Source organism: Micromonospora sp. WMMA1976, from assembly GCF_027497335.1.
In the GTDB taxonomy this organism is placed as follows: domain Bacteria; phylum Actinomycetota; class Actinomycetes; order Mycobacteriales; family Micromonosporaceae; genus Micromonospora; species Micromonospora aurantiaca.
On the sequence record NZ_CP114912.1, the window covers coordinates 280,998 to 393,023 of the forward strand.

Annotated in this window: 115 protein-coding genes, 2 tRNA genes and 3 pseudogenes (2 of these 120 running past the window's edge); 74 read left to right on the top strand and 46 right to left on the bottom strand. The window is 71.1% G+C overall.

The window, feature by feature from the left end; genetic code table 11:
- Window positions 1-661 carry the end of a hypothetical protein gene (locus tag O7546_RS01390; protein ID WP_269696057.1) on the top strand. The gene continues 926 nt to the left of window position 1, outside the view, so the window shows 661 of its 1,587 coding nt (coding positions 927-1,587); its start codon lies off the left edge, out of view; it ends in the stop codon at window positions 659-661.
- 83 nt (window positions 662-744) lie between these two features.
- On the opposite strand, the gene O7546_RS01395 is transcribed toward O7546_RS01390, so the two are convergent.
- Entirely contained in the window at window positions 745-1,959 is a 1,215-nt protein-coding gene (locus O7546_RS01395) for an MFS transporter (protein ID WP_269696058.1), read from the bottom strand.
- A 110-nt stretch (window positions 1,960-2,069) separates the two neighbouring features.
- On the opposite strand from O7546_RS01395, the gene guaB reads away from it, so the two are divergent.
- A complete protein-coding gene (gene guaB / locus O7546_RS01400; RefSeq protein ID WP_194798788.1) occupies window positions 2,070-3,551 on the top strand; it encodes an IMP dehydrogenase in 1,482 nt (493 codons plus the stop codon).
- Window positions 3,552-3,596: 45 nt separating this feature from the next.
- Here the strand turns inward: guaB and O7546_RS01405 are convergent, their stop codons facing one another.
- From O7546_RS01405 to O7546_RS01415, 3 genes are read right to left on the bottom strand one after another with little or no spacing between them, the layout of a single operon-like run.
- A complete protein-coding gene (locus tag O7546_RS01405) occupies window positions 3,597-4,349 on the bottom strand; it encodes an alpha/beta fold hydrolase (RefSeq protein ID WP_194798787.1) in 753 nt (250 codons plus the stop codon).
- Window positions 4,346-5,824 carry an amino acid adenylation domain-containing protein gene (locus tag O7546_RS01410; RefSeq protein WP_269696059.1) on the bottom strand — a complete coding sequence of 493 codons (1,479 nt, stop codon included), beginning with the start codon at window positions 5,822-5,824 and terminating at the stop codon, window positions 4,346-4,348. The genes O7546_RS01405 and O7546_RS01410 overlap by 4 nt, the downstream gene beginning before the upstream one ends.
- Window positions 5,821-7,302 (bottom strand): cytochrome P450, encoded by a 1,482-nt coding sequence (locus O7546_RS01415; RefSeq protein ID WP_194798785.1) that lies wholly within the window; start codon window positions 7,300-7,302, stop codon window positions 5,821-5,823. Before O7546_RS01415 ends, O7546_RS01410 begins: the two co-directional genes overlap by 4 nt.
- A gap of 716 nt (window positions 7,303-8,018) precedes the next feature.
- On the opposite strand from O7546_RS01415, the gene O7546_RS01420 reads away from it, so the two are divergent.
- The 7 genes from O7546_RS01420 to O7546_RS01450 all read left to right on the top strand — a co-directional run bounded on the left by O7546_RS01420 (window position 8,019) and on the right by O7546_RS01450 (window position 16,518).
- The gene (locus tag O7546_RS01420; RefSeq protein WP_194798784.1) at window positions 8,019-9,041 is read left to right on the top strand and encodes a GntG family PLP-dependent aldolase; all 1,023 of its coding nucleotides are present in this window, start codon (window positions 8,019-8,021) and stop codon (window positions 9,039-9,041) included.
- 115 nt (window positions 9,042-9,156) lie between these two features.
- Window positions 9,157-9,702 (top strand): adenine phosphoribosyltransferase, encoded by a 546-nt coding sequence (locus tag O7546_RS01425; protein WP_194798783.1) that lies wholly within the window; start codon window positions 9,157-9,159, stop codon window positions 9,700-9,702.
- 144 nt (window positions 9,703-9,846) lie between these two features.
- A complete protein-coding gene (locus O7546_RS01430) occupies window positions 9,847-10,737 on the top strand; it encodes an isocitrate lyase/phosphoenolpyruvate mutase family protein (RefSeq protein WP_194798782.1) in 891 nt (296 codons plus the stop codon).
- 50 nt (window positions 10,738-10,787) lie between these two features.
- A complete protein-coding gene (locus O7546_RS01435; RefSeq protein ID WP_194798781.1) occupies window positions 10,788-11,912 on the top strand; it encodes a hypothetical protein in 1,125 nt (374 codons plus the stop codon).
- A 13-nt stretch (window positions 11,913-11,925) separates the two neighbouring features.
- Complete coding sequence (gene acnA, locus O7546_RS01440; RefSeq protein ID WP_194798780.1) at window positions 11,926-14,577, top strand: aconitate hydratase AcnA; 2,652 nt, start codon at window positions 11,926-11,928, stop codon at window positions 14,575-14,577.
- Window position 14,578: 1 nt separating this feature from the next.
- Window positions 14,579-15,457, top strand: coding sequence for a phytanoyl-CoA dioxygenase family protein (locus tag O7546_RS01445; RefSeq protein ID WP_194798779.1), 879 nt, complete (start codon window positions 14,579-14,581; stop codon window positions 15,455-15,457).
- Window positions 15,454-16,518: a hypothetical protein gene (locus O7546_RS01450; protein WP_194798778.1), complete on the top strand. Its 1,065-nt coding sequence runs from the start codon at window positions 15,454-15,456 to the stop codon at window positions 16,516-16,518. The genes O7546_RS01445 and O7546_RS01450 overlap by 4 nt, the downstream gene beginning before the upstream one ends.
- On the opposite strand, the gene O7546_RS01455 is transcribed toward O7546_RS01450, so the two are convergent.
- Window positions 16,515-17,321 carry an inositol monophosphatase family protein gene (locus O7546_RS01455; RefSeq protein ID WP_281600384.1) on the bottom strand — a complete coding sequence of 269 codons (807 nt, stop codon included), beginning with the start codon at window positions 17,319-17,321 and terminating at the stop codon, window positions 16,515-16,517. The genes O7546_RS01450 and O7546_RS01455 overlap by 4 nt on opposite strands.
- A 14-nt stretch (window positions 17,322-17,335) precedes the next feature.
- Between O7546_RS01455 and O7546_RS01460 the strand changes: the two genes are divergently transcribed.
- Genes O7546_RS01460 through O7546_RS01480 form a run of 5 tightly spaced genes read left to right on the top strand, consistent with a single transcriptional unit; the run spans window position 17,336 to window position 21,941 of the window.
- Complete coding sequence (locus O7546_RS01460) at window positions 17,336-18,406, top strand: Gfo/Idh/MocA family oxidoreductase (RefSeq protein WP_194798776.1); 1,071 nt, start codon at window positions 17,336-17,338, stop codon at window positions 18,404-18,406.
- On the top strand, window positions 18,403-19,335 hold the full coding sequence (gene prs / locus O7546_RS01465; protein ID WP_269696061.1) for a ribose-phosphate diphosphokinase: 933 nt from the start codon (window positions 18,403-18,405) through the stop codon (window positions 19,333-19,335). Before O7546_RS01460 ends, prs begins: the two co-directional genes overlap by 4 nt.
- An 11-nt stretch (window positions 19,336-19,346) precedes the next feature.
- Complete coding sequence (locus tag O7546_RS01470) at window positions 19,347-20,330, top strand: isocitrate/isopropylmalate family dehydrogenase (protein WP_269698035.1); 984 nt, start codon at window positions 19,347-19,349, stop codon at window positions 20,328-20,330.
- Entirely contained in the window at window positions 20,323-20,997 is a 675-nt protein-coding gene (locus tag O7546_RS01475) for a hypothetical protein (protein ID WP_281600385.1), read from the top strand. The genes O7546_RS01470 and O7546_RS01475 overlap by 8 nt, the downstream gene beginning before the upstream one ends.
- Window positions 20,994-21,941 carry a type II glyceraldehyde-3-phosphate dehydrogenase gene (locus O7546_RS01480; RefSeq protein ID WP_281600386.1) on the top strand — a complete coding sequence of 316 codons (948 nt, stop codon included), beginning with the start codon at window positions 20,994-20,996 and terminating at the stop codon, window positions 21,939-21,941. The genes O7546_RS01475 and O7546_RS01480 overlap by 4 nt, the downstream gene beginning before the upstream one ends.
- Window positions 21,942-22,014: 73 nt before the next feature.
- On the opposite strand, the gene O7546_RS01485 is transcribed toward O7546_RS01480, so the two are convergent.
- The gene (locus tag O7546_RS01485; protein WP_281600387.1) at window positions 22,015-23,628 is read right to left on the bottom strand and encodes a glucose-6-phosphate isomerase; all 1,614 of its coding nucleotides are present in this window, start codon (window positions 23,626-23,628) and stop codon (window positions 22,015-22,017) included.
- A 57-nt stretch (window positions 23,629-23,685) separates the two neighbouring features.
- On the opposite strand from O7546_RS01485, the gene O7546_RS01490 reads away from it, so the two are divergent.
- From O7546_RS01490 to O7546_RS01520, 7 genes are all read left to right on the top strand, one after another.
- Window positions 23,686-24,909, top strand: coding sequence for a helix-turn-helix domain-containing protein (locus O7546_RS01490; protein WP_194798771.1), 1,224 nt, complete (start codon window positions 23,686-23,688; stop codon window positions 24,907-24,909).
- Window positions 24,910-25,187: 278 nt separating this feature from the next.
- Window positions 25,188-27,383, top strand: coding sequence for an asparagine synthase (glutamine-hydrolyzing) (gene asnB / locus O7546_RS01495; RefSeq protein WP_194798770.1), 2,196 nt, complete (start codon window positions 25,188-25,190; stop codon window positions 27,381-27,383).
- A complete protein-coding gene (locus O7546_RS01500; RefSeq protein WP_194798769.1) occupies window positions 27,376-28,152 on the top strand; it encodes a hypothetical protein in 777 nt (258 codons plus the stop codon). Before asnB ends, O7546_RS01500 begins: the two co-directional genes overlap by 8 nt.
- 18 nt (window positions 28,153-28,170) lie before the next feature.
- The gene (locus O7546_RS01505) at window positions 28,171-29,424 is read left to right on the top strand and encodes an MFS transporter (protein WP_194798768.1); all 1,254 of its coding nucleotides are present in this window, start codon (window positions 28,171-28,173) and stop codon (window positions 29,422-29,424) included.
- Between the two features lies 1 nt (window position 29,425).
- On the top strand, window positions 29,426-30,430 hold the full coding sequence (locus O7546_RS01510; protein WP_194798767.1) for a diiron oxygenase: 1,005 nt from the start codon (window positions 29,426-29,428) through the stop codon (window positions 30,428-30,430).
- Window positions 30,431-30,455: 25 nt separating this feature from the next.
- Window positions 30,456-31,259 carry a hypothetical protein gene (locus tag O7546_RS01515; RefSeq protein WP_269696065.1) on the top strand — a complete coding sequence of 268 codons (804 nt, stop codon included), beginning with the start codon at window positions 30,456-30,458 and terminating at the stop codon, window positions 31,257-31,259.
- The gene (locus O7546_RS01520) at window positions 31,243-31,548 is read left to right on the top strand and encodes a PqqD family protein (protein WP_194798765.1); all 306 of its coding nucleotides are present in this window, start codon (window positions 31,243-31,245) and stop codon (window positions 31,546-31,548) included. The genes O7546_RS01515 and O7546_RS01520 overlap by 17 nt, the downstream gene beginning before the upstream one ends.
- A gap of 18 nt (window positions 31,549-31,566) precedes the next feature.
- Here O7546_RS01520 and tmk read toward each other — a convergent pair whose 3' ends face one another.
- The gene (gene tmk, locus O7546_RS01525; RefSeq protein ID WP_194798764.1) at window positions 31,567-32,190 is read right to left on the bottom strand and encodes a dTMP kinase; all 624 of its coding nucleotides are present in this window, start codon (window positions 32,188-32,190) and stop codon (window positions 31,567-31,569) included.
- A gap of 370 nt (window positions 32,191-32,560) precedes the next feature.
- Here tmk and O7546_RS01530 point away from each other — a divergent pair, with 370 nt between their 5' ends.
- From O7546_RS01530 to O7546_RS01550, 5 genes are all read left to right on the top strand, one after another.
- Window positions 32,561-33,076 carry a peroxiredoxin gene (locus tag O7546_RS01530; protein WP_194798763.1) on the top strand — a complete coding sequence of 172 codons (516 nt, stop codon included), beginning with the start codon at window positions 32,561-32,563 and terminating at the stop codon, window positions 33,074-33,076.
- A gap of 129 nt (window positions 33,077-33,205) precedes the next feature.
- Window positions 33,206-33,568 (top strand): hypothetical protein, encoded by a 363-nt coding sequence (locus tag O7546_RS01535; protein ID WP_194798762.1) that lies wholly within the window; start codon window positions 33,206-33,208, stop codon window positions 33,566-33,568.
- Between the two features lie 134 nt (window positions 33,569-33,702).
- Window positions 33,703-34,200 carry a SigE family RNA polymerase sigma factor gene (locus tag O7546_RS01540; RefSeq protein WP_348651248.1) on the top strand — a complete coding sequence of 166 codons (498 nt, stop codon included), beginning with the start codon at window positions 33,703-33,705 and terminating at the stop codon, window positions 34,198-34,200.
- Window positions 34,187-35,428: a hypothetical protein gene (locus O7546_RS01545; protein WP_281600388.1), complete on the top strand. Its 1,242-nt coding sequence runs from the start codon at window positions 34,187-34,189 to the stop codon at window positions 35,426-35,428. The genes O7546_RS01540 and O7546_RS01545 overlap by 14 nt, the downstream gene beginning before the upstream one ends.
- Window positions 35,429-35,768: 340 nt before the next feature.
- A complete protein-coding gene (locus O7546_RS01550; RefSeq protein ID WP_194798760.1) occupies window positions 35,769-37,208 on the top strand; it encodes an alpha/beta hydrolase in 1,440 nt (479 codons plus the stop codon).
- A gap of 350 nt (window positions 37,209-37,558) precedes the next feature.
- Here the strand turns inward: O7546_RS01550 and O7546_RS30710 are convergent.
- Window positions 37,559-38,104 (bottom strand): annotated as a pseudogene (locus O7546_RS30710) (hypothetical protein).
- 218 nt (window positions 38,105-38,322) lie between these two features.
- On the opposite strand from O7546_RS30710, the gene O7546_RS01555 reads away from it, so the two are divergent.
- Window positions 38,323-38,395: transfer RNA gene (locus O7546_RS01555), tRNA-Arg, on the top strand.
- Window positions 38,396-38,582: 187 nt separating this feature from the next.
- Here the strand turns inward: O7546_RS01555 and O7546_RS01560 are convergent.
- Window positions 38,583-38,792, bottom strand: a pseudogene (locus O7546_RS01560) (hypothetical protein); the annotation flags it as partial.
- Window positions 38,793-38,983: 191 nt separating this feature from the next.
- Here O7546_RS01560 and O7546_RS01565 point away from each other — a divergent pair.
- On the top strand, window positions 38,984-39,676 hold the full coding sequence (locus O7546_RS01565) for a hypothetical protein (RefSeq protein WP_194798759.1): 693 nt from the start codon (window positions 38,984-38,986) through the stop codon (window positions 39,674-39,676).
- Window positions 39,677-40,012: 336 nt separating this feature from the next.
- Here the strand turns inward: O7546_RS01565 and O7546_RS01570 are convergent, their stop codons facing one another.
- The 4 genes from O7546_RS01570 to O7546_RS01585 all read right to left on the bottom strand — a co-directional run bounded on the left by O7546_RS01570 (window position 40,013) and on the right by O7546_RS01585 (window position 43,311).
- Entirely contained in the window at window positions 40,013-40,402 is a 390-nt protein-coding gene (locus tag O7546_RS01570) for a hypothetical protein (protein ID WP_194798758.1), read from the bottom strand.
- A gap of 639 nt (window positions 40,403-41,041) precedes the next feature.
- Entirely contained in the window at window positions 41,042-41,704 is a 663-nt protein-coding gene (locus O7546_RS01575) for a DUF6882 domain-containing protein (RefSeq protein WP_194798756.1), read from the bottom strand.
- Window positions 41,705-41,778: 74 nt separating this feature from the next.
- On the bottom strand, window positions 41,779-41,952 hold the full coding sequence (locus O7546_RS01580; RefSeq protein ID WP_013283846.1) for a hypothetical protein: 174 nt from the start codon (window positions 41,950-41,952) through the stop codon (window positions 41,779-41,781).
- Between the two features lie 288 nt (window positions 41,953-42,240).
- Window positions 42,241-43,311, bottom strand: a complete 1,071-nt coding sequence (locus tag O7546_RS01585) for a family 43 glycosylhydrolase (RefSeq protein WP_281600389.1) — start codon at window positions 43,309-43,311, stop codon at window positions 42,241-42,243.
- A gap of 231 nt (window positions 43,312-43,542) precedes the next feature.
- Here O7546_RS01585 and O7546_RS01590 point away from each other — a divergent pair, with 231 nt between their 5' ends.
- Entirely contained in the window at window positions 43,543-44,319 is a 777-nt protein-coding gene (locus O7546_RS01590) for an HAD-IIB family hydrolase (protein ID WP_194798754.1), read from the top strand.
- A 120-nt stretch (window positions 44,320-44,439) separates the two neighbouring features.
- On the top strand, window positions 44,440-46,239 hold the full coding sequence (locus O7546_RS01595; RefSeq protein WP_281600390.1) for an adenylyl cyclase: 1,800 nt from the start codon (window positions 44,440-44,442) through the stop codon (window positions 46,237-46,239).
- A gap of 50 nt (window positions 46,240-46,289) precedes the next feature.
- On the opposite strand, the gene O7546_RS01600 is transcribed toward O7546_RS01595, so the two are convergent.
- From O7546_RS01600 to O7546_RS01610, 3 genes are all read right to left on the bottom strand, one after another.
- The gene (locus O7546_RS01600) at window positions 46,290-46,880 is read right to left on the bottom strand and encodes an ATP-dependent Clp protease proteolytic subunit (RefSeq protein WP_194798752.1); all 591 of its coding nucleotides are present in this window, start codon (window positions 46,878-46,880) and stop codon (window positions 46,290-46,292) included.
- Window positions 46,881-47,006: 126 nt separating this feature from the next.
- Window positions 47,007-47,648 (bottom strand): helix-turn-helix transcriptional regulator, encoded by a 642-nt coding sequence (locus O7546_RS01605; protein WP_194798751.1) that lies wholly within the window; start codon window positions 47,646-47,648, stop codon window positions 47,007-47,009.
- Window positions 47,649-47,753: 105 nt separating this feature from the next.
- On the bottom strand, window positions 47,754-48,953 hold the full coding sequence (locus tag O7546_RS01610; protein WP_194798750.1) for a hypothetical protein: 1,200 nt from the start codon (window positions 48,951-48,953) through the stop codon (window positions 47,754-47,756).
- 174 nt (window positions 48,954-49,127) lie between these two features.
- Here O7546_RS01610 and O7546_RS01615 point away from each other — a divergent pair, with 174 nt between their 5' ends.
- Complete coding sequence (locus tag O7546_RS01615) at window positions 49,128-50,141, top strand: potassium channel family protein (RefSeq protein WP_194798749.1); 1,014 nt, start codon at window positions 49,128-49,130, stop codon at window positions 50,139-50,141.
- Between the two features lie 25 nt (window positions 50,142-50,166).
- Here O7546_RS01615 and O7546_RS01620 read toward each other — a convergent pair whose 3' ends face one another.
- Window positions 50,167-50,649, bottom strand: a complete 483-nt coding sequence (locus O7546_RS01620) for a MarR family winged helix-turn-helix transcriptional regulator (RefSeq protein WP_174361689.1) — start codon at window positions 50,647-50,649, stop codon at window positions 50,167-50,169.
- A gap of 86 nt (window positions 50,650-50,735) precedes the next feature.
- On the opposite strand from O7546_RS01620, the gene O7546_RS01625 reads away from it, so the two are divergent.
- Window positions 50,736-51,383 (top strand): NAD(P)H-dependent oxidoreductase, encoded by a 648-nt coding sequence (locus O7546_RS01625; protein ID WP_194798748.1) that lies wholly within the window; start codon window positions 50,736-50,738, stop codon window positions 51,381-51,383.
- An 80-nt stretch (window positions 51,384-51,463) separates the two neighbouring features.
- On the opposite strand, the gene O7546_RS01630 is transcribed toward O7546_RS01625, so the two are convergent.
- The 3 genes from O7546_RS01630 to O7546_RS01640 form a co-directional block, all read right to left on the bottom strand.
- Window positions 51,464-52,498, bottom strand: coding sequence for a 2-oxoacid:ferredoxin oxidoreductase subunit beta (locus tag O7546_RS01630; RefSeq protein ID WP_194798747.1), 1,035 nt, complete (start codon window positions 52,496-52,498; stop codon window positions 51,464-51,466).
- Entirely contained in the window at window positions 52,491-54,338 is a 1,848-nt protein-coding gene (locus tag O7546_RS01635; protein ID WP_194798746.1) for a 2-oxoacid:acceptor oxidoreductase subunit alpha, read from the bottom strand. Before O7546_RS01635 ends, O7546_RS01630 begins: the two co-directional genes overlap by 8 nt.
- 196 nt (window positions 54,339-54,534) lie before the next feature.
- A complete protein-coding gene (locus tag O7546_RS01640; RefSeq protein WP_194798745.1) occupies window positions 54,535-55,947 on the bottom strand; it encodes a hypothetical protein in 1,413 nt (470 codons plus the stop codon).
- A gap of 125 nt (window positions 55,948-56,072) precedes the next feature.
- Here O7546_RS01640 and O7546_RS01645 point away from each other — a divergent pair, with 125 nt between their 5' ends.
- The gene (locus O7546_RS01645; RefSeq protein ID WP_030273665.1) at window positions 56,073-56,450 is read left to right on the top strand and encodes an NADH-quinone oxidoreductase subunit A; all 378 of its coding nucleotides are present in this window, start codon (window positions 56,073-56,075) and stop codon (window positions 56,448-56,450) included.
- A gap of 17 nt (window positions 56,451-56,467) precedes the next feature.
- On the opposite strand, the gene folP is transcribed toward O7546_RS01645, so the two are convergent.
- Window positions 56,468-57,337 (bottom strand): dihydropteroate synthase, encoded by an 870-nt coding sequence (gene folP / locus O7546_RS01650; protein WP_194798744.1) that lies wholly within the window; start codon window positions 57,335-57,337, stop codon window positions 56,468-56,470.
- Window positions 57,338-57,489: 152 nt separating this feature from the next.
- Between folP and O7546_RS01655 the strand changes: the two genes are divergently transcribed.
- The 5 genes from O7546_RS01655 to O7546_RS01675 all read left to right on the top strand — a co-directional run bounded on the left by O7546_RS01655 (window position 57,490) and on the right by O7546_RS01675 (window position 60,743).
- Complete coding sequence (locus tag O7546_RS01655; RefSeq protein ID WP_194798743.1) at window positions 57,490-58,131, top strand: DivIVA domain-containing protein; 642 nt, start codon at window positions 57,490-57,492, stop codon at window positions 58,129-58,131.
- Window positions 58,128-58,628, top strand: a complete 501-nt coding sequence (locus tag O7546_RS01660) for an SRPBCC family protein (protein ID WP_194798742.1) — start codon at window positions 58,128-58,130, stop codon at window positions 58,626-58,628. Before O7546_RS01655 ends, O7546_RS01660 begins: the two co-directional genes overlap by 4 nt.
- Before the next feature lie 51 nt (window positions 58,629-58,679).
- The gene (locus O7546_RS01665; protein WP_194798741.1) at window positions 58,680-59,264 is read left to right on the top strand and encodes a DNA-3-methyladenine glycosylase I; all 585 of its coding nucleotides are present in this window, start codon (window positions 58,680-58,682) and stop codon (window positions 59,262-59,264) included.
- A 36-nt stretch (window positions 59,265-59,300) separates the two neighbouring features.
- Window positions 59,301-59,924: a hypothetical protein gene (locus tag O7546_RS01670; RefSeq protein ID WP_194798740.1), complete on the top strand. Its 624-nt coding sequence runs from the start codon at window positions 59,301-59,303 to the stop codon at window positions 59,922-59,924.
- Between the two features lie 66 nt (window positions 59,925-59,990).
- Window positions 59,991-60,743, top strand: coding sequence for an SDR family oxidoreductase (locus O7546_RS01675; RefSeq protein ID WP_194798739.1), 753 nt, complete (start codon window positions 59,991-59,993; stop codon window positions 60,741-60,743).
- 28 nt (window positions 60,744-60,771) lie between these two features.
- On the opposite strand, the gene O7546_RS01680 is transcribed toward O7546_RS01675, so the two are convergent.
- Both O7546_RS01680 and O7546_RS01685 read right to left on the bottom strand, forming a co-directional pair.
- A complete protein-coding gene (locus O7546_RS01680) occupies window positions 60,772-61,563 on the bottom strand; it encodes an enoyl-CoA hydratase-related protein (protein WP_194798738.1) in 792 nt (263 codons plus the stop codon).
- A 3-nt stretch (window positions 61,564-61,566) separates the two neighbouring features.
- Window positions 61,567-62,385 carry a PaaX family transcriptional regulator C-terminal domain-containing protein gene (locus O7546_RS01685; RefSeq protein ID WP_018788949.1) on the bottom strand — a complete coding sequence of 273 codons (819 nt, stop codon included), beginning with the start codon at window positions 62,383-62,385 and terminating at the stop codon, window positions 61,567-61,569.
- 190 nt (window positions 62,386-62,575) lie between these two features.
- Here O7546_RS01685 and O7546_RS01690 point away from each other — a divergent pair, with 190 nt between their 5' ends.
- Window positions 62,576-62,743: a DUF3117 domain-containing protein gene (locus O7546_RS01690; RefSeq protein ID WP_013283866.1), complete on the top strand. Its 168-nt coding sequence runs from the start codon at window positions 62,576-62,578 to the stop codon at window positions 62,741-62,743.
- A gap of 145 nt (window positions 62,744-62,888) precedes the next feature.
- Window positions 62,889-64,388, top strand: a complete 1,500-nt coding sequence (locus tag O7546_RS01695) for a leucyl aminopeptidase family protein (protein ID WP_194798737.1) — start codon at window positions 62,889-62,891, stop codon at window positions 64,386-64,388.
- A 66-nt stretch (window positions 64,389-64,454) separates the two neighbouring features.
- Here the strand turns inward: O7546_RS01695 and O7546_RS01700 are convergent, their stop codons facing one another.
- Window positions 64,455-65,027 carry an O-methyltransferase gene (locus O7546_RS01700; RefSeq protein WP_013283868.1) on the bottom strand — a complete coding sequence of 191 codons (573 nt, stop codon included), beginning with the start codon at window positions 65,025-65,027 and terminating at the stop codon, window positions 64,455-64,457.
- Window positions 65,028-65,317: 290 nt separating this feature from the next.
- Between O7546_RS01700 and O7546_RS01705 the strand changes: the two genes are divergently transcribed.
- Together O7546_RS01705 and O7546_RS01710 are read left to right on the top strand one after the other, a co-directional pair.
- Entirely contained in the window at window positions 65,318-66,622 is a 1,305-nt protein-coding gene (locus O7546_RS01705; RefSeq protein WP_194798736.1) for a trypsin-like peptidase domain-containing protein, read from the top strand.
- A 72-nt stretch (window positions 66,623-66,694) separates the two neighbouring features.
- Entirely contained in the window at window positions 66,695-67,111 is a 417-nt protein-coding gene (locus O7546_RS01710; protein ID WP_194798735.1) for a preprotein translocase subunit TatB, read from the top strand.
- Window positions 67,112-67,266: 155 nt separating this feature from the next.
- Here O7546_RS01710 and O7546_RS01715 read toward each other — a convergent pair whose 3' ends face one another.
- The 3 genes from O7546_RS01715 to O7546_RS01725 form a co-directional block, all read right to left on the bottom strand.
- Window positions 67,267-68,415 (bottom strand): Mrp/NBP35 family ATP-binding protein, encoded by a 1,149-nt coding sequence (locus O7546_RS01715; protein WP_013473894.1) that lies wholly within the window; start codon window positions 68,413-68,415, stop codon window positions 67,267-67,269.
- A gap of 74 nt (window positions 68,416-68,489) precedes the next feature.
- Window positions 68,490-69,098, bottom strand: coding sequence for a DUF1003 domain-containing protein (locus O7546_RS01720; RefSeq protein ID WP_194798734.1), 609 nt, complete (start codon window positions 69,096-69,098; stop codon window positions 68,490-68,492).
- A complete protein-coding gene (locus tag O7546_RS01725) occupies window positions 69,091-70,377 on the bottom strand; it encodes a CBS domain-containing protein (RefSeq protein ID WP_194798733.1) in 1,287 nt (428 codons plus the stop codon). Before O7546_RS01725 ends, O7546_RS01720 begins: the two co-directional genes overlap by 8 nt.
- Window positions 70,378-70,410: 33 nt before the next feature.
- Between O7546_RS01725 and O7546_RS01730 the strand changes: the two genes are divergently transcribed.
- Together O7546_RS01730 and O7546_RS01735 are read left to right on the top strand one after the other, a co-directional pair.
- Complete coding sequence (locus tag O7546_RS01730; protein WP_194798732.1) at window positions 70,411-71,280, top strand: PhzF family phenazine biosynthesis protein; 870 nt, start codon at window positions 70,411-70,413, stop codon at window positions 71,278-71,280.
- A 10-nt stretch (window positions 71,281-71,290) separates the two neighbouring features.
- A complete protein-coding gene (locus tag O7546_RS01735) occupies window positions 71,291-71,824 on the top strand; it encodes a hypothetical protein (protein ID WP_281600391.1) in 534 nt (177 codons plus the stop codon).
- A gap of 58 nt (window positions 71,825-71,882) precedes the next feature.
- Here the strand turns inward: O7546_RS01735 and O7546_RS01740 are convergent, their stop codons facing one another.
- Window positions 71,883-72,578 carry an HAD family hydrolase gene (locus O7546_RS01740; RefSeq protein WP_194798730.1) on the bottom strand — a complete coding sequence of 232 codons (696 nt, stop codon included), beginning with the start codon at window positions 72,576-72,578 and terminating at the stop codon, window positions 71,883-71,885.
- 108 nt (window positions 72,579-72,686) lie between these two features.
- Here O7546_RS01740 and O7546_RS01745 point away from each other — a divergent pair, with 108 nt between their 5' ends.
- A complete protein-coding gene (locus O7546_RS01745) occupies window positions 72,687-73,643 on the top strand; it encodes a DMT family transporter (RefSeq protein WP_269696073.1) in 957 nt (318 codons plus the stop codon).
- Between the two features lie 113 nt (window positions 73,644-73,756).
- On the top strand, window positions 73,757-75,892 hold the full coding sequence (locus tag O7546_RS01750; RefSeq protein ID WP_281600392.1) for an APC family permease: 2,136 nt from the start codon (window positions 73,757-73,759) through the stop codon (window positions 75,890-75,892).
- A gap of 3 nt (window positions 75,893-75,895) precedes the next feature.
- Here the strand turns inward: O7546_RS01750 and O7546_RS01755 are convergent, their stop codons facing one another.
- The 3 genes from O7546_RS01755 to O7546_RS01765 all read right to left on the bottom strand — a co-directional run bounded on the left by O7546_RS01755 (window position 75,896) and on the right by O7546_RS01765 (window position 77,755).
- A complete protein-coding gene (locus O7546_RS01755) occupies window positions 75,896-76,540 on the bottom strand; it encodes a hypothetical protein (RefSeq protein ID WP_269696075.1) in 645 nt (214 codons plus the stop codon).
- A gap of 84 nt (window positions 76,541-76,624) precedes the next feature.
- Entirely contained in the window at window positions 76,625-76,912 is a 288-nt protein-coding gene (locus tag O7546_RS01760) for a hypothetical protein (protein WP_194798726.1), read from the bottom strand.
- An 18-nt stretch (window positions 76,913-76,930) separates the two neighbouring features.
- Window positions 76,931-77,755, bottom strand: coding sequence for an SDR family NAD(P)-dependent oxidoreductase (locus tag O7546_RS01765; RefSeq protein WP_281600393.1), 825 nt, complete (start codon window positions 77,753-77,755; stop codon window positions 76,931-76,933).
- A gap of 124 nt (window positions 77,756-77,879) precedes the next feature.
- On the opposite strand from O7546_RS01765, the gene O7546_RS01770 reads away from it, so the two are divergent.
- The gene (locus tag O7546_RS01770) at window positions 77,880-78,836 is read left to right on the top strand and encodes a CoA ester lyase (protein WP_135243191.1); all 957 of its coding nucleotides are present in this window, start codon (window positions 77,880-77,882) and stop codon (window positions 78,834-78,836) included.
- Between the two features lie 43 nt (window positions 78,837-78,879).
- Here O7546_RS01770 and O7546_RS01775 read toward each other — a convergent pair whose 3' ends face one another.
- Window positions 78,880-79,419, bottom strand: coding sequence for a DUF4190 domain-containing protein (locus O7546_RS01775; RefSeq protein WP_281600394.1), 540 nt, complete (start codon window positions 79,417-79,419; stop codon window positions 78,880-78,882).
- Between the two features lie 155 nt (window positions 79,420-79,574).
- On the opposite strand from O7546_RS01775, the gene O7546_RS01780 reads away from it, so the two are divergent.
- Complete coding sequence (locus O7546_RS01780) at window positions 79,575-80,426, top strand: SDR family NAD(P)-dependent oxidoreductase (protein WP_030273642.1); 852 nt, start codon at window positions 79,575-79,577, stop codon at window positions 80,424-80,426.
- A gap of 4 nt (window positions 80,427-80,430) precedes the next feature.
- On the opposite strand, the gene O7546_RS01785 is transcribed toward O7546_RS01780, so the two are convergent.
- A complete protein-coding gene (locus tag O7546_RS01785) occupies window positions 80,431-80,832 on the bottom strand; it encodes a DUF4190 domain-containing protein (protein ID WP_281600395.1) in 402 nt (133 codons plus the stop codon).
- A gap of 172 nt (window positions 80,833-81,004) precedes the next feature.
- On the opposite strand from O7546_RS01785, the gene O7546_RS01790 reads away from it, so the two are divergent.
- The gene (locus O7546_RS01790) at window positions 81,005-82,201 is read left to right on the top strand and encodes an acyl-CoA dehydrogenase family protein (protein WP_194798722.1); all 1,197 of its coding nucleotides are present in this window, start codon (window positions 81,005-81,007) and stop codon (window positions 82,199-82,201) included.
- Window positions 82,202-82,211: 10 nt separating this feature from the next.
- Here O7546_RS01790 and O7546_RS01795 read toward each other — a convergent pair whose 3' ends face one another.
- The gene (locus O7546_RS01795) at window positions 82,212-82,865 is read right to left on the bottom strand and encodes a hypothetical protein (RefSeq protein WP_194798721.1); all 654 of its coding nucleotides are present in this window, start codon (window positions 82,863-82,865) and stop codon (window positions 82,212-82,214) included.
- Window positions 82,866-82,953: 88 nt separating this feature from the next.
- Here O7546_RS01795 and O7546_RS01800 point away from each other — a divergent pair, with 88 nt between their 5' ends.
- Complete coding sequence (locus O7546_RS01800; protein WP_194798720.1) at window positions 82,954-83,610, top strand: TetR family transcriptional regulator C-terminal domain-containing protein; 657 nt, start codon at window positions 82,954-82,956, stop codon at window positions 83,608-83,610.
- On the opposite strand, the gene O7546_RS01805 is transcribed toward O7546_RS01800, so the two are convergent.
- Window positions 83,567-83,974: a CoA-binding protein gene (locus O7546_RS01805; RefSeq protein ID WP_194798719.1), complete on the bottom strand. Its 408-nt coding sequence runs from the start codon at window positions 83,972-83,974 to the stop codon at window positions 83,567-83,569. The genes O7546_RS01800 and O7546_RS01805 overlap by 44 nt on opposite strands.
- Window positions 83,975-84,082: 108 nt before the next feature.
- On the opposite strand from O7546_RS01805, the gene O7546_RS01810 reads away from it, so the two are divergent.
- The 3 genes from O7546_RS01810 to O7546_RS01820 all read left to right on the top strand — a co-directional run bounded on the left by O7546_RS01810 (window position 84,083) and on the right by O7546_RS01820 (window position 86,479).
- Window positions 84,083-85,174, top strand: a complete 1,092-nt coding sequence (locus tag O7546_RS01810) for an IS630 family transposase (protein WP_281600396.1) — start codon at window positions 84,083-84,085, stop codon at window positions 85,172-85,174.
- Window positions 85,175-85,495: 321 nt separating this feature from the next.
- Window positions 85,496-85,861 carry a hypothetical protein gene (locus O7546_RS01815; RefSeq protein WP_013283889.1) on the top strand — a complete coding sequence of 122 codons (366 nt, stop codon included), beginning with the start codon at window positions 85,496-85,498 and terminating at the stop codon, window positions 85,859-85,861.
- Between the two features lie 3 nt (window positions 85,862-85,864).
- A complete protein-coding gene (locus O7546_RS01820) occupies window positions 85,865-86,479 on the top strand; it encodes a hypothetical protein (protein WP_269696079.1) in 615 nt (204 codons plus the stop codon).
- Between the two features lie 169 nt (window positions 86,480-86,648).
- On the opposite strand, the gene O7546_RS01825 is transcribed toward O7546_RS01820, so the two are convergent.
- Both O7546_RS01825 and trxA read right to left on the bottom strand, forming a co-directional pair.
- The gene (locus O7546_RS01825; protein WP_281600397.1) at window positions 86,649-88,694 is read right to left on the bottom strand and encodes an intein-containing Rv2578c family radical SAM protein; all 2,046 of its coding nucleotides are present in this window, start codon (window positions 88,692-88,694) and stop codon (window positions 86,649-86,651) included.
- Window positions 88,695-88,801: 107 nt separating this feature from the next.
- Window positions 88,802-89,164, bottom strand: a complete 363-nt coding sequence (trxA, locus tag O7546_RS01830) for a thioredoxin (RefSeq protein WP_135243197.1) — start codon at window positions 89,162-89,164, stop codon at window positions 88,802-88,804.
- Window positions 89,165-89,711: 547 nt separating this feature from the next.
- Here trxA and O7546_RS01835 point away from each other — a divergent pair.
- The 11 genes from O7546_RS01835 (at window position 89,712) to O7546_RS01885 (ending at window position 97,951) form a co-directional block, all read left to right on the top strand.
- Window positions 89,712-90,227 (top strand): MaoC family dehydratase, encoded by a 516-nt coding sequence (locus tag O7546_RS01835; protein ID WP_013283894.1) that lies wholly within the window; start codon window positions 89,712-89,714, stop codon window positions 90,225-90,227.
- Window positions 90,228-90,323: 96 nt separating this feature from the next.
- On the top strand, window positions 90,324-90,815 hold the full coding sequence (locus O7546_RS01840) for a hypothetical protein (RefSeq protein WP_194798716.1): 492 nt from the start codon (window positions 90,324-90,326) through the stop codon (window positions 90,813-90,815).
- Window positions 90,816-90,849: 34 nt separating this feature from the next.
- The gene (locus O7546_RS01845; protein WP_194798715.1) at window positions 90,850-91,473 is read left to right on the top strand and encodes an RNA methyltransferase; all 624 of its coding nucleotides are present in this window, start codon (window positions 90,850-90,852) and stop codon (window positions 91,471-91,473) included.
- Between the two features lie 130 nt (window positions 91,474-91,603).
- Window positions 91,604-92,263, top strand: coding sequence for a DUF6758 family protein (locus O7546_RS01850; RefSeq protein ID WP_348651249.1), 660 nt, complete (start codon window positions 91,604-91,606; stop codon window positions 92,261-92,263).
- A 118-nt stretch (window positions 92,264-92,381) separates the two neighbouring features.
- Window positions 92,382-92,540, top strand: coding sequence for a hypothetical protein (locus O7546_RS01855; RefSeq protein WP_013283898.1), 159 nt, complete (start codon window positions 92,382-92,384; stop codon window positions 92,538-92,540).
- Window positions 92,541-92,546: 6 nt separating this feature from the next.
- A complete protein-coding gene (locus O7546_RS01860; RefSeq protein WP_194798714.1) occupies window positions 92,547-93,398 on the top strand; it encodes a PH domain-containing protein in 852 nt (283 codons plus the stop codon).
- A gap of 105 nt (window positions 93,399-93,503) precedes the next feature.
- Window positions 93,504-94,196, top strand: a complete 693-nt coding sequence (locus O7546_RS01865; protein ID WP_269696081.1) for a SigE family RNA polymerase sigma factor — start codon at window positions 93,504-93,506, stop codon at window positions 94,194-94,196.
- A 56-nt stretch (window positions 94,197-94,252) separates the two neighbouring features.
- Window positions 94,253-95,470: a hypothetical protein gene (locus O7546_RS01870; protein ID WP_269696082.1), complete on the top strand. Its 1,218-nt coding sequence runs from the start codon at window positions 94,253-94,255 to the stop codon at window positions 95,468-95,470.
- A 10-nt stretch (window positions 95,471-95,480) separates the two neighbouring features.
- The gene (locus tag O7546_RS01875) at window positions 95,481-96,347 is read left to right on the top strand and encodes a PHP domain-containing protein (RefSeq protein WP_194798711.1); all 867 of its coding nucleotides are present in this window, start codon (window positions 95,481-95,483) and stop codon (window positions 96,345-96,347) included.
- Window positions 96,348-96,378: 31 nt separating this feature from the next.
- On the top strand, window positions 96,379-96,993 hold the full coding sequence (locus O7546_RS01880; RefSeq protein ID WP_013283903.1) for a MarC family protein: 615 nt from the start codon (window positions 96,379-96,381) through the stop codon (window positions 96,991-96,993).
- Window positions 96,994-97,117: 124 nt separating this feature from the next.
- Window positions 97,118-97,951 carry a PD-(D/E)XK nuclease family protein gene (locus tag O7546_RS01885; RefSeq protein WP_228531357.1) on the top strand — a complete coding sequence of 278 codons (834 nt, stop codon included), beginning with the start codon at window positions 97,118-97,120 and terminating at the stop codon, window positions 97,949-97,951.
- 13 nt (window positions 97,952-97,964) lie between these two features.
- Here O7546_RS01885 and O7546_RS01890 read toward each other — a convergent pair whose 3' ends face one another.
- A complete protein-coding gene (locus O7546_RS01890) occupies window positions 97,965-98,816 on the bottom strand; it encodes an oxygenase MpaB family protein (RefSeq protein ID WP_194798709.1) in 852 nt (283 codons plus the stop codon).
- An 81-nt stretch (window positions 98,817-98,897) separates the two neighbouring features.
- Window positions 98,898-99,326 carry a Fur family transcriptional regulator gene (locus O7546_RS01895; protein ID WP_194798708.1) on the bottom strand — a complete coding sequence of 143 codons (429 nt, stop codon included), beginning with the start codon at window positions 99,324-99,326 and terminating at the stop codon, window positions 98,898-98,900.
- 161 nt (window positions 99,327-99,487) lie between these two features.
- Here O7546_RS01895 and O7546_RS01900 point away from each other — a divergent pair, with 161 nt between their 5' ends.
- Window positions 99,488-99,970: a DUF2231 domain-containing protein gene (locus O7546_RS01900; RefSeq protein ID WP_194798707.1), complete on the top strand. Its 483-nt coding sequence runs from the start codon at window positions 99,488-99,490 to the stop codon at window positions 99,968-99,970.
- 9 nt (window positions 99,971-99,979) lie between these two features.
- Here the strand turns inward: O7546_RS01900 and O7546_RS01905 are convergent, their stop codons facing one another.
- Window positions 99,980-100,756 (bottom strand): hypothetical protein, encoded by a 777-nt coding sequence (locus tag O7546_RS01905; RefSeq protein ID WP_194798706.1) that lies wholly within the window; start codon window positions 100,754-100,756, stop codon window positions 99,980-99,982.
- 186 nt (window positions 100,757-100,942) lie between these two features.
- Here O7546_RS01905 and O7546_RS01910 point away from each other — a divergent pair, with 186 nt between their 5' ends.
- On the top strand, window positions 100,943-101,119 hold the full coding sequence (locus O7546_RS01910) for a hypothetical protein (protein ID WP_194798979.1): 177 nt from the start codon (window positions 100,943-100,945) through the stop codon (window positions 101,117-101,119).
- A 32-nt stretch (window positions 101,120-101,151) separates the two neighbouring features.
- On the opposite strand, the gene O7546_RS01915 is transcribed toward O7546_RS01910, so the two are convergent.
- Entirely contained in the window at window positions 101,152-101,655 is a 504-nt protein-coding gene (locus O7546_RS01915) for a flagellar biosynthesis protein FlgA (protein WP_228531247.1), read from the bottom strand.
- A gap of 278 nt (window positions 101,656-101,933) precedes the next feature.
- Here O7546_RS01915 and O7546_RS01920 point away from each other — a divergent pair, with 278 nt between their 5' ends.
- Complete coding sequence (locus tag O7546_RS01920; RefSeq protein ID WP_228531435.1) at window positions 101,934-102,155, top strand: hypothetical protein; 222 nt, start codon at window positions 101,934-101,936, stop codon at window positions 102,153-102,155.
- Window positions 102,156-102,217: 62 nt separating this feature from the next.
- Here O7546_RS01920 and O7546_RS30715 read toward each other — a convergent pair.
- Window positions 102,218-102,346: pseudogene (locus O7546_RS30715) on the bottom strand (zinc ribbon domain-containing protein); the annotation flags it as partial.
- 27 nt (window positions 102,347-102,373) lie between these two features.
- The gene (locus O7546_RS01925) at window positions 102,374-102,979 is read right to left on the bottom strand and encodes a 5-formyltetrahydrofolate cyclo-ligase (RefSeq protein ID WP_194798705.1); all 606 of its coding nucleotides are present in this window, start codon (window positions 102,977-102,979) and stop codon (window positions 102,374-102,376) included.
- Between the two features lie 124 nt (window positions 102,980-103,103).
- Here O7546_RS01925 and O7546_RS01930 point away from each other — a divergent pair, with 124 nt between their 5' ends.
- The 7 genes from O7546_RS01930 to O7546_RS01960 all read left to right on the top strand — a co-directional run bounded on the left by O7546_RS01930 (window position 103,104) and on the right by O7546_RS01960 (window position 110,206).
- On the top strand, window positions 103,104-105,290 hold the full coding sequence (locus O7546_RS01930; RefSeq protein WP_194798704.1) for a diguanylate cyclase: 2,187 nt from the start codon (window positions 103,104-103,106) through the stop codon (window positions 105,288-105,290).
- A gap of 9 nt (window positions 105,291-105,299) precedes the next feature.
- Window positions 105,300-106,289 carry a UTP--glucose-1-phosphate uridylyltransferase gene (locus tag O7546_RS01935; protein WP_194798703.1) on the top strand — a complete coding sequence of 330 codons (990 nt, stop codon included), beginning with the start codon at window positions 105,300-105,302 and terminating at the stop codon, window positions 106,287-106,289.
- The gene (glp, locus tag O7546_RS01940) at window positions 106,286-107,599 is read left to right on the top strand and encodes a gephyrin-like molybdotransferase Glp (RefSeq protein WP_194798702.1); all 1,314 of its coding nucleotides are present in this window, start codon (window positions 106,286-106,288) and stop codon (window positions 107,597-107,599) included. Before O7546_RS01935 ends, glp begins: the two co-directional genes overlap by 4 nt.
- A 52-nt stretch (window positions 107,600-107,651) precedes the next feature.
- Window positions 107,652-108,293 (top strand): GNAT family protein, encoded by a 642-nt coding sequence (locus O7546_RS01945; protein WP_194798701.1) that lies wholly within the window; start codon window positions 107,652-107,654, stop codon window positions 108,291-108,293.
- A 169-nt stretch (window positions 108,294-108,462) separates the two neighbouring features.
- On the top strand, window positions 108,463-109,245 hold the full coding sequence (locus O7546_RS01950; RefSeq protein WP_194798700.1) for a hypothetical protein: 783 nt from the start codon (window positions 108,463-108,465) through the stop codon (window positions 109,243-109,245).
- A 180-nt stretch (window positions 109,246-109,425) separates the two neighbouring features.
- A tRNA-Ala gene (locus O7546_RS01955) sits at window positions 109,426-109,499 on the top strand.
- A 119-nt stretch (window positions 109,500-109,618) separates the two neighbouring features.
- A complete protein-coding gene (locus O7546_RS01960; protein WP_281600398.1) occupies window positions 109,619-110,206 on the top strand; it encodes a nucleoside monophosphate kinase in 588 nt (195 codons plus the stop codon).
- Window positions 110,207-110,340: 134 nt separating this feature from the next.
- Here O7546_RS01960 and O7546_RS01965 read toward each other — a convergent pair whose 3' ends face one another.
- From O7546_RS01965 to O7546_RS01975, 3 genes are all read right to left on the bottom strand, one after another.
- Complete coding sequence (locus O7546_RS01965) at window positions 110,341-111,036, bottom strand: proteasome protein (RefSeq protein ID WP_194798698.1); 696 nt, start codon at window positions 111,034-111,036, stop codon at window positions 110,341-110,343.
- A gap of 109 nt (window positions 111,037-111,145) precedes the next feature.
- Window positions 111,146-111,793 (bottom strand): DUF6461 domain-containing protein, encoded by a 648-nt coding sequence (locus O7546_RS01970; protein WP_269696086.1) that lies wholly within the window; start codon window positions 111,791-111,793, stop codon window positions 111,146-111,148.
- Between the two features lie 44 nt (window positions 111,794-111,837).
- Window positions 111,838-112,026, bottom strand: the 3' portion of a protein-coding gene (locus O7546_RS01975) for a hypothetical protein (RefSeq protein ID WP_194798978.1). Its footprint extends 48 nt past the window's final position; 189 of the gene's 237 nt are visible here — the last part of the coding sequence; its start codon lies off the right edge, out of view; it ends in the stop codon at window positions 111,838-111,840.

Genomic DNA, 112,026 nt, shown 5'->3' on the forward strand with positions numbered 1-112,026 from the left:
CGGTGTCGTGCCCAGGCGGGTGACGAAGCGGCGCAATGAGGTTGCTCTGGAGCTCGATCAGCTGTTGGATTCCGTCGAGTTCGACGCGGCGAGCGGCCAGCCGGTGCGCATAGCGGTCGAAGTTCTCTCGGCGACCAACCCGTTGCAGAAGCACGGCGTGCTTCGTGTCGCGGGCACCATCACCGAGGTCGCGCTGCCGAAGGTGAAGATCGAATACTTCTCGATGACCGATGTCGTCGAGCCGCTGCTCGACGCGGCGGGCCGGACCTCGCGTGCACTGCACGCCCGGGGGGTGCAGGTCGTGAGCCAGCACTTCGTCTTCCTGGCCGCGATGAGGTTTCCGGCCGACGAGGCGACCGAGGACGACTGGGTCAGACTGCTGGAGAACGGTCGAGTCACCTGGGTCGACTTCAGCCCGTCTGGCGGACGTCATGCGCTGCATCCGATGCCGCCGTCGCCGTTCGGCCTGCATGTGCTGACCGACAAGGAGGACGTACTGGCAGTGATCAAGGAGCAGTCCGGAGTCATCTACCGGTACGCGCAGCGGATGCCCACCCACACGGCGGCGTACGACACGCCCGGGCACGACGGGCACGAGCCGATCTCTTCGACGGTCGATGGCCGGCGCTGGTGGCCGTTCGGCAGAAAGCCGGGTGCATGAGGGCCCCTTCGTCCGCCTGCGCCGCATCCGACCTGCCCGAACGGCACCAACCGCGTCATCAAGACGATCGGCCGCGTCCTCTCTCAACCTCGAAGAGCCGGAATGGTACGAGGGGTTCCCGTTGCGGTGAGGGCCGCTGCAGCCAGCATGCAGCAAGCGCCGATCGAAACCAGCGCGAGCTGGTAGCCACCCGTTGACGAGTTGATGAAGCTCGCGGCCAGCGGGGCGCCCGCCTTCGCCAGCGTCATCGGAATGGCGACCATTCCGGCGAGAGTCCCATAGTCCTGCGAGCCATAGCGCTCGGACAGGAGGATCGGTTTAGCGATGGTACCGACGCCGGCACCGATGCCGAATCCGATCACCGCACCGATTGCTCCGAACGGACTCGTGGCGATGACGGGCAGCAAGAACGCGGCCAAGGCCTGCAGACAGAACACGGCTGCGGTCAACATGGCCGTCGCGCACCAACGTCGTAGCCCGGTCGTCACGAGACGCCCAGCGACCGAGAATACGCCTAACAGCCCCGCAATCCCGGCCGAGAACGCCGGGCTGTGTCCCCACTGGCCCAGCGCCGAGACGATGTGCACATTGAAGGCGTTGACGGCGCCCGTCTCTAGTGTGAGGCCCACCGCGATCAGCCAGAATGCCCTGTCGCGTAACGCCACGGACCGGCCCGGCGCAGGGGCCGCCTGCGGTCCGGCGGTGCCGATTCGGCGGTGCGGTCGGCGTACCAGGGTGTGCAGCGGAATGGTACTGGCATAGAGGAGGCCGAGAACCACCAGGCTCGTACGCCATCCGTGGCGTTCGACAAGCCAGCCGGACAGCGGCAGGAAGATTGTGCTGGCGAAGCCCGCCGCCACGGTGACGGTCAGGAGTGCACGGGGCCGAGTGCGTGTGCCATACCACGACACCACGACTGGGATGGCCGCGTCGTAGAGGGTCGCGGCGCCGACGATGCCGATCCCGCACTGCACGACGTACAACTGCGCGACGGTCTCGACCCGGGACCAGGCGAGCAGGAGCAGGGCGCCGCCCACCGAACCGGTGGTCATCAGGGCCCGCCCGCCATGACGGTCGAGCCACCTCCCGAACGGTACGGCGACCACCGCGCCGGTGAGGACGCTGGCGGTATAGGCGCCCGTCACCACGGCCGGTGAGCTGCTCAGATCGCGGGTCATTGGTTCGAGCAGCACGGCGTACGAGTAGAGGAGGATGCCGTAGCCGATGGTCTGTGTGATCGAGAGTGTGGTCAGGACGGTGCGTCGTCGCCGAGAGTCGAAGCCTTCCTCTCCCGTCATCACCGATTTCCGGATCGCCCCGCGCGACCGATGTCGTGCGATGGCGAGGTGATCAGTCGCATCGGCATCGGCTCCACGATGAGCGAATCCCGGTACCGTAGTATCCGTCCATGCCTGACGAGTTCCCCTCCAAAATGGCCAAGGCCGGTCTCGCCTTCGACGACGTGTTGCTCATTCCGGCTCATTCGCGGGTCACGCCCGCGTCTGCCGACACCCGCACACGCGTGACACCCTCGATCGAGCTGGCTATTCCGCTGGTATCGGCGGCAATGGACACCGTCACCGATGCCCGGATGGCGATCGCGCTCGCCCGGCTGGGCGGCATCGGCGTGCTGCACCGGAACTTGAGCGTCGAGGATCAGGTCGCCGAGGTCGACAAGGTCAAGCGGACCCAGTCCGGAATGATCACAGACCCGGTGACGCTCACCGCCGACCGCGATGTCGCAGAGGCACTCGAGATCATGGCGCACTACAAGGTCTCGGGCGTACCGATCGTGGACGACAGCGGCCGGCTGATCGGCATTCTGACCAACCGGGATCTGCGTTTCGTGGAGCGCACCGACGTGCGGATCGCCGAGGTGATGCGGGGCCTTCCTCTGGTGACCGCGCCGGTGGGGACCGATCTGGAAAGCGCGAAGAAGCTTCTCGGCGAACACCGGGTCGAAAAGCTGCCCATCGTGGACGAGGCTGGGATTCTTCGCGGGCTCATCACGATCAAGGATATTCTGAAGAAGACGGACTTCCCCTCGGCTACGCAGGACGCCGAGGGTCGCCTTCGGGTGATCGCCGCCGTCGGGGTCGGCGACGACTCGGTCGAGCGCGCGAAGGCCCTCGTCGCGGCCGGCGTCGACGCCCTGGTCGTCGACACGGCGCACGGTCACTCGCAGGGTGTGCTCGACACGGTCGCCGCGATCAAGCGTTCCCTCGACATCGAGGTGATCGGCGGGAACATCGCCACCGGCGACGCCGTTGACGCGCTCGTGGAGGCGGGCGCCGACGCGGTGAAGGTCGGCACCGGCCCGGGGTCCATCTGCACAACCCGAGTCATCTCGGGCGTGGGTATGCCGCAGATCACCGCGATCTACGACTGCGCGCAGGCCGCCGCTCGTCATGGCATCCCAGTCATCGCCGACGGCGGCATCAAGCTCTCCGGCGACATCCCCAAGGCCATCGCAGCCGGTGCCGACGCCGTGATGATCGGCGGCCTCTTCGCTGGCGTCGACGAGGCGCCCGGCGATCTGATCCTGCACCAGGGGGAGAGCTACAAGCAGTACCGGGCGATGGGCTCGCTCGCGGCCATGCGTGCCCGCTCCTTCTCCAAGGACCGCTACTTCCAGGCTGATATCAGCCAGGCGGACAAGCTCGTGCCGGAGGGCATCGAGGCCCGGGTCTCCTACAAGGGGCCGCTGTCCGGCGTCGTCTACCAGCTGGTCGGTGGCCTGCGATCCTCGATGGGCTACTGCGGGACCGCCACCGTGCGGGAACTCAAAGAGCGTGGTCAGTTCGTCCGGATCACCGGCGCCGGTCTCCAAGAGAGCCACCCGCATGACGTGGTCATCACCTCCGACGAGCCTAATTACCGTCGACGCTGAGGGGGACGGGGCGACCTCGGGGTGGAGTCGTCATCCGCTCCGGGGTCATCCCGTCCGGTCCCGCATCAGGGTCGCACCGAGGTCGGCGAGGAACTCCGGCAGACGGTCACGAAAGTAGAAGTGCCCGCCAGGGAACCGGCGGAACGTGCATGCTGCCACCGTGTGGTCGATCCAGGCCGCAAGCCGATCCTCGGTTTCCCCGTCGTCCTGACCAGACCACACGGTGACGGGGCAGGTGAGCGGTGCGTCCTCGACATAGCGGTGGGTCGCGGCGATGGTGAGGTCGGCCCGTAGTGGACGTAGATGCCTCTCGAGGGCGTGCGGATCGTGGCGCAGCTCATCCGGAATCGCGCCGAAGAGGCGGGTGACGGCGTCAACGAGGTCCGGGCCGTTCGCTGTCTCGAGAGAGATGGGTGACCGGTGCAGATGCGGCGCGGCGTAGGAGGAGGCGATCAACCGCGTCGGCTCCGGAAGCGACCTGTCGCGGAGGAGCCGGGCGGCGTGGTAGGCGATCCCGGCACCGAGGCTGTGGCCGAAGAACGCGTACGGAGGGGTCAACCGGGTCTCGGACACGAACGCCTCGACGACGGTGTTCAGGTCGGTGATCGGCTGCTCCCCGCCCCGGCTTCCTCGCCCAGGCAGCTGGACCGCCCAGACCTCGATCGTGTCCGGGACGGCGTCGGCCCATCGAACGTACTCGCCCGGTGACCCTCCGCTGTGCGGGAAGCAGTAGAGCCGGAGGGCCGCGGCCGGCCGTCGACGTCGGCACAGCAGCCAGCGTGGTTCACGGGCGGTCATCGGCGGCCTCTCGTCCGCGGCGGGGAAGCCTGCGCGGCCAGCTGGTCGACGCCACGCTGGTCGACCTTGCCGTTGGGCAGCGTCGGCAGCTGGCTGCGGACCTCGATCCGCCCCGGCACGGCGACCCCGGGCAGGTGTCGCAGCGCGTGCGCCCGCACCGTCCCCGGAGTGAGCGACGGATCCGTCGCGGTGACCACGCCCAGCACGGCGAACCTGCCGTTGCGTTCGGCCACGCCGACGGCGGCCTCCGCCACACCCGGGCAGTTCGTCAGCACCGAGATTATCTCGCTGCGTTCAATCCGCATGCCGCCCAGCTTCAACTGGTCGTCGGCGCGGCCGTGGAAGAGCAGCCGGCCCTCGGTGTCGACCGAGACCAGATCTCCGGTGCGGAACTCACCTGCGGTCCGGTACTGCTCGGCCAGACCCGGCCCTCCGACCACCAGCTCTCCCGGTGCATCGCCGGCGCTCTCGACGTACAGGGTCGCGCCCGGGATCGGACGACCGATAGGCACGCTGTCGGCGGACGCATCCTCCTGTCGGCAGCGATGCACGGTGCTCCAGACCGTGCACTCGGTCGGTCCGTACTCGTTGAACAGCTCGCTGTCCGGCGCCGCCGCGAAATGCTGCCGCAGCAGGTCCGGCGGGCATGACTCGCCCGCCACTATGACGGTTCTGGGCGCGACGGCGTTCGTGAACAGCTCTCCGCGCAGCATCATCCGGTAGAGCGACGGTAGCGTGAGCATGTGCGAGGCGCCGGCGGCGGCGCGGGCGATCGCCAGGATGTCGGTCTGGCGGTCGCTGGGGATGACCAGCTCCCCGCCGGAGGCCAGGGTCCAGTAGATGCCCGCCACCGAACTGTCGAACGAGATGGAGGAGCAGAGCACGAACCGAGTGACGGGAGCGTCGTAGTACTGGAGCCGGGCCGCCGTCGAGGCGGCCAAGGCCCGGGTGCTGATGGTGACACCCTTGGGCGTCCCGGTCGATCCGCTGGTGTAGCAGGTGTACGCGAGCGGTCCTCGCACCGTGCCGGACCCGGCCTCACGAACGTCTGCCGGGATCATCACGGGAGTCGGGGGCACGCCGGTCAGGCCCTTCTCCACCACGGCGTACCGGGCACCGCTGGCGCGGGCGATGTGTTGCCGACGCCCGGCGGGGAAGGCGGCATCGACCGGGACGTAGGCGGCGCCGCTGCGCAGCACGCCGAGCATCGCCACCACCGCCCACCGGCTGAGCCGGGCGTGTATGAGGACATGGTCGCCCGGTTGCACGCCGGCCTTGAGCAGAACCCGCGCAATCGTCGCCGACCGCTCGTCAAGCTCCCGATAGGTGAATCCGCCCTCGTGGTCGGTCACGGCGGGAGCATCCGAACCGAGGTACGGCTCCACCAGGTCGAGGACGTGCTCAGGTGCGTGCAGGGCGGCGCCGTGCAACTGATGGCGGCTCGCGGTCCCGGCGGGCGGCGGCGCCGCTGTCACGACCGCCGCCGTGCCGGGTTGCCGGTCACCACGAGTTTCTTGAAGCCGCTGAGGAACGTCGAGTGCACCCGAACGGCCTCCCCGGTCACCGCCAGGTCTTCGAACGTCACGAACAGCTCGCGGAAGAAGCGCCGCAGCGTGTAGCGCGCCAGGTGCGAGCCGACGCAGTAGTGACGGCCGACCCCGAAGGCGAGGTGGCGGTTCTGTTGTCGTCTGATGTCGAACGTTTCCGGATCGGGAAAGACCTCGGGGTCGCGGTTGGCGGAGCCGAGGTAGGCCACGACGGCGACACCCTCCGGCAGCTTGCGGTCGGCGAGGGTGACGGGGCGCCGCGTGTAACGCATGAAGTTGCTCGCCGGGCTCGCCCACCGCAGGGCTTCCTCCACACCGCTCTCGAGGAGTTCGGGTCGCGTGGCCCAGCCGCGGTAGCCGCCCGTACGCGAAAGCTCGGCGATGGCGGCTGTCGGCACGTGCGGCACCGTGCCCGCGGCGCCGAGCAGCATGCTGTAGCAGTTGGAGACTATCGCTCCGATCGGCGGGACCGCACCGTTGACCTCTGCGGTGAGGAGGTAGCTGACCAGGTCGTCGCCGGGTCGACGTCGGCGGAGGCGAACCAGGTCGGTCAGATAGGCGAACAGCTCGCGGTGGCCGTGTCGCAGCGTCGCCTCCGTGGTCCCGCCGATCTGGTACTCCGGATCCTCCTCCGCGTTGCACATCGACACCAGCCGGATCAGATCGGCGGTGTCGGCAGGAGGCAACCCGAGCATCGGGGTCATGGCGACCATCGGCAGACGCGCCGTCGCCGCGGCCAGGTCGAAGGGCTCGCCGTCGACGCCGGAGGCCAGCAGCCGCTTGATGCCCGCCGTTATCTCGTCGCCGTACGCCTCGATCGGGCGTGCGCCCAGGGCCTTCTGCAGCGGCGCCCGTAGCTGGTCGTGCAAGGGCGGATCGGTAGCGGCGAGCTGGGCGCCGGCCGCGGGATCGCCCTTGCCCAGAAGGTTGACAAGTGTGCCGCGCTCGGAGGTGAACGACTCGTGGTCGCGAATCACCTGCTGAACGTCCGCGTACCGGGTGACGGCCCAGAAGCCGGAATCCTCGCCGCGGTCCGGCAAGGGCTGCCACCGCACCGAATCGTGCTCGCGCAACCAGGCCCAGGCCGCAAACTGTCGGCCGTCGGCGTAGAGCGCCGGGTCGGACAGATCCACAGGCGCCGGTGTCTTCCTCGCCTCCTCGATCGCCGCCGCCACCGCCGATATCGTCGGTTGGCGATAGAGCACGGACGACGGGATCTCCACCCCGAAGGCATCGTCCACCTGTAGCTGCAGCTCGGCGGCGAGCAGCGAGTCGCCACCCAGCTCGAAGAAGTCGTCGTCGTGCCCGATGTCGTCCAGATCGAGGAGCTTCGACCAGAGCGTGATCAGCTGCGCTTCGACTGGGCTCGACGAGGAAAGCTCAAATGGTTTGTAGGCAGGGTCCACGGCACAACTCCATGAGGCTCGAAGAATGCGTCAGGAAGTGGCCAGTTGTCCACAGCCGGCCCGATCTTATGCGTCGCAGAATAAGACCGACAACCGGCTCGCCAGCGTGGCCGGTTATGCAGGAACCCGGCCGATGAATTCTGTGAGGAATTCACTGGACCGGTCCGCAAGAAGTAAAAGTGTCGAGCGACTGCCCCCCGCAGTTTAATGATTGCCAGGCTTCCGGTGACGGGAAGATATCCTGATCAAGTTGGACCCTACCCACGCTTATCGGTCTTAGCAAGGCAATGAGACGTGGACCGCTTTTGACCTCTTGATCGGCTGGTCGATACCGCATTTTCCCAGCTCAAGAGCCATCTGACCTGGATTGTTGTCGATGATAGCATGCCTGCTCGTTGCCTGGGGGGGCGCCGATCGATCGCCCGGTTGGCGCCGCCGGCGAACACGCTCCGTATAAGCGAAGGTCGGTCAATCACGCGGGCTCGAAGCGGTTTTTGGCGAAGATTCCCAGGTGGCGGGAGGGTTATTCGGTGGCCTCGGAGGGCCATCGAGGGGTAATGATGTTTCGACCTTGTGCTGCGGTCTTGGACGGATCTACCATCGACAATGACGACCCGATGGGCGACTTATGCGTTGCGTGGCTGCAGGTCTCTGACGTCAAAGTCGAGGGGAAGTCACGGGGGTCATCCTGTCGTCCTCTAGCCATGGGAGAACCGATGGCACGCGAACTCGTGGATCTACGGAGTGAGACGGTGACGAAGCCGTCGCCGGCGATGCGTCGGGCGATGGCATCCGCCGAGGTCGGTGACGACTGTTACGCCGAAGATCCGACCGTGGCGCGTCTCGAGGACATGCTTGCCGACGCCTTCGGTTTCTCCGCCGCGCTCTACCTGCCAACCGGTGTGATGGCGAACCATCTGGCTCTGCGCCTGCTCGCCGCGCCGGGGCAGGAGGTGTTGTGTGACGCAGACGCGCACTTCCTGCTTTACGAGGACGGCGCGCTGGCCTGGCACGCCGGTATCCAGACGCGCAGCACGCTGTCTTCCGACGGCGTGATCAGGCCGGACGACCTGCGAAAAATGATCAGGCGGCCGAAGCCGTTCAGCATCGGCACCGCGGCGGTGGCGGTGGAGAACACGCACAACCGCTCCGGCGGCCGGATCTTTCCACTCCCCGAACTGCAGGAGATCCGCAAACTCGCGGACGAGGGTGGCGTCGCCGTGCACTGCGACGGTGCCCGGATTTGGAACGCGCACGTCAGGACCGGCATCTCCCTCGCGGAATACGGCCGGTGTTTCGACACCCTGTCCGTCTGCTTGTCGAAGGGCCTCGGGGCGCCGGTCGGTTCGGTCCTGCTCCTCGACCGGAGCCGGCTCGCGGAGGCGCGGGTCATGAAGCACCGCATGGGCGGTGGTATGCGGCAGGCCGGCATCATCGCGGCCGCCGGGATCTACGCCTTCGAGAACAACATCGATCGGCTCGCCGAGGACCACGAGAACGCACGCGTCATCGCGGACGTGCTGCGTGACGTCGGCATCGATGTCCAGGAACCCGAGACCAACATGGTTCTCGTGCCGGTCGACGACCCGGACCGGGTCGTGGCGGCCTGTGCGGAGGCGGGGGTGAGGGTGTCGGCGATCAGCGCCACCGAGATCCGCATGGTGACGCATCTCGACGTGTCCGAGTCCGACGCCAGGCATGCCGCACACGTCGTGTCCGAGGTGCTCTCCCGGCTCTAGGCCGTCTTCGGAGAAGGGCCGTGCGGGGAGACGAAGCCCTGCTTCGAGCGGGCCGGTGGGTCCGCATCGAAGCGTGCATTCAAGGCCGTTCAGTGACATCGAATTCGGGGGCAAGATGCTGAGCCAGCAGCCAGAAAATGATCTCGCTCGTTTTCACCAGACCATTCCTGCACTCGCCGGCTTCCGGGAGAACGTCAAGTTCCGCGACATCATGCCGATGCTTGCGAATCCGGAGGCGCTGGCGTTCACGCAGCAGCAGTTGCTCGACTGGGCGCGGCCCTTGGAGCCGGACTACGTGGCTGCGGTGGACGCTCGCGGGTTCATCTTCGGTGGCGCTCTGGCGCTTGGGCTGAACTGCGGATTCCTCGCCATCCGCAAGAAGGGGAAGCTGCCTGGCAAGACCGTGGGCAGGGAGTTCACCGGCGAGTACGCGACCGACTACATCGAGATGCGTACCGACCTCTTCCCGCCGGGCGCCAAGATTCTGTTGCACGACGACATCGTGGCGACCGGCAACTGCACGAGGGCTGCGGCTCAATTGATCGAGAGCCTCGGCGGTGAAGTCGTGGGGATTTGCTCGATCCTGGAAAAGGCGTTTCTGGGTGGCCGGGAGAAGATCTCGACCTACAAGTTCAAGCCGGTCTTCATCTATGAGAAGTGATGTGGAGCGGGCATCGGAGCCCGACGCAGGAGGCAATCGGCCGGCGGTGCATTTAGCCGATTCGCGGCCGGCCCGTGGCTGCGAACCCACATCCGGTCGTTCCGCCCGTCCCGCATCGGCGCGGGACCTCTTCGAGGAGGGGCAATGAAGAAGGGTCTTCGCGCACTGCTGGGTGGTCCCGATCCGGTCAGGGTGATGGGTGCTCACGACGGCATGACCGCGGTCCTGGCGCAGCACTACGGCTTCGAGGCCATCTGGGCCGGTGGCCTGGGAATCTGCACGGCGGCGGGGGTGCCCGACGCCGGCCTGCTCACGATGACCGAACTGTTGGACGTGGCGGTCACCATGCGTCGCCGGGTCGACGTCCCGATCATCGCGGACGTCGACTCGGGCTTCGGCGACGTCAACGTGGTCCGGCGGATGGTGCAGCTCTACGAGGGCGAAGGCATCGCCGCCGTCTGCATCGAGGACAAGCAGTACCCGAAACGCAACAGCTTCCGCGACGGAAACGTCCTGGAGGACGCCGGGGTGTTCGCGCGCAAGATCGCGGTGGCGAAGACCGCGCAGCGGGGCGACGACTTCATGGTCATAGCGCGGCTGGAGTCCCTGATCGTCTCGGCCGGCCTGGACGACGCAATCCGGCGGGCCCAGGTGTACTGCGAGGCGGGAGCCGACGCCCTGCTCATCCACAGTCGAGCCCGGACCGCGGACGAGGTCGCGGAGTTCGCCACGGCGGTCCGTGCGGCCGGTATCACCGTTCCCCTCTTCATGATTCCCACCACCTACCCGGGCGTCAGTGCCCGGCAACTACGCGCTTGCGGCGCGGACGCGGTCGTCTACGCCAACCAGGTCATCCGGGCGGCGCTCAAGGCGATGACCGCTGTGCTGGACCATGTCGCCCACCAGGACTCCACCCGGCTGATCGAGAGTGACATCGCCAGCGTGGCAGACCTGTTCGACCTGGTGAAGACCGACGAGCTCCTCGACGACTCGCCCTGGACCGGCCTGCCCGAAAAGGCCGGTAGCCGGGCATGACGCCGGTGACGCAGCAGACGACACGGACCGACAGCTCAGGAAGGGACGCCATGCGTAACGACATCATCATCGAGGACACCACGCTGCGCGACGGGGAGCAGACGCCGGGCGTCGCGTTCTCGTTCCAGCGCAAGACCGACATCCTCAACGGTCTGTTGGACGCCGGTGTCCGGTGGCTCGAGGTCGGCATTCCCGCGATGGGTGGCGAGGAGCTCAAGTTCGTGCAGTCCACCGTCGAGCGCCAGGACGAGAACACCCATCTGGTCGCCTGGCACCGTGGTGTCCGCGAGGACGTCGAGAAGTCGCTCGACATGGGCTTCAAGACCATCCACATCGGGTTGCCGACGTCGGACAACCACCTCAAGGCCAGCGTCCGAAAGGACCGCTCCTGGCTGTTGGAGACCGCGAAGTCGCTCATCAGCATGGCGAAGGACCGCGGTGCGTTCGTCTCGGTCAGTGCGGAGGACCTGGCCCGTACCGAGGGCGGTTTCCTGCAGGAGTACGCGGGCGCCGTGCACGAGGCGGGCGCCGACCGGCTGCGGCTCTCCGACACGATCGGCGTCATGACGCCGGAACAGTACGGCGAGCGCGTCCGCCTGGTGCGGGAGGCGGCGCCCATCGACCTGCAGTGCCACACCCACAACGACTTCGGGCTGGGGCTGGCCAACACCATCGCCGGGCTGCAGGCCGGCGCCCGCTACTTCCACGTCACCATCAACGGCATCGGCGAGCGGGCCGGCATGACGGACCTCGCCCAGGCGGCGGCCACCCTGCAACTGCGGTACGACGTCGAACTCGGTGTCGATCTCACCAAGCTCACCCGACTGAGCCAGCTCGTCGGCGTCGCCACCAGCCGTCAACTGCCTCCCTGGCAGCCGGTGGTCGGTGACAACGTGTTCGCGCACGAATCCGGCATCCACGCCAACGGGATGCTGCGCGACACGTCGAGCTTCGAGCCCTTCCCGCCGGATCTGGTCGGCGGCGAGCGACGGTACGTGCTGGGCAAGCACTCGGGCCGGGCGCTCGTCGCCTGGGCACTCGAGGAGGCCGGTGTGACGCCCCGCCCCGAGCTGCTCTCGCCGTGCCTGGAGGAGATCCGGTCCCGGTCGATCGAGGTCGGTGGTGAGGTCTCCCCGGCCGAGGCGGTCGAGATCTACCGTCGCCTCGCGGTCTGAGCCTGCGAAGCCGATGCTCTCCCACCTCGCCGGCTCGCCGGGCGACCGCATCGTCGACCTCGGCGAACTGCAGAAGCGGGTACCCGCTCTCGGCACGGCGCCCCGGGTGACCCGGATCTTCGCCGAGAACATCGTACGCGCGGCTCTGCGTGCGCCGGGCTCGTCGCGGCCGTCCTCCGTCGCGGAAGCGACGGAGGCAGTGGCGGCCCTGGTGGCCGCGGGGTCGTCCGGCGAGCCGGTCGAGTTCGACCTGTGGCCCACCCGCCTGGTGCTGCAGGACCATTCGGGCATCCCCGTCCTCGCCGACCTGGCCGCCCTGCGCTCCCAGGTCGCCGCCGCCGGCGGTGACGCCGCGGCGGTACGGCCGGCGCTGCCGGTGGATCTGGTGGTGGACCATTCCATCGAGGCGCACCTGTCCGGGAACGACGCCGCCCTGGATCGGAACATGGAGCGGGAGTTCGCGCTCAACGGCGAGCGGTACCGGTTCCTGCGCTGGGCCGAGGGTGCGGTTCCGGATCTGCGGATCGTGCCACCCGGCGGCGGCATCGTCCATCAGATGCACCTGGAGCACCTTGCCGCCGTCGTGCTGCGCGACCGGAGCGGCATCCTGGCGCCGGACACGGTCCTCGGCACCGACTCTCACACCCCGATGATCAACGCGCTGGGCGTCCTCGGCTGGGGCGTCGGGGGAGTGGAGGCCTCGTCGGCGATGTTCGGTCACCCCGTGTCGGTCCGGAGCCAGCCGGTCATCGCGCTCCGGCTCACCGGCGCGCCGCGCCCAGGCATCATGTCGACCGACATCGCCCTGACCTTGGCGCAGTACCTGCGCGAGCGCGGTGTGGTCGGCACCATTCTCGAATTCGTGGGGCCGGGCATCCGGGCACTGTCGGTCGAGGACCGTTCGACCATCGCCAACATGGCGCCCGAGTACGGCTGCCTGGCGGCGTACTTCCCCGTGGACGACGCCGTTCTCCGCTACCTGACGGCGACCGGCCGGTCCGCGTCGCACGTGCGCACGGTCGCCGACTACACCCGCCAGCAGGGCCTGTTCGACGACGGCGGGACAACGCCGGACCTCTCCGGCTACTCGGATGTCTGGTCCTTCGACCTCGCCACCGTGCGGGGCAGCGCGGCCGGCCCGCGTCGGCCCCAGGACCGGCTGTACTTCGCCGAGGTGCCCCGGAGCTTCCAGCAGTCCCGCCAGGACCGTGGCGAGCGTTCCGTCGGAGCCGACCGTCCGCATTCGAACGAGGGCGCGATCGCCATCGCGGCGATCACCAGCTGCACCAACACCGCGAACCCCAGACTCATGATCGCCGCCGGGGTGGTGGCCCGGAACGCGGTCCATCGCGGCCTGGCGGTGCCGGAGTGGGTCAAGACCAGCCTGGCACCCGGTTCGCGGCGGGTCACCGACTACCTGGCCGCCGCCGGCCTGCTCGAACCGCTCGCTCGCCTGGGCTTCGACGTGGTGGGTTACGGGTGCACCACGTGTATCGGCAACTCCGGCCCGTTGCACGACACCGTCGAAAAGTGGGTGGCGGCCGGAGCGGGAACGGCTGCCGTCCTGTCCGGCAACCGGAACTTCGAGGGCCGGATACACCCAGCGATCAGCGGCGCCTACCTCATGTCGCCGCCCATGGTGGTTGCGTACGCCCTGGCCGGAACCGTGTTGATCGACGTCGAACGGGATCCGCTCGGACACGGCCCCGCCGGTGAGCCGGTCTACCTGGCCGATCTTTGGCCGCCGGAGGAGGAATTGACGGCATCCGTGTCGTCGGCCGTGGCGCGCCTGTCGGGGCATTCGCGCGACGTCTTCCGGGGGGACGCGCGCTGGCACGCGATCACGGCTCCGTCCGGCCCCTGTTACGACTGGCCGTCGAACTCGTCCTACCTGATGCCGTCGCCGCTGGTGTCCCCGGACGGCCACTGCGGCCACGGCGATGTCATCGACGCCCGGGTGCTGGTCTTCGCCCCGGACTCGACCACCACCGATCACATCTCACCGGCGGGGCGGATCGCCCCTGACTCCGAGGCCGGCCGGTACCTGCTCGACCTGGGCGTGCCGGTGGCGGAATTCAACTCGTACGGGTGCCGTCGGGGCAATCATCACGCCCTGGTCCGGGGCACGTTCGCGAATGTGAAGTTCCGCAACCGCCTCACCCCGGACCGGCCGGGCGGATGGACCCGGCTGGCGCCGTCCGGTGAGACGGCGACGGTGTACCGGGCGGCGCAGGAGTACGCCGCCGCCGGTGTTCCGGTGATCGTTCTCGCCGGTCGGGACTACGGCATGGGAAGTTCCCGGGACTGGGCAGCCAAGGGGCCTCGGCTGCTCGGTGTGCGTGCCGTGCTGGCGACGAGCTTCGAGCGGATCCACCGGAGCAACCTCGTCGGCGTCGGCATCGTGCCGCTGCAGTTCCTCGACGGAGACGACCCGGACCGGCTCGGGCTCACCGGAACCGAGTCGTTCACGATCCGCGGCCTCGGCACTGCGGCGCCGCTGTCGACGGTGTCGGTGAGCGCCACCGACCCGGACGGTGGTGTCCGGAGATGGCAGATGCTGGTCCGGATCGATACGGCCGCGGAACTGCGATGTGTGCGGCAGGGCGGCTTCCTCAGTCTTCTCGCACGCGAACTGACGCCTGACCCGACCGAAGCGGAGGACTGACATGACCTCGTTGAAGCCCGCGCCGTCCGGCTTCACCAAGTCCGATTGGGAGGAGTTCGAGGAGAACGGGCTCATCCACCTGGACGACCGCATCACCCCGGAGGCGATCGAGCGCTACCTCGACATCGGCCGGCAATTGGTGGCCGGCATGGTGCCCTCCTCGAAGAACACCAACAAGATCGAAGATCTGGTGCTGAAGCACCAGGGTCTCCAGGAGCTGATCGACCACGAGCGGCACATCGGCTTCGCGTATGACATCTTCGGCGACTGCGTGCGCCTGTCCCAGAACGACATGATCGTGCGCCAGCCGGGTGCCGTCGTCAACCACTGGCACATCGACGGTCCGCGGGCCGTCCCGTTCCGGGTATTCGCGCCGGTGCTGCCGCTCAAGCTCCGCATCGGATACTGGCTGACCGACGTTCCGCACGACGAGATGGGCAATCTGGTCTACCTGCCCGGCAGCCACCGGCCCGGATACGAGGGCGAGCACACCTCGACCGGCGCGTTGCCGGGGGAGCGGGTGCTGCGACCGCGGGCAGGCTCGATCACCGTCTTCCACGCGAGCCTCTGGCACCGTGTGCAGCCGAACAACAGCACGTCGACCCGGGTGAACTTCTTCCTGTCGTACACGCCGAGTTGGATCAGTGGCTACCGCTTCTACGACCCCCGGTGGGCCGCGTCGCTCACTCGGGAACGCCGCATCATCGTGCGGGCGTACGGCGATGACCAGGAGCGCTTCATCCGGCCACCGGCCGACGACCTGCCGCTCTACGACGACCCGGACAGCGCCCGCACGGTCGACGGCGTCGAGAAGCACAAGGTGCGCCGGCTGACCCGCTACGAGAGGGAGTTCGCGTCGCCCCATCGCGGGCAGCCATGAGCCGTACGGTCCGGGCGGCGCTCGGCCCGCTGGTGGCCGCGCTTGTCCGGGACGACGGCGAGGAGGCCCTCGTCGAACTGCTCCGGCGGGCGCTCCCGGCCGGCCCTTCGCCCGGTGCGGCGGGGGAGCACCTGGTCGTGGCGGACACCGGGCCCGACGGGGTCGCGATCATGGCCTCGGCTCTTCCCGTATGGGCCGGGCGAGGCTTCGTCCCTCTCCGCGTCAAACCGCTACGGCACGGCCCGGTGGCCCGGCAGAGACTGCGAGTCGTGCTGGCGACGCTGCGCCGCTGCGACCTCCACACGCTGGTTCCACATTGGATTGCCGGCGACGCGCTGGTGACCCTGCAGCAGCCCGCTGCGGTGGACCTGCGGGATCTCTCCGGTCACGCCCCAGAGGTCGCCGGCCGTGCGCGCCGCAGCGGGCTGGACCTGCTGGACCAGTTCGTCGCCGTGGAACGCGCGGTACGGGAGGCGACGGCCCGACACGACGCGGCACCGAGCCTGCCGTTCCCGGTCGCGGACCGCTACACCGCAGCGTTGGCGCGGATGGAGAGCCTGGTCGGTGGTGACGTGACGGCACGGCTTCCGGCCGTCATCGAGGACGCGCCCGGCCCGCGGGTCCTCTTCTGCGACCCGAAGCCGGCCAACCTCGTCCTCGCCGCATCCGAGGTGGACAGCTGGCGGGAGACCGGTTCGCCGGCACCGGTCGGGGTGGATCTGGATCTGGTCCACCACGACAGCTCGTACGTCCTCCAGGCGGTGCTGGCCACCTTCTCCACGCCGCTGCCCGCCACCGACGTCGCGTTCGCCGCGTGCCGCAGGCAGGCGCACGACGCCTGCGCACGCCAGGGGGTCGACCCGGACGCCGTGGATCTGATCCTGATCTACCATCTCGTGCGCAACCTGACGACCGCGCTCGAGCGAGCGGATCTACCCAAGGCGAGGGCCTTCGCCGAGGCGCTGGCGCTGGCGGACGGTGCGCTACGCCTCGGCCTGGGCGACATGCGCAGGGACCGGCTGCGCGACGCCGCCCGGTCGCCGGTCGGACCGAGACGCTAATGCAAGCCGAGCGCCGAGCGGAAACCGGCATCGCCGATGACGATCTCACCCGGGGCCCACTCCCACGGGGAGCCGTCCAGCGAGGAGACGAGGTAGCCGGCCTCCTCGGTGACGAGCTGGCCGGCGGCGAGACCCCAGGTCGACAGGATGCCGTTGCGTTCGGTCACCGGCTTGACGAGTCCGGCGATCCGGCCCTCGACGACCCAGCAGAGCTTCAGCGAGGTGCACGCCATCCCCTCGACGAGGTAGCCGTGGCGGGACAGCTTCTCGGCAGCGAGCGCCATCGGCCCCGTCCGGTCGCGTTGCCGGATCGCCACCCGCCGCGACCCGGTGCGACGCGGCTCCAGCCGCCGGGAGCCGAGATACGCGCCGAGGCCCCGAGCCGCGGCGTAGGTGACCTGCTCGGCCGGGTGGTGCACGAGGCCGAAGAGGGGCCGGCCGTCGAGCAACGCGGCCAGCGTGATCGCGTACGTGGCGCTGCCGTCGGCGTACGAGCGCGACCCGTCGACCGGATCGAGCACCAGTTGCAGCCGTCCCGGCGTACCCACCGGGCGGCCGGTGCGGTGGAAGGTTTCCTCGGCGAGCACGCTGACGTCACCGAACTGCGCCCGCAGCAGCTCGATGAGGTCGCACTCGAGCTCGTACTCGAAGGCGCCGAGCGCCGCGGCGTCACTCATGAACATCTGCTGACGGACGACCAGCATTCCTCCCCAGTGGGTCAGACGGGCCAGCAGCGCCGGCCAGTCGATCGAGGTGGGCGTCGGCAGATCCACGAGGCAGGGCGGCACGTCATCGGCGGGCATGAATGGAGACTAACGTGACGAATGCCATTCCACTTGTACTCATCGGCGCGGGGCGGGTGGCCCACGCCGCCTACCTGCCGTCGCTCGTCCGGATGACCGACGAGTTCCGGCTGGTCTCGGTCGTCGAGCCGGATCCGGCCCGGGCGGGGGAGGTCACCGCGTTGTTCCCGTCGGTACGGGTCGACCCGGATGTCGCCGCCGCGGTGCGGGCCGGCGCCCGGGCGGCGATCTGCGCGACACCCTGGTACACCCACGTCGCCGTGGTCGGCGAATGCCTCGACGCGGGCATACCGGTCCTCTGCGAGAAGCCGGTCAGCGTGGACCCGGACGAGGTCGAGGCGTTACGCGAGCACAGCGTACGCACCGGCGTCCCCGTCGGCGTCGGCTACATGAAACGCCACTCGCAAGCGGTCGTGCGCTTCCTCCAGCAGGCGGAGCCGCTGGTGGAGGAGGCCCGCGAGGTGATCGTACGGGTGCTCGATCCCAACTCGCCCGCGCAGATCGAGCACCTCGTGCCCGAGATCGTACGGCGCCGGAGCCTGCCGCCCTCCTCGGCGATCGAGGTCGCAGCGCGAGTGGCCGGACCCGAACGGGCCGAGATCGTGATGCACGGGTTGGGTGGTTCGCTGGTCCATCACGTGAACCTGGCCCATGTTCTGCTGCGCAAGGCCGGCCTGGACCTGGTCGGAGGGGTGGCTTACGCGGCCTCCTGGGCGAACGGCTCGGCGGTGACCTGCGGCTGGCGTCCGCGCCCGGACCTCATGGTCCGGATGACCCACACCCGGGTGCCGGAACACGGACGCTACCGGGAAGTCGTGCAGCTCGTCGCCGACCGAGCCGTGGTGGAGCTGACCATGCCGTCGCCGTACGCGCACGACGGTGGCGCATGCTCCGTCACGCACTGGGACGCCGCGGGACGGGAGGAGACCGTCGTGTTCAGGTCCACCCGGCCGGAGTCCACCTTCGCCCGCCAGCTCCTCGCCTGGGCGGCGATGATACGAGGGAACGGCCCCGCCCTGCCGGACCTGGCCGAGGCGTGTGTCGATGCGCTGGCGATCCGGGAAGCCGCGAGGAGCTTGGCGTGAGCGGATCCTCCAGCCGCGCCATCGTGTTCGGGCCGGACGACCACTTCCGCGTCCGCGACCTGCCGGAACGGATCGACGCCGTGTTCGCCGATCGGCGCGTCTTCCCCGACGGCGAGCAGATCGTGTCCGTCCCGGACGGCACGGACCTCTCCGGTCGCGACGTCATGGTCGTGCACTCGACCTCCGGCAGTCAGGACGGTCGCCTGATCAGCCTGCTCCAGCTGCTCGACGCGGTGGCAGGCGTCGGGGGAGCCGCGCCGACGTGCTTCGTGCCGTACCTGGCGTACCAGCGGCAGGATCGGCGAATGCGCCCGGGTGAGCCGCGCAGCGGCCAGCTGGTGCTGGCCTTGCTCAGGGCGGCCGGCGTGACCACGCTGATCACGGTTGACCGGCACAGCGCGCGGCCGGCGGTGCCGGGGCTGACCGTTCGGGACATCGCCGCAGGTGAGGAGTTCGCCCGCCGGCCTCCCGACTGGGTGCGTGAGGTCGATGTGGTCGTCGCGCCGGACGCGGGAGCGGCGCTGCGGGCTTCGGAGGTCGCGCGGCTGCTCGGGCTCCCGGTGGTGGTTCTCGCCAAGTACAAGGACGCCTCGGGCACGTTCTACGCGCGGATCGGGGACGAGGTGCGGGGGAGGCACTGCCTTGTCGTGGAGGACGTCTGTTCCAGTGGGTCCACCTTGGTCCCGCTGCGCGACGCGCTGTTCGCGGCGGGCGCTCGGATGAGCGTGTTCGTCGCGCACCTGCTGGCCGGTCGCGAGGTGATCCGCACCCGACTCGGTCCGACGGTGCAGGTGGCGACCTCGGACAGCGTCGGCGACGCCAAAGCCGAGGTGGCGCTGCTTGCCGCGGCGATCGACCAATGGTGCGGGAGTCCGCCCGGCGAGTGCCGGACGGGTGATGGCAAGGACGAGGAACGGGGGTCGCCGTAGTGCGTACGATCGTGAGAATTGCGGGTGACGGTGTCGGTCCCGAGCTGGTCGCCGCCGGCAGCCGGCTGGTCGAGGCGACCGGGCTGTCCGTCCACTGGCTCGACATGCCGGCCGGTCTGGGCGCGTACCATCAGTTCGGCGCCACTGCCCCGGCCGAGACCATCGAGGCGGTGCGACACCACGGAGCGGCGCTCAAGGGGCCTTTCGCGACACCCAGTGGCGGCTCGGTGCGTAGCGCCAACCACTATCTGCGGCGGGAACTCGACCTCTACGCGTGCATCCGTCCCATTCCCGTCGACCCTTCGCTGCCGATCCTGCTCGTGCGCGAGAACGTCGAGGACATGTACGCGGCCATTGAGTGGTGGGCGGCTCCCGGCGTCGCCCAGGCGGTCAAGATTGCTACTCGGCGCGGCTGCGAACGGATTGCCGAGACCGCCTTCGCGCTCGCCCGCCGGCAGGACCGCCGGAAGGTCACGCTCGTGCACAAGGCCAACAACCTCAAGCTCACCGAAGGGCTGTTCCTCGAGGTGGCCCGGGAGGTGTCCGGCCGCCATCCGGAGGTGGCGTTCGACGACATGCTGGCCGACACCGCGTGCTCCACCCTGGTGCTGGACCCCGGCGCCTTCGACGTCATCCTCACCTCGAACACCTTCGGCGACCTGCTGAGCAATCTCGGCGCGGCGGTCGCCGGCAGTCTGGGGCTGGTCGGAAGCCTCAACAGCGGGACCGGGGTACACATCGCCGAGGCGGCGCACGGCGACGCCGGCCACCTCGCGAACCGTCGGCAGGTGAACCCGATCGCCTTCTTCGAGAGCGTCGCCATGCTCCTCTCCGCACTCGGCGAGGATCGCCGCGGGGAGGCGGTCTCGGCGGCCATCCTCGCGGCGAAGAAGGACGGGCCGACCACGCTAGACCTCGGCGGCCTGGCGACCACCGACGCGGTGACCGACTTCGTCTGTGACTCCGTCACGAAGAGGATGGCAGAGGATGGCTGAACGGCGACATGTCCGTGTCGATCCCTCCTGGCCGCTGGCCCGCGCACTGACGTCGGTAGCCCACGGACGGGGCTGGGACGTCGCACCGGCCGAAGGTGCGGCGAGCGTGCTGTCGATCGGCGGGCGCCCGGTCGACCTACCGGACGGCGCCGATCTCGCGAGGCTGCGCATCGAGGTCATCCTCGGCGCCCTGATCGACGGCCTGGGCATCGAGCCCGTCTTCGGCTCCGCCACGGTGATCGCACCAGCAGCGGGAGTGTGCGGGCCCGCTACGGCGGGACCCGTCGACGCCGTACGGATCGGGGATTCGTGGTCGGGGGACACGGTCGGCGTGCGACCGGTCGCCTGGTCGGCGCGCGTGATCACGGTCCAGCAGTCGCGGTGCTGGCTGGTGGTGGCCGACTTCGTCGGCGGATGGCCGGACGGGACAGCGATCACCGGTGATCTGGCCGTGTTGCCTGCGATGGTGTGTGCGGACACTGCCCGCGCGAGCCAGTTTCAGCTCGACCGGGGTCGAGGCCCCGACTGGCCCGAGGCCCTGCTGCTCGACACCCCCCGGGCCCGCGGGCGTCGGCTTCCGGTTCTGGCCATGTGCAGCGACGGACTGGTGGCGGCCCAGATCCTCGACCGGGCCCTGTCGAAGGCGGAGGCGGTGGGTCGGGCATGAGGATCGCCGTACTGGGGATGGGTGTCATCGGGAAGCGTCTGGTGGACGCCGTGACCGAGCATCCGGATCTCGAGCTGGTCGGTGTCGGCATCCGTCGGCTCACCGGTGGGGTGCTCGCCCGACCGGACGTGCCTTACTTCCTTACCGACGACGGGACACCGGAGCGGTTCAAGGGCACCGGAATCACGGTCGCCGGGTCGTGGAACGACGCGCTCGCGCAGGCCGACCTGGTCGTCGACGCCGGGCCCAGCCGCAGCGGCGCCGGGCGTGCGGCCAGCTATCGAGCGGCGCGGGTCGCGGTGCGGTACTGCGGGGGCGAGCGCGATCGCTCACTCGGGCCGGTCCTGCACCCGGCCCTGAACCGGGAGATCGGATTCGGATTACGAAGTGCCCGGCTGGCCAGCTGCAACACCACGGCGATCGGGCGGACGCTGGCCGCGATCGGCGTCGGCCACATCGCGCGCGCTCACGCCACGATCATTCGGTGTTGCACGGACACCGACAAGGCGGCCAAGGGCGTGACCAACAGCGCGGTCTTCGACGCCCGCCCCTCGCACCACGCCACGGACCTGCGAGAGATCATCCCGGAGATGTCGCTGTCGACCAACGCGGTGACCGTGCCGATGGTGTCCGGACATGTCATCCTGCTGCGTCTGCACCTGACCGACGGCGAACTCGACGCCGCGGTCTCACGGCTCGGCGCAGCCCAGGGTGTGACCCTCCTGACGGAGGGCACGCATGACAGCGCGCTCATCCGGGAGCGGGCGATGCGGAGCGGCATGCCCCGTGGCGACCGGTACGACATCGCCGTGCAGGCGTGCCGGGACGGCGACGCGCTCAGCCTCGCGGTCTCCCTGGACAATGAGGCCATCACCGTTCCGGAGACGATCGACGCGATCCTCGCCTACGCGGCCACGCCGGCGGTTGCGGCGTCGCTGAGCTGACCGCGGGGCGAGCATGGGAACGTGGCGCGACGCATCGGCCGATCGCGGGTACCGCGTCGGTAGAACGGCCGGCTCACGACAGGTGGCGAGCCGCGGCGGTCAGCTCGTCGAGGCCGGCCCGGCGATCCCGCAGATGCATCCGGACAACGGGCCGGCCACGGCGGGCGAGCGCGAGTCGGTCGCCCTCGGCCTGCGCGGCCTGAAGTCGGGCGAGTCCGAACGGTCGGCCGGGCACCCGCACATCGTCCTGCGCCGCAGCAGTGATTTGCAGAAAGGCGCCGGTGGGCGGGCCGCCCTTGTGGAGCTGACCGGTGGAGTGCAGGAACCGCGGGCCCCAGCCGAAGGTCACCGGCAGGCTCGTGCGTTCGCGCAGCCGCTGCGCCACCTCGGCGACGCGCTGGTCGCCGGACCGGTCCAGGAAGGCCATGACGGCCAGGTAGCCGGCGGGTTCCGAGATCGTGAGAAGCCACTCGAACACTTCTTCCAGGCGCTCACACAGAGCAGGGCCGGCGGCCTGGCCCGGGTTGAGGTGCACCTCCACGGCATCGGTCACGATCAGGGGAACATCACCGCCGTCGCGATGGTCGCCGGCCAGCACCGCCTGAGTGTTTGCTTTGGACTCCTCGACGTTCGGCTGATCGAACGGATTCACCCCGAGCCGGTACGACGCCACGGTCGTCGCGTACTCCCAGAGGAGGAACTGCGCGCCCAGCGGGGCGTCGACGACGATGTCGGCGGTGCCGCGCGGGTCGACGCCGAGGACCACCCGGACGGCATCCGCGGGCGCGGCGGTCCGGGCCGAGCCGATCACCGGCAGGATGCCCCGGCCGTCCTTGCCGGTCGACTCCGATACCAGCTGCTCGATCCAGTTCGGCAGTGCGCGTACCGCGGCGCCCTCCGCGCACAGGAGCACCTTGTCCCGCCCACGTTCGGCCGCCGCGGCCAGCGCCGCGCCGAGCAGCAGCCCTGGATTGTCCGCGTCGTTCGCCAGCGAGGGCCGGACGGCTGCGGCCGCCCGGACGACGGCGGCGATGTCCGCGCCGAGCAGACCGGGCGCCACCAGGCCGAACGGTCCCAGGGCGCTGAACCGACCACCCACCATCGGATCGCTCAGCACGCAGGCGTAGCCCTCGCGCATAGCGGTCGCGTGCAGACGGGATCCGGGGTCGGTGATCACCACGATGTGTCGTGCCGTCGCGGCCTTGCCCAGGTGCCGGTGCAGGTGGTCGACGAACACGCGGCCGAGGCTCTCCGACTCGACGGTCTCACCGCTCTTGCTGGCGAGCACCACGAGGAGACGTGCGGGATCCTCGGCCAACGCCGCCCGGACCTGGTGCGGATCGGTGGTGTCCAGCACGCGCAGTGGTTGCTCCGCGGCCACGGCGACCACCTCCGCGGCCAGCGACGAGCCACCCATGCCGAGCAGTACGACGTGGTCGAGCTCCGCGCGTTCGGCGGCGAGCTCGTGCACGACCGAGGCCAGGTCGGCGGAGGACGCGGCGAGGTCGAGCCATGTCGTGCGACGCACGATGTCGGCCGCCACGGCCTGGGGCCACATCGACAGCCTCCGTTCGCTGAGGCTGGTCGGTACCCGCTCGTCGACGAACTGGTCACGCAGGTGTCCAGCGACCTCGGCGAGGGGAACGTGCACACCGACCCGGGCACCACCTGCGACCGCCTCGATCACTCGGCGACCATCCTTCCGCTGAGGCCTCGATCGCGGCCGGTGAGTGATGCTGCGGGCGTGGACGACGGCGACGGGCTCGCCGGAGCGGGCCGGCCGTCATCGCAGCATAGCTTCATCGATGCGTCCTTTCCGGACCAGAGACGAAAACCTAGGCTCGTACGCAGTCGGCGCGGAGACCACGAGGTGATCGATCCCGCCGCCCGCACAGGGCCGTCGATGCAGTCCGACAACACTTCGGGGGTGTCCGTGGGAGCAGCTCAACCATTGCCGTACGACGTGTGGACGGGTACGACGGGCGACCGCCAGGTGCAGGTCCTCATGGACGACGCCACGCTCGGCCGGATCCGGATCGCGTTCAGTCCCCTTTGGGAGCTGGCCGCGAGTCTGGTCAGCCTCCGTCGTGGCCCCCATTACATGCGCTGGCCGTTCAGTGACTGGGCACGCGCCGCCTGGCAGCACTTCCCACCCGAACTGGCTGAGCTCTACGCCGTCACGGCGCCGCAGCTACCCGGCTTCATCGCCCCCATTCCCGATGGATCGGCCAACGCGCCGGTCGACGAGCTGGCCAGGTCCACGGCGACCGCGCCGGACGAGGTACGTGCCGAGATCGTCCGGCTCTTTCCCGACGAGGTCCCGGCCCCGCTGGTCCGCTTCGTCGCTGATCCGGACGGATCGCTGCGGTGGTACACCGACGAGGTGTCACGCTTCTGGGAGCACGCGCTGGCCTCGCGGTGGGGAGCCATCCGCTCCGTCCTCGACGAGGAGCTGCTGCTGCGTTCCCGGATGCTGGCCACTCGGGGTGGAGCCAGCCTGCTCGCTGATCTGCACGGCATCTTCACATGGAACCCGCCCCTGCTGGAGGTGCCCGGGACCCTGGGCGCCGTCCCGAGCCGGGACGCCTGTCCGGTGCTCGTGCCGATGATGTTCGCTCGCGGCCTGAGGATGTCGGCGACCGATTCTCGTGGCCGGATCGCGATTCCGTTCCAGGCCCGGGGCGCTTCGGTGCTTAGCGACAGCCCGGACCTGACCCGACGGCTGCGGGAGGACGCTCTCACCATGCTCATCGGCGGTGGGCGAGCCTCCATCATGCGTGCCGTGGTCGTGCCCTGCACGACGTCGGTGCTGTCCCGCCGGCTCGCGCTCGCGAAGAGCACCGTCTCGGAGCACCTGAAGACGCTGCACGCCTGCGGTCTGGTGCTCCGAAGGAGGGTCGGGGGGCAGGTCCTCTACGAACTCGACCAGGCCGGACGCTCGCTTCTCGACCTGCTGGACCTCTGCTAATCCCGGCCCTGACGCGCGCGGCACCCGGACGACGTGTTCGGCGTGGACCGAATCGCTGGTGGGGATTCGCGCGGCCGACTTAGGGTTTCGTCGTCCCCGAGACATCGAAGGGAGGAATACCATGAAGAAGTACCAGAAGCCGGCCGCCACCAAGGTGACCTACGGCACCGTCCTGCGCGACAACAAGTGATGTATCCGGCGCTGCGGCTACCAAGCCGCAGCGCCGGCACATCGTAGACCACGGAACGATGTGATTCGCGGGAAGAAGGGGTGCGACCATGTGTGGTCTCGGAGGGCTTGCGCGTGTTGACGGGTGCCCGCTGACGGACGCGGCGGATGCCGTTCTCAGCACAATCGCGACCACCATCGGGCACCGTGGTCCGGACGACCGCGAAGTCACTCGCGAAGGCCCTGTGGGCCTCGCGTTCACGAGACTGTCCCTGATCGATCCGGAGGGTGGCGCACAGCCCCTGGTCAGCCCCGACGGGTCGTTGGTCCTGATCGCCAACGGCGAGGTCTACAATCATCGTCAGCTCGCAGCCGGTCAGGAATTGCTGACGGGGTCCGACTGTGAGGTCCTCCTGGGTCAGTACGCCCGTCATGGCATTCGGTTCCTGGAAAATGTGCACGGCATGTTCGCCGTCGTGCTGTGGGACCGGCGGGCCAACAAGCTCATCCTGGCTCGGGACCGTTTCGGGATCAAGCCGCTCTATTACCACCGCACTGCGGAGCGAATCATCTTTTCCTCCGAGATCAAAGCCTTGTTCGCTGATCCAGGCACGCCGCGGAAGGTCGACTGGGGTCGAGCCCTCGTCCATCCGATGATGTCGTCCGCCCCGGTGCTGGTGCCGATGGAACAGACCACCTGGTTCCAGGAAATCCACAGCGTACCCGCCGCCACCGTGATGGAGATCGATCTCGGCACGGGCGCCACCACGGAACGGCGCTACTGGGACTTCCCCACGGCTGGCGAGGGCGAGGGCATGTCGGACCGGGAGCTCACCGAGCGATACGGTGCGCTGTTGGCGGAGTCCGTGGCGGACTGCGCAACGGCAGACGCCGAGCTCGGGCTGTTCCTGTCCGGCGGCATCGACTCGAGCGCCGTCGCGGCCCTGGCCGTGGGGCGGAGCACCTCGCTGCACACGTTCACCGCCCTGAGCGGCAGCACCCACCTCAACGGTGATGCGGCGAACGCCCGTCGTGTCGCCGACCATCTGGGACTACCGAACCACCAGGTGGTCTTCGACGCCGCCCGGGTGCCCTCCGTCGACGAATGGAAGCGACTTCTGTGGCTGCTCGAGACCCCGCTCTGCGGCGTCGAGCAGTTCTACAAGCATGAACTGCACCGGTATGCCAGAACCGAACGCCCCGAGCTGCGCGGGATGCTGTTGGGCGCGGCGTCGGACGAGTTCAACGGCGGCTACTCGGTGGACTACGGCCTGGGGGGCGACTGGCACTCGTTCGAGGGTTCGCTGGCGACGATGATGCGCAACGGTGCCATCTACCAACGGCCCGAACTCGCCCCTTGGTGGAGCCAGCTGGCGGAGCCTATCCTCCGGGACGATGTCGTCTTCAGGCTTGGCGCCACCACCCCTCCCGATCCCTACCAGGCATTCCTCGAACGCGAGTACGCCAAGATCCAGCAGTACAACTGCTGGCACGAGGACCGAACCGCTGCGGGCAGCGGCATCGAGGCGCGCGTCCCGTTCCTCGACCATCGCCTCGTGGAGCTGGTGGTCGGCGTTCCCGCGGCTCAGCGCAGCCGCCTACTGTGGGACAAGCGCATCCTCCGCGACGCCACCCGGCACCTGCTGCCGGCCTCGATCGTAAATCGACCGAAGGTTCCGTTCTATTACGGCGTCGGTGAGCAGCACACGTACCGGATGCTGGCCCGCATGTTGTCGCAGGACGGCGGCGCGCTGGTCGAGGAGGCACTCGCGGGTGGCGATGCTGCCGACCACCTCGACGCCGCCGGCGTGCGGCAGCTCATGCATCGGATCACGGAGCGACCCGAGAGTCAGGATGTCGAGCTCGCCCTGCAGGCGATCAACCTCGGGCTGCTCGCGTCGATGGCGGCGGAGGTGCCGGCGCCGATCGTTACGCGTCCGCTGGACATCAAGCTGAGCGCCATCGATGGGGTCGACCTCTCTCCGGAGAGCGGGCACGTCGCGGAGCACTTGGGGTACCGACCGGTGGTGCACGACAAGGCGGTGCTCGAATTCGGCCCGGAGGCCCTCCTGCTGCGCTCGATGGACGACGAGGACTGGTTCCTCATCCTGAACGGCGAGATCGAGTACGTCATCGACACCGAGAGCCCTGTCTGGCGTCGATTCCTGGCCGGCGTGGACGGCGTCCGGTCGGTCGAGGACCTGCTCGACCTCGCGGGCGGCTCCTGGACGGATGTCGAGTCGTTCGTCTACGAGGCCGTGGAGCACCGGATCCTGCGTGTAGCTGGAGCGACCGTCGATGGCTGAGGACTACTCCGACCATCTCCTGGCGCTGGTGGAGCATGACCTGCTGCCGTCTCGCTACGAGGCGGTCTTCGTCGCCGGGTCCGTGGTGCAGGGCTGGGGAAACACCGGTAGCGACATCGACATCTATGTGATCTGCGACGAGGCGCCGAGCGGGGTGGAGACCGCCCATCGGGTGGGCCTTCAGCCCGACGCGGTGGCCGTGTCCCGGCTCATGACGAACGACCAGAAGCTGGACATCGAATACTGGCAGGACGGTCAGGTCGATCAGCTCCTGGACAAGGTCTCCTGGAAGGAGTTCTACTCCGGCGACGTGTCGGGCGACCGACTCAGTTGGCCCGAGCTTCGCTTCCTCGAGCGGGTCGACCACGCCGTGCCGATCGCGGGCGCGAGCTGGCTGGAGCGTCGGCGCGAGCAGACCCGGTCGACGGCCATCCGGTCGCTCATGGTCTCCCGGGCGTTGAATTACACCACCCTGTTCATCGAGGACGCGATCGGCCAGCTCGAATCCGACGACGTGGAGAGCGCCGTGCTGTCTGCCCGCCTGGCGTTCGGATACGTCATCGACGCGCTCCTGGCCGGTGAGGGAAAGTACGGCCAGAGCGGTAAATGGCGCGCTCGCCGCTTCCGCGCGGTGGAACAGGACGTCATCTCGTTCGAGGACTACTGGGCCGTCGAGACGATGCAGGACTTTCAGCCGGACGAACCCACGATCTGGGTTCGGCGGGTCGTGGCGACCTGCCGTCAGATCGCCCGGCAGGTCGTGGTCTGAGTGACGACCGATTCCACGATGGACAGCAGCTGGGCGCGCAGGACGTTCGCCCCCCTGCGGGACCGGCGTTTCCGGCTTTACTGGACCGGGCTCTCGGTGTCCCAGCTGGGCAATGCGGTGAGCGCGATCGCTCTAACCCTCGGGATCATCAGCGCGACCGGTTCCGCAGCCGATCTCGGTATCGTGCTCGGCGCCGCGGCGCTGGCCGAACTCTCGATGACCCTGATCGGTGGCGTGTGGGCCGACCGGCTGCCCCGCCAGAAGATCATGATGGTGGCTGACGCGCTGCGGGCCGTGGCGCAGGTGATCGTGGCGGTCGAGCTGTTCTCCGGCCGTCCGAACATCGCGCACATCGCGGTGGCCTCGGCGCTCGCCGGTGGCGCGCTGGGCGTGTATCTGCCTGCGGCCAGCGGCATTGTGCCGGCGACGGTGGATCGCGAATACCTGCAGCAGGCGAACGCTCTGGCGAGTCTGGCGAGACGTTCGGCCTTCATGCTGGGCCCCGTCATCGGGACGACCCTGGTCGTGACCGTCGGGGCCGGATGGGCCCTCCTGTTCGACGCGTTGACGTTCGCGGTCAACCTCAGCCTGCTGTCGCTGCTGCGCATCCCGCACGTTCCCCGGGAACCGTCGACGTTCGTCAGCGATCTGGTCCAGGGCTGGCGGGCCGTGAGTAGCCGCACCTGGCTGTGGGCCAACCTGATCGTGTACTGCATCTGGAACCTGATGCGATGCTTCTACTTCGTCGTGGGACCGATGGTCATCATCAGCGGTCACGGCGGTGAAGTGGGTTGGGCGACCATCGTCCAGGGCGGGGCGATCGGTGCTCTGGCGGGCGCGCTCATCGGCTTGAACATTCGACCGCGGCGACCGCTCGTGGTCAGCAATCTGGCGAACTCGCTCGGGGCGCTACCGCTGATCATGATCGCCGTCGGCGCACCCGTGCTGGTCGTCGCGGTGGCGGCGGGCCTCATGTCGCTCGTGCTGGGCCTTGGTTCCATCTGGAGCACGACGTTGCAGCAACACATCCCGTCGAGCGAGATTTCACGTGTCTTCTCCTACGACTGGATGGTCTCGGTAGCGCTCATCCCGGTGGGTATGGCCGTGGCGGGTCCGGTGGCGGAGGTCGTCGGCGAGCGGCCGAGCCTCCTGGGCGCCGGCGTGGCCATCCTCGTGGCCAGCTTCGGCGTCCTGGCGATTCGGCAGGTACGGGACTTGGGCCCACGTCCGGAGACCAAGGTCGGCCAGGACGTCGTGGTTGGTGGGCACTGACATGGCCGAGGCGGTGTCGTATGGCGGGGTTGCCAGCATGGAGGCGAGGATCGCCGAGATCGCGGCCGCGGTGCGGGACGAACCGGTGTATCGGAGCCCGTTCAACAGTTGGGATGCCAAGGCCAGCGTTCGCAACGGTCCCCGCCGGCTGCTCGGCGAGGACGTCGACGGCTCCCTGTTCTTCCCGCCGGAGCTCGTGCCGAGCGCGAGTCACCCTCTTGTCACCGCCCGGGGCCCGGAGGTGGCCTCCGCGCTGCTCGTACAGCGTCTTTATCAGTACCTGCACTTCACCACCGAATTGGAGTCGGTCGCGGTCATCCCGGTGACCTCCATGATCGCGCGCAACCGGAGCGGCCTCGTGCTGCCGGATCGCATGAAGGCCGACGCGTTCGCGATCACCACCGACGAGGCCTGGCACGCCCAGTTCTCGGACGATCTGACACATCAGATCGAGAGGGCGCTCGAGCTGCCCAGCATCGTCCCGGCGGATCCCTATTTCGTCACCAGGCTCGACGAAATCCGCCACGAGCTCGGCGCGCAGGCCGCGGGATACGTCGACCTGGCGTTCTCAATCGTCAGTGAGACCCTGATCTCCACCATCCTGGCGGACCTGCCCAGAGATACCAGGCTGCCGAGGGCGGTACGCGATCTCGTCCAGGACCACGCTCTCGACGAGGGACGGCACCATGCCTATTTCCGGAAGTTGTTGACCTACTTCTGGGGCGCCCTGGACCGCAGGGACCGACAGCTGATCGGGCCGTGGTTTCCAGAGCTGATCAGGACCTTTCTGGCCCCGGACAACGGCGCGGGACTGCGCATGCTGGTCGGCGTCGGCCTGACGACCGCGGAGGCGACAACGGTGATCATGGAAACCCATGATGCTGCAGAGACCAACCGGCGTATCGCGGCGGCTGCCATGTCGACGGTGCGCTACCTGACTGAGGTCGGTGCGTTGGACGATCAGCGGACGCGTGAGTCCTTTATGGAAGCAGGTATGCTGCCGTGACGCCACAGACATTCATTGGGGAGCGATGACCGTGCAGGTGGATCTGTCAAAGGGCCTTGCTGTCCTGCACGAGCGCGGATTGTTGCCGGATTCGCATCTCTGCGCTTTCGCCGCAGGCTCTTTGGCGCGTGGATGGGGTAACGCCACGAGTGACGTCGACCTTTACGTGATCATGCCCGATCAACCCTCGGCACTGGGTGCCAGTAGCGAGGCCGTCGACTTGGATGTCGCCGAGATGGGGGTTGACGCCCTTGTCGTGGACGGCGTGCAATGGGACTTGAAGTACTGGCGGACGAGCCAGATCCGCCAGATCATCGACCGGTTCTCCTGGAGTCGTTACGAGGCCGGGGACACCGGCGGCGCCAACGTGGACATGCGGCAGCGTGACCTGATCGAAAGGCTGTTGCACGCACTGCCCATATCCGGTCAGGAGTGGTACGACCGGAACGTCTTGGAGCCACTGCGGGAGTCGGCGATGATTCCTATTCTCGTCACTCACGCGCTGCAGACGTCGGATACGTTCATCGAGGACGCGGTGGGGCAGATGGCCGCGGATGACGTACACAACGCTATTCTTGCGGTGCGGACGGCATTTGAGATGTCGATCGAAGCCCTGCTGACGGCACACGGCGAACCGGGGCGTAGGCCGAAGTGGCGTCCGAACCGCTTTCGCAACGCTGACCAGAGTGTGCTGACTTTCGACGAGTACTGGGCGATCGAGACGATGCGTGACCTCGACGAGCGTTCACCAAAGCCCTGGATCATCAGCGTGATACGCCTGTGTCAGCGGATCGCCATGGAGGTAAATATCAATGACGCGCCGCGTTGACGTGACGTCCGCAGTTCCCTCCGTGCGGCTTGACGCGCGTCTCCGCCGTGTCGGCGGTGAGCTGATCGTTGCCGGCCCGGACCATGAGAAGGCCCACGGCCGCGAGCCGCTGACCCTTTCGTACACTGCCGAGGTCATTTTCCGTGGCATCGACGGATCGCGCAGTCTGGACCGAATAAGTGATCTCGTGGCCGCGGATTTCGAGATCCCTGCCGAGGAGATCGTGGACGATGTCGTCGAGCTGATCGACGAGCTCGTGCATGCGGGGGTCGTGGAGTACTTGAGTTGATGAGGACGCCTTCGACTCCTATCTGGGGTCGAAGGCATCGACCAGTTTATTGATTCGGGCACGAACCTCTTCCTGTGGGGCCGTACCGTCCAATACGTGATAATTGACATCGCCCCACGGATGAGTGAGAAAGTTGTCGCGAACGGCACGCATCCGATCGAGATCGAGTTCCTCCCGCTTCTTGGAAGAGCCGTCGCGCATGATGATTCGCTCGATCGCCAGTTCCGGGGGCACGTCGAGGAAGATGGTGAGGTCTGGCGCGGGAAGATATTGATAGATCGTGGTCAACCATTCGACGGTCATCCCGCGAGCCATCATGTAGGCGAACCCGGTGTAGACGTACCGATCCGTGACCACCGCCTTTCCGGCGCGCAACGCGGGCTTCACCACCTCGCGCACGTGTCGATAGCGGTCGAAGGCTGCCAGCAGGCCGATCTCGGGCAGCACGGACTCATCATCCTGCTCCATGTCGAGGACCGTGCGCACCACGGGGTCCTGACGATATAGATCTGTCGGTTGCCGGGTCCGTACGACTTCTCCCCGTTCCGCGAGCTTGCTCTCCAGGAACCCCACCTGAGTTGTCTTGCCGCTGCCGTCGATGCCGCAGACGGCCACGAAGAATCCGAGATTCGACCAGGTCATGTTAGGCTCCTCGCCTATTCCGTACCGATGATCGCACTGCTTCAAAAGGGCTTTTCAGGTATCAAGAGAGCATTCTCTGAAGTGTAAGGATGCGAACAAAGGATGTCAATATAGGTCGAAGTGTCGACCTGTGGTGAGAATCACGCCATATCGACTACGATGGTTCCGGCAAGGCTGGGAAGGGCGGCGGTGCGGTCGACTCGATCGTCGGCGCTTCCGTAGGATCGGCCGCACCTCCATCGTGTCCGGCCTGCGGATGAGGAACGTGTACACGGCGAACCTGAAGGTGCCGCTGCGCGGTCTCCAAGCGCACCGGCGCGTCGACGAGCGGTAGCGACAGCCCGGAGGCCGAGCATTGGAGCAGGAAGACGTGACCGAGAGCGTCCCGAGGGTCGGTACCGTGCTACCCGGCCTATCCTTGCGGGCAACCAGCGGCGGCCGGCTGGCCATCGACCGGGCGCCGAACGGCAGTCGCTACCTCGTGCTGTATGGCTATCCCAGGATCAGTTCGCCGGACGTCCAGATGCCCGAGTCCTGGGCCACGATCCCCGGTGCCGTCGGCTGCACCGCCGAGTCCTGTCGATTTCGCGACCTCGACCGCGACTTCGCCGCGTTGGACGCGGAGATCATCGGCGTCTCGACCCAGTCCCGGGAGGAGCAGCAGGCGGCCGTGGCGCGGCTTGGTCTGCCGTTTCCGTTGGTGAGTGACGAGGATCTGGAATTCACCCGGGCCCTGCGTCTACCCACCTTCACCGTGGCCGGAAGTACCATGCTCCGCCGGCAGACCCTGGTCGTTGAGGAGGGCAGGATCGCGCAGGTGTTCCACCCTATCGAGGACCCGGGCAGTCACCCGCATGACGTACTGCAGTGGATCCGGGGTCGATGACGCCAACGACGACTCATCTCTTCGTGCCCCGCCGTCAGCCGGGCCGGCATTGCTGCCGTCTTCCGGCTTCCCGGCCCGAGTCCGCCGGCGCGGCGCTGCCCGGCTGACGGCCGGCTCCACCGCGCCGTGGTGGCGCTCATCCTGGGGCTGACGGCGCTGGCCGGGCCACTCTTCGACCTCAGCACCGACGCCGCCGACATCTCCTGCGCCGTGCCCCGCGTGTCGAGGCCGCGTTTCCGGGTGTACGCAGTGAGCAGCCACCTGAACGCGCCGCTGACCCGCCGCGTCCGGTGGCGTTTCGGCAGGTGGATCCAGCCGGTCCCGCGGGCCCGGATCCCGGCGCGCTTCCTGCGTAGCCTGGTGGTCGCGCCCGCGCAGGTCACCTGCCTGGCGGTCCGGTTGGGGCACGTCCCGCGCGGGCCGGTCATTGCGGTGCGGCTACGGGTCAACACCGATCCCAACCCCACCCTCACGCCGAGGCGCTGTCCCTAACCCGCTCGATCATCCTGTCGATCCGCCCGCTTCTTCGAGCGGTGCAACTTTCCGGGTGGGCGGTTCCGTTCTACCTCCGTCACGAGGAGGCAGTGGACTTGATAGCCGAAGACGAGCAAGCATTCCGCGAGTTCGTGACGTCAGAAATGGCGTCACTGCGCAAGCTGGCGTACGTGACCTGCGGTGACTGGCACGCGGCGGAGGACGCCGTGGCCAATGCTCTGGTCAAGCTCTATCCCCGCTGGCGGAAGCTGGACCGGCCCGATCTCTACGTCAAGACCATGGTCTACCGGGCTGCGGTCGACGAGACCCGTCGGCCGTGGCGGCGCGAGCGGTCGGCCGGTGACGCCATGCCGGACATCGCGCTGCGCGACCCCGCCGGTGCGACCGACGAGCGGATGCGCCTGCGGGCGGCGCTCGACTCGGTGCCACCCCGGCAGCGAGCCGCAGTCGTGCTCCGGCACTACCTGGATCTGAGCCTCGAGGACACCGCCAGCGTCCTGAACTGCACGGTGGGCACGGCCAAGAGTCAGGTGTCCCGTGGCCTGGCGAAGCTTCGCGAGTCACTCGGCGACGACCGCGCCAATCTCAACAGACCATCGACAAAGGAGTGGACCCATGCGGTTGCATGATCTCGTGGACGCGGTAACTGGCGATGAGCCGCCGATGTCCCGCACCGTCGACGACATCATCACGGCAGGGCGGCGGGCGCAGCGCCGCCGTCGGGCCGGATTCGCGTCAGCCGGCGCGGCGGGCCTCGTCGTGGCCGTGGTTGCCGGTGCGTTCGTGGTACCGACCCTGGGTGCGCAGCAGAGCCCCCCGGCCGCGCCGTTCGTGGCCGGCGCGGCGGCGTCCAAGCCGGCCGGGGCCGAGTGGCCCGACCCCGCGTCGTTCACCTTCACCTTCACCGGGTACGACGCCGGCACGCTGCACGTGCAGGACCCGATTGTCGCGTCCACCGCGTACCAGATCGCTCCCGTCTACTCCGACGGCCACACCTCGAACGACAAGCCCATGACCGCCCAGGAGGTGGAGGGACAGGGCGACGCATTCGAGCGGAACAGGAAAAAGGCTGCCGCCGGGAAGCCGTCCCTCTGGGCCTACCTGACCGTCTACCGGCCCGGTGCCTTCGACCCGGCCAGGATCAAGGACGGCGCGAACGTCACCGTGGCCGGTCGCAGGGCTGTGCAGGCGACGCTGCCGGTCGGCCTTGACCCGCAGCGCCCGGTGGATGGCGGCAACAAGCTCTTCGCCTGGGAGTACGCCGACAACGCCTGGGCTGCTGTCACGTCGTACTCCGGCGACAAGGCCACGCCGAGCTTCGAGGAGCTGGGCGGCCTGGTCGAAGGCCTGAAGCCCAGCAGGCCGACGCCGGCCCTGTTGCCCTTCACGGTGGGCTACCTGCCGGACGGTTACGTGCCGTTGCAGATCGGCACCCACGCCACGGCGGGCCTCGGTGGCATTGCCGCGGCCCGCGCCGGCGACTACGGCGGCGCGACGTACACCAGGTCCGCCGCGCCCACCACTGGACTGACCGCACCGTACGAGGCGACCGAGGGTGGCCTCAGAGACGGATTCCACATCTCCGTAATCCCGAGTAGCAGCGCGAACCAGACGCCGGAGCCCGGTGAGACCAAGTGCTACGACGTACCCGACCGGCCTGGGTGGGACGGCCCGCAGGTCGACATCTGGTGCCAGTTCCGGAGCGCCGACGGCGCAGTTGTAGTCGAGGTCAGCCCCGATAGGGCCGGTAACACGCCGCCGCGGGTCGAACTGGAGAAGATCGCCGAGGGAATCACGGTCGCCGACGTCACCGACGAGTCGACCTGGACTCCGGCCGCGACCGCCCTGCGGCCGTGACGGCCAGCGCCGGCACCACGACGGTGCTGTTCGGCAGGGCCGCTTCAGCGGCTCCTGCCGCAAAGAATGAGGGCTTGGAATGAAACGGAGAGCAAAGGCCGGTCTGATTGCCACGGCGACAGCGGCTCTGTGCGTGGCGGTGGTGCCTCTCGCCGAGGCGAACACCACGCCGAAGTCCGACGCGGTGCCGGTCGGACTGGCGGAGTTCTACGGGCAGCGTCCTGAGTGGGGACCCTGCCCCCGTCCGCCGGTGCCACCGAGGCGGTCACCGGCTGCTTCGCCGTCCGCGCTTCCCCGTGCCGAGAGCGCGTCCCCGGTGGTGGAATGCACGACTGTGCGGGTGCCGTTGGACTACCGGCGGCCGGACGGTCCCCGGGAGACCGTCGAGCTCTCCCGGCGCCTGGCGAGCGATCAGCCGAACCGGCTCGGCGTACTGGTCGAGGTCCCCGGCGGGCCGGGCGGGCAGGGAATCTACGCGTCGGAGGATCCGGCGTACGAGGCGCTGTCGGCGCGATACGACATCATCGGTTACAACCCGCGCGGCGTCGGGCAGTCGCAGCCTCTGCTGTGCGAGGGCACGAGCGTGCAGTTGTCCGGCAGGACTCGCTTCACCGACGCGCAGATGCGGGCGTACACCGAGGAGTTCCGCAGGCGTGATCAGCAATGCGAACGCGCGGACGGTGCCCGGCGTCCCTACTTCACCACCGCCAACAACGCCAGAGATCTCGACATCGTCCGCGCGGCCCTGGGTGAGCGTCAGCTGAACCTGATGGGGAAGTCCTACGGCACGTACGTGACGGCCGTCTACGGCACGCTTTTTCCGAAGCGACTGAACCGCAACGTCCTGGACTCCGCGATCCACCCGCAATGGATATGGCGGGAGGCGTGGAAGCAACAGGCAATCGCCCAACGCAGGACCGCCGACGCCTGGATGACGTGGGTGGCCGAGCGCAACGGAATCTACGGGCTGGGCACCACCCGGTCGCAGGTGCGCACCACGATCGAACGGACCCGGGCGAAGCTGGAGCAACACCCGATCGACCAGGGTGATTTCGTGTACGACGGCACCGAGTTCGACGGCCTCATCGGGGCCACCAACGAGGTGGCGTACTGGGACTTCTTCGCAGCGACGGCGAGCCGGCTGCGTCAGCAGGTCGAGACGTCCTCGGACGTGCCGGGTGACCTGGGCCGGGCGTTGGCTCTTCAGCAGGAGATCCAGGCCGACCCGCCGCCGACCAGCAACGGCGTCTGGGAGGCAGTCAACTGTGAGGCCGAATGGCCCGCCGACCTCGAGGTGTACTACGCGGACATGCGCTACTTCTCCGAGCACTTTCCCTACGGCTGGGGTGCGTCGGCGGTTTCTCCGCGTGAGTGCACCTTCGGCTCGGTGGAGCGTGTCGAGCCGCTGGTGAAGCTGCGCCGCAGCGGCTACCCGACAGGGCTGGTCGTGCAGGAGGAGTTCGACCCGCAAACACCGTACGAGGGCGGCCGGGCGATGGCGGACCTGCTCGGGCACCGGCTCCTCAGCGTTCCGCGCGACGGCTACCACGTCGTCCACGGCACCAACGCCTGCGTCGACGCCGCCATCGACGACTACCTACTGAACGGAAGGCTGCCGAAACGGGGAGCGGAGTGCGAGGGAACGCCGATCCCCGAGGTTCCGACGGATGGTTCGGCGCGGGTGGGCGAGGACGACCGCCCGTCCCTCGACGAGCAGACGAATCTCCTGTCCGGCCGGATCTCTCGTCCGCTTCAGGCTGGTGGTCGTGAGCCCTCCTGATGTCGACGCATGAGGGCTTGACATCCGCGCCGATTGGCCGAACGCCTCCGCAGTCTGCAGATTCCTTGGTACGTCGTGGCTGGCTAGGCGGTGGATCCCTGCCACGACGCGCAGACCTGCGGGCACGGCGACCTCCAGGTCGCCGTGCCCGCAGCGAACTTTGTGCCCGCGCCGCGGTAGATGTAGCCGGAGTACCTGTGCTGGATGATCACCTTGAGGCGGGTGTGGACCCGCTGTCCCCGCTGGCCTTGGCTTTCGATCTGCGGCACGGGATGGGTTCGATACGCGGTCATTTGATGTTCGATCTGCCGGCCGCGCGGGCGAGCCGGTTCGTGGAAGGGGTTCCATCGCTACGCCGCGTCGCTGCGGGTCGTGGCGAGTTCGGGAAAGGCGTCCTCCCAGCGCTGGCGGAGCTAAGGCGGCAGCCAGAGGCTGGGCCAGAGTCGCCGGAGGAGGTCAGCATCGAGCCACGTGTTCAGGTCCTCGACCGTGCTGGCTTCGGTGAGGACCACCTTGTACATGCTGGACAGGCGCGCGGTCCCTGGACCAGTCGAGGTGATGCGGGAGCGTCACCGTGCCGTCGGTCGGGCCGTGCAGCGCGGCGAGGGTTTCGGCAACCACATAGGGCTTCCGATCCCCGTAGGGCCGGTAGTCCGCCGGCGGTGCCGGGGTGATGTCCTGCGCCGGCTGATGTTGGCCGCCTGCCGGACCCCCGGTCGGAGTGCCTGCCGGATCGTCTCCCGGCTGTACCCGGTGACCCGCTGCAGATCCGCCGGCCGCCACCCGGCCGCGTGAAGCGCCCGCAACTGCTCGTCCCGCTCGGTCGACGCAGCCGCCCGCGTCGCCTCGTACCTGGTGACGACCGCCTGCAGCCCATCCTCTGAGAACCGGTCCACGCCGATGATGTGCGCGGTGTGTGCTCTCCAGCCGATGCCAACCCGGGTGAACCGGTGCCAACGCGGGTCACTCTGGGCGACCGCCGGTCGCAAACCGGGTCCGTGCGCTCGGGGTGTGCTCCTGGGCTGGGCGAACAGGGGTACGGGTGACGTGGGTGAACGCCTGCCACTCCCTGCCACCCCAGGTGAACCCTCAGGTCGCTAGACTGGTCCCTCGCGCCCTCGTAGCTCAGGGGATAGAGCATCGGTTTCCTAAACCGTGTGTCGCAGGTTCGAATCCTGCCGGGGGCACCTCGATACGCAGCAGGAACGTCGCCTGAGCTGGCAATCCGCACGCCGTTCAATTAGAACAGGTGTGCAAGCGTAGGTCGCCGGAAGCCGCCGTTTGTCGTAGGTCGCGGAACAGGTGCGGAATGACCTTGAAGTCATCTGCCCAGGTCAGCCGACGTGATCGGGGAAAGATCCGGAACGACGGCGCTCATACGGGCCACGTCACGCCGGTCAGAGCCTCAGCGATCCGGTCGTTGACGGTGACCTCCGCGCCGTCGATGCACGTGGCGTAGACCTTCAGCAGCACGTCAACGGAGTGTCCGGCCCGCTCCGCTACCTCGGTCGCCGGCACGCCAGCGTTGAGCCACAGCGACACGGCAGCGTGTCGCAGGTCATACGGGCGACCAGCGAGCGGAGAGTCAACCTGACGCGGGTCAACGCCAATCGACGCGCCTTCACCCAGACGCGGGAGTACGTCGAGGCCGCAACCACGTTGCCCCGCTCGCTCTGGAACAGCCGGCCGTCCTTGGCGACCATGCTCACTGGCAATCGTTGACGCGTGTGTCCTAAGCTCGCGGGAACGGAGCACTAGGCTGCTGGGAAGTTCATGTGCACGTGCTCGACGACCCCGAAGGTCTGTCACCGAGAGCTCAGGCGTTCCTGTGCCGTGCCGGGACCCGGCAGCCGGAGCAGCCTCGACTGCTGACCGACTTTGTGCAAGTGCCGGCCCGGTCGGGATGGCTGATTGCGGCGCCCCTTGAGTTGACCGTCAGGCGGGAAGGCTTCGCCGCCCGCTTCGGCGGGTTGCGCTACGACGTTCGCCGCAGCGTCCGCATCGGCGACGAGCGCCGCGACACCCTCCGCTGCTGGCAATTCGACCTGCTCGACATGGTTCGGGCAGAGAGCATGGGGTGGTCATTTGCGTGGTACGGCGAGCGCGTGTCGTCACCCGTGCTCTACCTGGCGCACACTGACGGCCGATTCGGGGTGAGCGTGGGCGGTCCCTTCCTGGAGGTCTGTCCCTCGATCAATCACCTGATCGAGGGACACGCGCTCATGGACGAGCTGCACGACTGGGAGCCTGTGCCACCCAGCTCGCTGGAGGCGTGGGTCCCCAACGACATCACCAATGCACACCTTGGCGAGATCCTCGCCGCACTGCCACCCGTCCCTGAGGCATCGGGACCACATGATCAATGGTGGTGCTCCGACCATCTCGCAATCCGCCTGTTCCACGGATGGACCGATCGTCAACCGCGACCCACCGGCGTCATGATCTGGAGCCGGAACGGCCAGATCTGATGAGTCGGCGACAGCACTCGCTTGGTTCAACGGCATACTGCCGCCAACCTCGTCTGCCTCACCGCCGTTGACCGCACGCCTCTGGTGGGCCGTCGAGTCCGCCCAGCGACCGGCTGACTAGTAACTCTGTGTAACAGCGGCAGTCCGCCGCGCGGGAACCTGTAAGTAGTCGAGTGGAGCCGATGTGTCACGCATCAAGTGGAGCCCGACATCGGACTGCCGGTGTGCCGAGTCCCACCTCATGCTTGACGGATCCGTCCCAGCACATGCGCGACAGTCGGCCTTGGTTGCTCAGTTGCCCTGGTTGCTGTCAGTGCCCACCGCGCGGTCGCGCACCTACGCTTCTGGCCAGTCGGACACGATGACCAACGGGACTGAGTCCGGCGACCGGAAGTCGTCGCCAGGAAGGTACTCGATGTGCTGATGCCGGTGGACTGTCCGGTCATCGGCGGTCTCGGCTTGCTCAGCCACACCATCGAGCGCGTCCCAGATGATGTCGAGATACTCACGCCCGCCGGAGAAATGCACCGTTGTCCCGCCTTGCAGACTGACAAGCAGCGGACCCGCGGTCGCCTCTTGACTGACGGCCCCGTCGGTGACCGCCACCTCAAAGGGCTCAGCATGATGGCGTAGCAGGCGGCTGAGGGCGCGGAGCGCAGCCGGCGGACCGGCAAGCTCCAGCTCGTCATCGCTGACGGAGAGACGGCAGCGTTGGTGATCATCCATCGGCGCATTGTGTCTCACCGCGCGGCCCTTCCGTCGCCCACCGTGAAGGTCTCCGTGAGCGCCTGAGGATCATGTCGGACATCAGGTGGGACGCGAGCGTCAAGCATCTCCCGTGGCGGGACACATCGGACTGCCGGCGATGTCGGGTCTCGGGGGATCTCGTAAAGCGTCGGTCATACCGCCTGTAGATCGAGCCCGCTCCCAGGCTGTAGGACGGTCGCCGTGAACCTCATCGATCGTTCGGCTAGGGCCGTTTCCAGGGCGATTGTCTCCGTGTCGGCGAGGTGCAACTCGACCGGCGCGCTGCTCTGCCAGTCCAGATGAGCCCGTACCACGTGCTGGCCTGGCGTTACGTCGACGCTCTGGACGGCTCCACGGTTCAAGCGTGCCACTACCTTCCCATCGATCTCGATCGCAATACGGCGCAGAGGCCACCGGTGTCCAGGGCGCGACGAACAATGATCCGCGGCATGGGGTTCCGCTCCCTTCCCTGTGGCGCGGCAGCACATTGGAATGCCTCAGCGCTGTGCGCGTCAAACCAACGGGAGGCAAGTGCGGCCGTCCGTACAGCCGAGCCGGGACTGGGAGCCCGCATGACGGCACAGGTGAAGCGAGGTCATTGCCCGGCACCGGATTGGCCTACGGGCTGACCGTTCCCGACATGTTGCTGACCCGGCCCATCGCATCGAAGTCGACACGCAGAACCGACCCACCCCGCTCCTGCGCCGTCACCGACATCGGCGCCCGATCCAGCCGCCACCCCTGCTGGTGCAGGAACGACTCGACGGCGACGCGGTGCTCCACCGGGAAGGACTGTAGGACCTGGGTCAGGACGGTCAGCACCCGCTCCGGCCGGACCGGCGCGGTGATCTGCGGCGGCGCGTCGTCGAGGTGGAAGAAGACGGCGCCGCCGTCGTACGGCCCGCGGTAGTAGCAGTGGCCGGTGAGGCCGGACGCCAGCATGGCGAGGCGGTGTCCGTCGGCGCGCTGGAGCGGGAACGTGGGTTCGGTGAGTTCGGCGACCCCTTGGCGGTGCCCGTACTCGCGAAGCCAGCCGGCCAGATGCAGTACCGACGGCGGGAGGTTGCTGGCCTCGTTGGCCCAGGCCCACAGCCAGGTGCCGTCGTTGTGGCTCTCGGTGCCGAGGAGCTGGACGCGGTACCGCAGGTCGGTTCCGAACGTCGCGACGCCGTCGGGCACGTCGAGCTGCCAGTCGCGCTCGCCGAGCAGGTCGGCCAGCGCCATCTGGCGGGCCAGGCCGGTGCCGACATGTTCGGCGAAGAGTCGATCAAACGTCGGCATCGCCGCAGTGTGCCAGACCTTTCAGCGCGGGACGGCCCCGCGTCCGGCCGGAGCCGGAGCGCGGGGCCGGCGGGTCAGCGGACCAGCGCTGCCACCAGTGTCCCGATGCAGGCGACGACGGCGGCGATGATCGGACTGAGCGTCTTGATGTACGCCAGGATGAGCCGGTGCCGGTCGGTCGGCTCGGCAACGGTTTCGTCCTCGTCCTCTGGTGTCTCGAAGTCTGACCCGTGAGGGATTACAGTCAACGTGACTCCTTCCGTTGCAGCGGTGGAGTCGAATGCGGCGTCCGGTGGCAGCCGGGCGCCGCCCTCTGTGTGAGGCGACGCAGTGCCGTTCGACGGTTCGAGCATCCTCCCGGCGGCCAGCTAGCACAAGAGTGGGCAATTCACTGTCGGGTACCTGACAAGCAGATGCATCGCATCGAGAAAATTTCGGTGCCATCTCTTGCCAAATGCAATTTTCCGTGAAGCAGTTCAACCCAGCGTGACCACGTCGAAGCGCATGGTGAGCAGTCGTGTCACCAGGCGCGCCGACTACGACACGACGAAGCCGGTCGACGGGCGGGTCAGGACGCCGGTCATCGGGAAGCGGGTGGAGCCGTTCCACCAGTGCCACACCACGCGCTCGCTGCCGTCGGCGGCGGCGAAGACGTCCATCCCGCCGGGGCCCTGGTGGTTGCAGGGCAGGCCGCTGATCGGGTTGAGTCCGGCGCTGCCGGTGTAGCCGAAGAAAGGCCGCGACACGCCTTCGCGGATGGGAGTGCATCGGGAGCCGGGCAGGGGACTGGCGCCACAGCGGGCGATGCCCGTGGCGTAGCGGGCGCTGTCCCAGTTGTTGCCCGAGTACATGAGGTACCAGTCGCCGTCGGCGGCCTTCCACATCGACGGGTTCTCCACCACGTGCGTACCGCCGCTGGTCTTGGCGGTGTCCCAGGTGATGTCGGTGCTCTTGAGCATGTCCCGGCGGGTGTCCCAGATCGCGCGGCCCTCGCCGTCGGTGCGGACGGTGGAGATGCCGGTCTCGGCTCCGGAGGCGATGGCGTCGTCCCGGTAGGTGACGTACAGGTTCCCGCCGGCCACGAAGGGGTTGGCGTCGAGTGCCCACCGGCCGGCGTCCGGGCAGGCCCACTCGCCCTGGTTCTGGAACGGGCCGCGGGCGCTGTCGGAGATCGCTCGTCCGATGCACTTCTGGCCCGTGCCCTTGCGGGAGGCGGTGTAGAACATGAAGAACCGGCTGCCGAAGCGGGCGACGCCCGGTGCCCAGATCGCGCCGCCGGGCTCGGCCCAGGCGCCCGGGCCGGACGGCAGGGCGTCGTGCGACGCGCAGTCGGCCATGCCGACGCTGTTGCCGGAGCCGTGGACGAGGACCGGTACGTACAGCCTGCCGGTCGCGCCGCAGCGCGCGCCGGTCCCGGCGCCGACCGTGGTGCCGTAGGTGACGTACGAGCCGTCCTTCGCCAGGAGGGTGTCCGGGTCGGCCAGCGGGAAGGTGGACGAGCTCGCCAGCGTGGACATGTCGTCGGCGGGCGCGGCGGCGGCCGGCACGATCGCCGCCGTGGTGGCTGCCAGGGCGGTCGCGGCGAGGGTGACGAGCCCTCCGCGCATTCGAAGGAATCTCACCGGTGCCCCCCATCGATGATGGTAATTTTCATCGAACGCTATCGACGGCCGACGATCCCGTCAACGTGGGCCGAGAGCGGGAAGCGGGGCCGCCCGGAGACCCGCCGGGTTACGCTCCGTCGAGGGGACGTGTCACCCGCCGGGCCCTCAGGCCGGTGCCAGGACCCGTCGGTACCCTGGCAGGTCCTGGCCTGTCCGCGACGACATGAGGTATTCGTGAACGATCTTCGAGTGGTGGCGTTCGATCTCGACGACACCCTGGCGATTTCCAAGTCCCAGATCGATCGTCGGATGGCGGAGTTGCTCGGCCACCTGCTCACCGAGGTGGACGTGCTGGTCATCTCCGGTGGCCGGTTCGAGCAGTTCCAGTCGCAGGTGCTCGCCCACCTCGACCTCACCGAGGAGCAGCGCGACCGGCTGCACCTGATGCCGACCTGCGGCACCCGCTACTACCGCTGGTCCGACGGGGACTGGCGGCAGGTCTACGCGGAGGACCTGACCGAGGCCGACAAGGCCCGTGTGGTCACTGCGCTCACCGAGTCGGCGCAGGCGCTCGGCCTGTGGGAGGCGAAGACCTGGGGCGACATCATCGAGGACCGGGGCAGTCAGATCACCTTCTCCGCACTGGGGCAGTCCGCGCCGCCGGCTGAGAAGTACGGCTGGGACCCGGACGGCGACAAGAAGCGGCGTCTGCGGGACGCGGTCGCGGCGAAGCTGCCCGACCTGGAGGTGCGCGGCGGCGGCTCGACGTCGATCGACGTCACCCGCAAGGGCGTCGACAAGGCGTACGGCATGCGGAAGCTGCTGGAGCACCTGGACCTGAAGATCGACAACGTGCTCTTCGTGGGTGACCGCCTGGACGTGGGTGGCAACGACTACCCGGTCAAGGCGATGGGCATCCGCTGCGTCGCGGTCACCCGTTGGGAGGAGACCGCCGACTACGTCGAGAAGCTGGTCGACGACCTGGTGAAGCGGCGCGCCGAGCGCGCCTGAACACAGCCCGCAGCAGAGCCCGCCGGTTCCGGAACCGGCGGGCTCTGGCGGTATCGACGGTGATGAGGTAGGAACAGCCGAGAGAGCGCTCTCCCGTCCCATCACCGAACAGGCAGGCAGATGCGATCACCCGACCCCTCCCGCCGCCGTTTCCTCACACTCACCGCGTCCGCGGCCTCGCTCACCGCCCTCGGCCTCCCGGCCGGCGCAGCGGCCGCGTCTCCGGCCGCGTCGCCGCCCGCGCGCCCCGCCCGCGAGCCCGACTTCGGCCCGAACGTCTTCGTGTGCGACCCGAGCACGCCGGTGGAGGAGATCCAGTCCACGCTGGACCGGCTGTTCACCGCCCAGGAACGCAACGAGATGGGCTTCGACAGGTACGCCGTGCTGTTCATGCCCGGCCGCTACGAGGTGGACGCCCGGCTCGGCTACTACACGACAGTCGCCGGTCTCGGCACCCACCCGGACGACGTGGAGATCCACGGCGCGGTCCGGGTGGTCGGGCAGCCCGACCCGAACTCGCCCGCCGGCATCTCCGCGCTCACCAACTTCTGGCGCTCGGCGGAGAACCTCGCTGTCACCCCGACCGACTGGTCGAACCAGTGGGCCGTCTCCCAGGCGTCACCGATGCGGCGGGTGCACGTCAAGGGCGTGCTGTGGCTGGAGCCCGGCAACGGCGGCTACTCCAGCGGCGGCTACATCGCCGACTCCAAGGTGGACGGCATCACCATCAACGGTTCCCAGCAGCAGTGGCTCACCCGGGACAGCGAACTCGGCGGCGAGTGGACGAACGGCGTGTGGAACCAGGTCTTCTCCGGCGTGATCGGCGCGCCCGCGCAGGGCTTCCCCGACCCGCCGTACACCACGCTGCCGACCAGCCCGGTCACCCGGGAGAAGCCGTACCTGTTCGTCGACGTCCGTGGGGCCTGGCGGGTCGCCGTACCGCGCCTGCGCCGCGACACCGCCGGCACCACCTGGGCCACCGGTGGCGCGCCGGTGCCGTCGCTGCCGCTGTCCGCGTTCTTCCTGGCCCGGCCCACCGACTCGGCCAAGCGCATCAACGCCGAACTGGCCCGAGGCAAGCACCTGCTGCTCACCCCCGGCGTCTACCACCTGGATCGGGCCCTGCGGGTACGCCGCCCGGACACCGTGGTGCTCGGCCTCGGCATGCCGAGCCTGGTGCCGGACCGCGGGGACGCGGCGCTGCGGATCGATGACGTGGACGGGGTCCGCATCGCCGGGGTGCTCGTGGACGCCGGGCCGGTCGAGTCGCCGGTGCTGGTCGAGGTCGGTACGCGGCACTGCCACCGGTCGCACGCCACGAACCCGATCTCGCTCCAGGACGTCTTCTTCCGCATCGGCGGTCCGTACGCCGGGCGGGCGGTGACCAGCCTGGTGGTGCACAGCCGGCACACGCTGATCGACAACATCTGGGCCTGGCGCGGCGACCACGGCCGGGCCGGCACGATCGGCTGGACCGTCAACACCGCCGCCACCGGCGTGATCGTCAACGGCGACGACGTGACCGCGTACGGGCTCTTCGTCGAGCACTACCAGCGTTGGCAGACGATCTGGAACGGCGAGCGCGGCCGGACCGTGTTCTACCAGAGCGAGCTGCCCTACGACCCGCCGAGCCAGGCGGCCTGGCGCAGCCCGACCGGCAACGGCTGGGCCTCGTACAAGGTGGCCGACCACGTCCGCACGCACGAGGCGTGGGGACTGGGCGTGTACTCGTACTTCAACCAGGGCGTGGACATCCGCTGCGACAGGGGGATCGAGGCGCCGCGCCGGGCCGGGGTGCGGTTCCACGACGCGATCACCGTGTTCCTGGACGGCAGCGGCGGCATCGAGCGCACGATCAACGACGTCGGCACCCCGGTCGTCGGCTCGTACGGCACCAGCACGGTGATCAGCTACCCCTGACCGGGCGAGGGGCGGCCCGGCCGGTGCGGGACCGGCCGGGCCGCGCCCGCTCACGCCGCGAGCTGGTCGACGCGGGTGAGCACCTGGTCGACGAGGCCGTACTCGCGGGCCTGCTCGGCGGTGAACCAGCGGTCGCGGTCCCAGTCGCGCTGGATCTCCTCCAGCGTGCGCCCGCTGTGCCGGGCGATCAGCTCCTGCATGGTGCGCTTCACGTGCAGCATGTTCTCGGCCTGGATGGTGATGTCCGCGGCGGTGCCGCCCATCCCGCCGGAGGGCTGGTGCATCATGATCCGCGAGTGCGGCAGCGCGAACCGCTTGCCCGCCGCACCGGCGCAGAGCAGGAACTGCCCCATCGACCCGGCCATCCCGAGCGCCAGCGTTGCCACGTCGTTCTTGACGTACCGCATGGTGTCGTAGACGGCCATGCCGGCGCTGACCGAGCCGCCCGGCGAGTTGATGTAGAGGAAGATGTCGCGCTCCGCGTCCTCGGCCGCGAGGAGCAGGATCTGCGCGCAGATCTGGTTGGCCGACGCGTCGGTGACCTCGGTGCCGAGGAAGATGATCCGCTCCTTCAGCAGCCGTTCGAAGACCCGGTCGCCGAACGCCGGCTGCCCCTCGTCGAGCATCCAGATGCCACTCATCGCCGCCCACCTCCGTGCCGCCGGTGGGCGGGGGACCGCCCGGGAACCCGGCGGTCTCCAGCGTCCGCCGGGCGCACCCGTGCGGCCCAGGCTTTCTGCCGGGGGCAGATTCGCCCTGGGCAGAAGCTACGCAGCGACCGGCCGCCGCCGGCCGGCGCGGGCCCGCCGCCGGGCCAGCGTGACGGAGGTACGCGGACGGGGGCGGACGGCCGGGGCGGAGGGAGCCGGCCAGATCCGGATGCCGCCGGCGAACCCGATCGGCGTGGCGGCGGCGAGGGGTGCACCGAGCGGCGCCGGCACCAGGCCGAAGGGCCGCAGCGCGCCGCCCAGCAGCGGCGTGGCGGTGACCGGGCGGCGGGCGACGTGCGGCCGGAGCGAGACGGCGGGCCGCCGGGTCACGTGCTGCCGGGGCGACACGGCCGGACGGCGGCTGACGGACAGCCGGGGCGGGCCGACCCGCAGCTGCGGCCCGGTGCGGGCGGTCGGCACCCGGTCGAAGCGGGCCGCCGAGATCCCGGGGCCGACCGGGGCCGGACGCTCCCGGCGCAGCTCGTCGCGGGCCTCTTCGAGCAGGTCGGCGAGGTGGATGCCGAGCGCGCGGCAGATCGCGGCGAGCACCTCGGAGGAGGCCTCCTTGCGGCCACGTTCGACCTCGGAGAGATAGGGCAGGGAGACGCCGGCGGCCTGGGCCACCTCGCGCAGCGTGCGGCCCTGGCGCAGGCGGATGCGCCGGAGCACCCCGCCGATCACCCGTCGCAGCAACGACATGCCGGCCTCCTCGCGGTCGGGCGTCCCGGACGTCCCCATCATGCCCCGTCCACACGCCTGGCACCTGCCCGGTCGGCCCCGTGGTACCGACCGGGCAGGTGCGGATCAACGCCAGACGACCGCTCGGAGCTGCCAGCTCGGCGAGGTGAAGGACACGTGACCGACGATCAGGCCGCTGTCGTTGACATTGATCGCGACGCTGCTCCCCGCCCCGTCCGGCAGGGGCAGCAGCTGGGACGCCGCGGTGGGTGAGGGCCAGATCATCGCGCGGCCGTCGGTGCCGTCGGTGCCGATCACCAGACCCGAGTCGTTCACGGCCTGCGCCGTCGGGGAGGCCGAAGCGGTGGCCAGCCGGTGCATCGTCGTACCGTCCCAGAAGAAGGCGGCGAACCGGCCGTCCGCGGTCCAGCTCGTGCCGACCACCTGACCGAGGTCGTTGATGCCGGTCGCGTCGCTCGTGGGCCCGCCCAGCGTGCCCAGCGATCGCAGGACGCCGTCGCGCCAGACGAATGCCTGGTTGACGAACGGTGGATCGGTCCAGTCCTTGTAGCCGTAGGTGCCCGCGACGGTGCCGGCCTCGTTCACCGCGAGCGCGCTCGCACCAGGCGGGGCGTCGATGGTGATCTCGGTGTTCCCGGTCCGGACGAACGCCCGCCGCCCGGAGAAGCTGTCGGTGACGTGGTAGACGCCGACCACCCGGTCGCCCGCGGTGTCGTACGCGATGGAGAAGATGCCCCCGGTCAGGCCGAGATCCTGGATCTTCCCGTCCACCCAGGCCACGGCGTGGCTGCTGCCGTCGGCCGCTTGGGCGGTGCCGACGATGCGTCCCCGCTTGTCGATCGCCTGGGCCTGGCTGTTCGGCCCGCCGAGCGTCCCCAGGTCCTCGATCCGCCCGTCCACCCAGCGCACCGCGTGCCAGTAGCCGCCGGCCACCTCCGCCGCTCCGACCACCACCCCGGCCGTGTCGACGTCGTACGCGATGCTGCCCCGGCCGTCCAGCGACGGCAGCACCACGGCGGTCCGCTTCGCCGTCGGCATCGGCGCCGGCGTGGTGGCGGTCGGCGTACCGGTGGGCGAGACGGTCGGCGTCGGGGAGGTGGTCGGTCTCGGTGTGGCGGTCGGCGTCGGTGTGGCGGTGGGTCGTGGGGAGAAGGTCGGCGACGGGACGACGGTGGGCTTCGGCCGGGTGGGCCGGGCCGTCCCGGGTGGGCCGTCCCCGGGCCGGTCCGCCACTGCGGGCGGCGCTCCGGCGACCACCATCCCGACTGCCACCGCAAGCGCGGTCAATGCCATGCGTGTACGCATCCCGACGTCCCCTCGCCACGATCGGTGAGTCATCAGTCTCACCCGCAGGCGCGTCGATGGATGTGACGAAATCCTTACCGCTGGTGGCCAGGAGGGCGGGCGCCCGGCCCAGCCAGCCGGCTCGCGGCGTAACCGCTATCTTGAGGGCGTGCAGGTGGCGGAGCAGGACCGACGGTGATCCATTTTCCCGCGCAACGGCGGGGGCCGCTGAGCGCGCTGAGTCTGCGCCTGCTCGCCGCCCTCGGCCTGGTCTTCGCCACCGTGGCGGTGGTCTGGCTCGACCGCGACGGCTACCGCGACGTGGACGAGAGCGGCCTGACCCTGCTCGACTGCTTCTACTACGTGGTGGTCTCGCTCTCCACCACCGGGTACGGCGACATCACGCCGGTCAGTTCGTCGGCGCGGCTGGCGAACGTCCTGTTCATCACCCCCGCCCGGGTGCTGTTCCTGATCATCCTGGTCGGCACCACCCTGGAAGTCCTGACCGAGCAGTACCGCACCGGCCGTCGCCTGTCGCGGTGGAGGAGAACCGTGAAGGACCACGTCATCATCTGCGGCTACGGCACCAAGGGTCGAAGCGCGGTCTCCGCCCTGCTGGAGAACGGCACGGACAAGTCCAAGATCGTGGTGGTCGAGCGGAGCGGGCCGGCGCTGCGGCAGGCCACCTCCAACGGGCTGGTGACGATCGAGGGTTCGGCGACCCGCTCGTCGGTGCTGGAACAGGCGCACGTGCGTACCGCGAAGTCGGTCATCATCGCGACGGACAGCGACGACGCGTCGGTGCTGGTGGCGCTCACGGTCCGGCAGCTCACCGCCGGTCAGGTACGCATCATCGCGGCGGTCCGGGAGGCGGAGAACGCGCCGCTGCTCAAGCAGAGCGGCGCGCACCACGTGATCGTCTCGTCGGCCACGGCCGGGCGGCTGCTCGGCCTGTCCACCTCGGCCCCGCCCCTGATCGACGTGGTGGAGGACCTGCTCACTCCGGGTCAGGGCATGGCGCTGGCGATGCGGTCGGCCGAGCGCGACGAGGTGGGCCGCTCCCCGCGTGAGCTGGAGTCGCTGGTCATCGCGCTGGTCCGCCGGGGCAAGGTGGTCACGCTGAACGACCGCGCCGGCGCGGTGATCGAGACCGGCGACATGCTGGTCCACGTCCGGGACGACCGGCCGCAGGCCACCACCGCGATCTGACCCTCGCCCCGCTGAGCGCCCGCGGTCAGCAGGCGCCCGGGCCACCCTCCGCGATCACTTCACCGCAGGTCGACGACCGGCCCTGGGTGGCCCGCCGCAGCAGGTCGTAGAGCAGGTCCCGTTCGCCCGGTGCCAGCGCGCCGAGGACCTCCTCCTCCGCCCCGGCGAGGGCGCACTCCGCCTCGCGCAGCCGCTTCGTGCCCGCCTCGGTGAGGCGTACCTCGTGCCGGCGACGGTCCTCCGGGGAGCGGCGGCGCTCGGCCAGGCCGTCCGCCTCCAGGTCGTTGAGCAGCCCGACCACGTTCGTGCTGTCGATCTGGAGCGTGCCGGCGAGCGCCTGCTGGCTGATTCCGCCGGCGTCGCGCAGCACGGTGAGCGCCACCAGGTGGCGGGGGCGCAGACCCAGCGGGGCCAGCACCGACTCCGAGCGCAGCCGCATCCGCCGGGCCAGATGGTCGAGCAGGGGCCCGGAGCGGCGCTCGGACTCCTCGACCGGTGCGGCGGACATGTGACCCAGTTTACGCGGCCCGGGGAACATCGACCTGCTATAAATAGTTGGTCCTACACGAACGATCGTCGGAGGAGGAATCACCAATGGCACACCTACTGCACATCGACTCCAGCATCACCGGGGAGCGGTCGATCAGCCGGCGGCTCACCGCCCGCGCCGCCGCCGCGTGGCGCGCCGCCCACCCGGACGGCACGGTCACCTACCGCGACCTGGGTCGAAACCCGCTGCCGCACCTCGACACGGCGAGCGGCCTCGCGCGTATGGTGCCGCCGGATCAGCACACGCCCGAGCAGCGGGCGTCCTGGCGGCTGACCGAGGAGGTGGTGGCCGAGGTGAAGCAGGCCGACACCGTCCTGCTCGGGCTCCCGCTCTACAACTACGGCGCGCCCAGCAGCGTGAAGTCCTGGGTCGACCACCTGATCGCCCCCGGCATCGCGTACGACCCGGTGACGAACGCCGGGCTGCTCGGCGACCGCCAGTTCGTCGTCCTGGTCAGCCGCGGTGGCGGGTACGGCCCGGGCACCCCACGGGAGGGCTGGGACCACGCCGAGCCGTGGCTGCCGCACGGCCTCTCCCTGACCGGGCTGGAGCCGCGGTTCATCTGCGCCGAGCTGACCCTGGCCCCGGTCAACCCGGCGATGGCCGAGCTGATCCCGCTGTTCGAGCAGAGCCTCGCCGCAGCCGAGCGGGCCGTCGACGAGCTGTGGGTGCCCGCCTCGGCGGCCGCCTGACCGGGCCGACACACACGCGAAGGGCGGGCCGTTCCGCGGGGGAACGGCCCGCCCTTCGCGTGTGACGGGTCAGCGGCGGATCAGAGGATCGTCCAGGTGTCGCCGCTGCCGAGCAACGCGGCGAGCTGCTCCTCCGGGGTCTTGTCGACGGTGGCCTTGGCGGCCGCGACCTGCTCCTGCACCACGCTGTCGTAGGAAGGGCGGCCGACCGACCGGAACACCCCGATCGGGGTGTTGCTCAGGTCCAGGCCGGGCAGGCGGGACAGTGCGAACGCGTACGCCGGGTCGGCCACGCCCGCGTCGTGCACGACGATCTGGTCGGCAGGCGTGTTCGCGGTCTCCCGGACCTCCAGCCCGAAGCCACCGGGCGGGTGGACGACGCAGAACTGCCCGTCCTTGCCGAACGTGATCGGCTGGCCGTGCTCCAGCCGGATCAGGAAGTCGTCCCGGGTGGCCGGCTCCTTCAGCGGGTCGAACGCGCCGTCGTTGAAGATGTTGCAGTTCTGGTAGATCTCCACGAACGCCGAACCCTCGTGCTGGGCGGCGGCCCGCAGCACCGACTGGAGGTGCTTGCGGTCCGAGTCGATCGTCCGGGCCACGAACGTGGCCTCGGCGCCGAGCGCCAGCGACAGCGGGTTGAACGGGGCGTCCGCCGAGCCCACCGGCGTCGACTTGGTGATCTTGCCGACCTCGGACGTGGGCGAGTACTGGCCCTTGGTGAGCCCGTAGATCCGGTTGTTGAACAGCAGGATCTTGAGGTTCACGTTGCGGCGCAGCGCGTGGATCAGGTGGTTGCCGCCGATGGAGAGCGCGTCGCCGTCACCGGTGACCACCCAGACCGACAGGTCCGGCCGGGACACCGACAGGCCGGTGGCGATCGCCGGGGCGCGGCCGTGGATCGAGTGCATGCCGTACGTGTTCATGTAGTACGGGAAACGCGACGAGCAGCCGATGCCCGAGACGAAGACGATGTTCTCCCGGGGGATGTTCAGCTCCGGCATGAAGCCCTGTACGGCCGCCAGGATGGCGTAGTCGCCGCAACCGGGGCACCAGCGCACCTCCTGGTCGGACTTGAAGTCCTTGGCGGTGAGCTTGAGGGCGACGGGCTCAGACATTCTTCAGGACCTCTTCCAGCATCGTCTCCAGCTCGGCGGCGGTGAACGGCAGGCCGCGGACCTGGTTGTAGCCGATCGCGTCGACCAGGTACTTCGCCCGGATCACGTGGGCGAGCTGGCCGAGGTTCATCTCCGGCACGACCACCTTGTCGTAGCGGCTCAGCACCTCGCCGAGGTTGGCCGGCATCGGGGCCAGATGCCGCAGGTGGGCCTGGGCCACCGAGAGCCCGCGCTGACGCAGGCCACGGCAGGCCGCGCCGATCGGCCCGTACGTCGAGCCCCAGCCCAGCACCAGCACGCGGGCGTCGCCGTCCGGATCCTCCACCTCGACGTCCGGCACCGGGATCGTCTCGATCCGGGCCGCCCGGGTCCGCACCATGAAGTCGTGGTTGGCCGGGTCGTACGAGATGTCGCCGGTCTTGTCGGCCTTCTCCAGACCGCCGATCCGGTGCTCCAGGCCGGCCGTGCCGGGCACCGCCCACGGGCGGGCCAGCGTCTGCGGATCCCGCAGGTAAGGAAGGAACGTGGTGCCGTCCTCGCCGTTGGGCTCGGTGGCGAACTCGACCCGCAGGTCGGGCAGCGACTCGACGTCGGGCAGCAGCCACGGCTCGGAGCCGTTGGCGACGTAGTTGTCCGACAGCAGGATCACCGGGGTGCGATAGGTCAGCGCGATCCGGGCCGCCTCCAGCGCCGCGTGGAAGCAGTCCGACGGCGACTTCGGCGCGATCACGGCGACGGGCGCCTCGCCGTGCCGGCCGTACAGGGCCATGTTCAGGTCGGCCTGCTCGGTCTTGGTGGGCATGCCGGTGGAGGGACCGGCCCGCTGCACGTCGACGATGACCAGCGGCAGCTCCAGCGCCACCGCCAGGGAGATCGTCTCGCTCTTGAGCGCCACGCCCGGGCCGCTGGTGGTGGTGATGCCGAGAGCGCCGCCGTACGAGGCGCCGAGCGCCGCACCGACGGCGGCGATCTCGTCCTCGGCCTGCATGGTGACCACGCCGAACTTCTTGTGCTTGCTCAGCTCGTGCAGGATGTCCGAGGCCGGCGTGATCGGGTACGCGCCGAGGAACACCGGCAGCCCGGAACGCACGCCTGCCGCTACCAGGCCCAGCGACAGCGCCGCGTTGCCGGTGATGTTCCGGTAGGTGCCCGGCAGCATCTTGGCCGGCTTGACCTCGTACCGGACGGAGAAGTCCTCGGTGGTCTCGCCGAAGTTCCAGCCGGCCCGGAACGCAGCCACGTTCGCCGCCACCAGCTCGGGGCGGGCCGCGAACTTGCGCTCCAGGAAGCGCAGCGTGGACTCGTACGGGCGGGAGTACATCCAGCTCAGCAGCCCGAGCGCGAACATGTTCTTGGCCCGCTCGGCGTCCTTCTTGGACACGTCGAGTTCGGCCAGCGCGCCGATCGTCATCGAGGTGAGCGCCACCGGGTGCACCGCGTACCCGGCGAGCGAGTCGTCGTCGAGCGGGCTGGCCGCGTAGCCCACCTTGGCCAGGTTGCGCCGGGTGAACTCGTCGGTGTTGACGATGATGTCCGCCCCGCGCGGCAGGTCGGCCAGGTTGGCCTTCAGCGCGGCCGGGTTCATCGCCACCAGGACGTTCGGCGCGTCACCCGGGGTCAGGATGTCGTAGTCGGCGAAGTGCACCTGGAAGCTCGACACGCCGGGCAGGGTCCCGGCGGGAGCGCGGATCTCGGCGGGGAAGTTGGGCAACGTGGAGATGTCGTTGCCCAGTTGCGCCGTCTCCGAGGTGAACCGGTCGCCGGTGAGCTGCATGCCGTCGCCGGAGTCACCGGCGAACCGGATGACCACCCGGTCCAGCTGACGGATCTGCTTGGTCACACCCGCACCTCGCTTAACTGAGCGCCGTCGCCCTCGCCGGCCCGGCCCGCTCCGATTCTCACGTCAGAGCCTACGTCGCCACGTTAGGGCCACCTTGGTCGAGGTCCGACGTATGGGACTGGATCGGGCCGCTGTATGCCCTGCTTTGCAGCGTTTAGTACCTGGACCCGTAACCCAGATCACCACATATCCATGATCACCGGTCGGTGATCGGACGCTCCGGCACGGTGATGTCGCTGCGGCGGCGCAGCGAACGGGTCGCCAGCGTCAGCGCGAGCACGACCAGGAGACCGGACACGGCGATGAGCGCGACGGCGGTCCCCCGGACCGAGGTGTCGTCGCGGTCCCGTTCGCCGGCGGCGACGAGCACGCCCTGCGAACCGGTCGGAGCCGGCGCCCCGCCGGGCGGGACGGCGTCCGCCGCCGCGGCGCTGATCCGGAAGCTCATCTGCACCTGCCGGTCCCGCCCGCTACGCGGATCCAGCCGGCCGATCACCGCGCCGGACAGCGGCGCCCGCCGCTGCGCCTCCGCCGAGGCGGCCAACGTCAGGCGTACGGTGGCGGTCCGCCCGGCCGCCAGTGCGCCCAGCTCGCAGCGGGTCCGGTCGGCCGACACCGGGGCGCAGCCGCTCTCGGTGCCGGCCACTGTCACCCCTTCGGGCAGGAGCACCTCGATCCGGCCCGCGGCGTCGACCTTGCCGGTGTTGCCCAGCCGGACGGTGAGCGTGCTGGGCGCGCCGCTGATGTCGAACAGCACCTCCTCGGCGCGCAGCGAGATGCCGGGTACCGGCGGCCCGGGCGGGAACAGCACCGCGAAGCCCTCGTCGTCGTACGCCGCGCCGGTCACCCCGGGTGCGACGGCGGTGACCTGGATCGATCCGGCCAGCGGCATGGTCCGCCAGGCGTCGCCGTCGACCCGGACCCGGATGGTCGCGCTGAACCGGGCACCCGGCTCGGCGTCCCACCCGACGCAGCGGTGGTTGCCGTCGCCGGCCGGCTCGCAACCCGGGGTGCCCGCGTCGGTCAGCCCCGGCGGCAGCGTGTAGCCGAGGCTGATCCGCTCCGCCCGTCCGCCCGTGTTGGCCACCGTCACCAGCAGCGTGGCCACCGTGGCGTCGGCGTTCCAGTAGGCCGGCGGGAGGACCACGTCGCCGGTGGTCACGCGTACCCCCAGGGGCCCGCCGGCCGGCTGCGGCGGCGGTGGCGGCGGGGTCTTGACCGGCGGCACGACCGGCGGGGGCGCCGGTGCCGTGGTGGCCGGCGCGGCGGTGGTCGGCGCCGGTTCGGCGGGAGCGCTCGTCGGCGGCGGGGCCGGCGAGGTGGTGACCGGCGCCGGAGGCGTGGTCGGAGGCGGCGGTGGCTCGGTGGGCGGCGGGGCCGTCGCGGTGTCCGTCGGCTCGCCGGTGGGCGCGGGCTCGGTCGGCTCGCCGCCGGGGTCGCCGCCCGGCTCGACGGGCTCGATCACCCGGAGCGCGGCGGCCGGTCCCGGGTGAGCGACGGCCCCGGCCGGCACCACCGCCACCAGCGCCGCGACGAGCGCTGACGCCAGGAGTGCGAGGGTACGGCGGAGCGCGACCCGCCGAACGGGCGCAACGCGGGGGCGGGGCATCTGTCCTCCGGGACGATCAATGAGATCCCATTATTCGGTGATACTTGCCATCAAGCACTAGTCCTGCGAGGAAACGAATTCGTAACGTGTCCGGGACATCTGGACGGGACCGGTACGCTCCGGTCGTGACCGGATATCTCGGCTCGTACGCCACGCTCGGTCTGCTGCTGCTCGCCGCCGTGCTCTTCTTCGTGACGGCGTTCTCGGCGAACCGGGTGTTACGTCCGAGCCGGCCGGCCGAGCCGTGGGGCAAGCGGGCCTCGTACGAGTGCGGTCTCGACCCGGTCGGCGGCGACTGGGCCCAGATGCAGATCCGCTACTACGTCTACGCGTATCTGTACGTGCTCTTCGCGGTCGAGGCGGTGTTCCTGTTCCCCTGGGCGCTGGTCTTCGACCGGCCCGGCTTCGGCGCCACCACGGTCGTGGAGATGGGCGTCTTCGTGGCGATCGTCGCGCTCGGCATCCTCTACGCCTGGCGGCGCGGCGTCCTGCGCTGGACCTGACGCGCCGGGCCGGCCGGTCAGGCCAGCCCGCGCCGGGTCGCCGCCGGCGGCCGGTCGCCCCGGATCGACGCCACCATGTCCAGCACCCGGCGGGTCTCGCGGACCTGGTGGGCGCGGAACACCCGGGCGCCGAGCCAGGCCGAGACCGCCGTGGCGGCGAGCGTGCCCTCCAGCCGCTCGGGCACCGGCAGGTCGAGCGTCTCGCCGATGAAGTCCTTGTTCGACAACGCCACCAGAAGCGGCCAGCCGGTGCCGGTCAGCTCCGCCAACCGCCGCGTGATCTCCAGCGAGTGCCGGGTGTTCTTGCCGAAGTCGTGCGCCGGGTCGATCAGGATGCCGTCCCGGCGCACACCCAGCCCGGCCGCGCGTTCGGCCAGCCCGGTGACGGTGCCGACCACGTCGGCCACCACGTCGTCGAAGGCGGCCCGGTGCGGCCGGGTACGCGGGGCGAGCCCGCCCGCGTGCGAGCAGACCAGCCCGGCGCCGGTCGCCGCGGCGACCCGGGCCAGCGCCGGGTCCGCCCCCGACCAGGTGTCGTTGAGCAGGTCCGCGCCGGCCGCTACCGCCTCCACGGCCACCTCGGCACGCCAGGTGTCGATGGAGATGACCACATCGGGGAAGGCGGACCGGACCGCCGCGATGGTGTCCACCGTCCGGCGGATCTCCTCGGCCACGTCCACCTCGTCGCCCGGCCCGGCCTTCACCCCGCCGATGTCGATGATCTCGGCGCCCTCGTCCACCGCGCGTTCCACCGCGCGCAGCGCGCTGTCCTGGGCGAAGGTGGCACCCCGGTCGAAGAACGAGTCCGGCGTGCGGTTGACGATCGCCATCACCACCAGCTCACCGGGGGTGAACGTCCGTCCGCCCAGCCGCAACGCCCCGGTCATGCCCGCCTCCTCGCCGCCGGACCGCACCGGCCGGTCCGACGCTATCCGGTCCCGCCCGCGCCGCCCGTGCCGGTCCCGTGCGCCGGACGCATTTACCGACCGGACGTCCCGGAGGGCTCGCCCGATCCCGGCCCGCATGCCACGATCTGTGCATGGGTGAGGTTCTGCTCCTCTTGGTCGTCGCGCTGACCGTCGCGGCTGTGGTGTTCGGGGTGACGGTGCTGGTCTCCGGCAAGGATCCGGGCCTCACACCGGCCGAGCCGGACGGGCGGGCTGTGCCCCTGCCCGGCAGCCGTCCGCTCGACGAGTCGGACGTGTCCGACGTCCGCTTCGACACGGCGCTGCGCGGCTACCGGATGAGCCAGGTCGACGCGGCCCTGCGCCGGGCGGCGTACGACATCGGCTACAAGACCGAGCTGATCGGCGTCCTGGAGGCCGAGAACGCGGCCTTGCGGGACGGCCGTACCGAGGACGCCGACGCGCTGCGCCGGGCGCGCGAGGAGGCCGCCGCGACCCGCCCCGAGACCGAGCCGGCGCCCGGCCCGTCCACCCCCGAGCCGGTGGTGATCGACCTGTCCGCGCCGGAGCAGCCGGCCCGTACCGACACCGACCGGCAGCCGGGCCGGACCGACGCCGACGCGCAACCGGGACGCGCCCCGGCCGAGGCGGGTGTGGCGGAGGCCCCCGCAGCGGCGGCGACCGAGGACACCGTCTCCCCGGCGAACGGGATCGCGGCCGGGCCGGCCGACGACGACCGGGAGCGCGGTTCGGTGGTCCGCTCGGAGTCGGCGTGACCGGCGCCGGCAGACCGGCCGACGACTTCACCGAGGCGTCCCGCCGGGGTGCCGCCGAGGTCACCGCCACGGTGATCGTCGAGGCGCCGGCCGACCGGGTGTTCGCCGCGCTCACCGCGTGGGAGCGGCAGTCGGACTGGATCCCGCTGACCCGGGTCCGGGTGGTCGAGGGCGACGGTGGCGAGGGCAGCCTGGTCGAGGCGGTCACCGCGCTCGGCCCGGCCGTGCTCCGCGACGAGATGCGTGTGGTCCGGGTCGACGCGCCGTACGAGGTCGGCGTGGTGCACTGCGGCAAGCTGCTGCGCGGCCCCGGCGTGCTGCGCTGTACCCCGATGGACCGCGACCGCACGCAGGTGGTCTGGCACGAGTGGTTCCACCTGCCGGGCGGGAAGGCCGGCCGGGTGGCCTGGCCGGTGCTCTGGCCCGGCTCGAAGTTCAGCCTGACCCAGGCGCTGAAGAAGTTCGCCCGGCTGGTCGAGCAGGGCCGCCTGCCCTGACCGGCGGTCGGCGCGGCGGGGCTGTCGGTGGCCCGGCCTATCGTGGACGCCGTGACTGACCTGGTGACCGGCGCGGACGGGCTGCCGCGCTGTGCGTGGGGGGCGAGCACCCCCGACTACGCCGTCTACCACGACGAGGAGTGGGGCCGGCCGCTGCGCGGCGACGACGCGCTCTACGAACGGCTGACGCTGGAGGCGTTCCAGTCCGGCCTGTCCTGGCTGACCATCCTGCGCAAACGGCAGGCGTTCCGGGACGCCTTCGCCGGCTTCCGGATCGATTCGGTGGCCCGCTACGGCGAGACCGACGTGACCCGGCTGATGGCCGACGCCGGAATCGTTCGCAACCGGGCCAAGATCGAGGCGGCGATCGCCAACGCCCGGGCCGCGTCGGAGCTGCCCGAGGGCCTGTCCGCGCTGCTCTGGTCGTTCGCGCCCCCGCCTCGGGCCGCGCGTCCCCGGTCCTTCGCCGAGGTGCCGGCCACCAGCCCCGAGTCCGTCGCGATGGCCAAGGCGCTCAAGAAGCGGGGCTTCCGGTTCGTCGGCCCCACGACTGCCTACGCGCTGATGCAGGCCACCGGCATGGTCGACGACCACCTGGCCGAGTGCCACGTGAGCGGTGACCGGGCCGGGGTGTGACGGAGCGCGCCACCTCCGGCGTGATGGGATTGGGGCATGACCGACACCGAGCCGCGTACGAGCGGGACGACAGACGGTGCGACCACTACCGGCGCCTGGGCGGTGCTGCTGCCCGCCGAGCGATTCGAGGCCGAGCGGCTGGTGCACCACGACCTGCTGGAGCTGACCGGGCTGTCCGAGGCGGCCCGCCCCCGGCCCGGCGACCGGGTGGCGGTGCTGGTCGATGAGCCGCTGCGGCTGGTCGCGCTCGGCCGGGTCGCGCCCGCGTCGTCCGAGACCGCCGAGGACCCGGACGATCCGCAGTCCGACGCGGTGGCCGGGCCGCTCGTGGTCACGTACACCCGGCGGGTGCTCGACGAGCCGGTGCCGGTCGACGGCCCGGCGCCGGACGGCCCGGTCGTGGCGCTCGACCCGGCCCGCTGGCGGTCGCTGGCCGACCGGCTCGGCCCGCCGCCCGCCCGCAGCAGCTGGCTGGTCAGCCTGGACCTGCCGATCGAGGCCGCGTCGCGCGCCGAGGCGGTCCGGATCTTCTGGTCCTACGTGCAGGAGCTGGGCCCGCGGGAGCTGCCGGCGTTCGTCTCGCCGTACGGCGACGAGCTGGCCATGCAGGCGTTCGTGCTGGGCGTCGAGGCCAACCAGGATCCGGAAGAGGACGACTGACCCCCCGTCACGGGCGGTAGCGTCCGGGAAGGGGCCGGCGCCGGCCGGCGTGGTGGAGGGGGTGCCATGCGGTTCCGGGACAAGGTCGTGCTGGTGACCGGTGGGGCGTCCGGCCTGGGCGAGGCGACGGCACGCCGGTTCGCCGCCGAGGGCGCCAAGCTGGTGATCGCCGACATCAACACCGAGGGCGCCGAGCGGGTGGCGGCGAGCCTGCCGGACGCGCTCGCGGTGACCGTGGACACCGGCGACGCCACCTCGGTCGAGCGCGGCATCGCCGAGGCGGTCGGCCGGTACGGCCGGCTCGACGTCGTCTTCAACAACGCCGGCATCGACGGGCAGCAGCAGGCGCTGCACGAGATGGACCTGGCGAACTGGGAGAAGGTCCGCCGGATCAACGGCGACGGGGTGTTCTACGTGTTGCGGTACGCCATCGACGCGATGCTGCGTACCGGCGGCGGCGCGATCGTCAACACCTCGTCGACTGCCGGGCTGACCGCACAGGACAACATCTCGCCGTACACGTTCACCAAGGCCGGCATCGTCGGGCTGACCCGTTCCGCGGCGGTCGAGTACGCCGCCCGGGGGATTCGCGTCAACGCGGTCGCCCCGACCGTGGTGATGACGCCGCTCGTGGAGCACTTCATCGAGAACGCGCCGGACCCGGAGCAGATGCGCCGGCAGATGGAGTCGTTCAACCCGAAGCCCGGCATCCCCACCGCTGACGACGTGGCGGGCGTGGTCCTGTTCCTCGCCTCCGACGACGCGGCCTGGGTCACCGGGCACACCATCCCGATCGACGGCGGCTACGTGGCCCGCTGAGCGGGTGCGCGACGCGTTCCCGGTGCGGTCAGCGCCCCTCGAAGACCGGCTTCTGCTTGGCGACGAACGCTGCCGTGGCGGCCCGGTGGTCCGCGGTGGCGCCGCAGATCGCCTGCGCCTGTGCCTCGGCGGCCAGCGCGTCGGCGAGCGTGCCCGCGTCGGCGATGGAGAGCTGGCGCTTGATCGCCCCGTACGCGACGGTCGGGCCGGCGGCGAGCCGGGCGGCCAGTTCCTGCGCGGTCGGGAGCACCTGCTCGTCGTCGTCCACCAGCCTGGTCAGCAGGCCGAGCCGGCAGGCGTCGTCGGCGCCGACCGGCTCGGCGAGCATCAGCAACTCGACGGCCTTGGCGTGACCGACCAGCCGGGGCAGCGTCCAGGAGGCGCCGGTGTCGGCCGCGAGGCCCACGCCGGCGAACGCCATCAGGAACCGGGTCTTCGGGCCGCCGATGCGGAAGTCGGCCAGGAACGCCAGCGAGGCGCCGGCCCCGGCGGCCATCCCGCGTACCGCGGCGACGACCGGCTTGGGCAGGTTGGCCAGCCGGGCGGCGATCGGGTTGTAGTGCGCCCGGACCGTGGCCAGCGGGTCGGCGTCCGAGGTCTCCAGCGTCCGCACGTGCTCGCGCAGGTCCTGCCCGGCGCTGAACGAGCCGCCCGCGCCGGCGAGCACGACCGCCCGGCAGGATCTGTCGGTCTCCAGCTCGGCCAGCGTGTCCCGGAGCGCCTCCTTGAGCGCCACGTCGAGCGAGTTCATCGCCGTGGGGCGGTTCAGCGTCAGGGTGACGACGGCGTCGGTGCGGTCGACGAGCAGCGGCTCGGTCACGTTCTAACGACCCTTCTGTCGGGCGAGGCGGTTGCCGGCGTCGAGGCACTGCTCGACGTACCGGTCGGCGGCCGGCCGGAGCCGGGCCGCGTGCCGGTCGAAGAAACTGGCCGCGCTGGTGCCCGGCCAGCGCTCGGGCAGCAGTGCCGGGGGCAGTTGCGGATCCCGGAACAGGAACGTACGCCACGCGTGCACGAGCCGGAACCGGGCCGCGTACGCGTCCTCGTCGCTGCTGCGCACCGTGACGCCGGAGAGCAGCGGCTTCTGCTCGGCCACGAAGCGCTCGTACGCCCGCCCGATCTCGGCCAGGTCCCACGCGCGGCGGACCACGCCCATCGCGCCCGGTGTGCCGGCCGCGTGCGCGGCGGTGAACCGCTCGTAGCGCACGCCCGCCTCGTCGAGCAGCAGGTCGACGTCCTCACCCGGACGGGTGGCCACCCAGGTGCAGTCGTCGAGCGTGCCGTACCCGAGGAAGGCGAGGTTCGCGGCGAGCCGCTGCCGGTCCCGGCGGGAGGAGGGCGCGGTGAGCACCAGGAGATCGAACCGCCCGTCCCAGCTGTGCCGTCCGGTCCGGTAGATCCGGGACGCCGCCTCGTCGAGTCGACGAGCCGCTTTCGGGGTGATCGAATATCCCGGTCCGGACGCGAGCCGGAGCGGTTCCAGCCAGCCCTGGCGGACCATCCGGGAGACCGCGGTGCGTACCGCCGGTGGGGCGATCCCCAGCGGGGCGAGCAGCTTGACCAGGGCGGCGACCGGTGCGCGGCCACCCCGGGCCCGGAGGTGGTCGCCGTACAGGTCGAAGAGTGCCGACCGTGCCTGCATGACCGCACATTGTGACAGGCCTATCCAAGATAAGCTAGATGCTGTTACATCAATGCTGCTTCGGTTTGGGTCCGGCGGTGTTCATCAGGGAAAATCGTTGGTCGAGCCTTCCGCGATGGTTGCGGATGGCGATGGCGAAGTGGCTGTGGGGCAACTCACCGACCCTGGTGTAGGTCTGAGGGGAGACAACATGGCGGCGATGAAGCCGCGGACGGGCGACGGTCCGCTGGAAGTCACCAAGGAGGGCCGGGGCATCGTCATGCGAGTCCCGCTGGAGGGTGGTGGCCGGCTCGTCGTCGAGATGACTCCCGACGAGGCCACCGCGCTCGGTGACGCGCTGAAGGCGGCCGCGGGCTGATTCGAGGAGTGTCCCGCACGGCGTCCGCCGTGCGGGCGGTTCGTCCTACCCTGAGCCACCGGCGTGCCCGGTGGCTCAGGGTCTTTCCTCGGCAGGCGCGTGGCGAAATGCGCCTGTTCAACCCATTTCGGAGGTACGGTCCAGCGTGCTGGTCATTCGTCTGGTGAGCGGGCCCTCGGGGCCCGACGCTCTCGTCCTGCCCGTCCGTCCCGGAGGGTCGGACTCCCCGGACTCCCTGATCTCGCCGGACTCCACCGCCTCGCCCGAACCCGGACTGGTCCCGACCGCCGTGCCGATCGGCGGCGACGTCCGGGCCGAGGCCGCCGCCGTACTCCCCGCCACCCGGCTCACCGGCGCGGCCGGTGAGGTACGCGAGCACCTGCGCCCCGGTGGCTCCCCGGCGCGGCTGTGGCTGCTCGGCGTCGGCGACGGCGAGGAGCGTGACTGGCGTACCGCAGGCGCGGCGCTGGCCCGCGCGGCGAAGGATGAGACGCAGATCACCATCGCGCTTCCCGCCGACGCGACGGCGGCGCTGCGTGGCCTCGCCGAGGGGCTGCTGCTCGGCTCGTACCGCTTCCGCCTCACCGAGGCCGGCAAGCGGCCCGCCCTGGCCGAGGTGTCGGTGCTCGTCGACGACCCGGACGCGCTCGCCGGCACGCTCGACGCCGCCCGGGCCACCGCCGAGGCGACCCGGCTCGCCCGGGACCTGACGAACATGCCCTCGTCCACCAAGAACCCGGAGTGGTTCGCCGCCCAGGTGACCGAGGCCGCGTCCGGGCGCCCCGGCCTGCACCTGCGGGTACGCGGCCCGGAGGAGCTGGGGGCCGAGGGCTTCGGCGGTCTGCTGGCCGTCGGCGGCGGCTCCGCGAGCGGCCCGCGCCTGGTGGAACTGGACTGGCGGCCCGATGACGCGCGGACCCACGTGGTGCTCGTCGGCAAGGGCATCACGTTCGACACCGGCGGCATCTCGATCAAGCCGGTGCCGGCCATGAAGCTCATGCGAAAGGACATGGCCGGCGCCGCCGCGGTGATCGCCGCGACGCTCGGCGCCGCCGACCTGGGCCTGCCGGTCCGGGTCACCACGCTCGCCCCGCTCGCCGAGAACTCGGTCAGCGGCTCGGCGTACCGCCCCGGCGACGTGATCCGGCACTACGGCGGGCTGACCAGCGAGAGCACCAACTCCGACGCCGAGGGCCGGCTGGTGCTCGCCGACGCGCTGGCGTACGCGGTCCACGAGCTGAAGCCCGACCTGCTGATCGACCTGGCGACGCTGACCGGCGCGAACGCCGTGGCCCTGGGCAAGCGGCACGCCGCGCTCTACAGCGAGAACGACGCGCTCGCGACCCGCCTGCTCGACGCGATCACCGCGGCCGGCGAGCGGGCCTGGCGGATGCCGCTCGCCGACGACTACGTGGAATACCTGGCCAGCGAGATCGCGGACCTGCACAGCTCCCCGGCGCAGGGCGCCGGCTCGGTGGTCGCCGCGCTGTTCCTGCGGGAGTTCACCGGCGACCTGCGGGACCGATGGGCGCACCTGGACATGTCCGCGCCGTCGTGGTCCGACGACACGCACGGCGAGCTGGTCAAGGGCGCCACCGGCTGGGGTGTGCGCGGGCTGCTGCGCTGGCTGGCGACGCTGGGCTGAGTCAGGCGTGCAGGGCACGCCGGCCTGAGTCAGGCGTGCAGGGCACGCTGGGCTGAGCCGGCCTCGTCAGGCCTTCACGGCGGCGAGCAGGCCGTGGCCGACCGGCAGCAGCGCGGGCACCCAGTGCTCCGACTCGCGGATCGCCTTGATGGTCTCCCGCACGGTGACCGTCTCGGCGTCCCGCGCGGCCGGGTCGCCGATCCGGCCGGCCGCCAGCGCGCCGTTGAGCGCGAGCACGCCGCCGGGGCGCAGCAGCCGCAGCGCCGCGTCCACGTACGCGGCGAAGCCGGTCGCTACCGCGTCCACGAAGACCAGGTCGTAGGCGCCGTCCGCGAGCCGCGGCAGCACGTCGAGGGCCCGGCCGGTGATGATCCGGGTACGCCCCGACGGAAAGCCCGCCTCCTGGAACAGCCGCCGGGCGATGCGCTGGTATTCGACCTCGACGTCGATCGTGGTGAGCACACCGTCGGGGCGCATGCCGCGCAGCAGCCACACGCCGCTCACCCCGGTGCCGGTGCCGATCTCCACCACCGCCCGGGCGTTGCCGGCGGCGGCGAGCAGCCGCAGCGCGGCACCCGACCCGGGCGTGACCGCCTCCACCCCCACCTCGTGGGCGAGGGCGCGGGCCGTGCGCAGCACGAGATCCTCGGTGACGAAAGACTCGGCGAAGTGGAGCGCCTGGGCCGTCGAACTGCCGTGACCGGCGACCGTGGCGATGGGACACCTCCGAGGGGCGGACTGGTGCGAGGGGCGGTATGCACTGTGAGCGTAGAGGCGGGCCGGTAGCGGCGCAGCCGCGAGTCCGCCGTGGAGTGCTCACGGAGGGCAACCCCTGACCCCGTTCGCGTCATCCGTGTAATCCTGGATGGGTCCCGCGCGTCACTGTCGTCCGGCTCCGCCGGCCGCCGGCGCGGGGCCAGCGGGACGAAGTGGGAGGCACCGACGTGACCGACGGCTGGGACTGGCGGCGGCCCGGCGGATCGCCGGTGCCGGGTGGGCCGGCGTCCGGACGACCGCCGCAGGACGCGTCGGGTCGGACGGCGTCGCCGTGGTGGTCCGACGCGCTGGCCGACCCCTGGCGCGACCCGTACGCGCCCGCCGCCGTGGTGGTTCCGGCGGCGCCGGCACCGGGGGCGGGGGAGCCGGAACCGGTCACCGACCCGGACCTGCCGGCCCGGCCGGGGATGCGCCAGGTGGTGCTGATCTCCCTGGTCACGGCCCTGCTGGCCGGTTCGCTGGGCAGCGCCCTGACGTACGCGTTCCTGCGCGGCGGTGACGTGCCGACGATCGGCGCGCAGTCCGGCCAGGCCCCGGCGTTGGCCCAGCGCAAGCCCGAGTCGCTGGCCGGGGTGGCCGAGCGGGTCCTGCCCAGCGTGGTCACCATCCGGGTGGTCAGCCTCGGCGGCACCAGCGAGGGCTCCGGCTTCGTGGTGACCAGCGAGGGCCACATCGTCACCAACGACCACGTGGTCGCCGACGGCCCCGGCAAGGCCACCGTCGTGTTCAACGACGGCAGCACCGCCGCCGGCACCGTGGTCGGGCAGGATCCGGAGTCGGACCTCGCCGTGATCAAGGTCTCGCGCAGCGGGCTGACCCCGGTGCAGTTCGGCGACTCCGACGCGCTCGCGGTCGGTGACCCGGTGCTCGCCATCGGGTCGCCGTTGTCGCTCGCCAACACCGTCACCGCCGGCATCGTGAGCGCGCTGGACCGGACCATGCAGGCCGGCGAGCCGGGCGGGCCGACCCGCTACTACGCGGCGATCCAGACCGACGCCGCCGTCAACCACGGCAACTCGGGCGGCCCGCTGGTGGACGGCGCCGGGCGGGTGGTCGGCGTGAACTCCACGATCAAGTCGCTGGTGGCCGACGGGCAGGAGGCGGGCAACATCGGCCTCGCCTTCGCCATCCCGATCAACCAGGCGAAGCGGATCACCGAGGACATCATCGGCACCGGCAAGGCCCGGCGTACGGTGATCGGCGCCCAGGTGGGCGGCACCGGCGCCACCGGCGGCGGGGTACGCCTCAACGCGGTCGAGCCGGCGGGTCCGGCGGCGGCGGCCGGACTGCGTACCGGGGACGTGGTGCTCCGGCTGGACGGCCATCCGATGACCGATCCGACCGACCTGGTGGCCCTGGTGCGCAAGTACGCACCCGGTTCCGTGGTGACAGTCGAGTACCGGCGCGGGTCGGCGCGGCAGAACGCGTCGGTGACGCTCGCCGCGGATGCGAAGTGAGGACCCGTCACCCCCTCCCCGATGGTCACCTGACGTGCGTAGTCTGGCCCTGACACGGACGAGGAGGCCGCGGTGTTCGAGAACCTGAACTGGTGGGAGATCGGCGTCCTGCTGCTCCTGGCGCTGTTGATCTTCGGCGATCGGCTGCCCAACGTGATCAGCGACGGCCTCCGCATGGTCCGCAACCTGCGCAACATGGCGCGCAACGCGACCGGTGACCTGAGCCGCGAGCTGGGTACGGACATCCAGCTGGAGGATCTGCACCCCAAGGCGTTCATCCGCAAGCACCTGCTCAGCGAGGACGACGAGCAGGCGATCCGCAAGCCGCTGCAGAGCATGTACGACAACCTGCGCTCGGACGTCACAGGCGTGCACGACGAGCTGAAGGACGTCGCCAAGGCCGCCGACCTGCGTACCCCGAGCGTGGCGACCAGCACCCCCACCCCCGCGCCGCCGGCCCCCCGCCCGTCCTACGACGACGCCACCTGACCGAGCGCCCTCCCGCCGATCGTCCCCCGATCGCGCCGTCGATCATGAAGTTGACGGCGCGACACGCCGCCCCGGCGACCGTCAACCTCATGATCGACCCCGGCCCCGTCCCCGGGCCGGCCCGGGGACGGGGAGCGGCGGGAGCGGAGGCGGGGTCAGCGGCCGGCGGGCTTGAGGCCCAGGGGCTTGCCGAGCAGCGACTCGCGGCGTACGGCCAGGCGGTCGGCGACCTCGAACAGGGCCTTCGCGGCCGGGGCGTCCGGCTGCGCCAGCACGATCGGCTGACCGGCGTCGCCGCCCTCGCGGACCCGGGTGTCCAGCGGGATCTGCCCCAGCACCGGCACCTGCGCGCCGATCGTGCGGGTCAGCGACTCGGCCACCGCCGCGCCGCCACCGGCCCCGAAGACCTCCATCCGGGAACCGTCCGGCATCTCCAGCCAGGACATGTTCTCGATCACGCCGACCACCCGCTGGTGGGTCTGCAGCGAGATCGCGCCGGCCCGCTCGGCCACCTCGGCGGCGGCCGCCTGCGGCGTGGTGACGACGAGGATCTCCGCGTTCGGCAGCAACTGGGCCACCGAGATCGCGATGTCGCCGGTGCCCGGCGGCAGGTCGAGCAGCAGGACGTCCAGGTCACCCCAGTAGACGTCGGCGAGGAACTGCTGAAGCGCCCGGTGAAGCATCGGCCCGCGCCAGACCACCGCGGCGTTGCCGGGGGTGAACATGCCGATCGAGATGACCTTCACGCCGTGCGACTGCGGCGGCATGATCATGTCCTCGACGCGGGTCGGCGCGCCGTCGGCGCCGAGCATCCGCGGCACCGAGTGGCCGTAGATGTCCGCGTCCACCACGCCCACCGACAGGCCGCGCGAGGCCAGTGCGGCGGCCAGGTTGACGGTGACGCTGGACTTGCCGACACCGCCCTTGCCGCTGGCGACCGCGTAGACCCGGGTCCGCGAGCCCGGCTGGGCGAACGGGATCACCGGCTCGGCGGTGGCGCCGCCACCGCGCAGCTTCGACTGGAGCTCCTGGCGCTGCTCCGGGCTCATCACCCCGAAGATGATCTCGACACCGCTCACGCCGGGTACCGCGCCCACGGCGGCGGTGATGTCACTGCGCAGCTTGTCCTTCAGCGGGCAGCCGGCCACGGTGAGCAGCAGCTCCACCCGGACCACGCCGTCCTCGCCACGCTCGGCGGACTGGACCATGCCGAGTTCGGTGATCGGCCGGCGGATCTCCGGGTCGTTGACGGTGGCCAGGGCGGCCTGGATCGCGTCGGAGACGGTGCTGACGGGTGCTGACATGCCCGCAATGCTACGTCGCGGGTCATCGGCCACCGCCGCTGGCGGGGGCGGTGTGAGCGATTCGATGGCCGCGGTCAGCCCTCGTAGCGGCCGTCCCGCGCGTAGTCGCCGTCAAGATCGTCCCGGGGTTCGTCCAGCGGCTCGCCGCCGCCCGTCCGGCGGCCCTCCCGCTCCTGCTGCCGCCGCTCCAGCTTGCGCCGCCGCTCGGCCGCCTCGTCCAGCTCCTCACCCAGCCGGGTCAGCTCCGAGCGCAGGAAGTCCCGCGTCGCCACCTCACCCATCGCGATCCGCAGCGCGGCGATCTCCCGGGCCAGGTACTCCGTGTCGGCCTTCTGCAGCGTGGCCCGCCGCCGGTCCTCGTCCAGCGCGATCCGGTCCCGGTCCGCCTGCCGGTTCTGCGCGAGCAGGATCAGCGGCGCCGCGTACGACGCCTGCAGGGAGAGGATCAAGGTCAGGAACGTGAAGGTGTACGGGTCGAAGCGCAGATTCGCCGGCGCCAGCGTGTTCCACAGGAACCAGGCCACCAGGATCAGCGTCATGTAGACGAGGAAGTTCGCCGTACCCATGCCCCGGGCGATGCCCTCGGCCCAGCGGCCGAACGTCTCCGCGTCGATCCGCGGCAGGTGCAGGCTCCGCGGGGCGCGCGGCTGGTCGAGCCGGTCGCCGCGTCGCTGATCACTCATCGTCGCCGTCCAGGGTGCCGTCGTCGGTGGCGGACGAGGGGGAGGCCGCGTCCCGGTCCCGCCAGTCGCGCGGCAGGGAGTGGTCCAGCACGTCGTCCACTGTCACCGCGCCGACCAGCCGGTTGTTCCGGTCCACCACCGGCATCCCGACCATGTCGTACGTGGCCATCCGGCGGGTGATCTCGGGCAGCGGCGTCGACGTGCGCAGCGGGTCGATGTCGTTCACCACGATGCCGCCGAGCAGGTCGGCCGGCGGTTCGCGGAGCAACCGCTGGAAATGCACCATACCCAGGTAGCGGCCGGTCGGCGTGGTCAGCGGAGCACGGGCCACGAAGACCTGTGCCGCCACCGCGGGGGACAGCTGAGCCTCCCGGATCCGGGCCAGCGCCTCGGCCACCGTGGCGTCCGGCGGCAGGATCACCGGCTCCGAGGTCATCACGCTGCCGGCGGTGCCGGAGGCGTAGCGCAGCAACTGGCGTACCGGGTCGGCCTCGTCCGGCTCCATCAGGTCCAGCAGCACGTCCTGCTCCGGCGGGGGCAGCTCGTTCAGCAGGTCGGCCGCGTCGTCCGGCTCCATCTCCTCCAGCACGTCGGCGGCGCGCTGACGGTCCAGCGCGGCCAGGATCTCCACCTGGTCGCGCTCGGGCAGCTCGCTCAGCACGTCGGCGAGGCGTTCGTCGTCGAGCGCGGCGGCCACCTCGTTGCGCCGGGCGTCGGGCAGATCCTGGAGGGCGTTCGCCAGGTCGGCCGGGCGCATGTCCTCCAGGACGGCGAGCAGGTTCGCCGTACCCCGGTTGTCGCCGACCGCGCCCAGCCCGCGGACCCGGTCCCAGTCGACCTGGTGGAGGTGGCCGCGGCGGGTGAGCCGGCCGGTGTGCTCGCGCACGGCGACGCGGCTCAGCGCCCACTCGCCGCCGCGGCTGGACTCCATCGCCACGTCCACCACCGAGCCGGCCTGCCCGCTGTCGAGCTGGACCCGGCGGTCCAGGAGCTCCTGGAGCACCAGCAGCTCGTTCGGGCGCTTCTCGAACCGGCGCAGGTTGAGCGTGCCGCTGCCGAGCACCACCGCGTCCGTGTCGATGGAGGTGATCCGGTTGATGGACAGGAAGATGCGCCGCCGCATCGGCATCTCGGCGACCAGACCGACCACCTCCGGCGGTCGCTGGGTCGCCCGCATCCGGGCCACCGCGTCGCGGACGCGGCCGACCTGGTCGCCGTTGGGGTCGAAAACGGCGACTCCGGCGAGTCGAGCGAGGTAGACCCGGTTCGGCGTGCTCACGGCCACCAGCCTAAGGGCCTAGTCTCTAACAACATGTCGACCTTGGGCTACGAGATCGTGGACGTCTTCACCGACCGCCCGTTCGCCGGCAACCCGCTGGCCGTGGTGTTCGGCGCGGAAGGGCTGGCCACCGAGCAGATGCAGGCGCTCGCGCTGGAGTTCAACCTGTCCGAGACGGTCTTCGTGCTGCCGCCGACGCAGGTGGGCGCCACCTACCGGGCCCGGATCTTCACCCCGGCCGACGAGCTGCCCTTCGCCGGGCACCCGAGCGTCGGCGCGGCGGTGACCGCGAGCCGGCGCGGCGTCTTCGGCGCCGGCCGGATCACCCAGGAGTGCGGCGCCGGCGTCCTGCCGATCGAGGTGACAGCCACCGGCGCGACGCTCACCGGCGGCACGCCCACGCTCGGCCCGGAACTCGACCCGGAGCCGCTGCTGGAGATGGTCGGCCTCACCGGCCCCGACCACGTCGGCCCGCCACCGCGGGTCGCCGGGTGCGGCCTCGAATTCCCCTACCTTCCGGTACGCCCGGACGCGGTGGCCCGGGCACGGTTGAACACGACGGCGGCGCAGCGGTACGGAGTGGAGCACGTCAGCCTCTTCTCCTGGGAGCCCGATTCGCAAACCGCGCACGCCCGGGTCTTCGTGCCGGGGCTCGGCGTACCGGAGGACCCGGCGACCGGCTCGGCCGCCCTGGGACTGGGCGTGTGGCTGGTCGCCAGCGGTCTGCTGCCCGGCGAGGGCCGCGCGGAGTACACGGTCCGGCAGGGCATCGAGATCAACCGCCCGTCGACGCTCGCCTGCACGGTGACCGCGTCCGGCGGGCTGGCGGTGGGCGCGACCGTCTCCGGCCAGGTCATGCCGGTGGCCCGAGGCGAGATCACCGTCCCCCCGTTCATCGGCTGACCCGCGAGGGATGGGGCAGGATGGCGGGGTGAGTGACGAGGTGGACGAGCGGGTGACGCCGCCGCTTGTGGACGAGGCGGTGAAGAAGGCCGCGGTCTGCTGGGTGAGCACCGCCGGTGGCCCGGCCTACGCGCTGTGGTGCCTGCCGTTGGAGGGCACCCTGCTCGTGGTCACCGGCCCCGGCGAGCAGGCCGCACCAGGGCTCGCCGACAGCGACACGGCTGACGTGACGCTGCGCGGCGACCACGGCGGGCGGATCGTCACCTGGCCGGCGCGGGTGACCCGGCTGCGACCCGGCACCGAGGAGTGGGACACCGTCGCGCCGCTGGTCGCGGCGAAGCGGCTCAACGCCTCGGGCGCCGCCGCCGAGCTGGTGGAGCGGTGGGCGGCGCAGGGGTGCGCGCTCAACCGGCTCGCGCCCGCCGGCACCGCGGTGACCGGCGCGGACCTGCCGGACGGCTCGCTGAGTGAGCAGCCCCGACCGGCCCCTGTGGTGCGGGCCGTCCGCAAGCCGTTCCGCCTGCACCGCGTCCGCCGCCGCTGACGCCGCGCCCGACGGGCCGAGCCGCGTCCAGCGAGCGGGTCGCGGCCGCTGAGCCGGGTCAGGCGACGGGGACCGGGTCGAGCAGGTCGAGCACGTCCGTCAGTGAGGTCAGCGACGGCCCGTCGAAGCCGTGGTCGGCGTTGAGGACCACGTGGTCGGCGAGATCCGGCGCGGCCAGCCGAACCGCGCTCAGCCCGGCCCGTTCCGCGCCGGTCAGTTCCTGGCTGTCGCCGTCCCCGACGTAGAGGCAGTCGGCCGGGGACTGGCCGAGCCGGTAACACGCGGCCAGGTAGAGCGCCGGGTCCGGTTTGCAGCGTCCGAGGCGTACCGAGAAGACCTGGGCGTCGAGCAGCGGTGCGACGGCGAGCTGCGGCAGGAACGCCGGCAGTTCGTGCGTGCAGTCGCTGACCAGCCCGGTACGGACGCCCCGGTGGCGCAACGCGGCCAGCACCGGCACCGCCTCCGCACGCAGCCGGGTGTCGGCGCGTACGGCCCGGTGCCGGGTGGCGACGGCGGCGCGCACGGTTGCGTCGGACGGGTGTACGCCGAGCCGGGCGCACACCCAGCGCATCGTCGACTCGGCGTTCCCGAAGGAGCCGCTGGCCCGCTCGTAGAAGCTGCTGTCCAGCACCTCCACCAGGGCCTCGGTGGAGCAGCCGAGCATGTCGGCGGTGGCGCGGTGGGCGGCTCCGCGCCGTACGCCGTGAGTCAGGGTGCCGAAGAAGTCGAACAGCACCGCCTGGAATCGGAGCATGAGGGAACGCCTCCGGACGTCGAGGGGGAGGATCGCCGGGACGCGCATGATCGTAACGGAGTGCTGACGTTCCGTGTCGGTCGGGTGCCCGTGTGAGGATTACCGTTCGTGCCTACCGTTCCGCATCGCCCGCCGCTCGACGCGCTGACGGTCGGCGCGCTCGCCCTGGCCGTCGCCTCGGTCTCGTCCTCGGCGCCGCTCGTGGCGTTCGCCGCCGCGTCGGCGCTGGCGGTGGCGTTCTGGCGTACCGCGTTGTCGGCGGCGGTCCTCGGCCCGGTCGCGTTGATCCGGCGGCGCGCCGAACTCCGCGCGCTGACCGTCGGCCCGGGCCGGCGCGAAGGGCTCTACTGCGTACTCTCCGGGGTCGCCCTTGCCGCCCACTTCGCCACCTGGATGCCGAGCGCGCAGCTCACCTCGGTGGCGGCCGCGACCGCGCTCGGCGCCACGCAGCCGGTGTGGCAGGGGTTGATCGCCCGCGGGCAGGGGCGGCGGCTGCCGAGGGCGGTGTGGGCCGGCATCGGGGTGGCGGTGCTCGGCGCGGTGCTCGCCACCGGCGCCGATTTCGGCGTCTCCGGCCGGGCGTTCGCCGGTGACCTGCTCGCCGTGGTCGGCGGCCTGTTCGCGGCCGTCTACACCGCGTTCGGCGAGCGGGCCCGGGCCAGCATCAGCACCACCACCTACACCACCGTCTGCTACGGCGTCTGCGCGGTGATCCTGCTCGTGGTGTGCCTGGTCGGCGGGGTACGCCTGCACGGCTTCGACGGCCCGACCTGGCTGGCGATCCTCGGCCTGGTGGCGGGCGCCCAACTGCTCGGCCACTCGATGTTCAACTACGCCCTGCACCGGGTCTCGGCGACCACTGTGAGCGTGCTGATCCTGCTGGAGGCGCCCGGCGCGGCGCTGATCGGCTGGGTGTGGCTGGGGCAGCTGCCCCGGCCGCTGGCGCTGCCGGGCCTGGCGCTGCTGCTGGCCGGCGTGGCGGTGGTGGTGCTCGGCGGGGCGCGGGCCGGTCGCCGTGCCGCACCGGTCGCGGCCCCCGCCGACCCGACCCCGCTCGGCGACTGAGCGACGGGCCTCGACCGCGGCACTCGCGGCCGCGAGCCGGCCGCCGCGCCGGTCGGGGCGAAGTCGCGCCGTTCCGGCCACCGGGCCGTCCGGTTTGCACGAAAGTGCTCAGAGTGGGAGCGGACCGGGACGACGCGGCGGAGACGGGCACCGTCGTCACGCCCTCGGCCGAGTTCCCGCCGCTCGACGACGAGGAACGCGCGGCGCTCGGCCGGATCGGCGAGCGCTGGCGCGGCCCGCGTCGCGCCGACGACCTGCCGGTGGACCCGACGCTGGGACGGCACGACCACCACCCGGCGCCGACCCGGTTCGGGCGGCTCGCGCCGATCGACATGTTCACCGTGGCGCAGCCGGACGAGCTGGTCGCCACCGGTGCGGCGGACCTGCCCGGCGACCGGGCCGGCCGGGCCGCCGCCCGGGCCCGCCGGGCGCTGCTCGGGCCGCCGCTGTCCAGCGCGTCGGTGCTGTACGAGCGGATGCGCAAACTCGTCGCGCTGCCGGTGCTCTCGTCGGACCTGCTCAGTTCCGTGGCGTACGGGCCGGAGGCGATGCTCGCGGTGCTGGTGCTGGCCGGGAGCGCCGCGCTCGGACTGGCCCTGCCGCTCGCCGCCGTACTGGTGCTGCTGATGATCGCGGTCGGCCTCTCCTACCGGCAGACCATCCCGGCCTACCCGCACGGTGCCGGCTCGTACATCGTCGCGGGGGACAACCTCGGGCGTACGCCGGGACTCGCCGCCGCGGCCGGGCTGATGCTCGACTACGTGCTGACCGTGTCGGTGTCGGTGGCGGCCGGGGTGCACGCGGTCACCTCGGCGCTACCAGGGCTCGATCCGTGGGCGGTGCCGCTCGGGGTGCTGGTGATCGTCGTGCTGCTCGCCGGGAACCTGCGCGGCGTACGCACCGCGGGGAACATCTTCGTGCTGCCCACGTACGCGTTCGTGGTGGTGCTTGTCGCGGTGCTGGCGGTCGGTTACGCGAAGGCCGCCTCGCGGGGTTTCGCGCCGCTGTCGCCGCCCTCGGTGCCCGCAGCCGAGGGCCTGGGCCTGCTGCTGGTGCTGCGGGCCTTCTCCTCCGGCGCGGTGTCGATGACCGGCATCGAGGCGGTCTCCAACGCGGTGCCCGCGTTCCGCCCGACCGAGTGGCGCAACGCCCGCACCACGCTCGGCTGGATGGTCGCCATGCTGGTGACGCTGTTCGCGGGCCTGATCGGGCTGATCCACCTCGACGGACTGGTGCCCCGGGCGGACGAGACGCTGCTGTCCCAGCTCGGCCGGGTCACCTTCCCGAGCGGACCCTGGTACGCGATCCTCCAGGCCACCACCGCGCTGATCCTGCTGCTCGCCGCGAACACGGCGTTCAACGACTTCCCCCGGCTGTTGTTCTTCATGGCCCGGGACGGGCACGCGCCACGCCGGTTCCTGCACATGGGCGACCGGCTGGCGTTCAGCAACGGGCTGGTGGCGCTGGCGCTGACCGCGGCGGTGGTGTTCGTCGCGTTCGGCGGGCACACCGAGCGGCTGATCCCGCTCTACGCGGTGGGTGTGTTCCTCGCGTTCACGCTGTCCCAGACCGGGATGGTGGTGCACTGGCGGCGCCGCCGGGGGCCGGGATGGCGACGCCGGCTCGCGCTCAACGCGGTCGGCGCGGCGCTGTCCGGGCTGGTGCTGCTGACTGCGGCGGTCGCCAAGTTCACCGAGGGCGCGTGGGTGGTGGTGCTCGCCGTGCCGCTGCTGGTGCTGCTGTTCCGCCGGATCCACAGGCACTACGACCGGCTGCACCGCGCGCTGGCGCTGCATCCGCCGCCGTCCGCGCCGCCCGCCGAGTGCGACGAACTGCCCCAGCAGGTACGCCACCTGGTGATCGTGCCGGTGGCCCGGCTGAACCGGGCGTCGCTGCGCGCGCTGGCGTACGCGACCTCACTCGGGCGGCCGACGCTCGCCGTGCACCTCGCGCCCGAGGAGGCCGAGGCGGACCGGTTCCGGGAACAGTGGCGGGCCTGGGGCGACCACCTGAAGCTGGAGACGATCGTGTCGCCGTACCGGTCGGTGATCGGGCCGCTGGCGCACTACCTGGAGGCGCTGCACGCCGCGAGCCCGGACCTGACGCTCACCGTGATCGTGCCGGAGGTGGTGCTGCGCCGGCGGCGGTACCGGCTGCTGCACAGCCGCGCCGAGCAGCGGCTACGGGCGGCGTTGCGGGCGCTGCCCGGCGTGGTGGTCACGAGCGTCCCGGTGCACGTGTCGCGGTGACGCTCAGAGGTATCCGGCGAAGTGGTCGGCGACCAGCGCGGCGACCGCCTCGGCGTCCCGGCCGAGGTCCACCTCGATCACGCGGACCCCGAGCGAACGGGCGCCGGCGACCGCGTCGGCGGCGACCAGCTCGTCGCGCGCGATCCGGTGACGCCACGCCCGCTCCGGGTCGCTCACACCGGGATGCCGGGCCGTCGCCCGCGGCAGCCGTTCCACCTGGTACGCGCGGAACTCCGGCGTCGGCACCAGCACCACCATCTGCCCTGTCGACTCGACGACCGGGGCGACCAGTTCGGGCCGCAGCCCCCAGCCCTCGGCGACCACCCGGCGGCCGCTCACCAGCGCGCTCAGGTCGTCGAGCACCCACTCGAAACGGCGCGGAAACCCGGCGAGGGTCTCGGCCGCCATCCGCTCGGGGTCGGTCGTCACCCAGGTCGCCTCCGCGCCGGGGCCGTCCGGCGGCTCACCCCGTCGGATCCGGTCGGCGATCCGCCGGTCGTCGTGCCCGCGCGCGTCGTGGCGGTCGTAGAGGTACGCGGTCAGCCCGTACCGCAGTGCCAACGTGACCGCGAGTGTCGTCTTGCCGGCCCACTGCGCGCCGCCGATCCAGAGCGCGCGGCGGGCGGTGGCCAGGGGATCGAAGTCCATGCCCCGACCCTGCGCCTGACCAGCTCCAAGATCAAGTCTTGTTCTCGGCGTCCCCGCGTGATGAAGTGAGGGAGAAGGGGCAGCTCAGACGTCGCGTACCTCCAGCACCCGGGTGGCGGGTGCGGCGTCGCCGAGTTCGGCGCGCAGCGCGACGCGGTCCGGGTCGACAAGGAACGCGTCCAGCCCGGCGCGGGCGGCGAACCGGATGACGTGCACCTCGGTCTCTCCGTCCCCGGTGCGCAGCCGGCGTTCCAACCGGCCGCGGTGCCGGCCGAGCAGCGCCAGCACCGCGTCCTCGTACCGTCGGCCGGCGTCCACGTCGGCGCTCAGGTCGACGAGCGCGACCAGCAGGACCTCTTGCTCCGTGGCCATGTGTCCCCCTCGGTGTCGTCAGGCGTCGAGCCCGACGGCCTTCGCGCTGGCCGTCCACAGCCGGGCGGCCAGTGCCGGATCGGCCGCCTTGGGCCGGGGCCGGTGCGGCTTGCGGTCCGCGTAGTAGCCGCCGTCGGCCAGCCGGGACGGATCCTGGCAGGCGAGCCACACCAGCGTCTCCGCGCCCTTCTCCGGACTGCGGAACGGCAGCAGCCGCATGCCGAGCGCCACGATCCGGCTCTCGTTGCCGAAGCGGGTCCGCACCACGCCGGGATGGAAGGCGTGCGCCGGCACCTCCGGCCAGCGCCGCGCGGCCTCGGCGGTGAACAGGATGTTCGCCTGCTTGCTGGTGCCGTACGCGCGGAACGGCCGGTACGAGCGCAGCGCGGAATTGAGGTCGTCCGGGTCGAGCACGCCGCTGCGGTGGGCGTCCGAGGCGGTGACCACCATCCGCCCGATCCGGTCTCGCAGCAGGTTGCTGAGCAGGAACGGGGCGAGGTGGTTGGCCTGCATGCTCAGCTCGAAACCGTCGACCGTGGTGATCGGTTCCAGCACGATCGCGCCCGCGTTGTTGGCGAGCACGTCGATCCGGTCGTACCGCTCGCGCAGCCGCTCGGCGAGCCCGCGCACGTCGTCGAGCACCGCGAAGTCGGCGCGGAACAGCTCCGGCTGCTCGCCGCAGCACTCGCGGACCCGCTCGCCCGCGGCGCGCAGCCGGGCCGGGTCGCGGCCGACCAGCACCACCTGGTCACCGCGGCGCGCCAGCTCCTCGGCGGCGGCCAGCCCGATGCCGGAGCTCGCCCCGGTCAGCACCACGATCCGACGCTCAGTGAGATCTTCCACAGGTCCATTCACCCCGGTCACGGCACGAGGTTACCGTGGCGTCACCACGCCCTTTGGGATCGTTAAGTTCTCGAAATCCACCGCTGCGCCGGCACCCGCGCCGGACGCTGGAAGGAGCGCATCCATGACCGCTGTCGGTCGTCCCCGCCGATCCTGCCTGGCGGTGCCCGGCTCCAGCGTCAAAATGCTCGGCAAGGCCCAGGGCCTTCCCGCCGACCAGGTCTTCCTGGACCTGGAGGACGCGGTCGCCCCGCTCGCCAAGCCGGACGCGCGCAAGAACATCGTGGCCGCGCTGAACGAGGGCGACTGGACGGGCAAGACCCGCGTGGTCCGGGTGAACGACCTGACCACGCCGTGGACCTACCGGGACGTCATCGAGGTGGTCGAGGGCGCCGGGGCGAACCTGGACTGCATCATGCTGCCGAAGGTGCAGAACGCCGAGCAGGTGCACTGGCTGGACCTGCTGCTCACCCAGATCGAGAAGACGCTCGGCCTGGAAGTGGGCCGGATCGGCATCGAGGCGCAGATCGAGAACGCGGCCGGGCTGGTGAACGTGGACGCCATCGCCGGCGCCTCGCCCCGGGTCGAGACGATCATCTTCGGCCCGGCCGACTTCATGGCCTCGATCAACATGAAGTCGCTCGTGGTCGGCGCGCTGATCCCGGACTACCCGGGCGACCCGTACCACTACATCCTGATGCGCATCCTGATGGCCGCGCGGATGCACGACAAGCAGGCCATCGACGGCCCGTTCCTGCAGATCCGGGACGTGGACGCGTTCCGCGAGGTGGCCAAGCGCTCGGCGGCGCTGGGCTTCGACGGCAAGTGGGTGCTGCACCCCGGCCAGATCGACGCCGCGAACGAGGTCTACTCCCCGGCGCAGGCCGACTACGACCACGCCGAGCTGATCCTCGACGCGTACGACTACTACACCTCGGAGGCGGGCGGGAAGCTCGGCGCGGTGATGCTCGGCGACGAGATGATCGACGAGGCGTCCCGCAAGATGGCCCTCGTCATCGCCGCCAAGGGCCGCGCCGCCGGCATGTCTCGCACGTCCACGTTCACGCCGCCCGCGTCCTGACCGCGCGCCGGGCCGCCTCCCTGCCGGGGGCGGCCCGATCGCGTCAGTAGCTGCTGGTGCTGCTGGCGCCGACCGCGATCACGATCATCGCGATGTAGAAGATGATGAAGGCGATCAGCAGGGCGGTCAGGATCCAGCCGACGATGATTGCGGCCTTCGCCATGCCCTCGCCCTGCTCACCGGTCTCCCGGATCTGCTTGCGGGCGACGTGGCCCATGATCGCGCCGATCGGCGCGGTGATGCACGAGGTGAAGCCGACGAGCGACAGCACCAGCGCCACGATGGCGAGCGTGTTCGTGCGGGACGCCGGCATCGTATAACCGGGATAGGCGCCGGGCGGGGGATAGGCACCCGGATAGCCGGGCATCGGCGCCGCGTACTGCTCGCCGCCGGGCGGGGCGTAGGGCGACTTCGCGCCCGCGTACGGGTCCGCGACCGGCGCGTACGGGTCGGCCTGCGCGTACGGGTCGGCCTGCGCGTACGGGTCGGCCGGGCCCGGCTGACTCGGCACGCCCGGCGGGCTCGACTGCTGCCCGGCCGCCAAGGGATCCTGCCAGCCACCGGGCGGTGGGGGATAGGTCATCTGATCATCTCCAGGTACGTGGTCGCGCTCAGGGTAGCCACCCCGTGCGCGACACGGACGTCCCCTTTCCGGCCACCGCGTTGCCCGTGGGGTCGGCACCGGGCAGGATCCTCGGCATGGCACTTGACGCGCGTGGAGGTCGGTCGCGACGGGACATGAGCCGGCCGGGGTCGGTGCGGCGCCCGCGCGGCGGCGAGCCGGTCGGCGCCGCCGACTCCGAGCGGCCGGCACCGCTGCCGGAACCGGCCACCATGCGCCTGGACGGCCGGGTCGCGCTGGTGACCGGCGCGGGCAGCCCGGACGGCATCGGGTACGCGACCGCGCGCCGGCTGTCCGACCTGGGCGCCCGGGTGGCGATCGTGTCCACCACGAGGCGCATCCACGAACGCGCGGGCGAGCTGGGCGTCACCGGTTTCGTCGCCGACCTCACCGACGAGTCGGAGGTGGGGGCGCTCGCCGACGCGGTGGCCGAGCAGCTCGGCGACGTGGAGGTGCTGGTGAACAACGCGGGCCTGGCCAGCCGGGCCAGCCCGGAGGTGCTGCGGCCGGTGGCCCAGCTGACGTACGACGAGTGGCGCGGCGAGATCGACCGCAACCTGACCACCGCGTTCCTGTGCAGCCGGGCGTTCATCGGCGGCATGGCCGAGCGGGGCTGGGGCCGGATCGTCAACCTGGCCGCCACCGCCGGGCCGGTCAACGCGCTGCCCACCGAGGCGGCCTACGCGGCGGCCAAGGCCGGCGTGGTCGGGCTGACCCGGGCGCTGGCGATGGAGATGATCGCCGACGGGGTGACCGTGAACGCGGTGGCGCCGGGCATCATCCACACCGCGGCGTCCACGATGGCGGAGATCAAGCAGGGCCTCGGTACGCCGGTCGGGCGTCCCGGCACGCCGGACGAGGTGGCTGCGGCGATCGCGTTCCTCTGCTCGCCGGCCGCGTCGTACATCACCGGGCAGATGCTTGTGGTCGACGGCGGCAACAGCGTCCGGGAGGCGCAGTTCCGCTGAGGCGTCAGTAGGTGCCGTTGTCGGAGTTGGCCCAGATCGCCAGCCCGATCCAGCCGCAGCAGACGAGCAGGCCGATCGCGGTGAAGATGTAGCTGAGGACCAGGCCCCAGGTGGCGAGCTGGTCGCCGTCCTCGCCGGTCTGCCGGATCTGCCGCTTGGCCAGGTGGGCGCAGACGATGCCGGCGGGCGCGAAGACGAACGCGAAGACGAGCGACAGGATGGCGAGCACGTTCGTGCCACGGGGTCCCGGCCCCTGTCCGGGCGGCCCGTACTGGCCGTAGGGCGGCTGCGGGGCGTACGGGGGCTGGTGGCCGTACTGCGGATGCTGCTGGCCGTACTCCGGCTGTCCGTACGGCTGGCCGTGCGACGGCGGCTCGTACGGCGACGGTGGCTGCTCGTCTGTCACAAGCGCCCCTTCCCCCAGGTCAACGGCCCTCTTACTTGCGGACGCTACCCGCAGCGGTGAACCTTTTCACAGCGGTTGTGTGGACTGGTCACCTTGGCGCGGCCGGTCCCGGGGCCGATACTGACCGAGCGTTCAGTTACCCATGAGTAAGGCGCCGACCCCGGAGGCTGAGATGGCCCGACTCGCCCAGACACCCGGACTGACCGACGTGCAGCGGTCGATCCTGGAAACCGTCCGGGAGTTCGCCGACAAGGAGATCATCCCGCACGCGCAGCGGCTGGAGCACGCCGACGAGTACCCGAGCGACATCCTCGACGGCATGCGCGAGATGGGGCTGTTCGGCCTCACCATCGACGAGGAGTACGGCGGCCTGGGCGAGTCCCTGCTGACCTACGCGCTCGTGGTCGAGGAGCTGTCCCGGGGCTGGATGTCGATCTCCGGCATCGTCAACACCCACTTCATCGTGGCGTACCTGATCTCGCAGCACGGCTCCGCCGACCAGAAGGCCCGGCTGCTGCCCCGGATGGCCACCGGCGAGGTGCGCGGCGCGTTCTCGATGTCCGAGCCGGAGTGCGGTTCCGACGTCTCGGCGATCAAGTCGAAGGCCGTGCGCGACGGCGACGACTACGTCCTCAACGGCCAGAAGATGTGGCTCACCAACGGGGCGTACTCCTCGGTGGTCGCCACCCTGGTCAAGACCGACACCGGGGCCGACTCGGTCTACGGCAACATGAGCACCTTCCTGCTGGAGAAGGAGCCCGGCTTCGGCGAGACCGCGCCCGGCCTCACCATCCCCGGCAAGATCGACAAGATGGGCTACAAGGGCGTCGAGACCACCGAGATGGTGCTCGACGGCGTCACGGTGCCCGCCTCCGCCGTGCTCGGCGGCGAGGAGAAGGTCGGCCGCGGCTTCTACCAGATGATGGACGGCATCGAGGTCGGCCGGGTCAACGTCGCGGCCCGCGCCTGCGGCATCTCGATCCGGGCGTTCGAACTCGCGGTCGCATACGCCCAGCAGCGCCACACCTTCGGCCAGCCGCTCGCCAAGCACCAGGCCGTCGCGTTCAAGCTCGCCGAGATGGGTACGAAGATCGAGGCCGCGCACGCGCTCATGGTCAACGCGGCCCGGCTCAAGGACGCCGGCCAGCGCAACGACGTCGAGGCGGGCATGGCGAAGCTGCTCGCGTCCGAGTACTGCGCCGAGGTGGTCCAGGAGGCGTTCCGGATCCACGGCGGCTACGGCTACTCCAAGGAGTACGAGATCGAGCGCCTGATGCGCGAGGCGCCGTTCCTGCTGATCGGCGAGGGCACCTCGGAGATCCAGAAGACGATCATCTCGCGCGGCCTGCTCAAGCAGTACAAGCAGTAGGGGCCCCGGCTCACCGCTCGGGCCGGCGCGCGGCCTGCTCGGCGGTGGGCAGGTACCGCCGCGCGTGCTCGACCAGCGCCGTCGGGTCGTCGGCGTACAGCCGGATCTCCCGTACCGGCTCGCTCGGCCCCTTCGGCAGCCGCACCGACAGCGGCTCGCGCAGCACCACGTCGACCGCCGTCTGGCTGCCGATGCCGAGGTTGAGCACCGCCGGGTCGTCCACGTCGTACTGGACGGCCCGGCTGGACGGCAGCGACCGGCGGCGGATTGCCACCCGGGCGACCGCGTCCCACGGGATCGTGACGTCGACCGAGACGCCGTTGCGCACCCGCAGGCCGACGTCGTCGACGACGTGCGGATGGATCCGGAGGGCGGCCAGCAGCCCGATCATCCACAGCACACCCCAGACGCCGAGCGCGACGGCCGCGTGCCGCACTGTCGGCTGGTCGACCGTGTGCCGCAGGATCACGTCGAGGATCGGGATCTCGATCGTGGACAGGGCGATGAAGGCCAGCAGGATCGGCTGCACGCCTCCGACGTAGGCGTACGTCTGCGCGCCCGGGGCGACCGGATACGGGCGGCGCAGGATCCACCGGGCGAGGCTGCGCCACATGCCCCACTCGTACGCCACCGCACGCCGTGCCAGCCGGATCGCCCGTCCCATCACCGCACCCCCTCTTTTTCAATACGACTGCAATGTAAACGCGCGCCGATGGGGAGTCAATGCAGTCGTATTGTGAAAGCATGGGGGCATGCCGAAGCGGGTCGACCACCGGGAGCGTCGCGCGCTGATCGCCGACGCACTGATGCGGGTCGCGGCCGAGCAGGGGCTGGAGGCGGTCAGCCTGCGTCACGTGGCCGCGGCGGCCGAGGTCAGCCCCGGGATGGTGCAGCACTACTTCCGCACCCGGGACGAGATGATGGTCTTCGCGCTCGCAGTGGTGCGCGACCGCAACGAGGCCCGGATCCGGAGGGCGGTCGAGCCGCTCGGCGCGACGCCGGCGCCCCGGGCGCTGCTGCGCGCCATGCTGGCCGAGCTGCTGCCGCTGGACGAGGACCGGCGGGCGGACGGGCGGGTGGCCCTGGCCTTCCTCGCGTACACCGCCGTCCGGCCGGCCGTGGCCGCCGCCCTGCACGACGAGACGGCCGCGCTGCTGGCGTTCGTGGCCGGGCAGATCGCCGCCGGCTCACCGCTCGTCGCGGACGGACGGGTGGACCCGGAACGGGCCGCGGTCGGACTGCTCGCCGTGATGGAGGGCCTCGGCATCTACGTGCTCGGCGGCCACTACCCCCCGGAGACCGCGCTGGCGGCGCTCGACGCCCAGCTCGACCTGATCTTCGGGCCCGAACCGCCGCCCGGTGCCGTCAGCCGCGACGAGTCAGCCCGGCGGCGGCCCGCTCGACGATGAGGCACCTGTCCTCGACGTAGTCGAGGCCGGCCTCCTCGGCGATCCGGCGCGCCTCGTCCGAGAAGATCCCGAGCTGCAACCACACCGCCGGGGCGCCGATCGCCACCGCCTGCCGGACCACGTCGACCGCGTCGCGGGCCGGGCGGAACACGTCGACCAGGTCGACCGGGTGCGGGATGTCGGCGAGCGTCGGGTACGCCTTCTCGCCGAACAACTCGTCCACAGTCGGGTTGACCGGGATGATCCGCCAGCCGTGCCGCTGCATCTCCAGCGGTACGCGGTGCGCGGCCTTGCCCGGGTCACGGGAGGCACCCACGACGGCGATCACGGCGGAGTCGGCGAGGATCTGCTGTGCGGAACGCATCCCCCGAGACTAGTGCCCCGTCTTTGAACGTTGATCGTGTAATCCATCGGTTCTGAGGACGGATCGGGCAGGCTGTCTCCCAGCACTCGTCAGGGGAGGTGGTGGCCGGTGGGTAGACGGCCGGAGGTGTTCGTCCGGCAGGTGTCGATGGCCGAGGGTCAACGGTTGCAGCGGATCACCCGCACGGCGAAGGACCCGGTGAAGCTGCGTAGGGCGATCGTGGTGCTGATGTCCGCCCAGGGCCAGCCGGCCCCGGACATCGCCCACCTGCTCAAAGCCAGCGAGGACTACGTGCGGGACGTGATCCACGCGTTCAACGAGCGGGGGTTCGACGCGCTGGACCCAAAATGGAACGGGGGCGCACCGAGACGGATCGATGAGCAGACCCGTGACTGGATCTGCGTCATCGCCCGGTGCGACCCCCGGTTCCTCGGCCGACCGTTCTCGTGCTGGTCCCTGGCCAAGCTGCGCGACTACCTGATCGACGCCGGCTACGTGGCGACGATCAGCGCCGAGACCATTCGGCGGATCCTGCACGAGCGTGGCGTGTCGTGGCAGGCAACCAAGACGTGGAAGGCCAGCAACGACCCCGACTTCACGTCGAAGATGCGCCGGATCCTGGACCTCTACGACCATCCACCGGCCGACGGTCGGGTGTTGTGTGTGGACGAGTTCGGGCCGCTGAGCCTGCAACCCCGTCCCGGCCGGGCCTGGCGCCCTCAGGGTCAGCCCGTTCGGCTGCGGGCCACCTACACCCGCGACCAGGGTGTGCGGCACATGATCGCCGCCTTGGACCTGGCCACCGGGAGGCTGCACTACCGCATCCGTGACCGGAAACGGTGGCGCGAGTTCCTGAGCTTCCTCAAGACCCTGCGCCGCCGCTGGCCCGACCAAAAGCTGTATCTGATCTGCGATAACTTCTCCCCGCACAAGCACCCCGAGGTCCGCGCCTGGTGCGCCGCCAACCAGGTCGACCTGGTATTCCTACCGACCTACGCCTCCTGGCTGAACTGGATCGAAGACGAGTTCGCCGCCGTGCGCTACTTCGCCCTCAACGGCACAGACCACCGCAGCCACGCCGAGCAGGACGCCGCCATCGGCGACTACATCCGATGGCGCAACCAACGCGCCAGACCGAAATCCGCATTCGCCGCCGGCTCCAAGATCCGCCACCCGGATTACCCGTTCAAGGCTGCATGACGGGGCACTAGCTCCCTCGGTGCGGCGACGGCAGGGATTTCTGTCCGGTGGACGGTTGACAATGGGCTTTTCCGCGCCGCGCAGATCTGCGCCGATAACGATTTCTCCAGAGAATTGCGAGTGGCATCGTAAGGGGTTTCTGCATTCACTATGGCCCCTCTTGGTGTGATATGGATCACACATAGACGGCATCGCTTAGTGTATTGTCGATTTCAGCTTTCATTGATCACCTGGCCGGGATATCCAATCGTTCGATCATTGGATATGTCGATGATTGCTGTCTGGTTCTGTGCAGGTGTTCTCAACACGGGGAGAGTGCAGATGAGTAGTAACCTCGCAACCAGTAAGCGTCGCGGCCTGCTCGGTGGGCTGTCGGCCGTCGCCCTGGCGACGGCGGCGGGTGCCCTGATGGTCCCTTCGGCCGCTCAGGCGCACACGTCCACTGTCGACCTCAGCCGCTCGGGATGCAGCTACGCCGGGCAGAGCAGCCACGGCTACGCGAAGACCTGGAAGGGTAGCGGGAGCTGCAGCGGACACGCCTGGCTTCGTGTCAACTGGGCCGGCAACGTCAGCAGCTGGTCGCACGATGCGTCCAAGGTCGAGTTCTACGCTCCCGGCAACAACGGCATTGTGTGGAGTGAGCACAAGAGCTGCGAGACCTGCGGCTCGAAGAAGATCAACCACTAGCTCATGCGGATGTCCCATGCCGGACAGCTGCGCGTTTCAATCGCTGCGTTGCTGATCGGTGGGCTGTTCGGCTGCAGTGCTTCTCCGCCCGCTGACCGAGGCGGAGGCACTGCAGCCGGCAGTTCCGGTCAACACCTCACCGAGAAGGAGCGGGCGGACGGTGCCGCTGCCCAGGAAGCTCTGCTTGGCGATGGAGTGACAAGCCGAGCGGACTACGAAAAAGCAACCGAGTTTTTGGGCAAATGTCTTCAAGCGCATGATGTGCAGCTCGTCAACACGGGCTGGAACCCGGTGAATCAACAAGTGATGACCATGTGGTACCGGAACCCAGAACTGTCTGACGAAGAGGTCGGGGCCATCGGTGACGAATGTCATGGGGCCTGGCTCGGGCGAGTTGAGGACCAGTTCGCCAAGAGTAATCCTCCCCGCATGAAGCCCGAACTCATGCTTGTCGTCAAGGAGTGCCTCAGGAGCAAGAACCTGGCAGTCAGTGATCGAGCGGTGGGGATCCCGGACCTCGACGCCGAACTCGGCGAAGATCGGCGCCAGGACATTCGCACTTGCGTCACACAGGCGGTCTCACAGCTTTACCCCGACTCGCCGGTGGCCATCTACTAGCGACGACGTCACATCGCGCTTGCGGTGGCACGTCGACCGGCCCGCCGTCCCCCGAGGCGCACGCGCACCGGGGGACGGCAAGGCATGGGCCCGATCCGGAGGGCGATCAAGGCGTTCCACCCCGTACCCGGGTCGGCTGGCCGAACCGAATGGGCAGCGTACCCAGGCGCTAGAGCAGGGAGAGCTGCTCGGCGGCCGGTGCGGGCGGCGGGGTCTCGGGCAGCCGGCGATTGTCGCCGGTCTCGCCGCGGTGCAGCCCGTGCCGGCGTGCCGCCATCCGCACCCGCGCTGTCACCTCCCGCTGGTACGCCTGCGGCGCGTACGAGCCGGCCTGGTAGAGCTGCCGATAACGGGGCACCAGGTGGGGGAACTCCCGGGCCAGCCAGCGGGCGTACCACTCCCGGGCGCCGGGCCGAAGATGCAGCGGCAGCGGCGTCACGCTGGCCGCCCCGGAGGCGGCGATCGCCGCGACCGTGGCGTCGATGGACTCCTCGTCGTCGCTGAGGCCGGGCAGGATCGGCGCCATCAGCACGCCGACGGAGAAGCCGGCGTCGGTGAGGGTGCGGACCGCGTCGAGGCGGCGGCGCGGGCTCGGCGTACCAGGCTCGGCTGCCCGCCAGAGCGCCTCGTCGACGAACCCCACCGAGTACGACACACCGACCCGGGTCACCTCGACGGCCTGGCGCAGCAGGGGCAGGTCGCGCAGCAGCAGCGTGCCCTTGGTCAGGATGGAGAACGGGTTCGCGAAGTCCCGCAGCGCCTCGATGATCGGCGGCATCAGGCGGTAGCGGCCCTCGGCCCGCTGGTAACAGTCCACGTTGGTGCCCATGGCGACGTGCGCGCCGCGCCAGCGTGGGGCGGCCAGCTCGCGGCGTACCAACTCGCCCGCGTTGACCTTGACGATCACCTTGCGGTCGAAGTCGGCGCCCGGGTCCAGGTCGAGGTAGGTGTGGGTGTTGCGGGCGAAGCAGTTGTGGCTGACCACGCCGTTGGCGATGAAGTCGCCGGTGCCGGTGGTGATGTCCCACAGCGGAAGCTCCAGGCCGAGGTCTTCGACGGCGGTCACCTGGAGCCGCGCCGCGCACTTGAGCGCCATGCCCTCGATCGAGCGCCGGGCGGTGACGGCCGGGTCGGTGAGGTGGAAGAAGCGCAGCCGCTCCGGCAGCCCGCCGGTGAGCCGGAGCTGACGCGCCGCACCCGGTGCGTCCGGCACGTCGAGGGCCCACCGGAAGCCGAACCGGTCCAGCGCGCCGGCTGCGCGGGCCCGGCTCTCGTCGTCGGCGACGCTGATCCGGAACACGCCCCGGTGGCAGGTGCCCACGGCGTCGAACATGCCGGCCAGGTAGCCCAGCGCCCAGTCGTCAGTCGCCTCGTCGGGTGGCGTGAACAGCCCGGTGACGACGTCGGCCGGGCCGGCTGTGCGTACCACTGTGGTCGTCGCCCGGCGGCCCGCCCGGGCGGTGGTTGCCCGCTCGACGGTGACGCCCGCGTCGGCCAGGTAGCGCTCGGCCCGGTCGAGCGCCTCCGCCTCGGCGGTGGCCAGCCGGAACCGGGTGTCGCGCCGGTGGCCGGCGGGGTGGTCGTCGCGGACCAGGGCGTGCAGGTAGCCCCGGCGGTAGTCGGCCGAGCGCTTCGGCGCCACCACGAACCCGCCGGTGCCGAGCAGGCGGTTGCGGGTGGTCAGGTGCGGACGGCGTCCGCCGCCGCGCATGGTCCCGGTGACGTGCTTCCAGCCGCGTTCGGTGAGGAACCGGTGGTCGCCGCTGGCGACGAGCGTGGTGCCGTCGGCCAGGGTGATCCGGTAGGCCCGCTTCACCGTGGACCACTTGTCGAGCACCGTGGTGACGACGTAGTGGCGGTAGGCGCCGCTGCGCCGGGTGCCGTAGATCCGATCGCCGGGCTCCAGCTCGCTGATCGCCCTGGTGCGGCCGTCGGCCATCAGGATCGGAGTGTCGCCGCCCAGGCAGTAGACGCAGGCGTGCGAGCAGCCCCGGTAGGGGTTGATCGTCCACTCGAACGGCACGCGTGACTGGCCGGGCACCCGGTTGATGATCGACTTGGCGCGGACCTCGTAGAAGGTCATGCCGGCGAAGTCGGGGGTGTCGAAGGTGCGGGTGACGGCGCCGGGCAGCGCCAGCGGCAGGGGTGGAGCCGCCGGCGCCGCCCGATCGGGAGTCCCCTCGTCCGGGGGAGCGGAGAGGTTGTCCCAGCGCATGGAGTTATTCGAACACGTGTTCGAACAAAGCGCAAGCGAGCCCCGCCGGTACGGGACACGCCGCCGGCCGGCACCCAGGGGGGCGCCGGCCGGCGGCGTGCGGAACGTCAGTGGTTGTGCTCGGCCAGCTTCTTGCGGACGTCGTCCATGTCCAGCGCCTGGACCTGCTCGATGAGGTTCTCCAGCGCCGACTCCGGCAGCGCGCCCGGCTGGGCGAAGACGATCACGCCGTCACGGATCGCCATGATCGTCGGGATGGAGCTGATGTTGAACTTGGCCGCCAGCTCCTGCTGCGCCTCGGTGTCGACCTTGCCGAAGGCGATCTCCGGGTGCTTCTCCGAGGAGCGCTCGTAGACCGGGGCGAAGCGCTTGCACGGGCCGCACCAGTCCGCCCAGAAGTCGAGCAGGACGATCCCGTCGCGCCCGGTCACCTCGTCAAAGTTGGCCGTGGTCAGCTCAACCGTTGCCATTTGCTCTCTCCGATCACCGCGGATTGTCGTACGTCCGGTGGAACCAGGGTCAGTCCGTCCGAATTCCCGTCGCACGGGTGACGAAACGCTGAGCGCCCGGACGGTGACCCTGGGCACATCGAACACCATCTGTTCGCCCCGTTCGTGCGGAACGCAAATGCACGCCGCACTTGCGTGACGGGACGTGATGGGAGCGTTTCCAAGGAGATCACGCTCAGTTGCGGCTACGTATCGGTAACTTTGGGCTTGACGAGCATCTATCCGGCCTGCGGAGATCGCTTACCGACCTCACGTCGGTTACTTTTAGTAGTGTTACGAAAAGATAAATGTGACCTCCGTCTCTGTCGGCGACGGGTGGTCGTACGGCAGAATTCTTCGCATCAGAGCGTGGGCGGCGGGTGCCGGGGAGGGCCCCGCCGCTCATTGCGTCCGGACCTCGGTGGCCCCCGGTGTGACATTTCCGCCGGGCGAGCGCCCCGCCCCTCGCCTTAACAAGCGATAAGGCATGCTGTGCCGAACTCCATCGCCGCCCGTGAAGGGGACAAGGATGCAGTTCGGCCGCTACTACGAGGAGTTCGAGGTCGGCGCGGTCTACCGGCACTGGCCGGGCAAGACGGTCACCGAGTACGACGACCACCTCTTCTGCCTGCTCACCATGAACCACCACCCGCTGCACATGGACGCGCACTACGCCGAGTCCGCCTCGCAGTTCAAGCGCAACGTGGTGGTCGGCAACTACATCTACTCGCTGCTGCTGGGCATGTCCGTACCGGACGTCAGCGGCAAGGCGATCGCCAACCTGGAGATCGAGTCGCTGCGGCACGTCGCGCCGACGTTCCACGGCGACACCATCTACGGCGAGACGACGGTGCTGGACAAGCGGGAGTCGGCCTCGAAGCCCGACCGCGGCGTGGTCGCGGTCGAGACCCGCGGCTACAACCAGGACGGCACGCTCGTCTGCGTGTTCCGCCGCAAGGTCATGGTCCCCAAGAAGGAGTACGCGGCCGCCGCCGTCCCGGACGGCGTCGACCCGGAGCGTCCCAGCTTCCCCGAGCCGCGCTGACCTCGCGTTCCGTCCGGCCACCGGGCCTCGTTCTCCGTTCGGCGGGGACGGGGCCCGGACCTCGTCCGGGGGCTTATGCTCGGGCTGGAGGTGCCCATGAGCCACTCCGTAGCCGGAGAGCCGCCTTCCGCCGGTCGCCGCGCCGCACCGCTCACCACTGCCGCCTACTCCGCGGCGGAGTGGGACCTGTTGACCGACCTGCCGGGCCGCGTCCTCGTCGCCGCCGCCGCACCCGGCCCCGGCCGACCGCCGCGTGGCGTCGCCGCCGGACTGGCCGGCCTGGACGCGGTGGCCGCCGGCCGGGCCTTCGACAGCGATCTCGTCCGCGCCGTGGTGGCCGCCATCTACGCCCGCCACGACGGCGTCACCGAGCGGGACGAGCGCCTGACCGACATGGTCGACCTGCTGGCCGCCGCCCGGGCGACGGTACGCGTGCTGCGCCGCCGGGCGGATCCGGCCGACTCGGCGGCGTACCGGCAGTGGGTGGAGTCGGTCGCCGCCCGGGTGTGCCGGGCCGGGCAGACCACGCCGAGCCCCGCCGACACGCGCTTCCTCGACCGGCTGGGCGGCGCGCTCGACCTGCGCTGACCGGGGGCGCCGCCGGGCCGTACCCTCGGCAACCGTGACCGACGACCAGCTCGACGTGGGTGTGGGGCCGTGGCCCGGTGACCCGCCGGACGACCCGCGCTACGACCCGGAGCTGCTCACCGCCGGGGACCGGCGCAACGTGGTGGACCGCTACCGCTACTGGCGGCGCGAGGCCGTGGTGGCCGACCTGGACCGGCGTCGGCACGACTTCCACGTGGCGATCGAGAACTGGCAGCACGACTTCAACATCGGCACCGTGGTCCGCAACGCCAACGCCTTCCTCGCCGCCGAGGTGCACATCGTCGGACGGCGGCGGTGGAACCGGCGGGGCGCGATGGTGACCGACCGCTACCAGCACGTCCGGCACCACGCGACGATCGAGGAGTTCGTCGCGTGGGCGCGCGACGAGCGGTTGCCGGTGGTCGGGATCGACAACCTGCCCGGCTCCCGGCCGATGGAGACCGCGGTGCTGCCGCGTCGCTGCGTGCTCCTGTTCGGCCAGGAGGGGCCGGGACTGTCGGCGGTGGCCCGATCGGCCTGCGACGCGCTGTTCTCCATCGCCCAGTACGGCTCGACCCGGTCCATCAACGCGGGGGTGGCCAGCGGCATCGCCATGCACGCCTGGATCCGGTCGTACGCCGGGCCGCCGCCGGACTGAACCCGCGCGTGGGTCCACCGCCGGACGGAAATCCCACGATCGTCGGCCCGCCCCGCTTGACGCCCCGCGGGTCCGGGGTGACGGTGAGGGTGTGACTGTCGCGGTGAGTTGTCCGAAGTGCGCGGGCCCGGTGCGCGAGCCGGATCTGATGCACGCCGAGCACCGGTGCGTGCGCTGCGGCCCGGTCGCGCCGCTGCACGTACCGGAGCACATCAGCGCCGAGATCATGGCCAGCGTGGTGGAGCGGATGGCCGCCGACCCCGACCCGACCGGCCGGCTCCGGATGCCGCTGTGGTGCCCGTGGCCGCTCCCGCCGGGCTGGACGCTCACCGGGGTGGCGTGGGCGGGCGACGACCGCGCGGGCGTACGGGCCACGCTCGTCGCCTGCGCCGGACCGGCCCCCCTGGACGGTGGGCCGGCCGACCTGATCTTCGTCGCCGAGGAGCCCGGCGTCGGTCTCGGATCCCGCTTCGCGGGACTGCCCGGACCCGACCCCGGCCCACAGGTGGAGGAGGCGCTCACCGATCCCGGCCCTGGTCATCCCGAGCGGCTGCCGCACGCGAAGATCCGGGTGGGCGGCCATCCGACTCCACTGTGGCTCGTCCGCTCCGAAACGGATCGAAGCGCGTACGCCGGCGAGGCTCGGGGAATGTGGCTCCATGCGATAGCCTGGCCGGCGAGTGCGGGTCACCTCCTCGCGGAAGAAGTCGTGCTGCACGACCTCACCGAGTGGACACCGCCCGAACTCGTGTACGGCGCACCGTCTCCGTACCTGCACGGGCGGGCCTGACCGGCTCGCCACGGCGAGTCGGAGAGCGGACGCAGATATTCACGGTAAGACACCATGCTGATACTCTGGGTGCCGCTGCGGTAAACGGACCCGGCGCCGCGCGAGAGGATGGCCCGCTATGGTCAAGAAGGTCCTCACCTGGGCCGGCATCGCATTCTTGATCTTCTTTGTTGCGTACCGGCCCAACTCCGCCGCCGACGTCTTCAAGTCTCTCGGCGGCGGCATCATGGACATCGCGCAGGGCTTCGGCGACTTCTTCACCAACCTCGTCGCCTAGCCACCCATGGGAAGCCCCTCCGGTCCACCCTTCGACCCGGACGACCCCGACCGGGCACGCCGGGAACGCGACACCGAGCCGATCCCCCGGATCGACCCGGACGACCCGGCCGGTTACGGCCCCGGCCCGTACGCGGACGCGGACGACGCCGGCTATGGCAGCGCCTACACCGGCGAGGGGCGGTCCGGCCGGGCCTGGGCACGGGATCCGGACGGCTTCCCGGACCAGCCGATCTCCGAGGAGGAGCTGGCCGGGTTGCGGTCCGACGCCACCGGCATGGCACCTCGCCGGGTGCTGCCGCTGGAGGACGAGCCCAGCTCGCTCGTAGCGCGTTACCTCTTCCCCACCGAGCGCTACCGGGGCGAGTGGAAGCGGCACTGGATCCACCTCACCACTCCGATCATCGTCGGCGTGGTGGCCACGTTCGTGCTCGGCTACCTCTCCGGCTTCCTCGCCGGGCGGGACGTCGGCGCGTTGACCACCGTCGCCGTGCTGCTCTGGTTCGGCGTCATGGGCTGGGTGGCCTGGAAGGTCGCCGACTGGTGGTACGACCGGTTCATCCTGACCAACAAGCGGGTGATGGTGGTCAACGGGATCATCACCCGGCAGGTCGCGATGATGCCGCTCACCCGGGTCACCGACATGAAGTACGAGCAGAGCCCGACCGGCCGCGCCCTCAACTACGGCACGTTCGTGCTGGAGTCCGCCGGTCAGGAACAGGCACTCCGGGTGATCAAGAACCTGCCCAACCCGAACGAGCTCTACCTGCGTGTGGTCGAGGAGATGTACGAGCCGCAGGCGGTCGAGGCGCGGCTCGGCAAGGAGGCCGACGAGGCCAAGGCCGACGACGGAGCCTGAAACTTTTCGTCCGAACATCGGATGAACTGCACACCTTCCGCCATCGACCCGGGCGACCCGGCCGTGGCATCCTGCCAGGCAGGACGGGGGGAGATGAGTGTGGTGGTGAGCAGAGATCCGCTGGAGGAGGAGTTCCGCGAATTCGTCGCGGCCCGGTCCGGCGCACTGCTGCGCACCGCCTACCTGCTCGCCGGTGACTGGGCCACCGCCGAGGATCTGCTCCAGACCGCGCTGACGAAGACCTACCTGGCCTGGAAGCGGCTCGGCGGGATCGAGGCCATCGAGCCGTACGCCCGCCGGGTCATGGTCAACACGTCCACCAGCTGGTGGCGGCGCCGCTGGCACGGCGAGCGTCCCACCGAGGTGCTGCCGGAGCGCGCCGGTGTCGACGAGATCGAGCAGCAACTCGACCGGGACGCGCTCTGGCGGCACCTCCAGGCGCTGCCGGCCCGGCAGCGGGCGGTGCTGGTGCTGCGCTTCTACGAGGACATGTCCGAGGCGCAGACCGCCGCGCTGCTGGAGATCTCCCCGGGCACCGTCAAGAGCCAGACCTCCCGGGCGCTCAACACGCTGCGCCGCCGGCTCGGTTCCCAGGCGGCCCTGGGCCTGCCAGCGCCCGCCGACGCGCCCGCGGCGGCCCCGTCCGCCTCGCCCACGGGCGGCCGGGCCGTCCCGCCGGCCCGGGGCGCCGAGCCGGCCCGTACCCCGGCGCGGCAGCCCGCCGCCCGGGTGCCGCGACCGGGCCCACCCGCGGCTCCGGTCCGCCCCGCCGTCCCGATCCCGGCGAAGAGCCGATGAGCGGCACCCGGCAGCACGGCGACAACCGAACGGGCAGCCCGGAGCGTCCATTCCCCGTGAGCGACGACGAGCTGGAGCGGGCGCTGCGGGAGACCCTGTCCCGCCGCGTCGAGACGTCCCGCCCGCTGCCCGCCGACCCGGCCGGGGAGGTCCTGCGCCGGGCACGGCGCACGGGCCGGCGGCGTACGCTCACCGGCCTCGCCCTGGCCGGGGTCGCCACCGTTGTCGTCACCACCGGGGTGGCCCAGTTCAGCGCGCCCGGCGGCGACGGCGGCACGCCCACAGTGGTGCTCGGCGACCCGCCCGTCCTCTTCCCGTCCCCGCAGACCTCCGAGCCCTCCTCGGTCACCCGCTTCGGGCCGGTCCGCGCCGAACTCGACCTGCTCGTCGGTGACCGGCTGGACACCAGCGGCGGCGAACGGCGGCAGCTGACCGGGGTCAGCGGCGTCGAACGGGCGCAGCGGATCCACGAGCAGGAGGGCTGGCTGCTCACCTCGGCGGCCACCGTCGCCGGCCGTACCCTCTGGTGGGTTCCGGTCGGTGGCACCGCGCCGCAGGTCATGCTCGCCGCCGCGGACGCGGTGGCGGTCTCCCCGGACGGCCGCCAGGTCGCCTGGCGGGACGGCACGGACCTGATCGCCGCCGGTGTGGTCGCCGGCCAGCTCATCGCGCCGGTCCGGATCGCCGCGCCGGAGGGCGCCGTGCCGGTCGGCTTCACCGGCGACGCGGTGCTGATCCAGCAGCCCGGCGACGGCGGGATGAGCGTCTGGAACCGCGCGCTGGGCGGGCAGCCGGGCCCGGTGAACCCGGACGTGCGCACCGTCTACGGCACCCGGCCCGACGGCCGGGTGGTCGGCCTGGTCGCCGCCGGGCGGGACGAGGAACACTGCCTGGCCCTGCTCGACCCGGCCCGCGACCTCGCCCCGGTGCGTACCGGATGCGGTCTGAAGCTTGCCACCGACGGGCTCGGCGCCGTCTCCTTCGACGGCCGGTGGCTGCTCGCCAACGGCACGTCGCGCACCGCCCTCCTGGTCGACCTGCGTGACCCGGCCAGCCCGGTCACCCACCCGGCCGGCCCGCTGCTGGCCGGGGGCGTGTCCTGGACCCGGGCCGGGGTGGCGCTGCACGTGGACGCGACCGGCGGGCTGGTCCGGGTCAAGCCCGAGCGGGTGCTGGCCGGTGACCGGCCCACGGCCTCGAAGGTCGAGGGGCTGGCGCCGGAGGACCGCCCGGTGGTGGTGGCCGACGTGCCCACGGTGCCGGACGGGGCGTAGCGTCGGACGGGTGAGCGTCCCCGCCCGCATCGACCTGCACACCCACTCCACCGCCAGCGACGGCACCCTGACCCCCGCCGAGCTGGTCCGGGCCGCCGCCGACGCCGGGCTCGACGTGGTGGCACTCACCGACCACGACACCACCGCCGGCTGGGCGCCCGCCGTCGCCGCCCTGCCGCCCGGGCTCACCCTGATCCGCGGCGCGGAGATCTCCTGCCGGTGGTTCGGCGCCGAACCGGCGATCCCGCTGCACCTGCTCGCGTACCTGTTCGACCCGGCCGAGCCACACCTGGCCGCGGAACTGGCCCGGGTCCGCCGGGCCCGCGAGGAACGCGGCGAGCGCATCGTCCGGCTGCTCCAGGCCGACGGCATCCCGGTGAGCTGGACGGAGATCCTGACCGGTGCGGGCGGCGGCACCGTCGGCCGCCCGCACATCGCGCAGGCGCTGATCCGGGCCGGTCTGGTCGCCACCACCACCGAGGCGTTCGGGCCGGACTGGCTCGGCGAGCGGTACCGGCTGCCCAAGGACGACATCGAGGTGTTCCAGGCGGTGGCGCTGGTGCGGGCGGCCGGCGGCGTGCCCGTCTTCGCCCACCCGAAGGCCAGCCGGCGCGGCCGGATCGTGCCGGACGAGCTGATCGCGGACCTGGCGGCGGCCGGCCTGGCCGGGCTGGAGGCAGACCACGAGGACCACGACCGGGCCGAGCGGGAGCACGTCCGCGGGCTCGCCGCCGACCTGGGACTGCTGGTCACCGGCTCGTCCGACTTCCACGGCACGCACAAGACCGTGCGGCTCGGCGCGCACACCACAGGGCCCGAGGCGTACGAGCGGATCGTCGCGCTGGCCCGCGGGGTGACCCCTGTCGCTTCGAGCTGAAGCGATCCGACGGCACGGCTACCGTGTCCGCGTGGATCTCAAGCTCTTCGGCGAGGTCTTCGTGACCCTGCTGGTGATCGTCGACCCGCCCGGAATGATGCCCATCTTCCTCGCGCTGACCGGGCCGCTGCCCGCGCGCGACCGGAACCGGGCCGCCTGGCAGGCCGTGGCGCTGGCGCTCGGGGTCATCGTGATCTTCGCGGTGGCGGGGCAGACGATCCTGGCGTACCTGCACGTCGACCTGCCCGCCCTCCAGGCGGCGGGCGGCCTGCTGCTGATCCTGGTCGCGCTGGAGCTGCTGACCGGCAAGGCGGACGACCCGAGCAACCAGGTCACCTCGAACATCGCGCTGGTGCCGCTCGGCACCCCGCTGCTGGCCGGGCCGGGCGCCATCGTGGCCACCATGCTGTTCGTGCAGCAGGCCGGCGGCGCCGTCGACTACCTCGCCATCGGGCTCGCCATCGTCGCGGTGATGGTCACCGTCTGGGTGGTGCTGCGCTTCTCCGGCGGCATCGTCAAGGTGCTGCGCCCCGGCGGCATCGAGGTGCTGACCCGGATCGCCGGTCTGCTGCTGGCCGCCATCGCCGTGCAGCTCATCGCCGACGCGATCGCCGCGTTCGTGACCCAGTACCTCAACAACGCCTGAGCGGGCTCGTCCGGTGTCGTACCCGGATGGCAGGATTCTCCGGGTGCGACGACAGTCAGCAGCCAGTGGCTCCCGGGCTCCCCGACCCCGCGCCGAGCAGTCCGAGCAGCTCGGTTTCGAGGGCATGCCGGAGCGCCTGTTCGTCTGCACACCGAGCAAGCTCGGCGCGTACGCGGACTGTCCCCGCCGCTACCGCTACGCCTACGTCGACCGGCCCGCGCCGCCCAAGGGCCCGCCGTGGGCGCACAACTCGCTCGGCGCGAGCGTCCACACCGCGCTGAAGAACTGGTACGCGCTGGCCCCCGACCGCCGCCGCCCCGAGGTGCTCGGCACCCTGCTCAAGGGCACCTGGGTCCGCGAGGGCTACCGCGACGACGAGCAGGAGCGCGACGCCTTCCGGCGGGCGCTGACCTGGCTGGAGAGCTACGTGGCGGGCCTCGACCCGGCCGACGAGCCGGTCGGCGTGGAACGGGTGGTCGCGGTCAAGACCGCGGTGCTCGCGTTCAACGGCCGCACCGACCGGATCGACTCGCGTCCCGGCCCGGACGGGCGGCCCGAGCTGGTCATCGTCGACTACAAGACCGGCCGCACCGGGCTCGACGCCGACGACGCGCGCGGCTCGCAGGCGCTCGCGCTCTACGCGTACGCGGCCGAGCGGGTGTTCCGCAAGCCGTGCCGCCGGGTCGAGCTGCACCACCTGCCCACCGGCACCGTCGCCGCCCACGAGCACACGCCGGAGTCCCTGCACCGGCAGCTCACCCGCGCCGAGGACACCGCCCGCGACATCATGGCCGCCGAGCGCGCGGTGGCCGACGGCACCGACCCCGACGCGGCGTTCCCGGCCGAGCCGGGCCCGCGGTGCGGCTGGTGCGACTACCGGCGTACGTGCCCGACCGGCGCGCAGACCCCCGGCAAGGACCCCTGGTCGGCGGTCGAGCGGTTCGCCGACGCGGAGTGAGCGTGGGACGCCGTCAGGCCGCGGTCAGGCGGGCGGCGCGTTCCTTGGCGGCCTGCTGCAACGGGCCCTCCCGGTAGCGCCGGGGCACCGCGGCCAGCGCCAGTCGCAGCGCCCGCGCGCTCAGGTCCGCCGACAGAGCGGTGGTGGGCAGGCCCAGCCCGCCGTAGAGCCGCAACGCCCACGGCGGCAGCATCCCCAGCGCGGTGGCGGCGATCCCGAAGTACGCCCAGCGCGGCGGCCCCAGGTTCAGTCCGACCCGCGCCGGCAGGCTGAGCTTCCACGGGATCGGCGGCGCGGTCAGGAACACCGCCGTCTCGGCCGCCTCCCGGGTCATCCGCAACTGCGGGCGTACGTCCCGGTAGTAGTCCGCCACCTCGGCGGCGGTACCCGGCACGTCGTCCGGGTCCAGCCCGACCAGGGCCGCCGACCGGCGCTGCTCGGTGTAGTAGCCGTCCACCTCGTCGTCGGTGAGCGCCAGCCCGGCCCGCCGGGCGGTGCTCACGAACGACTCGACCTCGGTGACGTGCACCCAGCGCAGCAGCTCCGGCTCGTCGATGCGGAACTCCGCACCGGTGAACGGGTCGGTGGCGCGCATCCGGGCGTGCCGCGTTCGCAGTCGTCGCCCGGCCGCCTCCGCCTCGGCGGTGGTGCCGTAGATCGTCGTCCCCACGTAGTTCGCCGTGCGGACCAGCCGGCCCCAGGCGTCGGTGCGGTAGTTGCTGTTCTGTGCGACGCCGGCCATCGCGCGCGGGTGCAGCGCCTGGAGGTAGAGCGAGCGCAGGCCGGCGACGATCAGGATCGGTTCCTCGTGCACCTTCCACGTGACCGATCCCGGACCGAAGAGGCCGAGGTCTTCGGTGTCCACCGATCAAGAGTGCCACGCGCCGTCGCCGGGCGTCCTCGGTGCGGCCGCCAGTCGTGGGTGCGGGCGTCCTCGGTGTGGCTGTCAGTCGTCGGCGGAGCGGCGGGACTGGCAGGCCGGGCAGAGGCCCCAGAAGGTCACTTCCGCCTCGTCCAGCTCGAAGCCGTGTGCCACGTTCGGGTCCAGGCAGGGGGCGCTGCCGACAGCGCAGTCCACGTCGGCGATCTCGCCGCAGCCCCGGCACACCACGTGGTGGTGGTTGTCGCCGACCCGGGCCTCGTATCGCGCGGGACTGCCGGCCGGCTCGATCCGGCGGGACAGGCCGGCCCGGGACAGGGCGCCGAGCACGTCGTAGACGGCCTGGGTGGAGACCGAGTCGATCCGTCGGCGTACCCGCCGGGTGATCTCGTCGACCTCCAGGTGACCGCCGGCGGAGAGCACGTCCAGCACGGCGAGACGCGGCCGGGTGACCCGTAGGCCCCTCGACCGGAGCAGCTCCTCACCTGTGGACATGGATCCATGACAGCACGGGGCAGGCGGGCCGACAAGCGAACGTTGTTCACCCGTGGCCGGGGCCACAGGTGAACCGGCACCGCCACGCGTTCGTGTATCGAGGAAGACGGCCTCACGCCGTACGCTGAGCGCGCCAAACCACCCACTCGCCGGAGGTGTCGGTGTTCAGGGAAATCAACGGTCTGCCGGTCCACGTGCTCGTCATCCACGCGGTGGTGGTGCTGGTGCCGCTGCTGGCACTGCTCGCCGTCGCGTACGGGGTGCTGCCCCGCTGGCGCCCCCGCCTCGACTGGGCGGTCGCGGCGCTCGCCGTGGTCACCCCGATCCTCGCCTTCGTGGCGACCGAGTCCGGTGAGGAGTTGGAGGGGGTCCTGCGCGCGAAGGGCTACCCGCCGGACCGGCTCCAGCAGATCAGCGAGCACGCGTCGTACGGCGACACGCTGTTCTGGTACGCGCTCGGGCTCGGCGTCGCGGCGCTGCTGCTGGTGCTGTCGACGAGCCGCTTCGTCGCGGGCCGGAACCTGCCCCGCTGGCTCCCGGTGGTGCTCACCGTCGTGGTGGCGGTGCTCGCGGTCTTCGCGCTCGTGTACGTCTACCTGACCGGGGACAGCGGCGCCAAGGTGGTCTGGGACGGCGTGGTCTGACCGCTGCGGTCAGAACAGCACCCGCGAGCACAGCAGGCAGGTGAGCAGCACCAGCACCACCGCCACGGCCGCCCCGATGCCGTAGGTGAGCCGCTGCGCGCGCTGCTCCGCCTGGTCCATCGCGGCCATGTCCTGCGGCGGGAGCCGGCGGGGGGGTGACGGCTGTACGTGTACCGGTGGCCGCCAGCCGGGCGGCGGAGGCGTGCTCGGCGGCGGTCCCGCGTACCCCGAGGGCGGCGGGCCACCGGCGGGCGCGCCACCCCCGAACTGCGGGCCGGCGGGCGCGCCGCCCCCGAACTGTGGGCCAACGGCGGCCGGGCCGGCACCGCTCGTGCCCGGCCACGCGCCGCCGGCCACCGTCCAGCCGCCTGCCGCCTCCGGCCGGGCCCACGGGCTCTCGGTGGCCGCCTCGCGCGACCAGGGGCTGGCGTTCCCGGCCGCCTCGGGGTTGTCGGCGGCTGCTCCGGTCGTCTCGACGCCCTCGGCGACGGCCGGCTCTGCCGGAAGGGCGTCCGGCTCTGCTGTGGGGGCGGCCGGCTCCGCCGCGAGGGAGGCCGGCTCGGGCTGCCCGGCGGTCCCGGGCGGAACGTCGGTGCGGTCCGGTTCGGCGGTGCGGTCCGGTTCATGGGCCCCGCCGGTGTCACCCGGCCGAGATCCGGGACCGGCCGGGCGGGCGTCCGCGCTGTCCCGGGGGACCGCCCCGGGGGCGTTCTCCCCGGCGGGTGCCGGTTGGTCCGGGCGTCGCCAGGTCTCGTCGTCGGGGCTGCCACCGCTCGGCGTCGTCACGCCGTCCGACGCTACCAACGCCCCGGGCCGGTCGGCCGCCCGACGCGTCGATCACCGTCACCCCGGCCCGTCGCGCCCGGTGTTTGACGTTCCGACGGCTCCCGGCCCGGTACGGCAGGGCTCGGGACGATCCGACCGGTCCCGGGAATCGAACCGGCGGCCTGTACGGCGGTATCGTTGCTGATCGTGACCGAACCCGCCATCCGGACACCGCGCGACGACGACGACCGCGTGGTCGACCTCAGCGACGACTTCGTGGTGCTGCCCGAGCAGACCAGCGACGACACCGACCGTGGCTGGGGCGAGCGCCCCGGCGGCAACGACGACTGGCTGCTCGCCGAGCGTCCCCCACACTGGGGCTGATCGCGCCGCGGCGGGCTGCTCGCCGGCTCGCGTCAGCCGCGTACCACCACGGCGAAGCGGCTGCCTTCCGGCAGACCGATCGCCCGCCGGGCCTGCTCCGGCGGCAGCGCCAGGTAGAGCGCCGAGGAGCCGTCGACCGCCCCGGTGGCGCCGACCACGTCGAGCACCAGGGCGCGTGGAGCCAGCAGCGTGGGGTCGGGCGTACCGCCGGCCGGCACGACGAGCAGGTCGACCCGGGCACCCGGGCGCAGCACCGCGAGGGCGGCCGGTTCGGCCAGCCGGATCGGTACGCCGACCGCACCGGCCGGCAGCGCGGGGATGCCGCCGGACGGCGACGCCGTCGCCGAGGTGGCCGGCAGGACGCGGGGTGGTGGGCAGGACGGCGGCGTCTGCAGCACCGCGGCGGCCAGCCCCAGCAGCACCGCGACGAGCGTCACCCGCAGCAGTGTCCGGCGCCGGGGCAGCCCGCGCCAGCGGACCGGACGCAACGTCGTCTCGCGATCCGCCACCGCTGCCTCCCGCCGCCGGTCAACCATCCGACCGCAGGCTAGGCCCGGCCTCCCGGCTCCCGCCGCCCCACCGCCCGCCCCTGTGGATAACCCGCCCGCTTGTGGAAAACCGTTCCCCGGGACCAGCGCGGAGGCCCGGTGCGGCCGGGACCGCCAGCTCGGGGAGGTTGCTGCTTCCGGACCGGCGGATGCAGCAACCTCGCCGAGCTGGCGAGCATCCGCCACCGGCCGACGCAGCAACCTCGCCGAGCTGGCGAGCATCCGCCGCGAACGGAACGTGGCCGCCCCCGAGCGGGAACGGCCACGTGTCGCGTGCGAGAGCGGGTCAGGACGAGCTGGACGCCGCCGGTGCCTTGCTCGCCGTCGACCCGGAACCGGACGAAGAAGGCGATCCGGACGAGGAAGACGAGCCGGACGACGAGGACGAGGAGTCCGACGACCCGGACGAGGACGACTCGGACTTGGCCGGCTTGCTCGTGGTCGAGGAGCCGTTGTCGGACCCGGACGAACGGGAGTCCGTGCGGTAGAAGCCGGAGCCCTTGAACACGATGCCCACCGAGTTGAAGAGCTTTCGCAGCCGCCCCTCACACGCCGGGCACTCGGTCAGCGGCTCGTCCGAGAAGGACTGCACCGCCTCGAGCTGGTGGCCGCACGCGGTGCAGGCGTACTGGTACGTGGGCACGTTCTCCTCCGGATCTTCGGCACGGCCTTCTGGCACTCGTGGTCTTCGAGTGCCAATGGTGCGTCATGACCCCCGGGTTCGTCCAGCGGAAGCGCCCGGGCCCACACCCGGGACCGCCACCAGCCCGTCCGCCGGAGTGATCACACAGTGCACCGGACGGTCGTGCGGCAGGGCGGGCACCGCCTCCACCAGCTCGCCGTCGTGCAGCAGCGCCACCGTCGGCACCGTGGCGGGCACCCGGGCCAGCGCGCGGTCGTACGAGCCGCCGCCCCGGCCCAGCCGGATGCCCCGGCGGTCCACCGCCACCGCCGGCACCACGACCAGGGCGGCTCCGGCCACCGCGGTCCGCCCCCGGGGCGGTGCGGTCGGCTCGCGCAGGCCCCGGCCGGCGGCGCGCAACAACTCCGGGCCGGTGTACCGGGCCCAGTCCAGATCCAGGTCCTCGCGCAGCACCGGCAGCAGCAGCTCGGCGTCGGGCGGCAGCGCGGCGAGCAGCACGTCCGGCAGGTCGTGCCCGCCGGGCTCGGAGGCGACCGGCACGTACGCGCTCATCCTGGCCGGCCGCAGCCGGCGTACCAACGTCACCAGCTCGGCCTGGACGGCGGCCGCCGCCACCGCGCGTTCGGCCGCGGACAGCGACCGGCGCGCGGCGAGTAGCGCGATGCGCATCTCCCGCTTCGCATCGTGCGCTTCATCCGAAAATTCCGGCACGCAACACTCCTGACGCAACGCTTGCCTAATGGTCGCTCTGTGTCAGCATCGCACCAAGGGAGCGGAACTTCCGGGGGGAAGATTGACGCTACGCGGGCGGTTGACGGCGGCTTTCCTCGCGGTGGTCCTCGGCCCCGTCCTGCTCGGCGCGTTCTTCGTCGGGGCCACGCTCAGCGCCGTCGACCGCAGCCGTGCCACCGAACGGCTGGGCCTGGCCGCGGCCGGTGTCCGTACCTCGATCGACGCGCTCTGCCAGCAACTCCGCGCGGCCGCCGACGCGGTCGCGCTGGTCGGCGACCCGGTCGTCCGGTCGCGTGCGGCTGACCAGGTGGTCGCCCGGGGCCTGGCCGCCGCCGTGCTGATCGCCGACGCCGCCGGCCGCACCACCTACACCACGCCGAACGGGCCGGCCGGGCGCTGGCAGGACTGCGCCGGCGCGCCCGCCACCGGCGTCGCGGCGCTCTCCGCCCAGGTCCGGCTCCGCGACCCGGTCGGCACCGACCTGGGCGCGGTCGCCGCCGCCCAGCCCGTCGACCGGGCGTTCGTGGCGCGGCTCGCCGCCGTGACCGGCGTCGGGGTCACCCTCGACGACCCCGGCGGCATCACCCACACGACCGAGGACCAGGGGGTACGCGCAGCGGTGCTGGCCGCCGCCGGCAAGGCGGACGGGAACCGGGTGACAGGCACCGGCGACGGCCGGTACGTGCGGCGGGTCGGCCCGTCTCCCGGTCAGCCGCTCCCACTGGTGCTGTCGGTGCCGGGGGAGCGTGCGCCCGGCCTGTACGGGGCGCTGATCGCCGCCGTCGCGCTCGCCGCCCTGCTCGCCGTGCTGGCGGCCTGGCGGCTGGCCCGGGTGACCACCCGGCCGCTGGGTGAGCTGGCCGGCGCGGTGGACCGGGTGGCGCGCGGCGACCTGAGCGCCCGGGTGCCGGTGCGCAGCCGCGACGAGATCGGGCGGCTCGCAAGCGCGTTCAACCGGATGACCCGGGAGACCGGCACCTACGTGACGGCGCTGACCAGCAGCCGTGACCAGCTCCGCAACCACCTCGCGGTGCTCGGTGACACGCTTGCCAGCACGCACGACCTGCAACGCATCCTGCGGGTGATCCTGGACAGCGCGATCGCCGCCACCGGCGCCCGGGCCGGCGCGGTGCTGCTCGTCGACGGCGACGGCGTCCTCGTCGGCCGGTGCGTGGAAGGGCTGACCGGGCGCTGGCCGACGAGCGACCCGGCCGACCCGGCGACGCTGCGGGTCGCGGTCGGCGCCGGGGTGCTGGGAGCGGTGGCCGCCACCGGCGAACCGCTGCGCGGACGGTGGGCGCCGCCGGACACGCCGACCGGGGAGCCGACCTGCGAGACGTACGTGGCGGTGCCGTTCGCCACCCCCGGCGGCACCGAGTCGCGCGGCCCGGACCGGCCCGGCCACCCGCCCGCCGACGGCGACCCGTCCGGCTCGGCCTGCGCGGCGCTCGGCGTACTCGTGCTCTACGACCGGCTCGGCGGGCACGGGTTCCACGACGACGACGTGGTGACGCTGCGGACGTTCGCCGGGCACGCGGCGGTCGCGGTGGAGAACGTCCGGGTGCACGAGGAGGCGCAGCGGCTCTCCCTCACCGACCCGCTGACCGGGCTGTGGAACTACCGCTACCTGCGTGAGTCGATCCGCCGTGAGGTGGAGCGGGCGAACCGGTTCGGCCGGATGCTCAGCGTCCTCGCGCTCGACCTGGACCGGTTCAAGAACGTCAACGACACCTGGGGCCACGCCGCCGGGGACGCCGTGCTGGTCGAGTTCGCCCGCCGGGTACGCGGCGTGATCCGCGAGGTGGACCTGGCGTTCCGGCAGGGCGGCGAGGAGTTCGTGGTGCTGCTGCCGGAGACCGACGCCCGGGGCGCCACGATCGTCGCCGAGCGGCTCGGCGCGGTGGTACGCGACCAGCCGGTGACCGTCGAGGGGAGCGGCGACGAGCCGGTGCGGGTGCCGGTGACCGTCTCCATCGGCATCGCCGTCTACCCGGACCACGCCGCCGGCGGCCAGCAGGTGCTCGACGCCGCCGACGACGCGTTGTACGCGGCGAAGGCCGCCGGACGCGACGGCTACCGGCTCGCCCCGGCGCCCGATCCGGTGCCCACCCAGGAGATCCCGGTGGTGGCCGCCGGTGCCGGCCCGCCGGACGGGCTGCCCCGGGCCGGCGCGGCGGATCCGGCGGGCACCGTCCAGGGCGGCGCGTCTTCCGGTCCTCACCCGCCGCGGCAGAGCCGTGGCCGATAGTCTCGCGACATGTCGGAGCACTCAGCGAACCCCTCAGCGACCCCCGGTCGCTCCCGCGCGGTCAAGGCCGTGATCCCGGCCGCCGGCCTGGCCACCCGGTTCCTGCCGGCCACCAAGGCGGTTCCCAAGGAACTGCTGCCGGTCGTGGACCGGCCGGTGTTGCAGTACATCGTCGAGGAGGCCGCCCAGGCCGGTATCGACGACATCCTGCTGATCACCGGTCGCGGCAAGACCTCGATGGTGGACCACTTCGACCGCCGGCCCGACCTGGAGGAACGGCTCGCCAAGAAGCCCGAGCTGCTGGCCGAGGTCAAGCGCACCGAGGAACTCGCCGCGATCTACACGGTCCGCCAGCCGGAACAGCTCGGCCTCGGCCACGCCGTCGGGTACGCCGAGTCGCACGTCGGCGACGCGCCCTTCGCGGTGCTGCTCGGCGACGAGTTCGTCAAGCCCTCCGAGCCGCTGCTGCCGGCCATGCTGGAACTCCAGGCCCGCACCGGCGGCGTGGTGCTCGCGTTCTTCGAGGTCGACCCGGCCGAGACCAGCCGCTACGGCATCGCGTCGGTCGAGCCGGCCGAGTCGGAATACGCCGACATCGCCGAGGTCGTCAAGGTCACCGGCATGGTGGAGAAGCCCAACCCGGCCGACGCCCCCAGCAACCTCGCCGTCCTCGGCCGGTACGTGCTCCCCGGGAAGATCTTCGACGCGATCCGGCGTACCCAGCCGGGCAGCGGCGGCGAGATCCAGCTGACCGACGCGATGGAGCTGCTGCGTACCGAGGGGGTGCCGGTGCACGCCATCGTCTACCGGGGCACCCGTTACGACACCGGCATGCCGCTCGGCTACCTCCAGACCGTCGTGCAGATCGCCGCCGAGCGGGACGACCTGGGCGCCGAGTTCCGCAAGTGGCTGACCGAGTTCGTCAACAACGGTGACGAGACAGTCACCGCAGCCGTCCTCAACGGCATCCGCGACGCGTCCGGCGGTGCCGATACATGACCGCGACGGCCGACGCCGAGGCGGCCGCGAACGAGTTGACGCCGCTCGCCGACTACCTGGGCAGTGTGCTGCGCAGGTTACGCGCGCTGCCTCCACTCGACCTCGACCTGACCCAGGCGTACGGCAACGTGCTCGCCGAGGACGTGGTCGCCCCGCACTCGTACCCCGCCTTCGACCAGGCGGCGGTGGACGGGTACGCCGCGCGCTGGGAGGACATCTCCGGTGGGAGTCGGGGGCCGGGCTACGTCCCGGCCCCCTCCGGTATGCCCGGCGGCCGCAGCATCCGCCTCAACGTGGTGGGTGACCTGGGCGCGGCGAGCTGGCGGCCGGTCCGGCTCACCCCCGGCTCCTGCTTCTCGGTGGCGGCGGGCGCGCCGCTGCCGATCGGCGCGGACGTGGTCGTCCCGGTGGAGTGGACCGACCAGGGCATGGCCGCCGTCGAGATCTTCCGCGCCCCCAAACGGGGGTACGGCCTGCGCCGCGCCGGGGAGGAACTGGCCGCCGGCACGCTGCTCGCCCGCGCCGGCGCGTACGTCTCACCGGCCCTGGTAGCGGTGTTCGCCGCCACCGGCATCGGGCACGTGGTGGTGCGGCCCAGCCCGCGCGTGGTGATCGTGGCGACCGGCGACGAACTGGTGGACGTGGGCCGGGGCAGCCAGCCCGGGCAGGTGGTGGACACCAACTCGCACGCGCTGACCGCGGCGGCGGCCGAGGCGGGCGCGCTCGCGTACCGGGTGGGGATCTGCGACGACGACCCGGAGGCGCTGCGCGGCCTGCTGGAGGACCAGACGCTGCGCGCCGATCTGATCATCACGACGGGCGGCACCGGCACCGGCCCCGGCGACATGGTCCGCCGCATCCTGTCCCGCCGCGACGGCGGCCGGGCCGGGCCGGTCACCTTCACAGAGGTGGCCCTCTATCCCGGAACGGCCCTCGGGTTCGGTACGGTCGGCGCCGAGGAGGTGCCGGTGGTGTGTCTTCCCGGTGAGCCCGGCGCGGCGCTGATCGGCTTCGAGGTGCTGGCCCGCCCGGCCATCCAGCTGCTGGCCGGCGCCGAGCCGGTGTTCCGGCCGAGCGTCCGCGCACACCTGCTGGAGACGGTCTCGTCCCCGGTGGGGCTGCGCGAGTTCCGGCCCGCGCACGTGGCCGAGCGGCGCGGCGGCGGGTACACGGTCCAGCCGCTCGCCGGTGGCCCGTACACGCTCTCCGGCCTGTCCGACGCGAACGGCCTGCTGGTGCTCGGCGAGCGGGTCACCACCGCCGCTGCCGGGTCTACCGTGGATGTTCTCCTGCTGGACCGGCGCCGGTGAGCGCGAGGAGTGAGCTTGCGAGCCCCGCAGTCGCGAGCGAAGGGCCGGCTCGGTGAGGTTCCGGCGGGCGCCGGGGTGGCCGGCGGTGCTGGTGGACGGTCCGGTGGTGCTGCGGCCGTACCGGCGTTCGGACGCCACCGCCTGGTCGGAGATCCGGCGGGCGAACCGGGAGTGGCTGGCGCCGTGGGAGTCCCATGTGCCCGGCGGCTGGTACGAGACGAACTCGCCCGCAGCGTTCCGCCTGGTGCACGCCGACCAGCGCAAGTCCGCGCGTACCGGTGAGGGCATGCCGTTCGCCGTCTGCCTGCGCGAGGACGGGCAGGAGCGGCTGGTCGGCCACGTGAACGTGGGCAGCATCGTGCGGCGGGCGTTCTGCTCCGGGTACGTGGGCTACTGGGTGGACTTCCGGGTGGCCGGTCGTGGCGTGATCCCGACCGCTGTGGCGCTCGCCGTGGACCACGCGTTCGGGCCGGGCGGGCTGCACCGGATCGAGGTGAACATCCGGCCGGAGAACACGCCGTCGCGGCGGGTGGTGGAGAAACTCGGCTTCCGCGAGGAGGCCTATCACGTGCGCTACATGCACATCGACGGCGCGTGGCGAGACCACATCGGATATGCGATGACGGGCGAGGAAGTAGTAGCCGAGGGCGGCTTGCTGGCGCGGTGGCACCGCGTACGTGACAACCGCCGCTGAGGCACACGCCCGGCGCGGCGCACTGTGAACCGGGTCGGCGGCCCGTAACCTCAAGTAACTGCAAGCTGTGGCAAGCGCTGCCCGCCCGCACGAAGTGCGCCGTAAACGACGGTCGACGGAAGAAGTTGCGGCGGTGCGGCGCTCGCCTCGAACTTTGGTGACGGGAGGGGTGAGGGTGCCCACGTCGGTGCTCCTCGCCGTCCTCGCCGCCGCCGGTCTGCTCGCCCTCGCTCCGGCGCTGGTCCGCCGGTACGACGCCACCGAGCGGCTGGTGGCGGAGCGGGCGCAGTCGACGGCCCGGGTGCTCCAGCGCCGGCGTCGACGGCGCACCGTGCCCGGGCGACGACCGCTGCACCCGCCGCGCTCCCTCGTCGTGACCCTCAGTGAAGACTCCGACACGGGTGGTCTTGCCCGTCCGGTCTCCGCGCCACCGCTGCGCCGGCGCTCCGGGCGGCTCCGGCCCGTCTCCGCGGTGCCGGCCCAGTCCCGCCGACGGCACCCGCCCCGCCGACGGCACACCCCGGCGATCTACCGCCGGCGCCGGGTGCTGGCCGCGCTGCTGCTGCTCAACCTGGTCGAGCTGGGCGGCGTGGTGCTCGTCGGACCCGGGTTCTGGATCAGCGTCTCGGTCACCGGCACGCTGCTCGTCGCGTACGTCGTACACCTGCGGCAGCGTGCCCTGGCCGAGCGCCGACGGCGGCGTGCGGACGCCCGCGAGGCGGCCTGGCTGGCCGCCCGCCAGGCCGAGGTACGCCGCGAGCAGGCCCGGCGCGCGGCGGCCCGGCGGGAGGCGCAGCGCCGGCTGGCCGCCCAGCGCGAGGCGGTCCGGCGTACGGCGATGGGGCTGGACCGTCCCGCGGACCTGCCACCGGCGGCGAGCGGCGGCTCGGTGTCCTATCGGCGGGCGGGCGGCCTGCGCGGACGCCCCTACCAGTCCGGCCGAGGTGCCTGACCGCCGTGCCGGCGCTTCGCTGGTGGCGATCTTGGAAGGTTTGGGCCCTTCCGAGGGCCTTTTCCTTCCAAGATCTACGGGGCGGCGGGGCGGTTCGCGTCGTGGGGGCGCGACCTGTTAGCCTTGTCGTCGGCCCGCCCGGTGAAAGCCGGGTGGGACCGACGCTGGTTCGCCGGCGGAGGGGCTGTGGCGCAGACCGGTAGCGCACCTCGTTCGCATCGAGGGGGTCAGGGGTTCAAATCCCCTCAGCTCCACCCAGTTCAAAGGCCGTTTCCCGTGGTGGAAGCGGCCTTTTCGATCTCGTACGGCCCGGCCCGCCGGAACCACGTCGTACTGCCAGCTTGGCACTTCGGCGTACACCTCGGGAGCACAGATGCCCAACGTGGCCCTCATCGCCGGACCGCTCGTCGACCTGGCCTCCGCTGCGTCGGCTCTGGCAGACGCCCTCGGCCTGCAGGTCGTCAGCGCAGGCAATGTCTTCCGCCGGCACGTGCAGCAGAAGACTCCGTTGGGCGAAGAGGCGAACGGTCATATGCGGGCCGGACAGCTCGTCACCGATGAGCTGATGGTCAGAGCCGTCGCCGGCGCGCTAGCGGACGTCGACGGTGGCTGGGTGCTGTACGGCTTCCCTCGCAAGATCCGTCAGGCCGAGTTGCTGACGCGGGGCGGCCATGTACCCGACACAGTGATCGAACTCGTCCTGACCGACGACCAACTCCACCTCGCGATCCAGCGCCGGGTGGAACGACGGATGGAACTCGATCCCCAGGTCGCTGTGCGACGCCGGCAACTCCTGCGCACGTACGCGAACGCGCAGGAGAACCACCAAGCACAGATCGAGCCGTTGCGCGCCTACTACCGGGCGCGTGGCCTGCTGCGGACCGTCAGCGGCTTCGGCGATTTCGAAGACGTAGCAGCCAGAATGATCCCCATCGCCTCCCAAGGCCAATGCGGCCCGTGAGATCGAGCAGGTAGGCCAGGCGACGTCCGCACGTTGTCAGGGCAACCCTGGACGGGCCGCACGCGCCACCACCTGGGCACGCGCGGCCGTTGCTCCGCCGGCGTTACGGACCCGGCCGCCCGACACGCCCGCCGTCAGTCGAACAGGCCGTCGAGCGCCTTCTGCTCAAGGTCGCGCCAGCGCTCGGCGTCCTTCAGCGCCTTGGCGATCTCCTTCTCGTCGAGATGGTGGGCGCCCTCCTCGCGGATGCACGCGACGCTGAACGGGCCGCCGACCGACGGCGAGGTCCGCTCCAGGGCCTCCAGCACCCGTACCACGCCCACCACGCCGTACTCGACGGTGCGCGTGGTCATCCGGAAGTGGGACAGCAGCGCGCCGGCCTGCTGGGCCATGGGCGCGCCGGAGCCGATGGCGTGGAAACCCACGTCCTCGTAGCGGCCGATGAGCCCGTTGGGGTTGATCTCTACGATCCACGGTCCGCCCTGGCTGAAGCCGGCCGCGAGCAGGTACGCCGACACCCCGCCGCCGCTGCCCTCGCCGGGTACGTCCGGGATGTAGTTCTCGTAGTGCTTCTTGAAGACGGGCAGGACGCGTTCCTGCAACTCGTCGCCGATGTCGGGTGCCTCGAGGATGGCGGTGGCCGAGTCCTGGAGAAGGGGGCGCAGGTCGTTGAGCACTCCCCGTGCGCCGCTGCCGCCCCAGGCGGCGCAGTCGCCCAGCGGGTGCAGCTTCTGGGCGGGGAAGCTCAGACCGCGGTCGCTCTCGGTGATCTGGGAGTCGGCGCCGATCACCACCCCGTCTTTGCAGACAACGGCGAGTACGACGGTCATATGGTCCTCCTGGGCAGGGGTGCGGGGTTGGGCGCGAGGTACCCGACGCCCCGCCTGCCTACACCCCGTCAGGTGTCGGCCCGCTCACTGCCCCGGACGGGAGGCCCTCTCAGCCCGCAGGTGGGGACTCGCGGACGGCAGCTGCTCTCCCAGGTATTGGGGCAGTGCCGCACACGTAGGTCGCCGACTCCAGGAACTCAGGAGTCAGCCGGACCCCGGTGAGGTGCTCAGCGAGGGCGAACGCCGCCTCGGTGTGGACCGTGTAGTCGGCGTCGTCGTCCTCGCTGAGGTCGAAACCGACCTGCCGCATCACCTCCACCAGGCCGTCGGGGTCGCTGCCGTCCCGGTGGGCAGGAAACAACGGCTCGAAATGCAGCCGGAGGACTCCGTCGTCGAGCCAGAAGAAGTGATCGACCGCGTTGACGTTGCGGAAGTGGGACACCAGCCGAGTGCCTCGGGAGAGCGGGACGATCACCTCGTCGAGGGTGCCGAGGTAGCCGTTGGGTTCGACGGCGAGTGCCCAGTCACCGACAGCGGTCACGCCGACGAACGCCCGTTCACCGTCGTGGTCCTCCCACGCGTCGTACGCGGGATCCAGCAGCTCGGCAGCACCTCGCACCCGGGACTCCTGCCGCGCGCCGAGTCTGTCCAGCAGCTTGCCCGGCGTCAGTCCTTCGACCAGCGTCAAACAGTAGGCCTCCAGGAGGCCCGGGAAGCGGTCAGTCAACCAGGCGTAGTCCGACGCGGTAGCGCTCACGTCCGGATCTTCGCAGGCGCCACCGACACTCCTGGTGACCGCCATCAGAGCAGGTCCGACCTGAGCCCGAGGCGCGCTTCAGTGCCCTCTCGAGCTTTCGGCGCTGCCACCGGGTGCGTTACCGTGACGGCTCGTGGAACGTCCTGGACCTCGATGCCCGGCCGCTGTCCGATGCTGTCGGCGATGCGGCGTAGTAACGCCGGCACGCTGTCCTGGCCCGGGCCCACTGGGTT

Coding starts and splice junctions, on each gene's coding strand:
- O7546_RS01730 (WP_194798732.1), top strand. CDS start 70,411: ATGTCGACCTTGGGCTACGAGATCGTGGACGTCTTCACCGACCGCCCG.
- trxA (WP_135243197.1), bottom strand. CDS start 89,164: ATGGCAACGGTTGAGCTGACCACGGCCAACTTTGACGAGGTGACCGGG.
- O7546_RS01500 (WP_194798769.1), top strand. CDS start 27,376: ATGGCTGAGGACTACTCCGACCATCTCCTGGCGCTGGTGGAGCATGAC.
- folP (WP_194798744.1), bottom strand. CDS start 57,337: ATGACCGGGGCGTTGCGGCTGGGCGGACGGACGTTCACCCCCGGTGAG.
- O7546_RS01815 (WP_013283889.1), top strand. CDS start 85,496: ATGAGTAGTAACCTCGCAACCAGTAAGCGTCGCGGCCTGCTCGGTGGG.
- O7546_RS01445 (WP_194798779.1), top strand. CDS start 14,579: ATGACCTCGTTGAAGCCCGCGCCGTCCGGCTTCACCAAGTCCGATTGG.
- O7546_RS01895 (WP_194798708.1), bottom strand. CDS start 99,326: ATGTCCACAGGTGAGGAGCTGCTCCGGTCGAGGGGCCTACGGGTCACC.
- O7546_RS01805 (WP_194798719.1), bottom strand. CDS start 83,974: ATGCGTTCCGCACAGCAGATCCTCGCCGACTCCGCCGTGATCGCCGTC.
- O7546_RS01450 (WP_194798778.1), top strand. CDS start 15,454: ATGAGCCGTACGGTCCGGGCGGCGCTCGGCCCGCTGGTGGCCGCGCTT.
- O7546_RS01475 (WP_281600385.1), top strand. CDS start 20,323: ATGGCTGAACGGCGACATGTCCGTGTCGATCCCTCCTGGCCGCTGGCC.
- O7546_RS01585 (WP_281600389.1), bottom strand. CDS start 43,311: ATGCGCGGAGGGCTCGTCACCCTCGCCGCGACCGCCCTGGCAGCCACC.
- O7546_RS01610 (WP_194798750.1), bottom strand. CDS start 48,953: ATGCGTACACGCATGGCATTGACCGCGCTTGCGGTGGCAGTCGGGATG.
- O7546_RS01740 (WP_194798730.1), bottom strand. CDS start 72,578: ATGCTCCGATTCCAGGCGGTGCTGTTCGACTTCTTCGGCACCCTGACT.
- guaB (WP_194798788.1), top strand. CDS start 2,070: ATGCCTGACGAGTTCCCCTCCAAAATGGCCAAGGCCGGTCTCGCCTTC.
- O7546_RS01690 (WP_013283866.1), top strand. CDS start 62,576: ATGGCGGCGATGAAGCCGCGGACGGGCGACGGTCCGCTGGAAGTCACC.
- O7546_RS01925 (WP_194798705.1), bottom strand. CDS start 102,979: ATGCGCATCGCGCTACTCGCCGCGCGCCGGTCGCTGTCCGCGGCCGAA.
- O7546_RS01780 (WP_030273642.1), top strand. CDS start 79,575: ATGAGCCGGCCGGGGTCGGTGCGGCGCCCGCGCGGCGGCGAGCCGGTC.
- O7546_RS01405 (WP_194798787.1), bottom strand. CDS start 4,349: ATGACCGCCCGTGAACCACGCTGGCTGCTGTGCCGACGTCGACGGCCG.
- O7546_RS01425 (WP_194798783.1), top strand. CDS start 9,157: ATGCTGAGCCAGCAGCCAGAAAATGATCTCGCTCGTTTTCACCAGACC.
- O7546_RS01595 (WP_281600390.1), top strand. CDS start 44,440: ATGCGATCACCCGACCCCTCCCGCCGCCGTTTCCTCACACTCACCGCG.
- O7546_RS01505 (WP_194798768.1), top strand. CDS start 28,171: ATGGACAGCAGCTGGGCGCGCAGGACGTTCGCCCCCCTGCGGGACCGG.
- O7546_RS01860 (WP_194798714.1), top strand. CDS start 92,547: ATGGGAAGCCCCTCCGGTCCACCCTTCGACCCGGACGACCCCGACCGG.
- O7546_RS01825 (WP_281600397.1), bottom strand. CDS start 88,694: ATGCGCTGGGACAACCTCTCCGCTCCCCCGGACGAGGGGACTCCCGAT.
- O7546_RS01755 (WP_269696075.1), bottom strand. CDS start 76,540: ATGGACTTCGATCCCCTGGCCACCGCCCGCCGCGCGCTCTGGATCGGC.
- O7546_RS01640 (WP_194798745.1), bottom strand. CDS start 55,947: ATGCCCCGCCCCCGCGTTGCGCCCGTTCGGCGGGTCGCGCTCCGCCGT.
- O7546_RS01935 (WP_194798703.1), top strand. CDS start 105,300: ATGTCGGAGCACTCAGCGAACCCCTCAGCGACCCCCGGTCGCTCCCGC.
- O7546_RS01835 (WP_013283894.1), top strand. CDS start 89,712: ATGCAGTTCGGCCGCTACTACGAGGAGTTCGAGGTCGGCGCGGTCTAC.
- O7546_RS01520 (WP_194798765.1), top strand. CDS start 31,243: ATGACGCGCCGCGTTGACGTGACGTCCGCAGTTCCCTCCGTGCGGCTT.
- O7546_RS01480 (WP_281600386.1), top strand. CDS start 20,994: ATGAGGATCGCCGTACTGGGGATGGGTGTCATCGGGAAGCGTCTGGTG.
- tmk (WP_194798764.1), bottom strand. CDS start 32,190: ATGACCTGGTCGAATCTCGGATTCTTCGTGGCCGTCTGCGGCATCGAC.
- O7546_RS01420 (WP_194798784.1), top strand. CDS start 8,019: ATGGCACGCGAACTCGTGGATCTACGGAGTGAGACGGTGACGAAGCCG.
- O7546_RS01960 (WP_281600398.1), top strand. CDS start 109,619: ATGCCCAACGTGGCCCTCATCGCCGGACCGCTCGTCGACCTGGCCTCC.
- O7546_RS01760 (WP_194798726.1), bottom strand. CDS start 76,912: ATGGCCACGGAGCAAGAGGTCCTGCTGGTCGCGCTCGTCGACCTGAGC.
- O7546_RS01455 (WP_281600384.1), bottom strand. CDS start 17,321: ATGCCCGCCGATGACGTGCCGCCCTGCCTCGTGGATCTGCCGACGCCC.
- O7546_RS01820 (WP_269696079.1), top strand. CDS start 85,865: ATGCGGATGTCCCATGCCGGACAGCTGCGCGTTTCAATCGCTGCGTTG.
- O7546_RS01840 (WP_194798716.1), top strand. CDS start 90,324: ATGAGCCACTCCGTAGCCGGAGAGCCGCCTTCCGCCGGTCGCCGCGCC.
- O7546_RS01575 (WP_194798756.1), bottom strand. CDS start 41,704: ATGCCGACGTTTGATCGACTCTTCGCCGAACATGTCGGCACCGGCCTG.
- O7546_RS01675 (WP_194798739.1), top strand. CDS start 59,991: ATGCGGTTCCGGGACAAGGTCGTGCTGGTGACCGGTGGGGCGTCCGGC.
- O7546_RS01720 (WP_194798734.1), bottom strand. CDS start 69,098: ATGAGTGATCAGCGACGCGGCGACCGGCTCGACCAGCCGCGCGCCCCG.
- glp (WP_194798702.1), top strand. CDS start 106,286: ATGACCGCGACGGCCGACGCCGAGGCGGCCGCGAACGAGTTGACGCCG.
- asnB (WP_194798770.1), top strand. CDS start 25,188: ATGTGTGGTCTCGGAGGGCTTGCGCGTGTTGACGGGTGCCCGCTGACG.
- O7546_RS01800 (WP_194798720.1), top strand. CDS start 82,954: ATGCCGAAGCGGGTCGACCACCGGGAGCGTCGCGCGCTGATCGCCGAC.
- O7546_RS01630 (WP_194798747.1), bottom strand. CDS start 52,498: ATGTCTGAGCCCGTCGCCCTCAAGCTCACCGCCAAGGACTTCAAGTCC.
- O7546_RS01545 (WP_281600388.1), top strand. CDS start 34,187: ATGCGGTTGCATGATCTCGTGGACGCGGTAACTGGCGATGAGCCGCCG.
- O7546_RS01600 (WP_194798752.1), bottom strand. CDS start 46,880: ATGAGTGGCATCTGGATGCTCGACGAGGGGCAGCCGGCGTTCGGCGAC.
- O7546_RS01515 (WP_269696065.1), top strand. CDS start 30,456: ATGACCGTGCAGGTGGATCTGTCAAAGGGCCTTGCTGTCCTGCACGAG.
- O7546_RS01510 (WP_194798767.1), top strand. CDS start 29,426: ATGGCCGAGGCGGTGTCGTATGGCGGGGTTGCCAGCATGGAGGCGAGG.
- O7546_RS01770 (WP_135243191.1), top strand. CDS start 77,880: ATGACCGCTGTCGGTCGTCCCCGCCGATCCTGCCTGGCGGTGCCCGGC.
- O7546_RS01655 (WP_194798743.1), top strand. CDS start 57,490: ATGGGTGAGGTTCTGCTCCTCTTGGTCGTCGCGCTGACCGTCGCGGCT.
- O7546_RS01965 (WP_194798698.1), bottom strand. CDS start 111,036: ATGACCGTCGTACTCGCCGTTGTCTGCAAAGACGGGGTGGTGATCGGC.
- O7546_RS01395 (WP_269696058.1), bottom strand. CDS start 1,959: ATGACGGGAGAGGAAGGCTTCGACTCTCGGCGACGACGCACCGTCCTG.
- O7546_RS01715 (WP_013473894.1), bottom strand. CDS start 68,415: ATGTCAGCACCCGTCAGCACCGTCTCCGACGCGATCCAGGCCGCCCTG.
- O7546_RS01885 (WP_228531357.1), top strand. CDS start 97,118: ATGCCGGAGCGCCTGTTCGTCTGCACACCGAGCAAGCTCGGCGCGTAC.
- O7546_RS01430 (WP_194798782.1), top strand. CDS start 9,847: ATGAAGAAGGGTCTTCGCGCACTGCTGGGTGGTCCCGATCCGGTCAGG.
- acnA (WP_194798780.1), top strand. CDS start 11,926: ATGCTCTCCCACCTCGCCGGCTCGCCGGGCGACCGCATCGTCGACCTC.
- O7546_RS01670 (WP_194798740.1), top strand. CDS start 59,301: ATGACCGACACCGAGCCGCGTACGAGCGGGACGACAGACGGTGCGACC.
- O7546_RS01435 (WP_194798781.1), top strand. CDS start 10,788: ATGCGTAACGACATCATCATCGAGGACACCACGCTGCGCGACGGGGAG.
- O7546_RS01790 (WP_194798722.1), top strand. CDS start 81,005: ATGGCCCGACTCGCCCAGACACCCGGACTGACCGACGTGCAGCGGTCG.
- O7546_RS01735 (WP_281600391.1), top strand. CDS start 71,291: ATGGGGCAGGATGGCGGGGTGAGTGACGAGGTGGACGAGCGGGTGACG.
- O7546_RS01795 (WP_194798721.1), bottom strand. CDS start 82,865: ATGGGACGGGCGATCCGGCTGGCACGGCGTGCGGTGGCGTACGAGTGG.
- O7546_RS01620 (WP_174361689.1), bottom strand. CDS start 50,649: ATGTCCGCCGCACCGGTCGAGGAGTCCGAGCGCCGCTCCGGGCCCCTG.
- O7546_RS01605 (WP_194798751.1), bottom strand. CDS start 47,648: ATGTCGTTGCTGCGACGGGTGATCGGCGGGGTGCTCCGGCGCATCCGC.
- O7546_RS01915 (WP_228531247.1), bottom strand. CDS start 101,655: ATGGTTGACCGGCGGCGGGAGGCAGCGGTGGCGGATCGCGAGACGACG.
- O7546_RS01775 (WP_281600394.1), bottom strand. CDS start 79,419: ATGACCTATCCCCCACCGCCCGGTGGCTGGCAGGATCCCTTGGCGGCC.
- O7546_RS01855 (WP_013283898.1), top strand. CDS start 92,382: ATGGTCAAGAAGGTCCTCACCTGGGCCGGCATCGCATTCTTGATCTTC.
- O7546_RS01570 (WP_194798758.1), bottom strand. CDS start 40,402: ATGGATGATCACCAACGCTGCCGTCTCTCCGTCAGCGATGACGAGCTG.
- O7546_RS01685 (WP_018788949.1), bottom strand. CDS start 62,385: ATGCAGGCACGGTCGGCACTCTTCGACCTGTACGGCGACCACCTCCGG.
- O7546_RS01625 (WP_194798748.1), top strand. CDS start 50,736: ATGGCACACCTACTGCACATCGACTCCAGCATCACCGGGGAGCGGTCG.